Source organism: Nocardia sp. NPDC055002 (genome assembly GCF_053608825.1).
Genome location: NZ_JBSGWE010000003.1, coordinates 694,517 through 807,299, shown reverse-complemented (window position 1 = coordinate 807,299; position 112,783 = coordinate 694,517). Strand labels below are relative to the sequence as shown.

The 112,783-nt window shown below is 67.3% G+C and carries 110 protein-coding genes and 1 tRNA gene (1 of these 111 only partly in view); 60 read left to right on the top strand and 51 right to left on the bottom strand.

What is annotated here, in order from left to right:
* Positions 1-835, bottom strand: the 5' portion of a protein-coding gene (gene hsaA / locus ACWF99_RS15915; protein ID WP_378631625.1) for a 3-hydroxy-9,10-secoandrosta-1,3,5(10)-triene-9,17-dione monooxygenase oxygenase subunit. 329 nt of this gene lie to the left of the window's left edge; the window shows 835 of its 1,164 coding nt (coding positions 1-835); its start codon is at positions 833-835; its stop codon lies off the left edge, out of view.
* Between the two features lie 207 nt (positions 836-1,042).
* On the opposite strand from hsaA, the gene ACWF99_RS15910 reads away from it, so the two are divergent.
* Both ACWF99_RS15910 and ACWF99_RS15905 read left to right on the top strand, forming a co-directional pair.
* On the top strand, positions 1,043-2,218 hold the full coding sequence (locus tag ACWF99_RS15910; RefSeq protein WP_378631627.1) for a Rieske 2Fe-2S domain-containing protein: 1,176 nt from the start codon (positions 1,043-1,045) through the stop codon (positions 2,216-2,218).
* A gap of 136 nt (positions 2,219-2,354) precedes the next feature.
* A complete protein-coding gene (locus tag ACWF99_RS15905) occupies positions 2,355-2,642 on the top strand; it encodes a hypothetical protein (RefSeq protein ID WP_378631628.1) in 288 nt (95 codons plus the stop codon).
* Here the strand turns inward: ACWF99_RS15905 and ACWF99_RS15900 are convergent, their stop codons facing one another.
* From ACWF99_RS15900 to ACWF99_RS15865, 8 genes are all read right to left on the bottom strand, one after another.
* Complete coding sequence (locus ACWF99_RS15900; protein WP_452536442.1) at positions 2,643-3,392, bottom strand: DUF427 domain-containing protein; 750 nt, start codon at positions 3,390-3,392, stop codon at positions 2,643-2,645. It lies immediately after the preceding gene.
* Between the two features lie 194 nt (positions 3,393-3,586).
* The gene (locus tag ACWF99_RS15895) at positions 3,587-4,828 is read right to left on the bottom strand and encodes an MFS transporter (RefSeq protein ID WP_452536440.1); all 1,242 of its coding nucleotides are present in this window, start codon (positions 4,826-4,828) and stop codon (positions 3,587-3,589) included.
* Positions 4,829-4,845: 17 nt separating this feature from the next.
* On the bottom strand, positions 4,846-5,298 hold the full coding sequence (locus tag ACWF99_RS15890) for a MarR family winged helix-turn-helix transcriptional regulator (RefSeq protein ID WP_378631633.1): 453 nt from the start codon (positions 5,296-5,298) through the stop codon (positions 4,846-4,848).
* A gap of 181 nt (positions 5,299-5,479) precedes the next feature.
* Complete coding sequence (locus ACWF99_RS15885; RefSeq protein ID WP_378658192.1) at positions 5,480-6,529, bottom strand: acyl-CoA dehydrogenase family protein; 1,050 nt, start codon at positions 6,527-6,529, stop codon at positions 5,480-5,482.
* A gap of 132 nt (positions 6,530-6,661) precedes the next feature.
* Positions 6,662-7,669, bottom strand: coding sequence for an acyl-CoA dehydrogenase family protein (locus ACWF99_RS15880; protein WP_452536437.1), 1,008 nt, complete (start codon positions 7,667-7,669; stop codon positions 6,662-6,664).
* Between the two features lie 49 nt (positions 7,670-7,718).
* Positions 7,719-8,861 (bottom strand): acyl-CoA dehydrogenase family protein, encoded by a 1,143-nt coding sequence (locus tag ACWF99_RS15875; protein WP_378658186.1) that lies wholly within the window; start codon positions 8,859-8,861, stop codon positions 7,719-7,721.
* Positions 8,862-9,737, bottom strand: coding sequence for an enoyl-CoA hydratase (locus tag ACWF99_RS15870; protein ID WP_378631639.1), 876 nt, complete (start codon positions 9,735-9,737; stop codon positions 8,862-8,864).
* Entirely contained in the window at positions 9,734-11,299 is a 1,566-nt protein-coding gene (locus tag ACWF99_RS15865) for a FadD3 family acyl-CoA ligase (protein ID WP_378658183.1), read from the bottom strand. The genes ACWF99_RS15870 and ACWF99_RS15865 overlap by 4 nt, the downstream gene beginning before the upstream one ends.
* 79 nt (positions 11,300-11,378) lie before the next feature.
* Between ACWF99_RS15865 and ACWF99_RS15860 the strand changes: the two genes are divergently transcribed.
* The 4 genes from ACWF99_RS15860 to ACWF99_RS15845 are packed head-to-tail and all read left to right on the top strand — an operon-like array spanning position 11,379 to position 15,261.
* A complete protein-coding gene (locus tag ACWF99_RS15860; RefSeq protein WP_378631642.1) occupies positions 11,379-12,566 on the top strand; it encodes an acyl-CoA dehydrogenase family protein in 1,188 nt (395 codons plus the stop codon).
* On the top strand, positions 12,563-13,384 hold the full coding sequence (locus ACWF99_RS15855) for an SDR family oxidoreductase (RefSeq protein ID WP_378631644.1): 822 nt from the start codon (positions 12,563-12,565) through the stop codon (positions 13,382-13,384). The genes ACWF99_RS15860 and ACWF99_RS15855 overlap by 4 nt, the downstream gene beginning before the upstream one ends.
* Positions 13,385-13,430: 46 nt before the next feature.
* A complete protein-coding gene (locus ACWF99_RS15850) occupies positions 13,431-14,051 on the top strand; it encodes a TetR/AcrR family transcriptional regulator (protein ID WP_378631645.1) in 621 nt (206 codons plus the stop codon).
* Between the two features lie 46 nt (positions 14,052-14,097).
* On the top strand, positions 14,098-15,261 hold the full coding sequence (locus ACWF99_RS15845; RefSeq protein WP_378632443.1) for an acetyl-CoA C-acetyltransferase: 1,164 nt from the start codon (positions 14,098-14,100) through the stop codon (positions 15,259-15,261).
* 57 nt (positions 15,262-15,318) lie between these two features.
* Here the strand turns inward: ACWF99_RS15845 and ACWF99_RS15840 are convergent, their stop codons facing one another.
* Entirely contained in the window at positions 15,319-15,651 is a 333-nt protein-coding gene (locus tag ACWF99_RS15840; protein ID WP_378631647.1) for a hypothetical protein, read from the bottom strand.
* A 203-nt stretch (positions 15,652-15,854) separates the two neighbouring features.
* Between ACWF99_RS15840 and ACWF99_RS15835 the strand changes: the two genes are divergently transcribed.
* Positions 15,855-17,816, top strand: coding sequence for a molybdopterin-containing oxidoreductase family protein (locus ACWF99_RS15835; protein WP_452536433.1), 1,962 nt, complete (start codon positions 15,855-15,857; stop codon positions 17,814-17,816).
* A 9-nt stretch (positions 17,817-17,825) separates the two neighbouring features.
* Here ACWF99_RS15835 and arcA read toward each other — a convergent pair whose 3' ends face one another.
* The 6 genes from arcA to ACWF99_RS15805 all read right to left on the bottom strand — a co-directional run bounded on the left by arcA (position 17,826) and on the right by ACWF99_RS15805 (position 24,512).
* Positions 17,826-19,076: an arginine deiminase gene (arcA, locus tag ACWF99_RS15830; RefSeq protein ID WP_378658173.1), complete on the bottom strand. Its 1,251-nt coding sequence runs from the start codon at positions 19,074-19,076 to the stop codon at positions 17,826-17,828.
* Positions 19,077-19,103: 27 nt separating this feature from the next.
* Positions 19,104-20,543: a basic amino acid/polyamine antiporter gene (locus ACWF99_RS15825; protein WP_378631650.1), complete on the bottom strand. Its 1,440-nt coding sequence runs from the start codon at positions 20,541-20,543 to the stop codon at positions 19,104-19,106.
* Positions 20,544-20,909: 366 nt separating this feature from the next.
* Positions 20,910-21,995: an NAD(P)H-dependent flavin oxidoreductase gene (locus ACWF99_RS15820; protein ID WP_378631652.1), complete on the bottom strand. Its 1,086-nt coding sequence runs from the start codon at positions 21,993-21,995 to the stop codon at positions 20,910-20,912.
* Between the two features lie 71 nt (positions 21,996-22,066).
* Positions 22,067-22,864: a CoA-transferase subunit beta gene (locus tag ACWF99_RS15815; protein WP_378631653.1), complete on the bottom strand. Its 798-nt coding sequence runs from the start codon at positions 22,862-22,864 to the stop codon at positions 22,067-22,069.
* Positions 22,864-23,751: a CoA transferase subunit A gene (locus ACWF99_RS15810; RefSeq protein WP_452536627.1), complete on the bottom strand. Its 888-nt coding sequence runs from the start codon at positions 23,749-23,751 to the stop codon at positions 22,864-22,866. The genes ACWF99_RS15815 and ACWF99_RS15810 overlap by 1 nt, the downstream gene beginning before the upstream one ends.
* Positions 23,748-24,512 (bottom strand): enoyl-CoA hydratase family protein, encoded by a 765-nt coding sequence (locus tag ACWF99_RS15805; protein ID WP_056818882.1) that lies wholly within the window; start codon positions 24,510-24,512, stop codon positions 23,748-23,750. The genes ACWF99_RS15810 and ACWF99_RS15805 overlap by 4 nt, the downstream gene beginning before the upstream one ends.
* 70 nt (positions 24,513-24,582) lie before the next feature.
* Between ACWF99_RS15805 and ACWF99_RS15800 the strand changes: the two genes are divergently transcribed.
* The 5 genes from ACWF99_RS15800 (at position 24,583) to ACWF99_RS15780 (ending at position 29,482) form a co-directional block, all read left to right on the top strand.
* Positions 24,583-25,359 (top strand): SDR family oxidoreductase, encoded by a 777-nt coding sequence (locus tag ACWF99_RS15800; RefSeq protein WP_378631655.1) that lies wholly within the window; start codon positions 24,583-24,585, stop codon positions 25,357-25,359.
* A 221-nt stretch (positions 25,360-25,580) separates the two neighbouring features.
* Positions 25,581-26,492, top strand: coding sequence for an SDR family oxidoreductase (locus ACWF99_RS15795; RefSeq protein WP_378631656.1), 912 nt, complete (start codon positions 25,581-25,583; stop codon positions 26,490-26,492).
* Between the two features lie 202 nt (positions 26,493-26,694).
* Positions 26,695-27,924, top strand: coding sequence for a hypothetical protein (locus ACWF99_RS15790; protein ID WP_452536429.1), 1,230 nt, complete (start codon positions 26,695-26,697; stop codon positions 27,922-27,924).
* Positions 27,925-27,935: 11 nt separating this feature from the next.
* The gene (locus tag ACWF99_RS15785) at positions 27,936-28,451 is read left to right on the top strand and encodes an ImmA/IrrE family metallo-endopeptidase (RefSeq protein ID WP_378631659.1); all 516 of its coding nucleotides are present in this window, start codon (positions 27,936-27,938) and stop codon (positions 28,449-28,451) included.
* On the top strand, positions 28,448-29,482 hold the full coding sequence (locus tag ACWF99_RS15780; protein WP_378631661.1) for a hypothetical protein: 1,035 nt from the start codon (positions 28,448-28,450) through the stop codon (positions 29,480-29,482). The genes ACWF99_RS15785 and ACWF99_RS15780 overlap by 4 nt, the downstream gene beginning before the upstream one ends.
* Before the next feature lie 127 nt (positions 29,483-29,609).
* On the opposite strand, the gene ACWF99_RS15775 is transcribed toward ACWF99_RS15780, so the two are convergent.
* Both ACWF99_RS15775 and ACWF99_RS15770 read right to left on the bottom strand, forming a co-directional pair.
* Positions 29,610-30,026: a helix-turn-helix domain-containing protein gene (locus tag ACWF99_RS15775; RefSeq protein WP_019044759.1), complete on the bottom strand. Its 417-nt coding sequence runs from the start codon at positions 30,024-30,026 to the stop codon at positions 29,610-29,612.
* Positions 30,027-30,391: 365 nt separating this feature from the next.
* Positions 30,392-31,555, bottom strand: coding sequence for a steroid 3-ketoacyl-CoA thiolase (locus ACWF99_RS15770; RefSeq protein WP_378631662.1), 1,164 nt, complete (start codon positions 31,553-31,555; stop codon positions 30,392-30,394).
* Between the two features lie 132 nt (positions 31,556-31,687).
* Between ACWF99_RS15770 and ACWF99_RS15765 the strand changes: the two genes are divergently transcribed.
* Positions 31,688-32,977: a cytochrome P450 gene (locus ACWF99_RS15765; protein ID WP_378631664.1), complete on the top strand. Its 1,290-nt coding sequence runs from the start codon at positions 31,688-31,690 to the stop codon at positions 32,975-32,977.
* A gap of 60 nt (positions 32,978-33,037) precedes the next feature.
* Here the strand turns inward: ACWF99_RS15765 and ACWF99_RS15760 are convergent, their stop codons facing one another.
* The 5 genes from ACWF99_RS15760 to ACWF99_RS15740 are packed head-to-tail and all read right to left on the bottom strand — an operon-like array spanning position 33,038 to position 37,511.
* On the bottom strand, positions 33,038-33,454 hold the full coding sequence (locus ACWF99_RS15760) for a nuclear transport factor 2 family protein (protein WP_378631666.1): 417 nt from the start codon (positions 33,452-33,454) through the stop codon (positions 33,038-33,040).
* The gene (locus ACWF99_RS15755; RefSeq protein ID WP_378631667.1) at positions 33,451-34,341 is read right to left on the bottom strand and encodes a TIGR03619 family F420-dependent LLM class oxidoreductase; all 891 of its coding nucleotides are present in this window, start codon (positions 34,339-34,341) and stop codon (positions 33,451-33,453) included. Before ACWF99_RS15755 ends, ACWF99_RS15760 begins: the two co-directional genes overlap by 4 nt.
* Positions 34,338-35,507 carry a thiolase domain-containing protein gene (locus ACWF99_RS15750; RefSeq protein ID WP_378631669.1) on the bottom strand — a complete coding sequence of 390 codons (1,170 nt, stop codon included), beginning with the start codon at positions 35,505-35,507 and terminating at the stop codon, positions 34,338-34,340. Before ACWF99_RS15750 ends, ACWF99_RS15755 begins: the two co-directional genes overlap by 4 nt.
* Complete coding sequence (locus ACWF99_RS15745) at positions 35,504-36,499, bottom strand: thiolase domain-containing protein (RefSeq protein WP_378632448.1); 996 nt, start codon at positions 36,497-36,499, stop codon at positions 35,504-35,506. Before ACWF99_RS15745 ends, ACWF99_RS15750 begins: the two co-directional genes overlap by 4 nt.
* Before the next feature lie 46 nt (positions 36,500-36,545).
* The gene (locus tag ACWF99_RS15740) at positions 36,546-37,511 is read right to left on the bottom strand and encodes a Zn-ribbon domain-containing OB-fold protein (protein WP_378631670.1); all 966 of its coding nucleotides are present in this window, start codon (positions 37,509-37,511) and stop codon (positions 36,546-36,548) included.
* 60 nt (positions 37,512-37,571) lie between these two features.
* Here ACWF99_RS15740 and ACWF99_RS15735 point away from each other — a divergent pair, with 60 nt between their 5' ends.
* Both ACWF99_RS15735 and ACWF99_RS15730 read left to right on the top strand, forming a co-directional pair.
* Positions 37,572-38,609 carry an LLM class F420-dependent oxidoreductase gene (locus ACWF99_RS15735; RefSeq protein ID WP_452536425.1) on the top strand — a complete coding sequence of 346 codons (1,038 nt, stop codon included), beginning with the start codon at positions 37,572-37,574 and terminating at the stop codon, positions 38,607-38,609.
* A gap of 21 nt (positions 38,610-38,630) precedes the next feature.
* Complete coding sequence (locus ACWF99_RS15730) at positions 38,631-40,163, top strand: acyl-CoA synthetase (RefSeq protein ID WP_378631673.1); 1,533 nt, start codon at positions 38,631-38,633, stop codon at positions 40,161-40,163.
* 14 nt (positions 40,164-40,177) lie between these two features.
* Here ACWF99_RS15730 and ACWF99_RS15725 read toward each other — a convergent pair whose 3' ends face one another.
* Positions 40,178-41,176: a sigma-70 family RNA polymerase sigma factor gene (locus ACWF99_RS15725; RefSeq protein WP_378631675.1), complete on the bottom strand. Its 999-nt coding sequence runs from the start codon at positions 41,174-41,176 to the stop codon at positions 40,178-40,180.
* 149 nt (positions 41,177-41,325) lie between these two features.
* Between ACWF99_RS15725 and ACWF99_RS15720 the strand changes: the two genes are divergently transcribed.
* The gene (locus tag ACWF99_RS15720) at positions 41,326-41,742 is read left to right on the top strand and encodes a VOC family protein (RefSeq protein WP_378631677.1); all 417 of its coding nucleotides are present in this window, start codon (positions 41,326-41,328) and stop codon (positions 41,740-41,742) included.
* A gap of 79 nt (positions 41,743-41,821) precedes the next feature.
* Here ACWF99_RS15720 and ACWF99_RS15715 read toward each other — a convergent pair whose 3' ends face one another.
* Positions 41,822-42,604 carry a crotonase/enoyl-CoA hydratase family protein gene (locus ACWF99_RS15715; RefSeq protein ID WP_378631678.1) on the bottom strand — a complete coding sequence of 261 codons (783 nt, stop codon included), beginning with the start codon at positions 42,602-42,604 and terminating at the stop codon, positions 41,822-41,824.
* Between the two features lie 61 nt (positions 42,605-42,665).
* Here ACWF99_RS15715 and ACWF99_RS15710 point away from each other — a divergent pair, with 61 nt between their 5' ends.
* Positions 42,666-44,309, top strand: a complete 1,644-nt coding sequence (locus tag ACWF99_RS15710) for an acyl-CoA synthetase (RefSeq protein WP_378658150.1) — start codon at positions 42,666-42,668, stop codon at positions 44,307-44,309.
* A gap of 87 nt (positions 44,310-44,396) precedes the next feature.
* Here ACWF99_RS15710 and ACWF99_RS15705 read toward each other — a convergent pair whose 3' ends face one another.
* Positions 44,397-45,575: an FAD-dependent oxidoreductase gene (locus tag ACWF99_RS15705; protein ID WP_452536422.1), complete on the bottom strand. Its 1,179-nt coding sequence runs from the start codon at positions 45,573-45,575 to the stop codon at positions 44,397-44,399.
* 99 nt (positions 45,576-45,674) lie between these two features.
* On the opposite strand from ACWF99_RS15705, the gene ACWF99_RS15700 reads away from it, so the two are divergent.
* Positions 45,675-46,316 carry a TetR/AcrR family transcriptional regulator gene (locus ACWF99_RS15700; protein WP_452536420.1) on the top strand — a complete coding sequence of 214 codons (642 nt, stop codon included), beginning with the start codon at positions 45,675-45,677 and terminating at the stop codon, positions 46,314-46,316.
* A 79-nt stretch (positions 46,317-46,395) separates the two neighbouring features.
* Here the strand turns inward: ACWF99_RS15700 and ACWF99_RS15695 are convergent, their stop codons facing one another.
* Both ACWF99_RS15695 and ACWF99_RS15690 read right to left on the bottom strand, forming a co-directional pair.
* Positions 46,396-47,493, bottom strand: coding sequence for an acyl-CoA dehydrogenase family protein (locus tag ACWF99_RS15695; RefSeq protein ID WP_452536418.1), 1,098 nt, complete (start codon positions 47,491-47,493; stop codon positions 46,396-46,398).
* Positions 47,494-47,515: 22 nt separating this feature from the next.
* The gene (locus ACWF99_RS15690) at positions 47,516-48,709 is read right to left on the bottom strand and encodes an acyl-CoA dehydrogenase family protein (RefSeq protein WP_378631686.1); all 1,194 of its coding nucleotides are present in this window, start codon (positions 48,707-48,709) and stop codon (positions 47,516-47,518) included.
* Positions 48,710-48,895: 186 nt separating this feature from the next.
* On the opposite strand from ACWF99_RS15690, the gene ACWF99_RS15685 reads away from it, so the two are divergent.
* The 12 genes from ACWF99_RS15685 (at position 48,896) to ACWF99_RS15630 (ending at position 60,471) form a co-directional block, all read left to right on the top strand.
* Entirely contained in the window at positions 48,896-49,084 is a 189-nt protein-coding gene (locus tag ACWF99_RS15685) for a ferredoxin (protein WP_056819344.1), read from the top strand.
* A gap of 43 nt (positions 49,085-49,127) precedes the next feature.
* Positions 49,128-50,030, top strand: a complete 903-nt coding sequence (locus ACWF99_RS15680) for a 3-oxoacyl-ACP reductase (RefSeq protein ID WP_378631687.1) — start codon at positions 49,128-49,130, stop codon at positions 50,028-50,030.
* A gap of 325 nt (positions 50,031-50,355) precedes the next feature.
* On the top strand, positions 50,356-51,120 hold the full coding sequence (locus tag ACWF99_RS15675; protein WP_101464635.1) for an MlaE family ABC transporter permease: 765 nt from the start codon (positions 50,356-50,358) through the stop codon (positions 51,118-51,120).
* Positions 51,121-51,124: 4 nt separating this feature from the next.
* Positions 51,125-51,976: an MlaE family ABC transporter permease gene (locus tag ACWF99_RS15670; protein WP_062982725.1), complete on the top strand. Its 852-nt coding sequence runs from the start codon at positions 51,125-51,127 to the stop codon at positions 51,974-51,976.
* Between the two features lie 4 nt (positions 51,977-51,980).
* A complete protein-coding gene (locus ACWF99_RS15665) occupies positions 51,981-53,180 on the top strand; it encodes an MCE family protein (protein ID WP_452536415.1) in 1,200 nt (399 codons plus the stop codon).
* Positions 53,177-54,205 (top strand): MCE family protein, encoded by a 1,029-nt coding sequence (locus ACWF99_RS15660; protein ID WP_378658134.1) that lies wholly within the window; start codon positions 53,177-53,179, stop codon positions 54,203-54,205. The genes ACWF99_RS15665 and ACWF99_RS15660 overlap by 4 nt, the downstream gene beginning before the upstream one ends.
* The gene (locus ACWF99_RS15655; protein WP_358069381.1) at positions 54,198-55,265 is read left to right on the top strand and encodes an MCE family protein; all 1,068 of its coding nucleotides are present in this window, start codon (positions 54,198-54,200) and stop codon (positions 55,263-55,265) included. The genes ACWF99_RS15660 and ACWF99_RS15655 overlap by 8 nt, the downstream gene beginning before the upstream one ends.
* Positions 55,262-56,524, top strand: coding sequence for an MCE family protein (locus ACWF99_RS15650; RefSeq protein WP_378658129.1), 1,263 nt, complete (start codon positions 55,262-55,264; stop codon positions 56,522-56,524). Before ACWF99_RS15655 ends, ACWF99_RS15650 begins: the two co-directional genes overlap by 4 nt.
* A gap of 50 nt (positions 56,525-56,574) precedes the next feature.
* Positions 56,575-57,801, top strand: coding sequence for an MCE family protein (locus ACWF99_RS15645; RefSeq protein WP_452536413.1), 1,227 nt, complete (start codon positions 56,575-56,577; stop codon positions 57,799-57,801).
* Positions 57,798-59,201: an MCE family protein gene (locus ACWF99_RS15640; protein WP_452536411.1), complete on the top strand. Its 1,404-nt coding sequence runs from the start codon at positions 57,798-57,800 to the stop codon at positions 59,199-59,201. Before ACWF99_RS15645 ends, ACWF99_RS15640 begins: the two co-directional genes overlap by 4 nt.
* Positions 59,198-59,989: a hypothetical protein gene (locus ACWF99_RS15635; protein ID WP_452536409.1), complete on the top strand. Its 792-nt coding sequence runs from the start codon at positions 59,198-59,200 to the stop codon at positions 59,987-59,989. The genes ACWF99_RS15640 and ACWF99_RS15635 overlap by 4 nt, the downstream gene beginning before the upstream one ends.
* Positions 59,986-60,471 (top strand): h domain protein, encoded by a 486-nt coding sequence (locus tag ACWF99_RS15630; protein ID WP_358069368.1) that lies wholly within the window; start codon positions 59,986-59,988, stop codon positions 60,469-60,471. The genes ACWF99_RS15635 and ACWF99_RS15630 overlap by 4 nt, the downstream gene beginning before the upstream one ends.
* A gap of 36 nt (positions 60,472-60,507) precedes the next feature.
* Here ACWF99_RS15630 and ACWF99_RS15625 read toward each other — a convergent pair whose 3' ends face one another.
* The 4 genes from ACWF99_RS15625 to ACWF99_RS15610 form a co-directional block, all read right to left on the bottom strand.
* On the bottom strand, positions 60,508-61,923 hold the full coding sequence (locus ACWF99_RS15625) for a sensor histidine kinase (RefSeq protein ID WP_452536407.1): 1,416 nt from the start codon (positions 61,921-61,923) through the stop codon (positions 60,508-60,510).
* Complete coding sequence (locus ACWF99_RS15620; protein WP_452536405.1) at positions 61,920-62,633, bottom strand: response regulator transcription factor; 714 nt, start codon at positions 62,631-62,633, stop codon at positions 61,920-61,922. The genes ACWF99_RS15625 and ACWF99_RS15620 overlap by 4 nt, the downstream gene beginning before the upstream one ends.
* A gap of 65 nt (positions 62,634-62,698) precedes the next feature.
* Positions 62,699-64,228 (bottom strand): alpha,alpha-trehalose-phosphate synthase (UDP-forming), encoded by a 1,530-nt coding sequence (locus ACWF99_RS15615; protein ID WP_452536625.1) that lies wholly within the window; start codon positions 64,226-64,228, stop codon positions 62,699-62,701.
* Between the two features lie 44 nt (positions 64,229-64,272).
* Complete coding sequence (locus tag ACWF99_RS15610; RefSeq protein ID WP_165610244.1) at positions 64,273-64,431, bottom strand: hypothetical protein; 159 nt, start codon at positions 64,429-64,431, stop codon at positions 64,273-64,275.
* 174 nt (positions 64,432-64,605) lie between these two features.
* Between ACWF99_RS15610 and ACWF99_RS15605 the strand changes: the two genes are divergently transcribed.
* From ACWF99_RS15605 to ACWF99_RS15590, 4 genes are all read left to right on the top strand, one after another.
* Positions 64,606-65,439, top strand: coding sequence for an alpha/beta fold hydrolase (locus ACWF99_RS15605; protein WP_378658113.1), 834 nt, complete (start codon positions 64,606-64,608; stop codon positions 65,437-65,439).
* Between the two features lie 130 nt (positions 65,440-65,569).
* Complete coding sequence (locus tag ACWF99_RS15600; RefSeq protein ID WP_022565839.1) at positions 65,570-65,806, top strand: MbtH family protein; 237 nt, start codon at positions 65,570-65,572, stop codon at positions 65,804-65,806.
* 76 nt (positions 65,807-65,882) lie between these two features.
* A tRNA-Thr gene (locus ACWF99_RS15595) sits at positions 65,883-65,954 on the top strand.
* Between the two features lie 82 nt (positions 65,955-66,036).
* Positions 66,037-66,672 (top strand): LysE family translocator, encoded by a 636-nt coding sequence (locus tag ACWF99_RS15590; RefSeq protein WP_452536403.1) that lies wholly within the window; start codon positions 66,037-66,039, stop codon positions 66,670-66,672.
* 322 nt (positions 66,673-66,994) lie between these two features.
* Here the strand turns inward: ACWF99_RS15590 and ACWF99_RS15585 are convergent, their stop codons facing one another.
* The gene (locus ACWF99_RS15585; protein WP_378658098.1) at positions 66,995-67,315 is read right to left on the bottom strand and encodes an AbrB/MazE/SpoVT family DNA-binding domain-containing protein; all 321 of its coding nucleotides are present in this window, start codon (positions 67,313-67,315) and stop codon (positions 66,995-66,997) included.
* A gap of 197 nt (positions 67,316-67,512) precedes the next feature.
* Here ACWF99_RS15585 and ACWF99_RS15580 point away from each other — a divergent pair, with 197 nt between their 5' ends.
* Positions 67,513-67,860 (top strand): YciI family protein, encoded by a 348-nt coding sequence (locus tag ACWF99_RS15580; protein WP_378631709.1) that lies wholly within the window; start codon positions 67,513-67,515, stop codon positions 67,858-67,860.
* Complete coding sequence (locus ACWF99_RS15575) at positions 67,857-69,080, top strand: RNA polymerase sigma factor (protein ID WP_378631710.1); 1,224 nt, start codon at positions 67,857-67,859, stop codon at positions 69,078-69,080. Before ACWF99_RS15580 ends, ACWF99_RS15575 begins: the two co-directional genes overlap by 4 nt.
* 47 nt (positions 69,081-69,127) lie before the next feature.
* On the opposite strand, the gene ACWF99_RS15570 is transcribed toward ACWF99_RS15575, so the two are convergent.
* Positions 69,128-70,129 carry a 1-aminocyclopropane-1-carboxylate deaminase/D-cysteine desulfhydrase gene (locus ACWF99_RS15570; protein WP_452536400.1) on the bottom strand — a complete coding sequence of 334 codons (1,002 nt, stop codon included), beginning with the start codon at positions 70,127-70,129 and terminating at the stop codon, positions 69,128-69,130.
* 137 nt (positions 70,130-70,266) lie between these two features.
* On the bottom strand, positions 70,267-70,692 hold the full coding sequence (locus tag ACWF99_RS15565) for a hypothetical protein (RefSeq protein ID WP_452536398.1): 426 nt from the start codon (positions 70,690-70,692) through the stop codon (positions 70,267-70,269).
* Positions 70,693-70,887: 195 nt separating this feature from the next.
* Here ACWF99_RS15565 and ACWF99_RS15560 point away from each other — a divergent pair, with 195 nt between their 5' ends.
* Positions 70,888-71,298 carry a DUF6069 family protein gene (locus ACWF99_RS15560; RefSeq protein ID WP_378631716.1) on the top strand — a complete coding sequence of 137 codons (411 nt, stop codon included), beginning with the start codon at positions 70,888-70,890 and terminating at the stop codon, positions 71,296-71,298.
* A gap of 116 nt (positions 71,299-71,414) precedes the next feature.
* Here ACWF99_RS15560 and ACWF99_RS15555 read toward each other — a convergent pair whose 3' ends face one another.
* The 6 genes from ACWF99_RS15555 to ACWF99_RS15530 form a co-directional block, all read right to left on the bottom strand.
* Positions 71,415-72,170, bottom strand: a complete 756-nt coding sequence (locus ACWF99_RS15555) for an ESX secretion-associated protein EspG (protein WP_452536396.1) — start codon at positions 72,168-72,170, stop codon at positions 71,415-71,417.
* Positions 72,167-73,282 (bottom strand): PPE domain-containing protein, encoded by a 1,116-nt coding sequence (locus ACWF99_RS15550; RefSeq protein ID WP_452536394.1) that lies wholly within the window; start codon positions 73,280-73,282, stop codon positions 72,167-72,169. Before ACWF99_RS15550 ends, ACWF99_RS15555 begins: the two co-directional genes overlap by 4 nt.
* Positions 73,283-73,566: 284 nt before the next feature.
* Positions 73,567-73,956, bottom strand: coding sequence for a hypothetical protein (locus ACWF99_RS15545; protein ID WP_452536392.1), 390 nt, complete (start codon positions 73,954-73,956; stop codon positions 73,567-73,569).
* Between the two features lie 28 nt (positions 73,957-73,984).
* Positions 73,985-74,506 carry a DUF3558 domain-containing protein gene (locus ACWF99_RS15540; protein ID WP_452536390.1) on the bottom strand — a complete coding sequence of 174 codons (522 nt, stop codon included), beginning with the start codon at positions 74,504-74,506 and terminating at the stop codon, positions 73,985-73,987.
* 92 nt (positions 74,507-74,598) lie between these two features.
* The gene (locus ACWF99_RS15535) at positions 74,599-75,024 is read right to left on the bottom strand and encodes an HIT family protein (protein WP_101464615.1); all 426 of its coding nucleotides are present in this window, start codon (positions 75,022-75,024) and stop codon (positions 74,599-74,601) included.
* Between the two features lie 14 nt (positions 75,025-75,038).
* Positions 75,039-75,416 (bottom strand): PH domain-containing protein, encoded by a 378-nt coding sequence (locus ACWF99_RS15530; RefSeq protein WP_378631726.1) that lies wholly within the window; start codon positions 75,414-75,416, stop codon positions 75,039-75,041.
* 185 nt (positions 75,417-75,601) lie between these two features.
* On the opposite strand from ACWF99_RS15530, the gene ACWF99_RS15525 reads away from it, so the two are divergent.
* A complete protein-coding gene (locus ACWF99_RS15525) occupies positions 75,602-77,035 on the top strand; it encodes an RNA-guided endonuclease TnpB family protein (RefSeq protein ID WP_452536388.1) in 1,434 nt (477 codons plus the stop codon).
* A 69-nt stretch (positions 77,036-77,104) separates the two neighbouring features.
* Positions 77,105-78,388: a phosphoribosylamine--glycine ligase gene (gene purD / locus ACWF99_RS15520; RefSeq protein WP_452536623.1), complete on the top strand. Its 1,284-nt coding sequence runs from the start codon at positions 77,105-77,107 to the stop codon at positions 78,386-78,388.
* 91 nt (positions 78,389-78,479) lie between these two features.
* Here purD and ACWF99_RS15515 read toward each other — a convergent pair whose 3' ends face one another.
* Positions 78,480-78,662, bottom strand: a complete 183-nt coding sequence (locus ACWF99_RS15515; RefSeq protein ID WP_378631730.1) for a YegP family protein — start codon at positions 78,660-78,662, stop codon at positions 78,480-78,482.
* An 83-nt stretch (positions 78,663-78,745) separates the two neighbouring features.
* Positions 78,746-79,876 carry a M23 family metallopeptidase gene (locus ACWF99_RS15510; RefSeq protein WP_452536386.1) on the bottom strand — a complete coding sequence of 377 codons (1,131 nt, stop codon included), beginning with the start codon at positions 79,874-79,876 and terminating at the stop codon, positions 78,746-78,748.
* A gap of 127 nt (positions 79,877-80,003) precedes the next feature.
* On the opposite strand from ACWF99_RS15510, the gene ACWF99_RS15505 reads away from it, so the two are divergent.
* The 5 genes from ACWF99_RS15505 (at position 80,004) to ACWF99_RS15485 (ending at position 85,005) form a co-directional block, all read left to right on the top strand.
* The gene (locus ACWF99_RS15505) at positions 80,004-81,167 is read left to right on the top strand and encodes a pyridoxal phosphate-dependent aminotransferase (protein ID WP_378631734.1); all 1,164 of its coding nucleotides are present in this window, start codon (positions 80,004-80,006) and stop codon (positions 81,165-81,167) included.
* Between the two features lie 157 nt (positions 81,168-81,324).
* On the top strand, positions 81,325-81,978 hold the full coding sequence (locus tag ACWF99_RS15500; protein ID WP_378631736.1) for a TetR/AcrR family transcriptional regulator: 654 nt from the start codon (positions 81,325-81,327) through the stop codon (positions 81,976-81,978).
* Positions 81,979-81,984: 6 nt separating this feature from the next.
* Entirely contained in the window at positions 81,985-83,406 is a 1,422-nt protein-coding gene (purB, locus tag ACWF99_RS15495) for an adenylosuccinate lyase (protein WP_452536383.1), read from the top strand.
* Between the two features lie 82 nt (positions 83,407-83,488).
* Positions 83,489-83,911, top strand: a complete 423-nt coding sequence (locus ACWF99_RS15490; RefSeq protein WP_378658068.1) for an HIT family protein — start codon at positions 83,489-83,491, stop codon at positions 83,909-83,911.
* Between the two features lie 134 nt (positions 83,912-84,045).
* The gene (locus ACWF99_RS15485) at positions 84,046-85,005 is read left to right on the top strand and encodes an alpha/beta hydrolase (RefSeq protein ID WP_378631742.1); all 960 of its coding nucleotides are present in this window, start codon (positions 84,046-84,048) and stop codon (positions 85,003-85,005) included.
* 31 nt (positions 85,006-85,036) lie between these two features.
* Here ACWF99_RS15485 and ACWF99_RS15480 read toward each other — a convergent pair whose 3' ends face one another.
* Positions 85,037-86,056 (bottom strand): DUF2330 domain-containing protein, encoded by a 1,020-nt coding sequence (locus ACWF99_RS15480; protein WP_378631744.1) that lies wholly within the window; start codon positions 86,054-86,056, stop codon positions 85,037-85,039.
* 143 nt (positions 86,057-86,199) lie between these two features.
* On the opposite strand from ACWF99_RS15480, the gene ACWF99_RS15475 reads away from it, so the two are divergent.
* The 5 genes from ACWF99_RS15475 to ACWF99_RS15455 all read left to right on the top strand — a co-directional run bounded on the left by ACWF99_RS15475 (position 86,200) and on the right by ACWF99_RS15455 (position 92,572).
* Positions 86,200-88,347: a S9 family peptidase gene (locus ACWF99_RS15475; protein WP_378631746.1), complete on the top strand. Its 2,148-nt coding sequence runs from the start codon at positions 86,200-86,202 to the stop codon at positions 88,345-88,347.
* A 175-nt stretch (positions 88,348-88,522) separates the two neighbouring features.
* Positions 88,523-89,224 (top strand): DUF2334 domain-containing protein, encoded by a 702-nt coding sequence (locus ACWF99_RS15470; protein ID WP_378658062.1) that lies wholly within the window; start codon positions 88,523-88,525, stop codon positions 89,222-89,224.
* A gap of 131 nt (positions 89,225-89,355) precedes the next feature.
* Positions 89,356-90,780: an APC family permease gene (locus ACWF99_RS15465; RefSeq protein ID WP_378631749.1), complete on the top strand. Its 1,425-nt coding sequence runs from the start codon at positions 89,356-89,358 to the stop codon at positions 90,778-90,780.
* Entirely contained in the window at positions 90,777-91,214 is a 438-nt protein-coding gene (locus tag ACWF99_RS15460) for a hypothetical protein (protein WP_378631750.1), read from the top strand. Before ACWF99_RS15465 ends, ACWF99_RS15460 begins: the two co-directional genes overlap by 4 nt.
* Positions 91,215-91,225: 11 nt before the next feature.
* Positions 91,226-92,572 (top strand): M20/M25/M40 family metallo-hydrolase, encoded by a 1,347-nt coding sequence (locus ACWF99_RS15455; protein ID WP_452536379.1) that lies wholly within the window; start codon positions 91,226-91,228, stop codon positions 92,570-92,572.
* Here the strand turns inward: ACWF99_RS15455 and ACWF99_RS15450 are convergent, their stop codons facing one another.
* Positions 92,573-93,217, bottom strand: coding sequence for an MBL fold metallo-hydrolase (locus tag ACWF99_RS15450; RefSeq protein ID WP_378631753.1), 645 nt, complete (start codon positions 93,215-93,217; stop codon positions 92,573-92,575).
* 97 nt (positions 93,218-93,314) lie between these two features.
* On the opposite strand from ACWF99_RS15450, the gene purS reads away from it, so the two are divergent.
* Together purS and purQ are read left to right on the top strand one after the other, a co-directional pair.
* Complete coding sequence (purS, locus tag ACWF99_RS15445; protein WP_056818769.1) at positions 93,315-93,551, top strand: phosphoribosylformylglycinamidine synthase subunit PurS; 237 nt, start codon at positions 93,315-93,317, stop codon at positions 93,549-93,551.
* Positions 93,552-93,627: 76 nt separating this feature from the next.
* On the top strand, positions 93,628-94,305 hold the full coding sequence (gene purQ, locus ACWF99_RS15440) for a phosphoribosylformylglycinamidine synthase subunit PurQ (RefSeq protein WP_378631755.1): 678 nt from the start codon (positions 93,628-93,630) through the stop codon (positions 94,303-94,305).
* A 16-nt stretch (positions 94,306-94,321) separates the two neighbouring features.
* Here purQ and ACWF99_RS15435 read toward each other — a convergent pair whose 3' ends face one another.
* The gene (locus ACWF99_RS15435; protein WP_452536377.1) at positions 94,322-95,395 is read right to left on the bottom strand and encodes a substrate-binding domain-containing protein; all 1,074 of its coding nucleotides are present in this window, start codon (positions 95,393-95,395) and stop codon (positions 94,322-94,324) included.
* Between the two features lie 60 nt (positions 95,396-95,455).
* Between ACWF99_RS15435 and ACWF99_RS15430 the strand changes: the two genes are divergently transcribed.
* Complete coding sequence (locus ACWF99_RS15430; RefSeq protein WP_378631758.1) at positions 95,456-95,893, top strand: MarR family winged helix-turn-helix transcriptional regulator; 438 nt, start codon at positions 95,456-95,458, stop codon at positions 95,891-95,893.
* A 59-nt stretch (positions 95,894-95,952) separates the two neighbouring features.
* Positions 95,953-97,245, top strand: coding sequence for a M18 family aminopeptidase (locus tag ACWF99_RS15425; protein ID WP_378658054.1), 1,293 nt, complete (start codon positions 95,953-95,955; stop codon positions 97,243-97,245).
* Between the two features lie 40 nt (positions 97,246-97,285).
* On the opposite strand, the gene ACWF99_RS15420 is transcribed toward ACWF99_RS15425, so the two are convergent.
* On the bottom strand, positions 97,286-98,542 hold the full coding sequence (locus ACWF99_RS15420) for a glycosyltransferase 87 family protein (RefSeq protein WP_378631761.1): 1,257 nt from the start codon (positions 98,540-98,542) through the stop codon (positions 97,286-97,288).
* A 163-nt stretch (positions 98,543-98,705) separates the two neighbouring features.
* Here ACWF99_RS15420 and purL point away from each other — a divergent pair, with 163 nt between their 5' ends.
* Both purL and ACWF99_RS15410 read left to right on the top strand, forming a co-directional pair.
* A complete protein-coding gene (gene purL / locus ACWF99_RS15415) occupies positions 98,706-101,000 on the top strand; it encodes a phosphoribosylformylglycinamidine synthase subunit PurL (RefSeq protein WP_378631763.1) in 2,295 nt (764 codons plus the stop codon).
* A 95-nt stretch (positions 101,001-101,095) separates the two neighbouring features.
* Complete coding sequence (locus ACWF99_RS15410; RefSeq protein ID WP_452536375.1) at positions 101,096-102,865, top strand: alpha/beta hydrolase; 1,770 nt, start codon at positions 101,096-101,098, stop codon at positions 102,863-102,865.
* Positions 102,866-102,910: 45 nt separating this feature from the next.
* Here ACWF99_RS15410 and ACWF99_RS15405 read toward each other — a convergent pair whose 3' ends face one another.
* Positions 102,911-103,198 carry a YiaA/YiaB family inner membrane protein gene (locus ACWF99_RS15405; RefSeq protein WP_056818759.1) on the bottom strand — a complete coding sequence of 96 codons (288 nt, stop codon included), beginning with the start codon at positions 103,196-103,198 and terminating at the stop codon, positions 102,911-102,913.
* Positions 103,199-103,326: 128 nt separating this feature from the next.
* Here ACWF99_RS15405 and ACWF99_RS15400 point away from each other — a divergent pair, with 128 nt between their 5' ends.
* Positions 103,327-105,057: an alpha/beta hydrolase gene (locus ACWF99_RS15400; protein ID WP_452536374.1), complete on the top strand. Its 1,731-nt coding sequence runs from the start codon at positions 103,327-103,329 to the stop codon at positions 105,055-105,057.
* Positions 105,054-105,683 carry a CPBP family intramembrane glutamic endopeptidase gene (locus ACWF99_RS15395; RefSeq protein WP_452536372.1) on the top strand — a complete coding sequence of 210 codons (630 nt, stop codon included), beginning with the start codon at positions 105,054-105,056 and terminating at the stop codon, positions 105,681-105,683. Before ACWF99_RS15400 ends, ACWF99_RS15395 begins: the two co-directional genes overlap by 4 nt.
* 6 nt (positions 105,684-105,689) lie before the next feature.
* On the opposite strand, the gene ACWF99_RS15390 is transcribed toward ACWF99_RS15395, so the two are convergent.
* Entirely contained in the window at positions 105,690-106,556 is an 867-nt protein-coding gene (locus ACWF99_RS15390) for an alpha/beta fold hydrolase (protein ID WP_378631770.1), read from the bottom strand.
* Between the two features lie 76 nt (positions 106,557-106,632).
* Entirely contained in the window at positions 106,633-107,031 is a 399-nt protein-coding gene (locus ACWF99_RS15385) for a HicB family toxin-antitoxin system (protein WP_101464595.1), read from the bottom strand.
* Between the two features lie 187 nt (positions 107,032-107,218).
* Between ACWF99_RS15385 and ACWF99_RS15380 the strand changes: the two genes are divergently transcribed.
* Positions 107,219-107,632, top strand: a complete 414-nt coding sequence (locus tag ACWF99_RS15380; protein WP_452536370.1) for a sterol carrier family protein — start codon at positions 107,219-107,221, stop codon at positions 107,630-107,632.
* A 20-nt stretch (positions 107,633-107,652) separates the two neighbouring features.
* On the opposite strand, the gene ACWF99_RS15375 is transcribed toward ACWF99_RS15380, so the two are convergent.
* Positions 107,653-109,071: a YhgE/Pip domain-containing protein gene (locus ACWF99_RS15375; protein WP_452536369.1), complete on the bottom strand. Its 1,419-nt coding sequence runs from the start codon at positions 109,069-109,071 to the stop codon at positions 107,653-107,655.
* A 145-nt stretch (positions 109,072-109,216) separates the two neighbouring features.
* Between ACWF99_RS15375 and purF the strand changes: the two genes are divergently transcribed.
* Both purF and ACWF99_RS15365 read left to right on the top strand, forming a co-directional pair.
* Positions 109,217-110,797: an amidophosphoribosyltransferase gene (gene purF, locus ACWF99_RS15370; RefSeq protein WP_378631779.1), complete on the top strand. Its 1,581-nt coding sequence runs from the start codon at positions 109,217-109,219 to the stop codon at positions 110,795-110,797.
* A 298-nt stretch (positions 110,798-111,095) separates the two neighbouring features.
* Positions 111,096-112,682 carry an ABC transporter substrate-binding protein gene (locus ACWF99_RS15365; RefSeq protein WP_378631781.1) on the top strand — a complete coding sequence of 529 codons (1,587 nt, stop codon included), beginning with the start codon at positions 111,096-111,098 and terminating at the stop codon, positions 112,680-112,682.
* Positions 112,683-112,783: the final 101 nt, after the last annotated feature.

Sequence of the window (112,783 nt, the reverse complement as noted above, 5' to 3'; positions counted from 1 at the left end):
CCTCGGCGACGCGCACCTTGGCGAACGGATCGTCCTTGGCGTTCTCGCCGGCGAAGGCCGCGCGCACGCGCTTGCCCTGGTGCTCGACGTGCGCCTCGTAGGCGCCGTAGCCCATGCCGACGATCGGCGTGGAGATGGTGGTGGGGTGGATGGTGCCCCACGGCATCTTGAAGACCGCGTCGGTGTTCTGCTCGAGGCCCGGCGCGCGGCCCTCGCTCATCGCGCGGAAGCTCAGGAACCGGTGCGACGGGACGAAGACGTCCTCGACGACGACGGTGTTGGAGCCGGTGCCGCGCAGGCCGACGACGTTCCAGACGTCATCGATGCGGTAGTCCGAGCGCGGGATCAGGAAGCTGCCGAAGTCGACCGGCTTGCCGTTCTTGATCACCGGACCGCCCAGCACCGCCCAGGTGGCGTGATCGGAACCCGAGGACCAAGCCCACGAGCCGCGCACGATGTAACCACCGTCGACGGCCTGTCCCGCTCCCATCGGCGCGTACGAGGACGAGATGCGCACATCGGTGTCCTCGCCCCACACGTCCTGCTGGGCCTGCTGATCGAACAGCGCGAGGTGCCAGTTGTGCACCCCGATGATGCCCGACACCCAGCCGGTGGAACCACACGCGCTGGCGATCTTGCGCACGGTGTCGTAGAAGACCACCGGGTCGGCCGCGTGGCCGCCCCACTGCTTGGGCTGGAGCAGCCGGAAGAAACCGGTCTCCTGCAGCGCCTTCATGGATTCTTCGGGGATGCGGCGCAGGTCCTCGGCCTCCTGCGCACGCTCACGCAGCGTCGGCAGCAGTGCCTCGACCCGTTCGGTCACTTCTTGCGTCATTTCGGAGCCCGCTCCTGCCCTTGTCGGATCGACAACCGGTTCTTTTCGTCTGCTTGGTTCGACTCTGAGATTAGAACAGGTTCTCGTTTCTGTCGAGAAGATCGCCCTACCTCGGATATAACAGGAGTCAACAAGGAAGTTCGCTGGACAACTGGCGTGAAGTGGCTCAGTTTTGTAACGTGTTCTAGTGAACGAGGAGGGTTCGGGATGGCGATCAACCCCAAGGTGAGGGAACTCGATGTCGGTGCACCGCCGACGAGGTTCGCGCGCGGCTGGCACTGTGTCGGCCTGGCGTCGACGTTCCGCGACGGTAAACCGCACGCGGTCGAGATCTTCGGTACCAAGCTCGTCGTGTGGACCGATACCGACGACCAGATCCGCGTGCTCGACGCCTATTGCAGGCATATGGGCGGCGACCTGAGCATGGGAACGGTGAAGGGCGACGACATCGCCTGCCCGTTCCACGACTGGCGCTGGGGCGCCAGCGGAAAGTGCACCGCGATTCCGTACGCGCGCCGTGTTCCGCCGCTGGCCCGTACCCGCAGGTGGACCACGCTCGAGCGCAACGGTCAGCTGTTCGTCTGGCACGACCACGAGGGCAACGAACCGCCCCCGGAGGTCACGATCCCGCATATCGAGGGCCCGTACACCGACGAACAGGGCAATCCGACCGAGACCCACAACAGCGGCTGGACCGACTGGACCTGGGACTCGTTGCTGATCGAGGGCGCCAACTGCCGCGAGATCATCGACAACGTCGTGGACATGGCGCACTTCTTCTACATCCACTACGCCTTCCCGACGTTCTTCAAGAACGTCTTCGAAGGGCATGTGGCGACGCAGTTCCTGGAGACCAAGGGCCGCCCCGACGTCGGCATGGCCGCCAAGCACGGCGGTGACACGCTGCTGAAGTCGGAGGCGTCCTACTTCGGGCCGTCCTACATGATCAATCCGCTGGTGAACATCTACAGCGGGTACGAGATCAAGGTTCAGCTGATCAACTGCCACTACCCGGTGAGCCAGGATTCGTTCGTGCTGCAGTGGGGCCTGAGCGTCGAGAAGCCCAAGGGCATCCCCGACGAGGCCGCGAAGAAACTGGCCGACACCATGGCCAAGTTCTTCGGCGACGGTTTCCTGCAGGACGTGGAGATCTGGAAGCACAAGTCCAAGGTCGAGAACCCGCTGCTCTGCGAGGAAGACGGGCCGGTCTACCAGCTGCGTCGCTGGTACGAGCAGTTCTACGTCGACGTCGCCGAGGTGACCGAGAAGATGACCCAGCGCTTCGAGTTCGAGGTCGATACGACCAAGGCGAATCAGGCGTGGGAGGCCGAGGTGGCGGAGAACCTGCGCCGCAAGGCCGAATCCGAGGAAGCAGGCGTCTGAGGTGAGTCCGAGCGAGCCGCAAAGGTCCGGCGATCCGTCGCAGCTCGCTTCGGCGGAGCCCGGGTCGGGCGATTCCCCGCAGCGTGCGGGGCCTCGCCCGACTTGGGCCAAGGCACCTGATTTCGCTGATCAGCCCGTGCGGCAAGCGGCGGTGCGGGCGCAAACCGTGGTCGACAAACAGCACTATCTCGATACCGGTCTGACGCCACTGCGGTGTCAGACCTGCTCGGCGCAGGTCATGGTGCGCAAGTCGAGCGCACACCAGACTTCGGTGCAGTGGACCGAACGTCCCGACGCGCACTGCCCGGTTTTCGCGCAGTTGGCCGCACACGGTGCCCGGCCGGGCAGGCCGGAATCCTGTCCGTCACTGGAGAAGTCGATCAAATGGGCCGTCGACGAGGGCGTGCTCGAAATCCCCGAGTAGTCAGCCGAACGGTGTGTGCGGGCGATCCTGGCGCACACCGTCGAGGTAGATGTCGACCTTCTCGTTGTAGAAGCACGCCAGGCCGGCGACCTTCTGGCTCTCGGGCAGCGGCGTGCGATAGATCCAGACGATGTCGGCGTGCTCGGTGTCGCCGACGCGCACATTCCAGTAGTCGGCGGTGCCCTTGTACGGGCAGCTGGTGTGGGTGTCCGACGCGGTCAGCAGATCCATCCGGACATCGGTCAGCGGCAGGTAGTACCGTGCGGGCAAGCCGGTTTCGAACAGGATCCGGGGCGAATGCGAGTCCGCGACGGTGACCCCGTCGATCTCCACCCGCACGTGCCGGGAACTGCCGAGAATGTCCACGCGCGAATACGGGTCGCGCGGATGGACGAAGACCTGCTCGTCTTCCTCGAACCAGTCGAACGCGGCGATGTCGAGCCGCACAGCGTCATTCAGCTCCGGTAGCGGTGAGTCGAGATAGCGCAGCGCCGCACCGTCGGCGCGCAGACCCTCGACCGCCACGTCGTAACCCGTCGCGTCGCCGCGGCTGGGGGAGTGCTCGGTGATCCCGTTCGGATCGAGGTCTGCGCGCACGTCGGTGAGCGGCACGTAGTAGGTCGGGTAATAGGGGATCTCCCAGACCAGCAGCGGCCGGAGCGTGTCGGCCACCAGCTTCCCGCGCAAGTAGACCCGTACTCGCTTCTGTCCGGTCTCAACCTTGACACGTCCACGTTGGTCCTCGGCCATGCACCAACGCTACCCGAATTCCCAACCCCGAACCCCGACCCTTAGGGAGGGGCCGGACGCGCAGCGGCCGGGTTCGCGGCCGTCCCGTCGATCAGGTGCCGTTGCGTAGGCGACGAAGGAGCAAGCAACGGTGCCTGATCGACGGGACCGGAGGGGCCGCGAACTCGAGCGCGCCAGCGCTCCAAAAATAGAGCTCAATCGCCGACGGTGATGGCCTGCGCCTCCTCGATCGAGTGCGGGGCCGGGTCGTGGTCGTCGATGTGGGCGAGCGCGTTTCGGCCGATGTAGAGGACCGCGACCGCGGCGGCCGTGCAGACCGCGCCGAGCCAGAACGGCAGCGACATGTTGTGCTCGCCGAGCTTGCCCGCCACCCACGGCGCGGCCGCACCGCCACCGAATCGGACGAAGCTGTACGCCGCCGACGCGGTCGACCGCTCGACCGGCGCCGAGATCATCACGGCCTCGGTGATCAGCGTGTTGTTCACGCCGAGGAACGCACCGGCGATCACGACACCGACGATCAGCACGATCTTGTGTTCGGTGAACATCCCCATCACCGCCAGGTCGATCGCGAACAGGGCCAGCGACAGGGCCATCATCGGCAGCGAACCGAAGCGCGCCTGCAGTTTCGGGGCGAGGAACACCGACGACAGGGCGAGCAGGATGCCCCAGCCGCAGAAGATGAAGCCGATCGCGTAGGTGCCCATGTCCAGCGGGAACGGGGTGAACGCGAGCAGGGTGAAGAAACCGAAGTTGTAGAGCAGCGCGGTGATGCTCACGGTGAGCAATCCCCGGTGCCGCAGGGCTTTGAACGGCGCGGTGATCGAGGTCGGATGCGCGGCCTTCGGCGTTTCGGGCAGCAGCACGACGATCGCGATGAAGGCGACGGCCATCAGCACCGAGACTCCGAAGAACGGTCCGCGCCAGCTGATTCCACCGAGCACGCCACCCAGCAGCGGGCCGGTCGCGATGCCGATGCCGAGCGCGGCCTCGTAGAGAATGATCGCCTTGGCGACGCCGCCGGTGGCCGCGCCGACGATGGTGGCCAGTGCCGTCGCGATGAACAGGGCGTTGCCCAGACCCCAGCCCGCGCGGAACCCGATGATCTCGCCGATGCTGCCGGACATGCCCGCCAGCGCGGCGAACACGATGATGATCGCCAGCCCGGACAGCAGCGTCTTCTTCGCGCCGAAGCGGCTCGAGATCACGCCGGTGACCAGCATGGCGACGCCGGTGACGGCCATGTAGCTGGTGAACAGCAACGACACCTGGGACGGTGTCGCGTTCAGCTGTTCGCCGATCGGCTTGAGAATGGGATCGACCAGGCCGATGCCCATGAACGCGATGACGCTCGCGAAGGCGACGGCCCACACGGCCTTGGGCTGGGAGTTGGTGGTTGCGGCGTTGTCGTCGCGAGTCAGCTGGGGGGTGCTCACTGGCGCTCCTGGTTGCATCACTGATGACCGCGGGCAACCGAGCGAAGGGCTGTCAGCAGGTCGTTCATGTCGGTATCGAGGCGGATCAGCCGATCGAGATCGAAATCGGCCAGTCCGGGTGCCATGGCGGCGGCGAACGCGCGTCTGGCCTCGGTGAGGCGGGACCGGCCGGCCGGGGTGAGCTCGATGAGCACCGCCCGGGAGTCGTGCGGGTCTTTGGTGCGGGACGCGAAGCCGTCGGTGACGAGTCGACCGATCAGCGCCGTTGCCGCCGGTTGGGAACATCTGTCGATCCGGGCGAAATCGCTGACCCGCAGCCCGCCGTGCTCGTCGAGCACGGCAAGGGCCCGCAGGACCGCGCGGGGCAGGTCGTCGTTGCTGATCGCCCCGGCCAGTCGGGTGAGCCGACCAGCGGTGACCAACAGGTCGACCACGATGTCGTCTGCCGATGGCTGCGCTGTCTGCTTCACAGGAGTTAATATTACATAAGCTAACTATCTAAATCTAGACAGCCTGGTTCCGCTACCACGGTGAAATGGCGCACAACGTGCCGAAAGCCCTGGTCGGCGCGATCGCGACCAGGGCTTTCGATGAAATCCTCGGAGACTGCAGTCGGCTGGTGCGGCAAAGAGCGGCGGTGGGGCTCGGGCCTCAGGCAGCGACCGGACGTTTGCCGGTGCCGAACAGCTCGGCGGTGGCGTGCGCCCGCTTGAAGTAGAGGTGGGCGTCGTGCTCCCAGGTGATGGCGATGCCGCCGTGCAACTGGATCGTCTCCGCCGCCACGGTGGAGAAGGTCTCGGTGCAGTGCCTGCGCGCGACCCAGACGTCCTCCGCGGCCGACGGGCTGTCCTCGGCCACCGCGAGTGCGGCCGCCAGCGCCGCCGATTCGGCCGACTCGACCAGCACGTACATGTCGGCCATCCGGTGCTTGAGCGCCTGGAAGCTGCCGATCGGACGACCGAACTGCACGCGCGAGGCCGTGTACTCGACCGTCATCTCGAGGCAGTGCCTGGCCGCGCCGACCTGCTCGGCGGCCAGTGCCGCCCAGGCGATCTCGCGCAGCCGGCGGCGCAGCACGGCGGGGTCGCCGGTGCCGATCCTGGTGGCGGGGGCGTCGGTGAAGGTGATGGTGGCGAGCTTGCGCGTGGGATCGAGCGCGGGGGTCGCGGCAATGGCCACACCGGGGGCGTCCGCTGTCGTCTCGAACAGTCCGTCCTCGGTCAGGACCAGCAGCAGGTCGGCCTGCGCTCCGTGCAGCACATAATGAGCTGCGCCGCTGAGCTTCCCGTCGCTCACACCGACCCCGGCCGAATCCCAGCCCGTGGCGTCGGCCCAGCACAGGGCCGCCGTGCGGGACCCATCGGCCAGATCGGGCAGCAGCCGGGCATCGGCCTGCTCGTCACCGGCCAGCAGAATCGCCTGCACCCCGAGCACCGCCGACCCGAGCATCGGCACCCCACTCAGCGTCCGCCCCAATTCACCGACGACCATCAGTGATTCGACCAGGCCCGCCCCGGCGCCACCCCATTCCTCCGGCACCGCGAGCGCGGCGACCCCGACCTGCTCGCACAGCATTCGCCACAACTTCGGGTCGTACCCGAGGTCGGTGTCCATCGCGGAACGCAGCGCGGCGGAGGTGGCGTGCTTGCCGAGCAGGGCCCGCACGGAGGTCCGGAATTCGAGTAGTTCATTCGATGACATGGGGTTCCTCGTAAGGCTCGGTGATGGCGTCGGCAGTGGGAGCGCGTCGGCCGCGGTTCGGTGGGACCCGGCTGCCACCGCGACACACACCCGCGTGGCGTTCGGTCTGTGCCGGCGGTGGCATCGCGGGCCTCAGATCGCGGGTTCGGCGGCGCGGAGGGCGTCGGCGATCCTGCCGCGGTGGAAATCAGCTGTGCCCCAGGCTGTCCGCAGCGCGGTGACCTTGGTGAGCCACAGCGACAGGTCGAATTCCGCGGTGTACCCGATGGCCCCGTGCACTTGGAGCCCGGCGCGCGCGGCGCGGTGGGCGGCGTCGCCGCAGGTCACCAGGGCTGCCGAGACATCGCGGGCGCGGTCGGCCGAATCGAGCGTGAGCGCCGCGCGGTACACCAGCGGTTCGGCCAGATCCAGCGCGATCAGCACATCGGCCAGTTGCTGCTTCACCGCCTGGAATTCGCCGATCGCGCGCCCGAACTGCTTGCGCTGCTTCGCGTACGAGGTGGTCTGCTCGAGAATCGAGCGGCCCGCACCGAGGAGCTGGGCGGCACAGGCGAGAACGCCGAGGTCGAAGGCGTAATCGATGGCCGCTTCGACCTCGGGTCCTTCGGCGATCAGCTCGCCGGCCGTCACGCGGAACAGCCTGCGGGCGGGGTCGATCGAGGTCACCGACTCCGACGGCGTGACGCCGAGTGTCAGCCTGCCCTCGGCGGCGACGAGGACCGGCTCGGCGATACCGGCGTCGAGGGCGATGCCGCGCTGCGCCTGGAAGGTGATGGTGCCCAGCGCCTCGCCGCTCGCGAGCCCGGACAACCATCGCTGCGCCGGTGCATCATCCGGAAGACGTTGCAGCAGCGTCGGAATCACGGCGGCGGACTCGATCACCGGGCCGGGTGCGCCGCCACGGCCCAGTTCGATCAGCGCGACGACGAGATCGACCGTGGTCGCGTCCGCCCCGTCGTACTTCTCGTCGACGATCAAGCCGAAGACACCCATGTCGGCGATCTGCCGCAGCAGTGCGCGCCCCTTGGTGGGATCGCCGGCCGCCCAGGCGCGCACCGCGGCGGGGACCTGACCCGCGTCGAGAATCTTGCGCAGCTCGGCGGCGAAGTCGAGCTGTTCGGTACTGAGCGCGAATCTCATCGCAGACCTCCTGTGTTCGGAAGGGCGATTCGGCCCGAATGATTGACGGTCATCGCTTGCTCTCGCGGGGCAGTCCGAGGATGCGTTCGGCGATGATGTTGCGCTGGATCTCGTTGGTGCCCGCGTAGATCGGCCCCGAGAGCGAGAACAGATAGCCGTCGGTCCAGGTGCTGCGCTGCTCGGCGGCCGGGCCGAGCAGGTCCAGCGCCGTCTCGTGCATCGCGATGTCGAGCTCGGACCAGTACACCTTGGTGATCGACGACTCCGCGCCGAGCTGGCCGCCGTCGGTGAGGCGGGTGACGGTGCCGAAGGTGTGCAGGCGGTAGGACTCGGCGCCGAGCCAGGCGTCGACCACCGAGTTCCTGGCCGCGGTATCGCTCGGGTCGGCGGTCTCGCGCCACAGGTCGATGAGCCGTTGCGCGGTGGCGCTGAAGCGGCCGGGACTGCGCAGCGAGAGGCCACGTTCGTTGGACGAGGTCGCCATCGCGACCCGCCAGCCCTCGTTCACGCCGCCGATCACGTCGTGGTCGGGCACGAAGACGTCGTCGAGGAAGATCTCGGCGAAGCCGGGTTCGCCGTCGAGCTGGGGGATCGGCCGCACGCTCACGCCCTCGGCGGTGAGCGGGAACATCACGTAGGTGAGCCCGTGGTGGCGCTGGGCCTCGGGATCGCTGCGGAACAGGCCGAACGCCCAATCGGCGAACGACGCACGGGAACTCCACGTCTTCTGGCCGTTGAGCAGCCAGCCGCCCTCGGTGCGCCGAGCGGTCGAGCGCAGGCTCGCGAGGTCGCTGCCCGATTCGGGTTCCGACCAGGCCTGCGCCCAGATGTCGTCACCGCGCGCCATGCGCGGCAGGATCCGCGCGAGCTGTTCGGGGGTGCCGTGCTCGAACAGCGTCGGCGCGAGCAGGAAGATGCCGTTCTGCGCGACCCGGCCGGGTGCGCCCGCGGCGTAGTACTCCTGCTCGAACAGCACCCACTCGAGAATCGACGCGTCACGCCCGCCGAACTCGCGCGGCCACGAGACCGCGGACAGCCGGGCGTCGGCCAGCTTCGCTTCCCATTCCCGGTGCGCGGCGAAGCCTTCCGCGGTATCCATCGACGGCAACGGCTCTGCCGGTACGTTGGCGGCGAGGAACTCGCGCACCTCCAGCTGGAATTCCCGGGCTGCCGGGTCGATCTCGAGATCCACTTACTTCGTCCCGTTCTGTTCGGTAGAGGTGGCGGTGGCCTTCATCGAGCGGGCGTTCATCCCGCCGAGCGAATCGGCGCCGACCTCGGCGTTGTGCGCGTGTGCGAAATGGTGCAGCCCGAAGACCGAGTCCATGCCGGAACGCATGCCCATCAGATCCTCGGCCTGGTTGACGGCCTTCTTGGTGAGCGCGAGCCCGAATTGCGGCATGGCGGAGATCTTCTCGGCGAGACCGAACACCTCGGCCTCGAGCTCCTCGCGCGGCACGACGCGGTTGACCATGCCCCACTCCTTGGCCTGCGCCGCGCCGAAGCGGTCGCCGGTGAACAGGAACTCCTTGGCCGCGCGCGGGCCCATCACCCACGGGTGCGCGAAGTACTCCACACCCGGAATGCCCATCCGGACCACCGGATCGGAGAAGAACGCGTCATCGGAGCAGACGATCAGGTCGCACACCCAGGCCAGCATCAGCCCGCCCGCGATGCACGCGCCCTGCACCATCGCCACCATCGGCTTGGGGATCTCCCGCCAGCGCCTGCACATGCCGAGATACACCTCGGACTCGCGCGCGAACCGCTGGTCACCACCGGGGCGATCGAGGTGGTCCCACCACAGCGCGGCCTTGTTCTCGTAGTGCACGTCGTGGTCGCGGCCCGGGGTACCGATGTCGTGGCCTGCGCTGAAGTGCTTTCCGTTGCCCGCCAGCACGATCACCTTGACCTCGGGATCCTCGACGGCCCGCACGAAGGCGGCATCGAGGGCATAGGTCATCTTCGAGTTCTGCGCGTTGCGGAAATCGGGCCGGTTCATGGTGACGACGGCGACCGATCCGCGCACCTCATAGGTGACGACCTCGGTCTCGGTTTCGGAACTCACGACTTCTCCTCACGTAGCTCACGCTTGAGCACTTTGCCCGCGGCGCTGTAGGGCAGCTGGTCGCGGAACTCGACAAGCCTGGGCACTTTGAAGTTCGCCAATTTGCCCGCGGCGAAGGCGATGACCTCGTCGGCGGTCAGCGTGGACCCGGCCTTGCGGACGACCACGGCCTTACCGACCTCGCCCATCCGCTCGTCGGGCACGCCGATCACCGCCGACTCGGCGACGCCGTCGAGCCGGGCCAGGGTCTGTTCGATCTCGGCGGGATACACGTTGAACCCGCCGGTGATGTACATGTCCTTGAGCCGGTCGGTGATCTTCAGATAGCCGCGCTCGTCGACGATGCCGATGTCGCCGGTGTGCAGCCAGCCGTCGGCGTCGATGGCCTCGGCGGTGGCCTCGGGGTCGTCGAGGTAGCCGAGCATCACGTTCGGTCCGCGCAGCAGCACCTCACCGGCGTCGGACAGGCGCAGTTCGAAATCGGCGATCGGCCCGCCGCAGGTGTTGGCGATGGTGGCCGCGTCGTCGGAGGGACGGCACATGGTGCCGAAGCCCGCCGTCTCGGACAGGCCGTAGGCGGTGATCACCACCTCGAACGCGAGATCGTCACGCATCCGCTCGATCAGCACCACCGGCACGGTCGCCGCGCCGGTCACCGCCACCCGCAGCGAGCTCAGGTCACGCTCGGTGCGCTGGGGATGCTCGAGGATGGTCTGGTAGATCGTCGGTGGCCCGGTGAGCACGGTGATCCGCTCGGACTCGATGAGCGCCAGCGCGGCGGGCACGTCGAAGGTGGCCTGCGGGACGATCGTGGCCCCGGTGACCAGGCACGCGAGAATGCCCGCCTTGTAACCGAAGTTGTGGAAGAACGGCGGGATCACCAGGTAGCGGTCGCCCGCGCGCAGGGTCGAGCACTCGACCCAGCCGCGCACCACCCCCAGCGCCTGCCGGTGCGCGACGAGAGTGCCCTTGCTGCGGCCGGTGGTGCCGGAGGTGAACAGGATGTCGGAGATGTCGTCGGGGGAGACCTGAGCCGCCCGCTCCTCGCCGACTTCTTCGGACACCGTCGCGGCCTGTGCGAGCAACTCGTCCCACGTCACCGTCGTGCGGGTGGGCTCGGCGGCGGCCGGGGCCGCTTCGTTCTCGATCGGAATGACGACGACGGTCCCGATGCCCAGCTCCGGCGCCGCCGCCGCGAGTTCCGCCGCCCGATCGCGACCGAGGAACTGACCGGCGACGAACAGGGCCTTCGCGTCGACGCGGTCCAGCACGTCGACGGCCTCGGCCGCCACGTAGCGGGTGTTCAGTGGAACCAGCGCGGCGCCGACGGAGTGCGCGGCCAGGGCGGCGATCACCCAGTGATAGGTGTTCGGCGCCCACATCGCGACCCGGTCGCCGGGGGCGATGCCGCGGGCGATCAGGGCACGGGCGGCCACCCGGACCTGGTCGAGAAGCTCGGTCCAGTCCAGGCGGATCGCGCCGTCGATCAGGGCAGGCTCGTGCGGATGCGCCGCTGCGATGTGTCGCAGCGCCTGCGGAGTGGTTTGTGCAGGGGGTGTCACGGGGTCCTCACCGTTGTGCGGTTCGCTGTTCTTCCGAAGCAGCTAACAAAGCAAGTGCTTGGTAGGTTATCCTACCGAGGTGGGCGTGATCCAGACCTCAGATTCCGATACCGCGACTTCCGACGCGGAGTTTCGCGCGGAAATACGCGATTGGCTCGCCGAAAATCTTTCGGGCGAGTTCGCTGACCTGCGCGGCACCGGTGGACCCGGCCGCGAACACGAATTCTTCGACGAGCGGCTGGCCTGGGACCGCCACCTCGCCGCAGCGGGCTGGACCTGCCTCGGCTGGCCGGTCGAATACGGCGGTCGCGGCGCCAGCGTGCGTCAGCAGGTGATCTTCCATGAGGAATACGCCAAGGCCGACGCGCCGGCGCGGGTCTCGCACGTGGGCGAGGAACTGCTCGGCCCAACCGTGCTGGCCTTCGGCACCGAGGAGCAGAAGAAGCGCTTCCTGCCGGGCGTGCGCTCGGTCGGCGAACTGTGGTGTCAGGGCTACTCCGAGCCCGGCGCCGGTTCCGACCTGGCCGCCGTCGCGACCACCGCGCGCCTGGACGGCGACAAGTGGGTGATCAACGGCCAGAAGATCTGGACCTCGCTCGCGCACGTCGCCGACTGGTGCTTCGTCATCGCCCGCACCGAGCGCGGCTCGAGCCGTCACAAGGGCCTGTCCTATCTGCTGGTCCCGATGAACCAGCCGGGCATCGAAGTGCGGCCGATCGAACAGCTCACCGGCACCTCCGAGTTCAACGAGGTCTTCTTCGACGATGCCGTCACCGACGCGGACCTGGTGGTCGGCGCGCCGGGCGACGGCTGGCGAATCGCGATGGGCACGCTCACCTTCGAGCGCGGCATCTCCACTCTCGGCCAGCAGATCCGCTTCGCGCGCGAGCTCTCCGACATCGAGGACCTGGCCCGGCGCACCGGCGCCGCCGACGACCCGCTGATCGCCGATCGCCTCGATCGCGCGTGGGTGGGACTGCGGGTGCTGCGCGCGCACGCGCTGCGCACCATGAGCGAGGACCACGACGACGCGGGCGGCGCCTCGGTGTCGAAGTTGTTGTGGGCCAACTGGCATCGCGACCTCGGTGAACTGGCGATGGCCGTCCAAGGTGCGGCGGGCCTGCTCACCGGCCCCGACGACATGACCGCATGGCAGCGGCTGTACCTGTTCAGCCGCGCCGACACGATCTATGGAGGTTCGAACGAAGTGCAGCGCAACATCATCGCCGAGCGTGTGCTCGGTCTCCCGCGAGAGGCACGCCCGTGACCGAGCAGACCTATTCGGGCGCGAACAAGTCCCTGTCGATCGCGCCGGCTTCGATCCCCGGACACGGCCTGCTCGCGGGCCGGACGGCCGTGATCACCGCCGCCGCGGGCACCGGCATCGGCTCGGCGACCGCGCGCAGGCTCCTGGAGGAAGGCGCCGATGTGGTCGTCTCCGATTGGCACGAGCGTCGCCTGACCGAGACCGCCGAGTTGTTGGCGAAGGAGTTCCCCGAGCGCCGGGTCGGTGCCGTGGTCTGTGATGTCCGCGACACCGCGCAGGTGAATCAGCTGCTGGCCGACGCGGCCGCCGAACTCGGCCGGATCGACATCATGGTCAACAACGCGGGTCTCGGCGGTGAGACCCCGGTGGTCGACATGACCGACGAGCAGTGGGACCAGGTTCTCGACATCACCCTCACCGGCACCTTCCGCTGCACCCGTGCGGCGCTGGGGTACTTCCGCGGCGCTGGCCACGGCGGCGTGATCGTGAACAACGCCTCCGTCCTCGGCTGGCGTGCCCAGCACGGCCAGGCGCACTATGCCGCCGCCAAGGCGGGGGTGATGGCGCTGACCAGGTGCAGCGCGGTCGAAGCCGCCGAATTCGGGGTGCGGATCAACGCCGTCGCGCCGAGCATCGCCCGCCACCCGTTCCTGGACAAGGTGAGCTCGACCGAGCTGCTCGACTCGCTCAGCGAGCGCGAGGCCTTCGGTCGCGCCGCCGAACCGTGGGAAGTAGCGGCAACGATCGCCATGCTGGCCAGTGATTACACCTCGTATCTGACCGGCGAGGTTGTCTCGGTGAGCAGCCAGCGCGCATGATCGCCGTGGCGGGTTCTCCGAAACCAAGCAAGTGCTTGGTTGTACGATGACGGGTGTGACCGCACCCGACACCGTGAAACGCACCCGCCGCGCCGAACTCCTCGACCTCGCCGCCGACCTGTTCGCCGAACGTGGACTGCGTGCCACGACGGTGCGCGACATCGCCGACTCGGCGGGCATCCTGTCGGGCAGTCTGTATCACCATTTCGACTCCAAGGAATCGATGGTCGACGAGATCCTGCGCGGATTCCTCGACGACCTGTTCGGTCGCTACCGCGAGATCGCGGGCGCGGGCATGAGCTCGCGAGACACCCTGGAGTCCTTGGTGATCGCGTCCTACGAGTCGTTCGACCGCCATCACGCCGCCGTCGCGATCTACCAGGCCGAGGCCAAGAACCTGCGCGACGCCGAGCGGTTCGGTTACATCCGTGACTTCAACACCGAGTTCCGCGACCTGTGGCACCGCGTGCTCGCCGCCGGCGTGGCCGACGGCAGCTTCCGGCCCGAACTCGACGTGGAACTGGCCTTCCGCTTCCTGCGCGACACCGTGTGGGTCGCGGTCCGCTGGTACACCCCCGGTGGCCCGATCACCGTGCAAAACCTTGCCCAGCAATATCTCACCATCGTGCTCGACGGGCTGACCCTGCCCGGGAGCACCGCGAAATAGGAGTTCCATCATGACCGCATCCGCCGAGCGCCGCCCCTACGCCCCGTTGCGGGAGGCCTATGTGATCGATGCGGTGCGTACCGCGGTCGGCAAGCGCGGTGGCGCGCTGGCCGAGGTGCATTCCGCCGACCTCGGCGCGGCCGCGCTGCGTGGGCTCGTCGAGCGCACGGGCATCGACCCGGCCGTCGTCGACGACGTGATCGTCGGTTGCGTCGACAACCTCGGTCCGCAGGCGGGCAATATCGGCCGCACCATGTGGCTGGTCGCGGGATACCCCGAAGAGGTCCCCGGCGTCACCGTCGACCGGCAGTGCGGTTCCAGCCAGCAGGCGATCAACTTCGGCGCGCAGGCCATCATGAGCGGCACCGCCGAGGTCATCGTGGCGGGCGGCGTGCAGAACATGAGCGCCATCCCGATCGGCGCCGCCATGCTCGCGGCCAAGCCGTACGGTTTCGAGTCCTCGTTCATCGGCGCGAAGGGCTGGGACTCGCGCTACGGCACCGGGGAGGTCTCCCAGTTCAAGGGCGCGGAGATGATCGCCGAGAAGTGGGGCATCAGCCGCGAGGACATGGAGCGCTGGGCGCTGCAGAGCCATCAGCGCGCCAAGACCGCCATCGCCGAGGGCCGCTTCGACAACGAGATCGTGCCGGTCGGCGACTTCACCGTCGATCAGGGTCCGCGCGAGACCAGCCTGGAGAAGATGGCGTCGCTGCAGCCGCTGTCGGAGGGCAGCCCGCTCACCGCGGCGGTCGCCAGCCAGATCTCCGACGGCGCAAGCGCCACCCTGCTCGCCTCCGAGTGGGCGGTCAAGGAATACGGCCTGACCCCGCGTGCCCGCATCCACCATGTCAGCGCGCGCGGCGCCGACCCGATCTTCATGCTGAGCGCGCCGATCCCGGCCACCCAGTGGGCGCTGGAGAAGACCGGCCTGACCATCGACGACATCGACGTCATCGAGATCAACGAGGCCTTCGCCCCGGTGGTGCTGGCCTGGATCAAGGAGATCGGCGCCGATCCGGCGAAGGTGAACGTCAACGGTGGGGCCATCGCGCTCGGCCACCCGCTCGGCGCGACCGGCGCCAAGCTGTTCGCCACCCTGCTCAACGAGCTCGAGCGGGTGAACGGCCGCTACGGCCTGCTCACCATCTGCGAGGGCGGCGGCACGGCCAACGTCACGATCATCGAGCGTCTCGACGCCGACAAGAAGTAGTTCCGCCGTTCGAAAAGTGGTGGTCCTCGGCGGGTTTCGCCGGGGACCACCCTTCGTTCACCACCAGTAGGTCACCACGTCCCAGCGCTGCAACGTGCCGGGGATATCGCAGTGGGCCCAGGATTGCCGACCGTCAAACGCCACGTTGCCGCGGCGCTCGTAGGTGCCCCAGCCACTGCCGAACCAGCCCCACCACTGCCTGCACTCGATGCGAACCTGATGCCGCACGGGGCGATAACACTGCGAGTACGCCGCACTGTTGTTCACCGGGTACGCCACGCACCCCGGTTGCCATTGCGCCTGTGCGGGCGCGGCGCCCATCACGGCACCCGCGCCGAGCAGTAGTGCCGCCGACGTGCTCACCATCGCCTTCTCGATGAGCGACCTCATCACAACCTCCCATCAGCGTGGGGACGACGCCCCGACTTCTGACAGGCCTCCGCGCCGGTCGATGTTCGGCGGCGCCGCGCGTCCGCGAAACCGCCCTTACGTGACTTACATCACATTTCGGGCGCCCGTCGTTACCGGTCGGCGCCATGATCACGCGGTGTCCGCCCCCGGCGGGGGTGATTCGTCCGGCCTACGATGGCCTGGTGAAGGTGCTCGGTGCATGCCCGCTCGATTGCCCCGACGCGTGCTCGTGGGTGGTGACCGTCGAGGACGGGGTGGCCACGGGGCTGCGCGGGAACAAGGAACATCCGGTGACGCGCGGTGCGCTGTGCGTGAAGGTGAATCGGTACCTCGAACAGGTCGGTGCGCCGGGCCGGCTCCGGTATCCGATGCGCCGGGTGGGACCGAAGGGATCGGGGCAGTTCGAGCGGATCAGCTGGGACTCCGCGCTCGACGAGATCGCCACGCGCGTCACCGCCATCATCGACGAATTCGGTGGTGAGGCGGTCTGGCCGTTCCACGGCACCGGCAGCCTGGGCTATATCCAAGGGCTGGAAGGCTTTCCGGGGCGCAGGATGTTCAACCTGCTCGGGGCGTCGCATCACGCGCCGACCATCTGCTCGGTCGCGGGCGGCACCGGTCTGCGCTACACCCTCGGCACCTCCGGCGGCATGGACCCCGAGGACTTCGCGCAGTCGAAACTGATCCTGCTGTGGGGCACCAACCCGCTCACCTCCGGCCATCACCTGTGGAAGTTCGTGCAGGACAGCGGCGCGTACCTGGTGTCGATCGACCCGGTGCGCACCAAGACCTCCGAACGCTGCGACGAGCACATCGCCCCACTGCCCGGCACCGACGCGGCGCTGGCGCTCGGCCTGCTGCACGTGATCGTCTCGCTCGGCGCGCAGGACGAGCAGTTCATCGCCGAACACACCGAGGGCTGGCCCGAATTCCGGGACCGCATCACCGAATTCACGCCGGAGCGCACCGCGGCGATCACGGGCGTTCCCGAGGATCAGATCGTCGCGCTCGGTGCGCGGATCGCGCGCACCAGGCCGACCGCGATCCGCGCCTCCCAGGGCATGCAGCGCCACGCCGGCGGCGGGATGGCCCTGCGCGTGCTCGCCTGCCTGCCCGGCGTCACCGGGGACTGGGCGATACCCGGTGGTGGACTGCACTATTCGACCAGTGGGCACTTCCGGCTCGACGAAGCCGCGCTGACCCGCGACGACCTGCTGCCGCACCCGGTCCGCACGCTCTCGATGACCAGACTCGGCGAGGCCCTGCTCGAGACCGATGAGCCGCCGGTGAAGGCACTGTTCGTGATCGGGGCCAATCCGGTCGGCTCGAATCCCGACCAGCGTCGCGTGATCGAGGGGCTGTCGCGCGAGGACCTGTTCACCGTGGTCCTCGAGCACTTCGGCACCGACACCGTCGACTACGCCGACATCGTGCTCCCCGCCACCATGCAGCCCGAACACCTCGACGTGCTCGCCGGCTACGGTCACCTCTACCTGATCTGGAACGAGCCCGCCGTCGAGCCGCCGGGCGAATGCCTGTCCACGACAGAGACTTTCCGCAGACTCTCGCATCGGCTCGGTCTGACCGAACCGGCACTGTACGACTCCGACGAGGAACTGGCCGGGCAGCTGCTGAAGGGCTACGACCTCGACCGGCTCAGGGCCGAGGGATTCCTCAAGGTGCAGGCCGGTCCGGTGCCCGCGGGCAAGCTCCAGTTCGTCTCCGCCAGAGCGGAATCGGCAGGCCATGACCCGCTGCCGGACTACACGCCCCCCGCCGATTCCGGCGACGGTCTGGTGCTGATCTCCGCCGCCTCGCACTACTTCCTGAACAGCTCCTTCGGCTCCAACCCCGAATTACGCCGTCGCGCCGGTGCATCCAGCATCACCCTGCACCCCGAAGACGCCGACGCGCGGGGCATCGGCGACGGCGCCGCGGTGGTCGTCTCCAACGATCGCGGCTCCTTCGAGGCCGTCGCCGAGGTATCGGACCGGGTGCGGCCCGGCGTGGCGGGCACGACCAAAGGTCGCTGGGCCAAGTTCACCGGCGGCGCGACCGTGAATGCCACAATCGCCGAACGAGACTCGGACTACGGCGGTGGCGCGGTGTTCCACGACAACCGCGTCGAGGTGCGTCCCCGCTGATCGCCGCGCTCAGAACTCGACGGCGTCGCGGATCAGCGGACAGGTCATACAGTGGCCGCCGCCGCGGCCGCGACCGAGTTCGGCGCCGACGATGGTGATCACCTCGACGCCTTCCTTGCGCAGGGCCGCGTTGGTGTGGGTGTTGCGGTCGTAGGCGAACACGACGCCGGGTTCGACGGCGACCAGGTTGTTGCCGCTGTCCCACTGCTGGCGTTCGTTGGCGTAGTAGCCGCCGCCGGTCTCCACCACCCGCAGTTTCGGCAGGTTCAGTGATGCGGCCACCACGTCGAGGAACGGCGCGGTCTCCTCGACCACCTCGACACCGGGGGCGCGGTCGCTGGGCCGCAGGGAGAACGGGTGGATGTTGTAGACGATGTCGGGATACACCGTGACCAGGTCGCGGTCGGCGAAGGTGAACACGGTGTCGAGGTGCATGGCCGAGCGCAGCTTCGGCATCCCCGCCACGATCACGCGCTCGGCGGCACCGGCGGCGAACAGCGACGCGGCGACCTGGGTGATCGCCTGCCGGGACGTCCGTTCGCTCATCCCGACCAGCACCACCCCGTTGCCGACCGGCATCACGTCGCCACCCTCGAAGGTCGCCAGCCCCCAATCCTGTTCGGGATCGCCCCACCAGACCTTCGCGCCGGTGAAGTCGGGATGGAAGGCATAGATCGCGGCCATCAGCAGCGTCTCGTCGTGCCGGGCGGGCCAGTACAGCGGATTGAGGGTGACGCCGCCGTAGAGCCAGCAGGTGGTGTCGCGGGTGTAGAGCGTGTTCGGCAGGGGCGGCATCAGATACTCACGAACCCCGGCCTGCTCGCGCGCCAGCGCCAGGTACCCGGAACGGAATTCGGCGGGCAGGTCCGCGGTCGCGAGTCCGCCGATGAGGTAGGTCGCCAGGGTCCGGTCGTCCACCGAGTCCAGGTAGGCCCTGGTGTCGTCGATCAGCCCGAGCCCGACCTCGTTGGCCACGATCTTGCGGTCGAGAATCCAGTCCTTCGCGCCGGGCACGGCGAGGGTTTCGGCGAGCAGATTGTGCAGCTCGACCACCTCGACGCCGCGGTCGCGCATCTTCGTCATGAAATCGAAGTGGTCGCGTTTGGCGTTCTGCACCCACAGCACGTCGTCGAAGAGCAGGTCATCGCAATTGGTCGGGGTGAGCCGCTCGTGTGCCAGGCCCGGCGCGCAGACCAGCACCTTGCGCAGCGTGCCGACCTCGGAATGGACGCCGAACGCGGTGGCGGGGGTTGCGGTCATTTCTGCTCCTCGAAAGATCGGGCGGACTCAGATCGAGATGGCTCCGGTCGCCAGGCCGACGATGCCGACAACGGCGCCGAGGGCGACGGCACCGAACAGGACCGCCTCCCAGAGCGAGAAGATCCGCTTGCCCGCCTCGCGACGGGTCAGGGCGAACAGGATGGTGCCGGGCGCGTAGATGATGCACGACAGCAGCAGGAATTCGAGCCCGGCCGCGACGAGCATGAACGCGGTGTAGAAGGTGGCGACGAAGGCGATGACGAGCTCCTTGGTGCGGTCGCCCGGCTGGATCCGCTCGTAGGTCTCCCTGGTGTAGGCGAGTTTGAGCGCGTAGGCCGCGGCCAGCAGGTAGGGCACCAGCGACAGCGAACTGCACAGCTTGAGCGTGAAGGTGAACGCGTCGTCGGAGAACAGCGTGGTGACCAGCACGATCTGGATCAGCACGGTGGTGAAGATCAGCGCGACCACCGGCACATTCGCGGCGTTGACCCGAGCCAGGAACGACGGCATGTCCCGGTCTTTCGCCGCCACGAACAGCACCTCCGCGGCCATCAGTGTCCAGGCCAGGTAGGCGCCGAGGACCGAGATGATCAGTCCGATACTGATGAACCAGGCACCCCAGGTACCGACGGCGGATTCGAAGACCGGCGACATCGACGGCTGCTGCGCCACGGCGAGTTCGTCGCGCGGCATGATGCCGAACGACACCATGGTCACCGACGCGAAAATGGCCAGCACGCTGAGGAATCCGAGCACGGTGGCGCGGCCGATGTCCTCGCGCTTGCGCGCGTACCTGGAGTACACGCTCGCACCCTCGATGCCGAGGAACACGAAGACCGTCACCAGCATGGTCGAACGCACCTGTTCGACCAGCGATTCGGAATACGCGTCGCCGCCCCAGAAGTTGTCCGCGAAGACACCGGGGTCGAAGTAGAACAGCAGCACCACGATGAACACCAGGATCGGCACCAGCTTCGCCACTGTGACGATCTGGTTGATGGTGGCGGCTTCCTGGATCCCGCGCAGCACCATGAAATGGAACGCCCAGATGCACACCGTCGACAGCAGCACCGCGGGAACGGTGTTGCCCTCACCGAAGATGGGCAGCACCTGCCCGAGGGTGGACTTGATCAGCACCCAGTAGCTGACGTTGCCGACACAGGCGCTGGCCCAGTACCCGAACGCGGAGAAGAAACCGAGGTACTCACCGAAGCCGGCCTTCGCGTAGGCGTAGACACCGGCGTCGAGGTCTGGTTTGCGCACGGCCAGCGTCTGGAAGACGAACGCCAGCATCAGCATTCCGGTGCCGGCGATCGTCCAGGCGATGATCGCGCCGAATCCGCCGGTGGCCTGGCCGAAGTTGCGCGGTAGCGAGAAGACGCCGGCGCCGACCATGGAGCCGACCACCATCGCCGACAAGGTCAGCAACGGCATCTTCTTGGTCGCGGTCTGTTCCGAGGCTGTCATCGCGCTACTCCTCCGGATCGGTGCTGGCGATGGGGCGGACGCGGACCGGAGCAGTGGCGACGAGTGCCGCAATCATCGCGCATACCGGTGTCGGCAAGCCCTGGACCTGCCGTTGGAACTCGCCGTACACGCGACCTCCTACTGCGATGTCGATGTCCGGCAAATTTTAGGCGACCGCGCATCCTCGGTAGCGGCTTCGAGCGCGTGTCGCGACCACGAGACGCTGCGAACCGAAAATGCACCGGACCCGATGCGCACCTCGTGAGTGCGGCATCGGGTCCGGTGCTCGATCGCCCCGTGGGACCGACGGTTGGCTCAGGGCCGTCGATCGGGGCGAGTTCGTGGGGAGCCGGGTGTGACTCCGGGTCAGCGGGCCTCGGCGGCGGACTCGATGGTGAGCGCCGAGATCGCCTCGATCCGGGCGACAGCGTCGGCGACGATCCCGTCGATCAGCTCGGCCACCGTCGGCAGGCTGTCGATGATGCCGGTGACCTGGCCCGCGGGCAGCACGCCCGCGTCGGTGCGACCCTCGACGAGACCGGCCTTGGTCAGCATCGCCGAGTTCGCCGCCATCACGACCTGAGACCAGCTGAGGTCCTTGGTCTTTCGCATGGCCAGACCGTCACGCATCAGCGTGGACCATTTCATGCCGGTCATGCTCTTGAACTTGGCCGCGTTCGACACCGCCGCCGACAGACCGCGCCAGCCGCCGGAGTGCTCGAGCTTGGTCACCAGTTCGGTGTTCAGCATCCGATGCGGCATGCCGTCGACCTTCACCGACACCACCGTGTCCTGGAGGCCGCGCGCCAGGTACTCCTGCTTCACGGCCTCGGGAACGGTGCTCTCCTGGGTGAGCAGGAACCGGGTGCCCATCGCGACACCGGCCGCTCCGTAGGACAGCGCGGCGGCCAGGCCGCGTCCGTCGAAGAAGCCACCCGCCGCGATCACCGGGATATCGACCGCGTCGAGCACCGACGGCAGCAGCAGCGTGGTGGCGACCGGGCCGGTGTGCCCACCGCCCTCACCGCCCTGCACGATCACCGCGTCGGCGCCCCAGGACGCCACCTTCACCGCGTGCTTGGCGGCACCGATCGACGGAACCACCACGACACCGGCGTCTTTGAGCCGGGCGATGAGTTCTTTTTTCGGCGCGAGCGCGAAGGACGCGACACGTACCCGCTCGCGGATGAGCAGCTCGATGCGCTCGCCCGCGTCGGTGGCATCGGCGCGGATGTTCACCCCGAAGGGCTTGTCGGTGAGCGACTTGGTCTTGGCGACCGCCGCTTCGAGCTCCTCGAACGTCATCGTCGCCGAGGCGAGAATGCCGAGGCCGCCCGCGTTGGCGGTGGCCGCGACCAGTCGCGGGCCGGCGACCCAGCCCATGCCGGTCTGCACGACCGGGTGCTCGATGCCGACCAGTTCGGTCAGCGGAGTCCGCAAGCGCGCGCTCATGCTGTCTCCTCTCGGCGTGCTCGGGCGGCCTGCGTGGTTACGCTCCGCTGCCGCCTCCGGCCGCTGACCGCTCACGCCGCTACTTCCTTCTCACGGAAACCCTTGGGATCGAGCACGGTTCGGATGATCCGCAGCTCTTCCTCGGTCGGCAGCCTGGTCTCGCCCGCCGAACCCAGCTCGGCGATCTCGAACGAGGTGTTCTCAGCGACCTCTTCCGGGCTCACGCCGGGGTGTAGCGACAGCGCGCGCAGGGTGTGATCGGGGCCGTCGAAGTCGAACACGCCCAGATTGGTCACCACCCGGTGCAGGTGGTGGAAGCGGTACGCCGGGTTCTCGGGATCGATTCGGTCGTAACCGATTCCGGAGATGATGTCGACGTTCTCGACGAACACCCGATTGTTGTGCCGGGGCACGAAGTAGCTCGTCGCGTGGTTGATCGTGTTGCCGGGAGCGCCACGCACACCGAACATCTGGCGCGTGGGCTGCTGCAGCGGACCGAAAGCCGACAGGTTCTGGTTGCCGAACCGGTCGAGCTGATTCGCGCCCATCACCACATGGCGACGGCCGGAAGCGACCACGTCGAACACCCGGGAGAACGGAATCCAGCCCTCGACAGGAGCTTTCGCGCCGATCGCCGGTACCTCGGCGAAGAACAGCGCCTCACCGTCGGAGAGCAGCAGGTCGGGTTCGAAGGTGAGCCGGGCCAGCCGGGCGCCGATGGTGGTGACCGTCGACATCGGGCTGGCCATGATCTCACCGGCCCCGCGGAAGATTTCCGCGGCGGCGACGACGCAGACCTCAGCACGAGTAATAGGCCCGCCCGTCACCCGACCGCCGCCCCCCACGGAATCGCTTTGCGATGCTGTCATCATTTCTGCTCCTCAGCGAACGCGGCTACGGCGGACTGGTATTCCTCTTCGGAGACATCCAGGTAGCGAGCCTTGAACTCGGCCCACGACTCCGGCGTCTTCGCGGCCGCCACATAGTGCTTCTGAAACTTCTCATCGCGCCCGTAGCTGCCGGAGAAGGTGAAGTGCGCGCCGCCGGGCGACTCGACCACACCGTCGACCAGCATGCGGTTGAGGATGATCGCCTGTTGCGGAACGGCTTTCACCAGTTCCTCGGTTTCGACGATGCGATCCACCGAGATGTAGCGACGCTCCGCCGCCAGGCAGTACAGATCATCGAAGTACGGATCGACGCCCGTGTAGGCGGCGTTGCCGTGCTTGTCGGCCAGATCCAGGTGGACGAACGACGCGTCGAGGTTCAGCGCGGGCATCGCGACCAGTGTCTCGACGCGACCGTCGGCGGCGGGATACGGCGACGCGACGGTCTTCAGCTCGCCCTCCCAGAAGTCGAGCACCGCCGATCCGAGCCCGGCCCGGATCGGCAGGAAGGGCAGTCGTGCGGCGGCCGCTTGCAGCCCGCACTTCACCATTCCCTCGTCCATCTCGCGCACGGTGATCGCGCCCTCGGTGCGCGCCTTCGCGAACCACGGGTCGTAGAACGGCGCCGAATCCAGCGAGACGAACCCGTAGTACGCCTTGCGGACCTTGCCCGCCGAACACAGCAGACCCAGGTCGGGACCGCCGTAGGTGACCACGGTCAGGTCGGTGACATCGGAGCGCAGCAGTGCGCGCACCAGCGCCATCGGCTTGCGCCGTGAACCCCAGCCGCCGATGCCGATGGTCATGCCGCTGCGCAGCTCGCCGACCACCTCGTCGAGGGTCATTCTCTTGTCGCGCATGGCTTTCAGCTCTCCTTCTTCTGCGCGGCGAGATCGTCGTCGAAGCGCGCCCTGATCTCGTCGGCGACACCGGCGAGGTTGAGCTCCATCGTGAAGCCCTGTTCGTAGCGGTAGGAACGGTGCACGTCCTGCACGTCGATGCCGTTGAGCGCGCGTTTGGCGGCGCGGATCACGCGGCCGTCCTTGTTCGCGATGTTCTTCGCGACGTCCATCGCGGCGGCGTCGAGTTCGGCGCGCGGCACCACCTTGTACACCGAGCCGAAGTGGTGCAGCTGCTGGGCGGTGAGCTTGCCCGCGGTGTAGAACATGGTGCGCATCAGGTGCTGGGGGACCAGCCGGGACAGGTGCGTGGCGGCGCCGAGCGCGCCACGGTCCACCTCGGGCAGACCGAAGGTGGCGTCGTCGGAGGCGACGATGACGTCGGAGTTACCGACCAGGCCGATGCCGCCGCCGAGGCAGAAGCCGTTCACGGCAGTGACCACGGGCACCTCGCAGTCGTAGACCGCGGCGAAGGCGTCGAAACAGCCGTGGTTGGCGCGGATCAGCGCGGTATGGCCGACGTCGGCGTTCATCTCCTTGATGTCGACGCCCGCGTTGAACCCGCGGCCTTCCGCGCGCAGCACGACCACCCGGGTCTCCTGGTTGCGGCCCGCTGCCCGGACGGCGTCGGCCAGTGCGAACCAGCCGTCCGAGGGCAGGGCGTTGACCGGCGGGTAGTCGACTGTGACGACCTCTACCCCGTCGGCTTCGGTGTGACGGTTTATCCCCATCGCGATGTCTCCTCGTGCGCGCCCCGGCGAACCCGAGACAAAGCAAGCAATTGCTTGGTAGGTTAACACGGTGGCTGTAGAAATCGACCTTTCCGAGCAGATCGTTCTGGTGACGGGTGGCGTCCGAGGTGTCGGCGCCGGAATCAGCCGGGCCTTCCTCGCCGCGGGCGCGACGGTGCTGACCTGCGCACGCAGACCGGCAGACGAGCCGATCACGGTGGGGGACCGCGGCACCGAACACCTCACCTGCGATGTGCGCGATGCCGACGCGGTGCCGGCCATGTTCGCCGAGATCGTCGCCAGGCACGGCCGGATCGACCATGTGGTGAACAACGCGGGTGGCGCGCCGTTCGCGATGGCCGACGCCGCGAGCCCCAAATTCCACGCCAAGATCGTGGAGCTGAACCTCCTCGCGCCGCTGCTGATCTCGCAGCAGGCGAACGCGTTGATGCAGGACCAGGACGCGGGCGGCTCGATCGTGATGATCACCAGCGTCAGCGGCCACCGGCCCTCGCCCGGCACCGCCGCCTACGGCGCGGCCAAGGCGGGCCTGGACAACCTGGTCTCCTCGCTGGCCGTCGAATGGGCCCCGAAGGTCCGGCTCAACTCGGTAGTGGTCGGCCCGGTGGAAACCGAACTCAGCCACCTGCACTACGGCGACGCCGACGGAGTCGCCGCCGTCGCGAAGACCGTCCCCCTCGGCCGCCTCGCCAATCCCGCCGACGTCGGCAACGCGGCGCTGTTCCTGGCCTCCCCCCTGGCCGCCCACATCAGCGGCGCCGCCCTGCTAGTCCACGGCGGCGGCGAACGCCCCGCCTTCCTCGACGCCGCCAACGCCAACAACTAGCCGCCGATGCGAACCCGCAGTAGTCATCCCGTCCAGCGACTGAACATTCCCCACCTGCCGCAACCAACGCCACCCACCCAACCCAACCACCACGATTTTCGGCCGCCTCGCATCCGAAGGGCGAGACGGAACGCCGAAGGCGCAGTATCGCCCTTCGGATGCGAGGCCCTCAGGGCCGAAAATCCCGCGGCGCCAGCCGCCGACAAACACAGGAGCTACACATGACTGACCAGGTGATCTGCGCAGGCCGCACCGTAATCGTCACCGGCGCAGGCCGCGGAATAGGCCGCGCCCACGCCCTGGCCTTCGCCGCAGCGGGCGCCCGCGTGGTGGTCAACGATGTCGGCACCGCGCTCGACGGTGCCGCGACCACGGAAACCCCCGCCCAGCAGGTCGTCGACGAGATCGTCGCGGCCGGTGGTGAGGCCGTCGCCAACTACGACGACGTCGCCGATTGGGAAGGCGCCCGCCGCCTGATCCGTCAGGCTGTCGACACCTTCGGCGGCCTCGACGTGCTGGTCAACAACGCGGGCTTCGTGCGCGACCGCATGCTGGTGAACCTCGGCGAGGACGAGTGGGACGCTGTCGTCCGCGTGCACCTCAAGGGCCACTTCGCCACCATGCGGCACGCGGCCGAGTACTGGCGGGGCGAGTCGAAGGCGGGTCGCCCGGTGGATGCCCGCGTGATCAACACCAGCTCCGGTGCCGGTCTGCAGGGCAGCGTCGGCCAGGGCAATTACGGCGCCGCCAAGGCGGGTATCGCGGGTCTCACACTGACCGCGTCGGCCGAGTTCGGGCGCTACGGCGTGACCGTGAACGCCATCGCTCCCGCCGCCCGCACCCGGATGACCGAGACGGTCTTCGCCGACACCATGGCCGCCCCCGACGCGGGCTTCGACGCGATGGCGCCGGAGAACATCTCGCCGCTGGTGGTGTGGCTCGGCAGCACCGAATCCGCCGGGGTGACCGGCCGGATGTTCGAGGTAGAGGGCGGAAAGGTGGCGCTGGCGCAGGGCTGGATGCACGGCACCCCGGTCGATCGCGGCGCTCGCTGGAACCCCGCCGAACTGGGTCCGGTCGTCAAGGAACTGATCGAGAAGAGCACCCCGCCGGAGCCTGTTTACGGCGCATAGCAAACTTTGAGGCGTGCGGCCGGGGAAAAGTCCCCGGCCTGCACTTATGGCATGTCACACACGTCCAGGGGGCTGGACGACTCTTGCTCTCTTCTGCGGTCCCGGGACCGTGGGTTTACTATGGGCTACTGTTCGTCGATCCCGGAATGTGTCGCGACCGGGGGTAATTCTGCGCTGAATAACTAAGGGGATGATCTAGCGCATGGCCATTGGTCGCATGTTGCGCGTGTTTGCCGCTGCGAGTGTGCTGGCCGGCTGTGCGCTGTTAGGGCCCGCGGTCGCCATGGCCGCCCCGGAAAAGCCGCCGACGCCTGCCGCGCAGGCACCCGGTAGCGGAAGCTCCGGACAGGGCAACGGCAGCGGTGGCAACGGCGGTCAGAGCACCCCGACTCCCAAGCCCGATGAGCTCAGCCTGCCCGGTCAGGGCAATGGCCAGGCGACCAACCCCGCTCCCGGAGCCGACCCGGTCGGCCCACAGTCGGGCGCCCCGGTCGCCGACGAAGGCGAATGGACCCCGCTCACCATCCCCGGCCAGTCCAGCGCTGACGTCCCCAAGAAAGAAGTCGCGGGCCCGCTCTCCGGATCAGCCGCCGCTGGCGCGGGTTCTGCCGCCGCGGGTTCGGCCGCCGCGGGCGTGGTTCTCGGTACCGGTTCCGCGGGCCTCGGAGTGCTGCTCGGTACCGGTTCGGCGGGCCTCGGGGTGGTTCTCGGTACCGGTTCCGCGGGCGCGGCCGCCATCCTCGGTACCGGTTCGGCAGGCGCGGCCGCAGTTCTCGGTACCGGTTCGGCCGGTGCCGCCGCCGTTCTCGGCACGGGTTCGGCCGGTGCCGCGGCGGTACTCGGTACCGGCTCGGCCGCAGTCGGCTCGGCCGCCGCGGGTACCGGTTCGGCGGCGCTCGGTGCGGGCTCGGCTGTCCTCGGAACAGGTTCTGCCGCAGTGGGTTCCGCTGCTGCCGGTTCCGCCGCGGTAGGTTCCGCGGGTGCGGGCTCGGCCGCTGTCGGGTCCGCCGCTGTCGGTTCGGCGGCGGTCGGCTCGGCCTCGCCCCTGCTGTTGTTGCTGATCCCGATCCCTTCGGTCCCGGCTGTACCGGCGCTTCCGTCGATCGCGATCCCACCCACTCCCGCGGTCCCTGGTGTCCCGAATATCGCTGTGGCAGTGCCTGTTCCGGCCGCCGCACCACCGGCGGCCGAGGCTCCGGCTCCCGCCGCGCCACCCGCTGCGGCGGCACCGGCGGCCAAGCCGAGCCACGAGTTCAAGCCGACCAGTGACAACAGCGGCCTGCCCGAACCCGAACTCCTGTCGGTGATCGGCGGCCTGATAGCGCTCACGCTGGCCGGAACCGGTTCGGGCGCAGTGAGTTTCCAAGGTGCCGCGGCAGCCCAAGCGCGGGTGAACGCGGCGCGTGCCGAGTTCTTCGGACCGAGGTCGTGAGGGGATCTTCGATGAGTAAGAGCAAGACCCAGAGCACCTCCCGGTCCTATCGCCGCGTCGCCGCCGCCGTCGACGCGGTGTGCGCGGTGGCCGCCGACTCCGACGCCACCAGCCTCGACGAAGTGGTCCATGCCATCTCGCTGGAGCGGAAACGTGAAATCGAGATCACCAGCGCGAACCTCGGCCCCGGCGTGTGCGGTCAGCGCCGGTTCTACCCCGAACGCGACATCATCGTGCTCGCCGACGCTCTCCCGAGTCGCGATCACACCCTCGCCCACGAACTCGGCCACATCGTCTTCGACCACGAGGGCGCGCCCGCGGTGGAGACGACCCTCGAGGTCAGCGACGATCTGATCGCCTACATGCTCAGCCAGCGCGCCCACGCGCAGATCGTCGACGACGGCGCCGACGATCTCGCCGAATGGGAAGCCGAGACCTTCGCGGCCATGCTCATGACGCGCCTGCGCGTATTCAGCAACCGGGGCGCAGGCGTCTCGGTCCTTCGATTCGATGAGGCACTCGGATGACACTCTGGTTGACAGCCCTGCTGGTCTGGGTTGCCGCGGGTGCGCGAGTGGGTCGCGTGCTGGTGAAGCCCGCGACGACCGCCCGCGTGGCCATCGTCGTCGCGGTCGCCGCTGTGGCACTCGCGGTCACCGTCGCCATTCCCGAGATGGCTGTTGCCATCGACAATCTGATGAAGGGCGGTGTGCACAGCGGCTGGCTGTCCACCGGTCTCGTGATCTCCGCCTGGATCCTGTTCACCACGGCCACCTCGGTGGTGGCCTCGGCCGCGTGGCCGGTGGTCTCGCGACGCAACCTGCGCCAGGTCGCGATGGTCGTGTACGGCATCGGCGCGGTGGCGATCGCGATCACTCTGGCGTGGTCGTTCACCTTCGGCTGGATCATGGTCGCGCTGGGCGCGGTGTTCATCGTGACCACCGGCCTGCGCAACCTGGACTGGACGATCCTCGGGCGTGGCATCGCCATCTACATCACCGGTACGGCGCTGGTCGCGGTGCTCGCCGTCGCCAATGTGGGTCGCGCGTTCCAGAATGCCGCGCCGACGCCGCCCAACGAACCGCTGTGGGGCTGGGCCGCGTGGGAGATCGCGGCGCTGCTGATCGCGCTCGGTGCCGTGTCGATCGTGATCGAGCTGTGGTGGCGGGCCAAGCTCCTGCTGCGCAAGATCCGTCCGCTGCACCAGTTGATGGTCGGCCGGTTCCCTGAGGTGGTCGCGCCCGAACAGAACGCCACCTCGGCACAGCTCAAGGCTTCCGATCACATGGCACAGGTGATGGACGCGCTGTATCTGCTCTCCGGCAGCGGCATCGTGATCCCGGCGGCCGGTGAGCCGCCGAGTTCGGTGCCGCAGCGGGCCGCGGTGGTGGCCGAGTGGGCGCGAAATCCGTTGGGGGACTTGTTCGTCGACGCTCGGTGGATCGCACCGCCGCCCGGCATCAGCCCCCGCGGCTGGGTGCTGGCGCTGTCGAATCAGTACGAGTACGCGGTGGCCGACGCGAAGACGGCACCGCAGAACGCCGCTTCCTCGACCTAGGCCGAACGCAGAAAACGGGCCTGAGCTGGTGTTTCCACCGTCTCAGGCCCGTTGTCTGCGTATCCGACGTATTTACGGCCGTACCCAGGACACCATCAGGTGCGTCAGGCCGGCCGCTGCGTGGATCCTATTCTGTTCCGTCCGGAGGAATTTCGGGCAAGCCTTCGCTGGCCCGTAGCTTCTCCGCCATCGAGGTGAGCAGATTCTGTGATTCTTCGGACAGGTCGAATGCCCTACTCGACAGTCGACGAAGTCCATAACCCTGCAGCTGCGCGAGCAGCTCCAGGTCGTGATCGATCTTGGCCGCGTAGATATCGTTGAAGAAGTAGTCAGGCTTGACCTTGAAGAACTTCGCCAGGGCGGCCACCGTCTCGTCGGACGGATTCGTTCGTTGTCCCGACCGCAACTGCGAGAGATACGGCTTCGAGATCGGATGCCCGGAGGCAGTCAGCGCAGCCGCAACCTCTGCGTTGGTGTGCGGCTTGCGCCCCGGGGGATGCACGGTTTCGAACAGCTTGTTCAGCCGCGCCGCGAAATCAGCCATTGTGAGCCGCCCAATTCCCTTCACTGTACTAACAGTCGTTATCTCGGATACGTATCATTGATATTAGCGGCTCAGTAACTGAAAACCTACGCCTGATTGGGGATTTCTCTACGATTTCCGACGCTTACCTGCGTGCAGGGGCGGCGGCGGTCGCGTTTGCGGGTCGCGCCAACGACTCTTGTGGAGCGCCGGGGTCCCCGGGTTCGTGCCCGTCGCAGGGTTCTTCCACCATGCCCCCATGATAGCCCTAAGATAGCTGACATCTCATGATCCCCCTGCCCCCCGTGACTTTGTGGCGTACGACACGTTCCGGGCGCCCTGGGATGAATGTTCAACCTGGGCGCCCGGTTTCGGTAAGGGCCAGTCTACAGGCGCTCGATGATGGTGCCCGTCGCGAGTGCGCCGCCGGCGCACATGAGCACCATGGCAGTGCCCTGACCTGTGCGTTCGAGTTCGTGTAACGCGGTCGTGATCAATCGGGAGCCGGTAGAGCCCACAGGATGCCCGATTGCGATCGCGCCGCCGTTGACATTTACCCGTTCCATGTCAGGTTGATGTACGGCAGCCCACGAAAGTGCGACCGACGCGAATGCTTCGTTGATCTCGAATAGATCGATATCGCCAATCGTCATTCCGGAGCGCTCGAGCAGTCGGGTGCACGCCTGCACCGGGCCGTCCAGATGGAACTCCGGTTCGGCGCCGACGAGTACCTGGGTGTGAATCCGGGCGCGCGGACGCAAACCCTTTCGGCGCGCGACGGTTTCGTCCATCAGCAGCACGGCGGCGGCGCCGTCGGAGATCTGCGACGAGGTGCCCGCGGTGTGGATGCCGTCGGCCACGACCGGTTTCAGTGCCGCCAGCCCTTCGCGGGTGGTCGCGCGCAGACCCTGATCGCGGGCGACCTCCACCTTTTCGCCGGTGGCCGCGCCCTCGCTGTCGAGTACCGGCGCCGAGACCGGAAGCACCTCGCGGTCGTAGCGGCCCTCGGCCCACGCCTTGGCCGCCAATTGCTGAGAGCGCAAACCGAATTCGTCGATATCGGACCGGGTGATCCCGCGCCTGCGGGCGATGCGCTCGGCGGCGCCGAACTGGTCGGGCAGATCGATCGACCACGACGCGGGCCGTCGCGGCCCCGCCTCGGTGCCGACATTGGCGCCGAGCGGCACCCGGCTCATCGCTTCGACGCCGCATGCGACGCCGACGTCGATCGCGCCGGTGGCGATGAGGCCCGCGATGAGGTGGTTGGCCTGCTGGGCCGAGCCGCACTGGGCGTCGATCGTGGTCGCGCCGGTCTGCCACGGCAGGCCCGCGTGCAGCCAGGCGACGCGGGTGACGTTGTTGGATTGCTCGCCCGCCTGGGTGACGCAGCCGCCGATCACCTGCTCGACCTCGGCCGGGTCGAGGCCCGCCCGGTCGAGTAGTCCGCGCTGGGCCAGGCCGAGCAATTCGGCGGCGTGCAGTCCCGAAAGTTGCCCTCGACGTTTGCCGATGGGGGTCCGCACGGCCTCGACGATCACGGGTGTGCCCATGTGATTCTCCCTTATAACTGCAACAGGTTCTGATCTTGAGCTCAGGGTAAAACCGCGAGGTTCTTCCGTCGCGGCGACCGCTATGCTTGAATGATTATAGAACGTGTTTCAGTTTGTCGAAGGAGACATCTGGTGGTAGATCCGAGCACCGAACACGCCGGCCCTGTGACGGGTGCCCGGCCGAACCTGCCGGACGGGTTCGACGTTACCGACCCGGCCATCTACGCCGAGCGGATTCCGGCCGAGGAGTTTGCCGAACTGCGTCGTACGGCCCCGATCTGGTGGAACCCGCAGTCGCCCGAGGTGGGCGGGTTCCATGACGACGGCTTCTGGGTGGTGAGCAAGCACGCCGACGTCAAAGAGGTGTCGCGCCGCAGCGATGTGTTCTCCACTTTCGAGAACACCGCGATCCCGCGCTTCAACGATGACATCCAGCGCGAGCAGATCGAACTACAGCGCTTCGTCCTGTTGAACAAGGACGCCCCCGAGCACACCAAGCTGCGCAAGCTGATCGCCAAGGGCTTCACCCCGCGCGCGATCAACGGCCTGCGCGCCGAACTCTCGGCCCGTGCCGAAGGCATCGTGAAGCGGGCGGCCGAGTCCGGCAGCGGTGACTTCGTCACCCAGGTGGCGTGTGAGCTGCCGCTGCAGGCGATCGCCGAACTGATCGGTGTGCCGCAGGAGGACCGGATGAAGGTCTTCGACTGGTCCAACGACATGACCAGCTACGACGATCCGGACAGCACTGCCGATCCGGTCGCCGCGTCGATGGAGATCCTCGGCTACGCCTACCAGATGGCCGAGGCCAGGAAGGCCTGTCCGGCCGACGATCTGGTGACCACGCTGATCGAGGCCGACGTCGACGGCGAGCACCTCACGCCGGAGGAATTCGGCTTCTTCGTGATCGTCCTGGCCGTCGCGGGCAACGAGACGACACGCAACGCCATCACGCACGGCATGATCGCCTTCATGGAGAACCCCGACCAGTGGGAGTTGTTCAAGAAGGAGCGCCCCGCCACCGCGGCGGACGAGATCATCCGCTGGGCGACCCCGGTGACCTCCTTCCAGCGCACCGCGCTCGAGGACACCGAACTCGGCGGCGTGCAGATCAAGAAGGGCCAGCGCCTGGTCATGCTGTACCGCTCGGCAAACTTCGACGAAGAGGTTTTCGAGAACCCGGAGAAGTTCGACATCACCCGCACCGACAACCAGCACCTGGCCTTCGGCGGCACCGGCGCCCATTTCTGCGTCGGCGCGAACCTGGCTCGGCTCGAGGTCGATCTGATCTTCAACGCGATTGCTGATCATCTGCCCGATATCACGCAGATCGGTGATCCGAAACGTCTGCGTTCGGGTTGGCTCAATGGGATCAAGGAGCTGCCGGTCGATTACAAGTCCACCGGTTGCCCCGTCGCGCACTGAGTCGCTGACAACGAGAACAGCCCGAGACCGAAAGGTCCCGGGCTGTTCTCGCGTTTGCCGCTATGCGACGGGACGCGTGGTCGCTACCGCGCGGTCCACTTCCCAGAAAGCGCGCAAAGCGGCGATCTTTCCCTCGGCGTCGACCTTGTAGGTGAACACACCCTCGGCGTCGATGACGTGGCCGGCCATGGTGGTGCGGATCAGGCCGGTGAAGGCGATTTCGTTCCCGCAGGCGAAAGAGTCCTCGAAGCGGAATTCGATGGATTCGGTGAGGGCGATGGCCTTGTCCCAGAAAGCGCCGATGGCCTCGTGGCCGCGGTGGCCGACACCCTCGGGGTCGAAACCCGAAGGACCGACGGGATCTTCGACGATGCCGTCCTCGGCGAACAGGGCGACCCAGGCCGCCCGGTCCTTCGCTCTGACCGCGGCCTGGGATGCCAGGCCCGCGGCACGGGCGGTGCGTTCGATGGTGGTCATGGCTGCACCTTCGCGATGATGGGGTCGGCGATGTACTTCTCGGCGAACTTGCGCAGCGAGTCCTGCTTGGCCGCCAGCTCGCCGTCGAACCCGATGCCGTCGGCCAGCCACGGCACCACGATGTTGTCGGTGACGCCCGCGTCGGCCAGGTCCTGATAGCCGTCGCGGCCGAACTTGTCGATGCAGACGGACTGGATCTCGAAGGGCTCCCCGGACCGGCCGTACTCGGCACGCAGGTCGCGCAGCGTGCCGATGGTGGTGACCAGGTCGTCGAACTTCATCATCGCCGAGGTCCAGCCGTCACCGATGCGGGCGGCCCGGCGCAGCGCCGGGCCGGTGTGCCCGCCGATGTAGAACGGCACCCGCTCGCTCGGCGCGGGGCTCATCTGCAGCTGATCGAAATCGAAGAACTCGCCGTGGAATTCGACCATGCCGCCGTCGAGGACGAGCCGGATGACCTCGATCATCTCGTCGACTCTGGCGCCGCGGCGCGCGTACGGGACACCGCACCATTCGAATTCCTCAGGCGCCCAGCCGATCCCGATGCCGAACCCGAACCGGTTGCCCGACAGGTTGGCGATCGAGCCGACCTGTCGGGCCAGCAGCAGCGGATTGCGCGAGCCGAGCTTGAGAACATTGGTGTAGAAGCGCAGGTTCGTGGTGACCGCGGCCATGGACGCGGCGGCGATCAGCGGATCCACCCACGGAGTCTCCGGGCCCCAGAAGCGACTGCCGTCGGGGGTGTACGGGTAGTCGGCGGCCTGCGACTTCATGTAGAACAGCGAATCGGGCAGGCCGATGGAGGTGAACCCGCATTCTTCGGCCGTCTTGGCCAGCTCGGTGAGCTGATCCAAGGGGCTCAGTGCGACACCGAGGGTGAATTTCATGCCGGACGCTCGCTTCCCACGACCCACATCGAGAAGTACTGGGAGCCACCGCCGTACGCATGGCCGAGGGCCTTGCGCGCGTTCGGCACCTGGTACGCACCCGCGCGGCCCATCACCTGCTTGGCCGCTTCGGCGAACCGGATCAGGCCGGAGGCGCCGATCGGGTTGGACGAGAGGACGCCGCCCGACGGGTTCACCGGAATGCGCCCGCCGATCTCCGTCTCACCCTTGTCGGTGAGCTTCCAGCCGTCGCCCTCGGCCGCGAAGCCGAGATTCTCGAGCCACATCGGCTCGAACCAGGAGAACGGCACGTAGATCTCGGCGACGTCGATCTCTTCCAGGGGGTCGGTGATCCCGGCCGACTTCCACAGGGCCGTGGCCGCGTCCCGGCCCGCCTGCGGATTCACCTGGTCGCGGCCGGAGAAGGTGGTCGGCTCGGTGCGCATCGCGGTGCCGTGTACCCAGGCCACCTTCTTGCCCTCGGCTTCGACCACCGCGGCGGCCTCGGCATCGCCGATCACCACGGCGCACGCGCCGTCCGACGACGGGCAGGTCTCATCGAAACGGATGGGATCCCAGAGCATTTGGGATGCCAGTACCGACTCGAGGGTGATGTCGGGCTGATGCAGGTGTGCGAGCGGGTTCTTCGCGCCGTTGCGTCGATCCTTCACCGCCACCATCGCGCCGATGTGCAGTGGTGCGTTCGAGCGACGGATGTAGGAGCGCACGTGGGGGGCGAAATAGCCGCCCGCGCCCGCGCCGACCGGCATGGTGAACGGCACCGGAATCGACAACGCCCACATGGCATTCGACTCCGACTGCTTCTCCCAGGCGATGGCGAGGACGCGCTTGTGCACCCCACCCTGCACCAGGTTGGCGGCGACGACGCCGGTCGATCCGCCGACCGAGCCCGCGGTGTGCACGCGGATCAACGGCTTGCCCGCCGCGCCGAGCGCCTCGGCCATGTACAGCTCGGGCATCATGACGCCCTCGAAGAAGTCGGGGGCCTTGCCGACGACGACAGCGTCGATATCGGCGATGGTCAGACCCGCGTCATCGAGTGCGCGATCGATGGCCTCACGGCACATGCCCGACATGGACACGTCCGTACGTTTTGTCACGTGATGGGTTTGGCCGGTGCCGAGCACCGCTGCGGGGAAGCTCACTTGACCTCCATGACGGCGACCAGATTCTGTTGCAGCGCAGGGCCGCTGGTCGCATGAGCGAGGGTCCGGTTCGCGGTGCCGGACATGATGGCTTGGGCGGCGCTGCCGATTCGTTCGAGACCCGCGGCGAACATCGGATTGGCGGCGAGGGCGCCGCCGGAGGGGTTGATCCGGGTGTCCGCGGACAGTCCGATCGCTTCCGCGAGGATCAACTGCTGGTGACTGAACGGCGCGTGCAGCTCGGCCACGTCGAAGGTGGTGTTGCCGCCGGTCGCCACCGCGGCCGCCTTGGTGGTGGAGGGCGAGCGGGTCAGGTCGCGACCGCCGAGCGCCTGGGCGTCGATGTTGTGCGCGATTCCGGTGATCCACGCGGGCCGCTCGCAGAGCTCCCGCGCGCGATCGCCGACCGCGAGCACGATCGCGGCCGCGCCGTCGGTGATCGGCGCGATGTCGTGGGCGCGCAGCGGGTCGGCCACATAGGGTGCGCCGAGGTCACCGCCCGCGACCGCCGCCATGTCCTGCTCGGTCCACCGGCCGGAGTCCAGACCGGCACGTGCCTGCAGACCCGCGATCGAGACCGCGTCGGGCCACATCGGCGCGACCAGGTAGGGATCGAGCTGCATGGTCAGCACCTGGCGCAGCGTGCCGGCCGACGACTTGCCGAAGCCGTACACGAGTGCGGTCTGCGCCTGTCCGGAACGCAGCTTCACCCATGCTTCGTAGAGCGCCCATGCGGCGTCCATCTCCACGTGCGATTCGTTGATCGGCGGGACGGCGCCGATCGCATCGATCGCCGAGATGAACGAGAACGCGCGTCCGGCAAGGAAGTCGGAGGACCCCGAGCACCAGAAGTCGATATCGGACTTGGTGATGCCGAGATCGGCGTAGAGCTGCTGGAAGCACGGCACGAGCATCTCGACGCCGTTGGTGGTGCCGTGGGTTTCGGGTACGTGTGGTGCGTGGGCGAAGCCCACCACCGCGATCTCGGGCAGGCTCGCGTCGCTGCCGGAGGATGCTGATGTGGTCAACGTCGCCTCTCTAGAGGTGGTGCTGGTAGGACTCGTAGGGAGCGTCGGGCTCCCCGGTGGGCCGGAAGTGGTCGATATTGGCCAGCGTGTGGCCCCACTCCTCGCGGGGTTTCCACACCGCCTCGACCTGCATGCCCATCCGCACCTCGTCGGCCGCACAGCCGAGGATCAGGTGCAGGACCGGGATGTCGGCGCCGTCGAGGAGCACATAGGCGGCCACGTACGGCGGCTTGATCCGCTGGCCGAGGAACGGCACGTTGACGATGCAGAAGGTGGTCACCGTGCCCTTGTCGGACAGCTCGACCAGATCGTCGGTGGGTCTGCCGTCGGTCGGGTTGGCGCCGCGCGGCGGGAAGTACACCCGCCCGCCCGCTTCGGAGCGGCCGCCGATGAGCTTGCCTTCGGCCAGTCCGCGCAGGTAGACGCTCTCCTGGGGAGAGGCCGTGTGCTTGTAGTCGAGGTCGACGGGCGTGGTCAGGATGGTGATCGGTGTTTGTTCGGAGTAGTCGGCGGGGCTGGTGCGCTCGCCGGGTTCGAAGCAGGCGATGTCCTGGATGCGGCCGGTTCGCTCGTCGGCCCAGCGGGCACTGACCCGCATTCCGGTGCTGAGTTGTCCCGGGTCGGTCACGTCCAGGGCATGCAGCAACGCCGTGTCGGCGCCGTCGAGCTGGATCAGCGCCCAGGCGAACGGGCGGTCGAACGGCTGGCCGGGCAATGGCTCGGACACCCACGTCCAGGACGTGACGGTGCCGGTCGCCGCGACCTCGACCAGTTCGGCCAGCGCCGCGCTGGTGTGTGGATCGTATTCGGGCGGTGGCACGAGTATTCGCCCGTCGCTGCCGCGCGCGCCGAGTATCCGGCGTTCGCGCAGTCCGGTCAGAAAAGCGCCGATGATGGGTCCGACGGACCTGGTGTAGTCGAATCGCACCCTCAGGGGTGCACTCAATACTTCCACTGCGGTATTCCCCTGGGTCACGATATCGAGTAGAACAGGTTCTTATTCTGCTCGCAAGGATTCGCCGAAAGGGCGCCGATCATGAAATTCGGATTGCAACTCGGATACTGGGGCGCGCAGCCGCCCGCCAACGCAGGCGAGCTGGTGGTCGCGGCCGAGGAAACCGGCTTCGACGCGGTGTTCGCGGCCGAGTCCTGGGGCTCGGACGCCTTCACGCCACTGGCCTGGTGGGGCTCGTCCACCGAGCGCGTGCGACTGGGCACCTCGGTGGCGCAGATGTCGGCCCGCACCCCCGCGGCGGCCGCGATGCACGCGCTCACGCTCGATCACCTCAGCGGCGGCCGGGCAGTTCTCGGCCTCGGCGTCTCCGGCCCGCAGGTGGTGGAGGGCTGGTACGGCCAGCCCTTCGCGCAGCCGCTGCGGCGTACGCGCGAGTACGTCGACATCGTGCGCAAGGTGCTGGCCCGCGAGGCGCCGGTGACGTCGGACGGCAAGCATTACGGCCTGCCCTACACGGGCCCCGCCGCGACCGGGCTCGGCAAGCCGCTCAAGCCGATCGTGCATCCGCTGCGCGCCGATCTGCCGATCTGGCTGGGTGCGGAGGGCCCGAAGAACGTCGCACAGACCGCTGAGATCGCCGACGGCTGGCTCGCGATCTACTACGCACCCCGACTGGCCGGGATGTACAACGAGTGGCTCGACGAGGGCTTCGCGCGGCCGGGCGCGCGCCGTTCGCGCGACGACTTCGAGATCGCGGCGAGCGCGCAGGTGGTGATCACCGACGATCCGGCGGGCGAGATCGAGCGGATGCGCTGGGTGAGCGCGCTCTACATCGGCGGCATGGGCGCGCCGGAGCTGAATTTCCACGCCCAGGTGTACAAGCGGATGGGCTACGCCGCCGAGGTCGACGAGATCTCCGCGCTGTTCCAGGCGGGGCGCAAGGCCGAGGCCGCGGCGGCGGTGCCCGACGAGCTGATCACCGACACCGCGATCTTCGGCGACGAGACGCATGTGCGCTCCCGGTTGAAGGAATGGGAGGACGCGGGCGTGACGATGATGCTGATCTCGGTCTCGGATGCCGAACAAATGCGTCGGCTCCAACCCCTTGTCACCATGTAGAACACGTTCTAAATTCGAAGGGTGAGCCAGCAGACAACGGAAGTCCTCGGACTGTGGAATATCGCCGAGGCCGATCCCGAACGGATCGCCCTCGTCGACCCGGACGGTAGAGAGATCAGCTATCGAGAATTGGCCACCCTCGCCAACCGGTACGCCAACGGGCTACGCGGCATCGGATTGCGCACCGGCGACGTGGTGGTCAGCATGCTGCACAACGGGGTCGAGGCGATCGCCGCGTACTTCGCCGCCTACCAGGCCGGTTTCTATATCGTCGCGGTGAACTGGCACCTCACCGCGCCGGAGATCGCCTACATCCTCGGCGACAGCGAGGCGTCGGCGTTCCTGGCCAGTGAGCGGTTCGCCGACACCGCGGCCGAGGCCGCCGACCTCGCCGAACTGTCCGCCGACGCCCGTTTCTCGGCGGGCACCATCCCAGGCTTCCGGCCGGTGTCCTGGCTCGGCGCCGCCGACACCGGTCGTCCGGACGAGCGGTCCATCGGCGCGCCGATGCTCTACACCTCGGGCACCACCGGTCGGCCCAAGGGCGTTCGCCGCCCGCTGACCGGCGCGGATCCCGATGTCGTTCCCGCGGCCAACCAGGCCTACTTCAGCCTGTTCGGCCTCGGTCCCTACGACGATCACGTGCACATCTGCGGCTCGCCGCTCTATCACACGGCCGTGCTGAACAACTCGACGATCTCGATCCAGATGGGGCACAAGCTCGTGCTGATGGATCGCTGGGACGCCGAGGGCATGCTCGCGCTGATCGAGAAGTACAAGGTCACCCACAGTCACATGGTGCCCACGCAGTTCAACCGGCTGCTGGCCCTGCCCGACGAGGTGCGGGCCCGCTACGACATGTCCTCGCTGCGCAGCATGATCCACGGTGCGGCGCCGTGCCCGCCGGACACCAAGCGACGCATGCTCGAGTGGTGGGGACCGGTCGTCACCGAGTACTACGCCGCGACCGAGGGCGGCGGCACGGTGATCACCGGCGCCGAGTGGCTGGAAAAGCCGGGCTCGGTGGGCAAGGCGTGGCCGTGGTCGGTGGTGAAGGTGCTCGACGAGCAGGACGGCACCGAACTGCCCGCGGGCAAAGAGGGCCTGATCTACATGAAGATGGGCGCATCCAGCTTCGAGTACCACAAGGCCAAGGAGAAGACCGAGGAGTCGCGCGTCGGTGAGATGTTCACCGTCGGCGACATCGGCTACTTCGACGCCGACGGTTACCTGTTTCTCTGCGACCGGCGTTCGGATCTGATCCTGTCCGGTGGGGTGAACATCTACCCGGCCGAGATCGAGGGCGTGCTGATGAGCCACCCGAAGATCGCCGATGTGGCGGTTCTCGGTGTGCCCGACCCGGATTGGGGTCAGCAGGTGAAGGCGTTCGTGCAACCGGTGCCCGGCACCGAGGGCAGCGACGAACTCACCACCGACATCCTCGAATTCGCCGCGAGCCAGCTCGCGAAGTACAAGCTGCCCCGCACGGTGGAATACCGTGCGGAGCTGCCCCGCGATCCCAACGGAAAGCTGTACAAGCGCCGCCTGCTCTGAATTGGCGTTCCCGCTCAGACGGGCTCGCGCCACTCCGGCTCGAGCCCGAAGAGCGGGAACAGGCGCTGGGTGTCGAGGAAGAAGTTGAGGCCGGCGATGGTGTCGCCCTCGAGTTCGAGCACCGTGATCGACCACGGCACCCAGACGCCGGGCTCCTCGCTCGGCTTGTAGTGGCCGAAGGCGGGCGAACCGTTGGCGCCGACCAGCGGCACCATCCGCGAATTGCGGCACGCGCTGCCCGTGCTGAGCATGAACGCGGCCACGTTCTCCGGGCCCGAGATCCAGAGATCGAACGGCGGCATCGACAGCGCCACATCGGCTTTGAGCAGGGTGGTGAGCGCGTCCATGTCGTAGGCCTCGAACGCCTTGACGAAATCGTCGATCAGTTTGCGCTGATCCGGATCGGTCTCGTCGAAGCTGTCGGCCACGGTCGGCTGCACCTTCGACATGGTGGCCCTGGCCCGCTGCAGCGCACTGTTCACCGACGCCGGCGACATCATCAGCGCCTCGGCGGTCTCACCCGCGGAGAAGCGCAGCACCTCACGCATGATCAGGATCGCGCGCTGAGTGGCGGGCAGGTGCTGGCACGCCGCGACGAAGGCCAGGCGCAGCGTGTCCCTGGTGGAGGCATGGTCGGCCGGGTCGGCGCCGAAGGCCAGCGCGTTCGGGATCGGCTCGATCCACACGTAGTCGGGCTGGGGCATGGGCAGCGGTGAATCCGGGCGGCCCGGCCCGTTGAGATCCATCGGTCTGGCACGACTCTGGGGACGGTCGAGCATGTCCAGACAGATATTGGTGGCGATCTTGTAGAGCCACGAGCGCAGACTCGCGCGGCCCTCGAAGGAATCGTAGGAGCGCCAGGCGCGGGTGAAGGTTTCCTGCACCGCGTCTTCGGCCTCGAAGGAGGACCCGAGCATCCGGTAGGCATACGCGCACAACTCGCGCCGATGCGTCTCGAATTCGGCGAGTACAGCGGGATCAGGGCCGGTGGTGGCGGTTGTGGCGTCGCTCATAGTTTCACGATGCCACAGGGGTCCGACAGCCGACAGAGGCGAAAACGGGCTATCGCGATTTCGCGAACTTCGCGCGGTTGCGATGAATCCGCGTCGACCGCCACGTCTACATGTTCGAGACCGCAACGACGCCCCGAAAGGCTGATCCCATGAGCAACAAGATGATCTTCATCAACCTCCCCGTCGCCGACCTCGACCGCTCCAAAGGCTTCTACGAGGCGCTCGGCTGGAAGGTGAACGAGGACTTCACCGATCAGAACGCGGCCTGCATCGTCGTCGACGACAACATCTGCCTGATGCTGCTGACCAAGGACTTCTTCACCACGTTCAGCAAGCGCCCGATCGCTGATACCGGGGCTGCTATCGGTGCCGCTTACGCGTTGTCACTCGGCAGCGCAGCGGAGGTCGACGCGCTCACCGACGCGGCTGTGGCGGCGGGTGCCGCCGAAGAGGTGAACGACGACAAGAAGGCGCAGGAGGCTCAGGTCGGGATGCACGGTCGGACGTTCATCGACCCGGATGGGCACCAGTGGGAGCCGTTCTTCATGGACTACCCGGGGGCGTGACGACGCGAGCGCCGGCACGCTCGAGCGCGGCCCCATGGGGGGCCGCGCCGTGCGGGGGCGGGAGTGGGGTTATGGCGGATCAGGTGCCGGAGAAGTTCGGCTTGCGCTTCTCGGCGAAGGCTCGCGGGCCTTCCTTGGCATCGGCTGATCTGAACACCTCGATGCCGATCTTCGCCTCGATGGGGAACGCCTCGTTCTCCGGCATGGCCTCGGTTTCGCGCAGGGTGCGCAGCATCGCCTGGACGGCGAGCGGGCCGTTGTCGGCGATCTGGCCTGCCAGCGCCAAGGCTTTGTCGAGGGCGGTTCCGTCGGGGACCACATGGCCGATCAGGCCGATGTCCTTGGCCTCGGCAGCGGTGATGTGCCGACCGGTCAGCAGCAGATCGGCGGCCACGGTGTACGGGATCTGCCGGGCCAGCCGCACCGCGGAACCACCCAGCGGGAACAGGCCCCACCGGGCCTCGGAGACGCCGAACTTGGCGCTTTCCCCGGCCACGCGCAGGTCGGTGCCCTGCAGGATCTCGGTGCCACCGGCGATGGCCGGGCCCTCGACTGCCGCGATCAGCGGCTTGGCCAGTCGCCGTCCCTTCAGCAGCGCGGGGAGGTAGGCCGGGTCCCAGCTGCCGCTGGCGGCGGTGTCCCCCGGATGCGACGAGCTCATCGCCTTCAGATCCATCCCCGCGCAGAAGGCCCCGCCCGCACCGGTGAGGATCGCGACGCGGATGTCGGGATCGCTGTCCACTTGGTTCCAGGCGTCGAGCATGATCGCCATCATCTCGCTGGACAGGGCGTTGCGGGCCTCCGGCCGATTCATGGTGACGATGAGGACATGGTCGCGCTTCTCGACCAGGCAGTGGGCCATTTTCGTACTCCTGACAAGTTGAGTCTTGTCAGAAACAGTAACACGTTCTATTTTTGTCCTTGTGAGCTACAACATAGCCGATCTCGTCGAACATGCCGTCGACTTGATGCCCGACCGGATCGTGCTGGTCGGCGAACATCGAGAATCGACCTACGCCGAACTGGAGGAGCGGGCCAACAAGTTGGCCCACTACCTGCTGGAACAGGGTGTGCGTCCCGGCGACAAAGTCGGAATCTATTCCAGGAACACTGTCGAGGCCGTCGAAGCGATGGTGGCCGTCTTCAAGGCCAGGGCGGTGATGATCAACGTCAACTTCCGCTACGTCGAGAACGAGTTACTGCACATCTTCGACAACTCCGACATGGTCGCGCTGATCCACGAGCGCCGCTACACCGACAAGGTGGCGGCGGTGCGGGAGAAGGTGCCGGGCCTGAAGACGGTGATCGTGGTCGAGGACGGCACCGATGGGCCCACGGGCGCGGACACCGTGGAGTACGAAGCGGCGCTGGCCGATTCGTCGGGTGAACGAGACTTCGGTGAGCGCTCGCCCGACGACATCTACATGCTCTACACCGGTGGTACCACGGGGCTGCCCAAGGGTGTGATGTGGCGGCACGAGGATGTCTGGCGCGTCCTCGGCGCTGGCATCAACTTCGTCACCGGCGAGTACGTCAAGGACGAATGGGAGCTGGCCAAGGTCGGCGCGGCCAACCCGCAGATGGTGCGGTTCCCGATCCCGCCGATGATCCACGGCGGCTCGCAGTGGGCCACCTTCCACAGCCTGTTCGGCGGTGGCAAGGCCGTGATGATTCCCGAGTTCAGCGGGCACGGTGTGTGGCAGGCCGTCGACAAGCACGGCATCAACCTGATCTTCATCACCGGTGACGCGATGGCGCGCCCGATGCTCGACGCTCTCGCCGAAGGCAACCCGGAAACCGGTGAGCCCTACGATCTTTCGACCCTGTACGTGCTGGCCAGCAGTGCGGCGCTGTTCTCGCCGTCGCTCAAGGACAAGTTCCTCGAGGTGCTGCCCAACCGGATGATCTCCGACTCCATCGGCTCCTCGGAGACCGGTTTCGGTGGACTCTCCCTGGTCGCCAAGGGCGCCACCCACACCGGTGGTCCCCGGGTGAAGATCGACGCGGCCACCCAGGTGCTCGACGAGGATGGCAATCCGGTCGAAGCGGGTTCCGGCGTCGTCGGCCTGCTGGCGCGCAGCGGGCACATCCCGCTCGGCTACTACAAGGACGAGGTCAAGTCGGCCGCGACGTTCAAGGTGATCAACGGGGTTCGTTTCGCGATTCCCGGTGACTACGCCCGCGTCGAGGAGGACGGCTCGGTCACCATGCTCGGCCGTGGTTCGGTGAGCATCAACAGCGGTGGCGAGAAGATCTACCCCGAAGAGGTGGAGGGCGCTCTCAAGGCCCACCCCGATGTCTTCGACGCCCTCGTCGTCGGCGTCGAAGACGCCCGCTGGGGCCAGCGCGTCGTGGCCGTGGTTCAGTGCCGTGGCGACCAGCGCCCCACGCTGGCCGACCTGAAACCGGTACTGGCCCAGGAGATCGCGTCGTACAAGCAGCCACGCAGCCTGTGGTTCGTCGATGAGATCAAGCGCTCGCCCGCGGGCAAGCCGGACTACCGCTGGGCCAAGTCCCAGACGGACGAACGCCCCGCCGACGAACACGCTGAGGCGGGTTCGGCCTAGCACCCGCTCCTCACGAAGCCCGCCCGGCAGCGTCGCCGGGCGGGCTTTCGTCGTGTTCGAAAACAGTTGCGGACAACCGGGTTCCGGTCAGCGATTGTCGAGTTCCGAGAGTTGGTAGGCCAATCGGCCACGCACCGCGGGGATGCGGCTGAGAAGGCGCAGGGCGGTGTTGCGCGCGAAGCGGATCGGCGCGGACTGGAAAGTGGCCATCGTGGTCATCCGATCGGTGAACGCCACGACGTCGAGGGCGATCGGCCTGCGGACGGTTTCGTAGGTATCGAGGATCGAATCAGGTTCGCCTGCGGTGACTTTCGTCAGGAGGGTGGCGAGCAGGCCGGCGTCCTGGATGCCGGTGTTCATGCCCTGTCCGCCTGCCGGGCTGTGCACGTGGGCGGCGTCGCCTGCCAGGAAGATGTGGCCTGCGCGGTAGTGGTCGGCTACGCGGTGGTGGACGCGGAAGCGGGAGCTCCACAGGACCTCGTCGACTCGGATGTCGCCTGCGGGGCCGCGTGTGTTCAGGAGGGCCTGGACGTCGTCGAGGGTGGGGTGTTCGGGGGCCTCGTCGACGGTGGCCACGACGCGGTAGCGGTTGGCCTCGTCGTCGGGGAGCGGGGCGACGACGGTGACGCCTTCGGGGGAGAGGTGCAGCGAGACCTCGGTGCGCGGGGTCGGCCAGCTCATGCGGGCGTCGGCCAGGATGAACGACGCGGGGTAGGTGCCGCCGGTGAAGCCGATGCCCGTTTGCTCGCGCACGACGCTGTGCATGCCGTCGGCGCCGATGACGTAGTCGGCCCTGATCACGCCTTGCCGGTCGTGCTCATCGGTGTATTCGACAGTCACGCTGCTGTTTTCGCCGGTGACGCGGGTGACGGTGAGCGGCCGGTGCACGGTGCCGCCCAGCTTGTGCAGCCGGTCGAGCAGAACCTGCTCGGTGACGTCCTGCGGCACCATCAGCGTGTACGGGAACGCGGTGGGCAGATCGCCGAACTCGATGGTGGCCAACGTCTTCGCGCCGTCGTGGAGCTTGAACGTCGGCACCTTGATGCCGCGTTCGACGAGTTCATTCGCGATACCGAGCCCGTCGAGCACCTCGAGCGTCCTGGCATGCACCACCGCGGCCCGAGATGTGTTGGCGCCCTCGCCGAGTCGGTCGAGCAGGACATGGTCGACGCCGGCTTCGGCGAGCACGATCGCGGCGGTGAGCCCGGCGGGACCCGCGCCGACGATGACGACGGAGGTGGCTTCGGGCAGTGAGGTGGCGGGCATTTCGACTCCTGGTCAACGCTTGTTTGCCAACGCTTGTAGGCATAACGGTAAACCCGCTCACGGATGAAAGTCAACAGTTGTTGGCATACAATCGTTGACATGCCTGACCAGGAGATTCCCACCCGTCGTTCCGACGCGACGAAGGCCGCCATCCTCGCGGCCGCCCGTGCCCGCTTCGCCGCCGACGGCTACGCCAAGGCCACGATCCGCGCGATCGCCGCCGACGCCGAGATCGATCCCTCGATGGTGATGCGCTATTTCGGCAGCAAGGACGGCCTCTTCGCCGCCGCAGCCCAGATCGCCCTGGACCTCCCCGACCTGAGCGCCGCCGACCCGAACGCCATGGGCGAGTTGATGATCCGCCGATTCCTCGAGATCTGGGAGGGCAACGACAACACCGTTCTGCTGATCCTGCTGCGCTCCTCGATCACCGACGACGCGGTCGCGGCCCGATTCCGCGAGATCTTCGCCGACCAGGTCCTGCCCGCCGTCCTCCGCTTCGGCACCCCCACCGACGCCCCCCGCCGTGCCGCGCTGATCGTCACCCAACTCCTGGGTCTTGCCCTGTGTCGCTACGTCCTGCGGCTGCCCCCGGTGGTCGCGCTCACTCCGCGACAGATTATCGAAGACATCGCCCCCACCCTCCAGCGCTACTTGACTGCGGCGGCGACCGTCGATGAGGCAGCGGAGTATGTGCGGGACACGAGTGCGGAGCTGAACGCGCGACTGTCCTCGCAATGACCGGGTCGTCGGCGTGAAGACGCGAAAAGGGCCGGTACCGATCGGATTCGATCGGTACCGGCCCTAGGACGAGAGTGGGCTAGTTCGCCAGCTCGGCGCCCAAGGCGAGGAGGTGGGGAGTTGCTCCGCCGAGCGCGAATTCGTTGTGCTTGGCGGCGGTGAAGTAGTTGTGGGTGATGTGGTCGCGGTCGATACCGAGGCCGCCGTGGATGTGGACGACGGTGTGGGCGACCTTGTGCCCGGCCTCGGCCGCCCAGAACTTGGCGATGTGAATGGACTCGGCGGCGGGGAGGTCCTCCGCGAGGCGCCAGGCGGCCTGGGTGACGGTGAGGCGCAGACCGCCGATGTCGATGTAGGCGTCGGACAGGCGCTGGGCCACCGACTGGAACGAACCGATCGGCTTGCCGAACTGTTCGCGGGTGCGGGTGTGCTCGGCGGTCAGCTCGAGTGCGCGCTCCAGCGTGCCGAGTTGCAGGGCCGACAGGCCGAGCCAGGCGTGTTCGCGCAGCCAGGTGAGGATGTCGGCGCCCGCCTCGATGCTGCCGAGCAGTTCGGCCGGGGTGGCGGCGAGATCGACGGCGAACTCGGGGCTCAGGTCGACGATCTGCTGGGCGGTGCGGGTGACCGAAGCGTGCTCCGGATCGACCACGAAGACGCCGACACCGGTGGAGGTGATGGCGGGCACCAGGATTCGTTCGGCGCGATCGGCGACGGCGACCGTGGTCGCGGTACCGGTGAGCGTCCACCCGGCGCCGGCGGGCTCGGCGACGATCCCGGGCGCGTCGGTGGTGGCGCGCAGCTCCTCGGCGAGCGCGGCGGTGAGCACGATCTCACCGGCGCCCGCCCGCGCGGCCAGCTGCTGCTGGGCGGCATTACCGAACTTCGCCAGCGCGCCCGCGCCGAGGACGATCGACCACAGGTAGGGCACCGCGGCGACCACACGGCCGAGTTCACGCAGGATCGCGGTCTGCTCGAGCATGCCGAAATCGCTGCCGCCCAGGGCTTCCGGCAACGCGGCGGCCAGCACGCCGGTCTCGGCGAGCGACTTCCAGAGCTGCTCGTCGAAGCGGGCAGCGGTGTCGAGTTCGCGCAGACGATCGGCGGTGACGAGCTTGGCGCAGATCTCGCCGGTCAGCCGGGCGAGATCGGTCTGGGCTTCGGTGGGAGTGAAATCCATGGGGAGATACCGGCTTTCGGGATCAGCGGGCGGACGCGGGCTGGCGCAGGGCGGTCATGGCGATGATGTCGCGCTGGACCTCGTTGGTGCCGCCGCCGAAGGTGAGAATCAGTGCGGCGCGGTGCATCCGCTCGAGCCGGCCGAGCAGTGCGGCGCCGGGGGAGTCCTGGCGCAGGTACGCGTGGGGGCCGACGACCTCCATCAGCAGGCGGTAGGCCTCGGTGGAGAGTTCGGTGCCGTAGACCTTGCAGGCGGAGGCGTCCCACGGCTTCGGCGCGGCCTCGCCGCCCTGATCGGCGCGGCTGGCGATCTCCCAGTTCAGCAGCTTGAGGTATTCGACCTTGGCGTGCACCCGAGCCAGGTTGAGCCGGGCCCATTCCTGGTCGATCACGCGCTTGCCGTTGGGCAGAGTCGTTTCCCGGGCCCACTCGACGGTCTGCGCGACCGCCAGCGCCAACGGGCCTGCCGAGGTGAGGGCGACGCGCTCATGATTGAGCTGATTGGTGATCAGCGACCAGCCGCCGTTCTCCGGGCCGACCACCGACGAGACGGGTACCCGCACGTCCTGGTAGTAGGTGGCGCTGGTGTCGGGTCCGGCCATCGTGTGCACCGGCGTCCAGGAGAACCCGTCGACGTCGGTCGGCACGATGAGCATCGTGATGCCCTTGTGCTTCTTGGCGGTCGGATCGGTGCGCACGGCCAGCCAGATGTAGTCGGCGTAGGCGATGAGGCTGGTCCACATCTTCTGGCCGTTGATGACGAAGTCGTCGCCGTCGCGAACCGCGGTGGTCCGCAGTGAGGCCAGGTCGGTACCGGCGCCCGGCTCGGAGTAGCCGATGGCGAAGTGCAGCTCACCGGAGGCGATCTTGGGCAGGAAGAACTTCTTCTGCTCCTCGGTGCCGTACTGCATGATCGTCGGCGCCACGGAATTGAGCGTCAGGAAGGGGACCGGCGCGCCCGCGATGGCCGCTTCCTCGACGAAGATCAGCTGATCCATCGTGGTGCGGTCCTGGCCGCCGTACTCCTTGGGCCAGCTCAGGGTGAGCCAGCCGTCGCGGCCCATCTCGCGCACGACCTCGCGGTAGACGTTGCCGGAGCCGTATTCGCCGGTCGTCATGCTCAGCGCCGCGCGGCGTTGCGGCGTCATCAGCTTCGCGAAATATTCGCGCAGCTCGGCGCGCAATTCTTCCTGCTGCGGCGTATACGCGACGCGCATGCTTCCTACCTCGGTGTCGAGCTGAAAGGGCGGGTGGCGGGGCGCAGGGGGTGAGCCCCGCCGAAACCGATCATTGCATATGAACTGGAACATGTTCCAGTATTGATGGTGATTCGGCGCCTGTTCCGCTTCGGGGACCGGGCTGTCTGGGTTAGTGTCGCGAAGACCGTGTGGAAGGAAGTTCTCATGAAGATCATCGTCGATTTCGACCGGTGTGAAGCGAACGGCGTTTGTGTAGGAATCGCCCCTGACATGTTCGAACTTGATGACGACGACATGTTGACCGTCGCGGAGGGCGATGTCGCGCCCGATCGCCTCGCCGACGCGGAGGAGGCCGTGGCGCAGTGCCCCAAGGCCGCGCTGAGGTTGGCGTGATCCGCTCTTGTCGGATGGTGGAACACGTTCTAGAGTCGGCCGAATGAGTGTGACGCAGATTTCATTGGAGGGCCGGGTCGCGATCGTGACCGGTGCGGGCGCCGGGCTCGGCAGGGCCGAAGCTCTCGCGCTGGCGTCGGCCGGTGCGGCGGTGGTCGTCAATGACCTGACCGAGGACGCGGCGGCCGAGACCATCGCCGCCATCCGCGAGCTCGGTGGCAAGGCGGAATTCGTCGGCGGCTCCATCGCCGAGCGCTCGACGGCCGACGCGCTCGTCTCGACCGCGCAGGAATCGCTCGGCGGGCTCGACATCGTCGTCAACAACGCGGGCATCACCCGCGATCGCATGCTGTTCAACATGTCCGACGAGGACTGGGACGCGGTGATCGCGGTGCACCTGCGCGGACACTTCCTGCTCACCCGCAACGCGGCCGCCTACTGGCGCGCGGCATCCAAGGCGGCGGGCGAGCCGGTCTACGGCCGGCTGGTCAACACCTCCTCGGAGGCGGGCCTGCTCGGACCGGAAGGCCAGGCGAACTACGGGGCGGCCAAGGCCGGTATCACCGCCCTCACGCTCACCGCCTCGCGCGTGCTGTCCAGGTACGGCGTGCGCGCCAACGCGATCTGCCCCCGGGCCAGGACCGCGATGACCGAGGCGGTCTTCGCGGACGCGCCCGAAGGTACGGTCGACCCGCTGGCGCCCGAGCACGTGGCCAAGCTCGTGGCCTATCTCGCCTCGCCCGCGGCCGACGCTGTGAACGGTCAGGTCTTCGTCGTCTACGGACCGATGGTGGCGCTGATGGCGGCGCCGACGGTCGAGCAGCGCTTCGATGCCGCGGGTGCCGAATGGTCCGAGGCCGACCTGGCCGCCACCCTCGGTGGCTACTTCGCAGAGCGCCCCGCGGATCACACCTTTTCGGCGCGCGACCTCCGCGATCTGGGCTGAGCGGTCCAGTCCACGGTTTGCCTGATGTTGGCTGGCCGCACACCTCGCCGGAATTGTCTCGCCTGTCGTGTTGATCACCAGTCCAGGTATTGGTAGACATGACCGTCGGGGTGTGTGCCGCCTCACAGGAAGGTCGCCGATTTGAATAAGTATCCGTTTCAGTTTTGACAGCGTTTTACGAGAAAAAGTCCTGCTCTGAGTCTACGAATATGGCAGACATTAGTAGGAACATGTTCTAGTCTTTGGGCAGTCTTCAGATCGGGGTGGCGGTGAAGTACGGGTACGCGGACACATCGGTCCGCCCGTCGAAAGAGGAGGATTCGGAATGAACAACCTCCTTGCTGTCCCGTTGCGGGCGGTCGGCGGTTTCTTCGAACTCGGCGCGGAAGTGGCACGAGCCACCGTCCGCAAGCCATTCCAATGGCGCGAATTCATCGACCAGGCATGGTTCGTGGCTCGCGTCTCGATCGTGCCCACGCTGTTGGTCGCCATCCCGTTCACGGTGCTGGTGGTCTTCACGCTCAACATCCTGCTGCGCGAGATCGGCGCCGCTGACCTCAGCGGCGCGGCCGCCGCGTTCGGCGCCGTCACCCAGGTCGGCCCGATCGTCACGGTCCTGATCGTCGCCGGCGCCGGCGCCACCGCGATCTGCGCTGACCTGGGCGCACGCACGATTCGCGAAGAGATCGACGCGATGAAGGTGCTCGGCATCGACCCGATCAGCCGGTTGGTCGTGCCGCGCGTGTTCGCCTCGATGTTCGTGGCGCTGATGCTCAACAGCCTGGTGTGCACCATCGGTATCGCCGGCGGCTTCGTGTTCTCGGTCTTTCTCCAAGGCGTGAACCCCGGCGCTTTCGTCAACGGGATTCCGCTGCTGACGAATCTGTCCGAGCTGATCATCTCCGAAATCAAGGCGGGCCTGTTCGGCCTGATCGCCGGAATGGTCGCTTGTTATCTCGGGCTGCAGGTCAAAGGCGGACCCAAGAGCGTCGGTGACGCGGTGAACCAAACAGTGGTATTCGCGTTCATGGCGCTGTTCGTGGTGAATGTGGTTGTCACCGCGATCGGCCTGAAATTCACGGTGCGGTGACCACATGGCATTCATAGTTCGCAGCAAGTTTCCGCGCACGGTCCGCCGTTTCGACCGAATGTCGAAATCGGTGGATTCCCTGGGCGATCAGGCCATCTTCTACGTCAAGGCGCTCGGCTCGGTGCCGCGCGCGCTGGTGCACTACCGCACCGAGACCATCCGCCTCATCGCCGAGATCAGCATGGGCAGTGGCGCTTTGGCTGTGATCGGCGGCACCGTGGTGATCGTCGGCTTCCTGACTCTGATGGCGGGCGGCACCATCGCGGTGCAGGGCTACAGCTCGCTCGGCAATATCGGCGTCGAGGCACTGACCGGCTTCTTCGCCGCCCTCATCAATGTGCGCATCGCGGCACCGGTGATCTCCGGCATCGGACTGGCGGCCACCATCGGCGCAGGCGCGACAGCGCAGCTGGGCGCGATGCGCGTGGCCGAGGAGATCGACGCGCTGGAATCGATGGCGATCCGGCCGATTCCGTTCCTGGTCGGCACCAGGGTGCTGGCCGGCATGATCGCTATCGTGCCGCTCTACGCACTCGCGGTGATCGCTTCGTTCATCGCCAGCCGGTTCGCGACCGTCGTGATCTACGGGCAGTCGGCAGGCGTTTACGACCACTACTTCTCGACCTTCCTCATCCCGAGCGACATCCTGTGGTCGTTCGCGCAGGCGATCGTGATGGCACTGGCCGTGATGCTCATCCACACCTACTACGGTTTCCACGCCGCGGGTGGTCCGGTCGGCGTCGGCATCGCGGTCGGCAACGCGGTGCGCTCGTCACTGATCGCTGTCGTCACTGTGACGCTGCTGATCTCGCTGGCCATCTACGGCACCTCCGGCAACTTCCACCTCTCGGGATAGCGTGATGGACACTTCACGGATCGTTGCCGCATTGCAGGGCGGGCTCGGGCGCAAGCTCGCCGCGCTCACAATGGTCGGCTTGCTCATCGGGCTCGTGGCTTTCGCGTTCGCCCTCTTCCAAGGCGCGTTCACCACCACCGCCCAGGTGCTGGTCGACGCTCCGCGCTCCGGCCTGGTGCTCGACCCCGACGCCAAGGTCAAGGTGCGCGGCGTCGAGATCGGCCGCGTCGCCGAGATCAACCTGCGCGACGACGGCGCGCAGATCCTGCTCGAGGTCGACCCCGAACAGCTGAAGCTGGTGCCGTCGAACGCGGGTGTCGACATTCGTTCCACCACGGTGTTCGGCGCCAAATACGTGAATTTCGTTGTCCCCGAGCAGCCTTCGTCGAGCTCGCTGAAGCCCGGCAGCACGGTGGCGGCCAGCTCGGTGACGGTGGAGTTCAACACGCTGTTCCAGCACCTGTCCGATGTGCTCGCCCAAATAGAACCGGAGAAGCTCAACGCCACGCTGACCGCGCTCGGCACCGCACTGGAAGGTCGTGGCGACAAGTTCGGCGATCTGCTGGTGCGCTCGGATCGCTATCTGCGCGAACTCAACCCATACCTGCCGACGCTGCAAGCGGATCTGGACAAGACCGCCGCGGTGACCGACCTGTACGCCGAAGTCACGGACCCGCTGTTGCGCACCGTCGACAACGCGACCGGCACCTCGCAGACCATCTCCGAGATGCAGGGCCAGCTCGACAACGTGCTGGTCAATGTGATCGGGCTGTCCGACACGGTGGGATCGGTACTGCGCGAGAACGAGCACGATCTGGTGACCGCGCTCGACCTGCTGCGGCCGACGACCGCCCTGCTGTTCGAATACGCGCCCGCATTGAGCTGCGTCATCAACGGCCTCGGCCCGCTGGTGCCGATCGCCGAGGACATGATGGGCGGGCTGCTGCCGGGTGTCGGAATGAACGCGAGCGTGATGCCGGGTAGCCAGCCCTACTCCTACCCGAACGACCTGCCCAAGGTGAATGCCACCGGTGGCCCGCGCTGCGAGGGTGTGGTGGATCGGGTACCGGAAAGCCATTCGAACTATCTGGTGACCGACACCAACCAGGGTGCGCCGTACACGCCGACTACCCAGTACGAATTCCACGGTGTGCCAAAGGTATTCCAGCTACTGCTGGACGGACTGCCGGGAGTGACGCGGTGAGGAACACGGGGACGACGGTCAAACTGGCGATCTTCACCGTGGTGATGACGCTGGTGTTCGCCGGCCTGGCGATCGTTTTGAGTCAGGCGCGGTTCTCCAGTGAGGACGGCTATCACGCGGTGTTCACCAGCTCGTCGGGCATGCTGCCCGGCGCCAAGGTGCGCATCGCCGGTGTGCCGGTGGGGTCGGTGACCTCGGTGAAGGTCGGCGACGACGACCTCGCCCACGTCGCCTTCGATGTCGACACCAAGTACGCGGTGCTGGCCAGCACCCGGGCGGCGATCAAGTACGAGAACCTCGTCGGCGATCGCTACCTGGAACTGCTGGAAGGGCCGGGCTCGGCGCGGCGGCTCTCCGCTGGTGACACCATCGACCTCGCGCAGACCACGCCAGCGCTCGATCTGGATCTGCTGCTCGGCGGCTTCAAGCCGCTGCTGCGCGGGCTCGACCCAGCGCAGGTCAACGATCTCACCGCGGCGCTGTTGCAGATCTTCCAGGGCCAGGGCGGCACGCTGGTCTCACTGCTGAACAGCGGTGGGAGCTTCGCCAAGACCCTGGCGGACCGGGACGCGCTGATCGGCAGCGTGATCGACAACCTCAATACCGTCCTCGCCACCATCGATGATCGCGGTGACCATTTCGCCACCACCATCGAGGAACTGCAGCGCCTGGTCAGCGACCTGTCCGCACAGCGCGACCCGATCGGCAACGCGTTGCCGCGGATCGCGGGCGCGACCCAGGAGATCAACGACCTGCTGGTGCAGGCCCGTCCCGATCTGCGCAACACCATCGAGCAGACCGGCAGGCTCGCCACGAACCTGGACGAGGATTCCGACCACATCGAATGGGTGCTCGGAAAACTGCCCGACACATACAAGAAGCTCATCCGGATCGGCGCCTACGGCTCCTTCCTGCAGCTGTACATCTGCGGGACCAACATTCTGATCACCGGCCCTGACGGCAAGCCGATGGAAGTACACATGCCGGGTCTGCAGGCGACCGGAAGGTGCACGCCCAATGAATGAGAACAAGTCGCCGTCGGCGACGATCGGCATCGTCGGAGTGGTGCTGGTGGTGACGATTTCGCTCGCGACGCTGCAATTCACCGAGCTGCCCTTCATCCGGTCCGGAGCGACCTTCACCGCGAACTTCCTCGACGCGGGCGGCCTGGTGGAGGGCGACCCGGTGCATGTGGCCGGTGTGCGATCCGGCGAAGTGCGGCAGGTCAGCCTCGACGGCGACAAGGTCCTGGTGAAGTTCGACCTGGACGAGTCGATCGTGCTGGGGGAGAAGACCACTGCCGCGATCAAGACCAACACGGTCCTCGGCCGCAAGTCGCTGGATGTGGTGCCGACCGGTCCCGGTGCGATCGGCACCGGTGACACCATTCCGGTCGACCGCACCACCTCGCCCTATTCGCTCAACGAAGCGCTGAGCGATCTCGGTGGGACCGTGCGCGATCTCGATCTCGATCAGGTCGACCAGACCCTCGACACCCTGTCGGCGGCCTTCGCCGACACGCCGGGCCCGCTGCGCAACGCGCTCGACGGTGTGACAGCCCTGTCGCGCAGCATCAATGTGCGCGATCAGGCACTGACCGACCTGCTGGCCCGGGCGCAGAACGTCACCAAGATCCTGGCCGACCGCAGCACCCAGCTCAATACGCTGCTCCTCGACGGCAACGAGCTGCTCGGCGAGCTCGACCGGCGCCGGGCCGCGATCAACCAGCTCATCGTCTACATCGACGATGTGGCCAGGCAGCTCTCGGGCCTGGTCGCCGACAACGAGCCCCAGATGCGGCCGACGCTGGACCGGTTGAATTCGGTACTGGCCCTGCTTCAGCGCAACGAACAGAACCTCAACGGAGCCCTCGACGGCCTCGGCCCCTACGCCGCCGCGCTCGGTGAGCAGGTCGGCAACGGGCCCTGGTTCAACGCCTACGTGGTGAACGCGACCAGTACCGAATTGCGCCCGCTCGTCGACGCTTTGGTCTGGCCCGAACAGGTGCCACAGGACCTGATCGATATCTTCACCCATCCGAGGACGCCGTACATCGCTCCTACTGAGGAGGATCCCCCGCGATGAGCTCGATTCAGCAGGTACGCGGGTTGCCGCGCTGGACGATCGCCGTAGCGGTGGTCATTGTCGCGGCGTTGATCGCCGTGGCCGTCTACTTCGTCACCGGCGGCGGAAAGAACACGGTGACCGCCGCGTTCACCTCCACCACCGGTCTGTACGAAGGCGATGAGGTCCGGGTACTCGGTGTCACCGTCGGCAGCATCGACTCGATCGAACCGGGCCAGGGCCAGACGCGGGTGAAGATGAGCATCGACAGCAGCGTCGACCTGCCCGCGGACGCACGCGCGGTGATCATCGCGCCGTCGCTGGTATCGGCCCGTTTCGTGCAGATCGCGCCCGCCTACAGCGGCGGACCAAAGCTGGCCGACGGTGCGCAGATTCCGCTCGACCGCACCGCGGTGCCCGTGGAGTGGGACGAGATCAAGGCCGAACTGACCAAACTGTCCACGGCGCTCGGGCCGGTCGGTGACGACAAGCAGGGCTCCTTCGGCCGCTTCGTCGACACCGCGGCCGAGAACCTCGACGGCAACGGCCAGAAGTTCCGCGACACCCTGCGTGAACTGTCCGCGACCGTGACCACCCTGTCCGACGGGCGAACAGACCTGTTCGGCACCATCCGCAACCTGCAGAAGTTCGTCGAGGTGCTCTCGGCGAGCAACGAGCAGATCGTGCAGTTCAGCGGTCGGCTGGCTTCGGTGTCCTCGGTGCTGGCGGGCGCGTCGGAAGATCTCGGCGCCGGTCTGGACAGCCTCGATGTGGCACTGGCCGACGTGAAGCGGTTCCTCGACGGCACCGGGGGTGAGCTGACCGAGAGCGTCGAGAAGCTCGCCGACGTCACCCAGACGCTGGTCGACAAGCGGCCGCAGCTCGAACAGGTGCTGCACTCCGGCCCGACCGCGATGGTGAACTTCTACCAGCTCTACAAGCCCGCTCAGGGCTCGCTCACGGGCTCGGTCGCGCTGAACAACTCGGCCAGTCCGCTCACCTTCCTGTGCGGTTCGATCCGGGCACTCGAACACAACAACTCCGACAGGTCCGCGGATCTGTGCGCGGAGTTCCTCGCACCGGTGATCAGTTCGCTGGCAATGAATTACGTGCCGATCATGACAAACCCGGTCGGCGGCGTCCAGGCGTTCCCCGACCAGCTGGTGTACAGCGAGCCGAGCCTTGCCGGTGCCGGCCAGCCGACCGCGGCGCCCACCGCCGCGCCGGTCACCGTGCCCGAAGGTCTTGCCGGGCTCGCCGTTCCAGGAGGGCAGCGGTGAACCTTCGCTCCTTCGTCGCACCTTTCAGTCAGTCCAGAATCGAGGCGGCCGTGAGCCAGAGGCGGCAACGCATACTCGCCGGGCTGGCCGTCGGCGTCGCCGTCGCGCTCAGCACCACCGGTTGTCAATGGGACGGGCTCAACTCTTTGCCCATGCCCGGCTCCGAGGGGCGCATGCCCGGCTCCTACACCGTCCGGATCCAGATGCCCAATGTCACCACGCTGACCCGGAATTCGCCGGTGCGGGTGGACGACGTCGAGGTCGGCAACGTGACCGGGATCGAGGTCGAGGGCTGGCACGCGCTGGTGACGGTCTCGCTCAACCCCGATGTCCGCCTGCCCGCCAACGCGATCGCCAAGATCGGCCAGACCAGTCTGCTCGGCAGCAACCACGTCGAGTTGTCCGCGCCGACAAACGGCGCGCCCAGCGGTCAGCTGCGTGACGGCGACGTCATTCCGCTCGATCGGGCAGGCGCCTATCCGACGACCGAGCAGGTGCTGTCCTCGCTGTCGGTGGTGCTCAACGGCGGCGGTATCGCGCAGCTCGAGACGATCACCACCGAACTGAACGCGATGCTCAACGGTCGCGAGGACGACATCGCCGACCTGCTGCCGCAGCTCAACGAGCTGACCACCGGTTTGGACCGGCAGACCGGCAGCATCATCGCCGCGATGGAGGGCCTGGACCGGCTCACCGTCGAGCTGGCCGGGCAGAAGGACGTGATCGCCGAGGCGATCGAACAGATCCATCCCGCGCTCACCGCGTTGGCCGATCGGTCGGCGAACATCACCGCGGCGATCACCGGGCTCGGTGAGCTCGGCGATGTCAGCGAACGGCTCATCAAGACCAGCGGCGACGACCTGGTGGCCAATCTCCGCAGTCTCGGTCCCGTGCTGCAGACGCTGGCCGACACCGGGAACAACCTGATCCAGGCGCTGGGCATCCTGCCGACGTTCCCGTTCCCGATCCGGAACATCGATAACGCGATCAAGGGCGACTACATGAACTTGTTCATCACGTTCGACCTGACCGCTAGTCGTCTCGACAGCAACTGGCTCACCGGAACGCCACTCGGCGGTCGCTTCGGTGGGGTGGAAGGTGTCGTCGGCTCGTTCGCGCCGTCGACCGCCACCGATGCCGCTGACCCGGCCACCGCGCCCTTCTCGGCCGCACCGGCCCCCGTACCCAGCATCCCAGGGCTGCCGGCCATCCCCGGCCTGCCCGCCATCCCCGGTATCACCGCGCCGCTGCCCGGTCAGGAAGGGGCGGGTCGATGAAACTCACCCGGTTCGTGCGAGCCCAGCTCGCGATCTTCGCGGTGCTCACCGTGATCGGTCTCGTCGTGATGGGCGGTGCCTACGTGCAGGTGCCCGCGATGTTGGGGATCGGCCGGTACGCGGTGACCGTGCAGCTGGCCGCTACCGGTGGGCTCTATCCCACCGCCAATGTCTCCTACCGCGGGCAGAACATCGGCAAGGTCGAGGCGGTACGTCTGACGACGGCCGGGGTCGAAGCCGATCTGTCGATCGACAGTGACTACAAGGTGCCCGCCGATTCGAGCGCCTGGGTGCGCAGTGTCTCGGCCATCGGCGAGCAGTACGTGGATCTGGTGCCCACCGATCAACCGGCCGACGGGAACCTGCGCGACGGCTCGGTGATCCCCGAATCGCGTACGCACCTGCCGCAGGACGTCGGCGCGATGCTCGACCAGGCCGACAAGTTGCTCGCGACGGTCGCCGACACCCGGCTGCGCCAGGTGATCGACGAGGCGTTTCTCGCGTTCAACGGTGCCGGGCCCGATCTGCAGCGGTTCATCGACTCGGCCGCGCTGCTGGTGCAGCAGGCCGAAAGCGACGTCGAGCCGACCAAGAAACTGCTCGACCAAATCGGTCCGCTGCTGGACACCCAGACTCGCTCCGCCGACGATATCCGTTCCTGGACAGCGGATCTGGCGACCCTCACCGACCAGCTGCGCGAGCACGATCCCGCGCTGCGGAACCTGTTGAACAACGGTCCTTCCGCGATGGAGACGGTGACCGAGCAGTTCCAGTCCCTGCGCCCCACCCTGCCGCTGCTGGCCAGCAATCTGGTGAGCCTCGGGCAGGTCGGCGTGATCTACAACGCGAGCGTGGAACAGCTCCTGGTCGTCTTCCCGCCGCTGATCGCGGCGCTGCGCACCGCCATCCGAGGGCCGGCGAAGTACGGCGTGATGGTCGACTTCATGACCGTTGTCCACGACCCGCCCGCCTGCACCACCGGCTTCCTGCCCGCGGATCAGCGGCGGGATCCGAGCGATCTGACACCGATGGATACGCCACCCGGGCTGTACTGCAAGGTGCCACAGGACTCGAATATCGAGGTGCGCGGCATCCGCAACACGCCGTGCATGGAGTTCCCCGGCGTCCGGGCACCCACGCCCGAACTGTGCCGGACCGGGTTCGTGCCGGAAGGCAACAACCCGCCGTTCGGGCCGGTTCAGCCGGTCGCTCCGGCGTCGGCACCGGCAGGCGCATCGACGGGCGCTGTGACGCCCGCCGCAGCGCGCCCCTATGATCCGTCCACGGGCAGCTATCTGGGCACGGACGGACGCACGTACCGCCAAGGTGACATCGCCGAGGACGGGTCGGGCACCGTGCCGGCCAGTTGGCAGGCGATGTTGGAGGAGCAGCAACGATGAACGACAACGACAACCGCCGCCCGCGCAGGCGGGCCGCACGCACGGCCGGTCCGCCGGTCGGGGAGACGGCGGCCGAGACGGTCACCATCGATAAGAGCAAAACCGCATCGCCGGTCGACGTGGACGGCGCGGTCAGGGTGAAGGTCGCTGAGGCTCCCGCGAAGTCTGCGGGGGGCTCATCGAAGTCCGCCGCGACCACCGTGGAGTCCGCGGAGGTCACCGTGAAGTCCGAGGACGACGCCGTGGAGCTCCCGGCGAGCGAGCCGGTCGACCTGAACAAGTCCGCCGACGACAAGGCACCGGGCTCGGGCGGCCGCATCCTGGCGCTCGCCGCGGCGAGCGTGCTCGTGCTCGCACTGGTTGTCGGTGCCGGCTTCGCCGCCTTCACCGCCTACTCGGCGAACAAGGACGAGGACCTGCGCGCGCAGTACACCGAGACCGCCCGCCAGGCCGTGCTGAACCTCACCACGATCCGCGCCGACACGGCCAAGGAGGACATCGACCGGATCCTGTCGGTCGCCTCCGGTGATTTCAAGACCGAGTTCGACGGTCGTGTCGATCCGTTCATGGACGTGGTCAAGCAGGCGAATGTGGTTTCCACCGGCGAGGTGGTCGAGTCGGGCGTCGTCACCGCTGACGGCGACTCCGCACAGGTGCTCGTCGCCGCCAAGCAGATGGTGAGCAACAACGGCTCGCCCGAACCACAATCGCGGCAGTACCGGTTCCGGGTCACGGTGTCCAACGGCGACACCGGAATGACCGTGTCGAAGGTGGAGTTCGTGGGATGAGCCAGCGTATGAAGATCGTCTTCGGCAGCCTCGCCGCCCTCGGCCTGATCGCCGCGATCGTGCTCGGGGTGAGCGGCTATCAGCTCTGGCAGCACGACCGGACCGAGCAGGCCCGCTCCGACGCGATGAGCGCGGCAAGCCGCACCGTCAGCGCCATGTTCACCTACGAGCCGGCCACCGTCGACACCGAACTGCCGAAGGCGGCCGACGGCCTGACCGAGTCGTTCCGCAACGACTACCTGAAGCTCATCAAGGAAGCCATCGCGCCGGGCGCCAAGGAGAAGCAGCTCACCGTGAAGGCCACCACCCAGGCCGAGGGCGTCGTTTCCGCCGAGCCCGAGCACGCCGTGGTGCTCCTCTACTTGAACCAGCTGACCACCAGCAAGGACACCCCGGACGGCGCGACCTCCGGCAGCCGAGTGCGAGTCACCCTGGACAAGGCCGACGACCGCTGGCTGGTCTCCCAGGTCACGCCGGTCTGACCGCGGAGCTCGTCGCCATGGCGCCACTCGCGGGCGTCAGGCTTGTTCGCGGGGGAGGCGGACGGTGAACGTCGTCCCTGTGCCTTGGGTACTGGAGACTTCGACGCTGCCCCGGTGAGCGGCTACCAGGGCTTGCACGATGGACAGTCCGAGGCCGGTGCCGCCGCTGGCGCGGGTGCGCGAGGTATCCGCGCGGTAGAAGCGTTCGAAGACGTGGTCGGCTGCGGCCTGGTCGAGGCCGGGGCCGGTGTCGACGACCTCGATCTGTACCTCATCGTCGGTGGGGGTCAGGCGGACGGTGATCGAGGTGCCGTCGGGAGTGTGGGTGCGGGCGTTGTCGAGGAGGTTGGTGAGGACCTGGCGCAGGCGGTGTTCGTCGCCGAGGACTTCCAAAGTGCCGGTGCCTTCGGCGATGTCGAAGGTGATCGGACGATGTTGTCCCGCCGCGGATTCGACCGCGCGGGCGCTGTGCACGGCGTCGCCCGCCACTGCCAGCAGATCCACCGGGCTCAGTTCGACGGGGCGCTGGGCGTCGAGGCGGGCCAGCATGAGCAGGTCTTCGACCAGTAGACCCATGCGTTGCGCCTCGTGTTCGATGCGGTTCATGGACATCGCGGGGTCGGTGGTCGCGCCCTGCCGGTACAGCTCGGCGAAGCCGCGGATCGTGGTGAGCGGGGTGCGTAGTTCGTGACTGGCGTCGGCGACGAATCGGCGCATCTTCGCCTCGGAATCGCGCGCGGCGGTCTCGGAGGCCTCGGTGGCGGCGAACGCCTGCTGGATCTGGGTCAGCATGCTGTTCAACGACTGTGACAGTCGATCGACCTCGGTGACATTGCCGTGCACCGGGATTCGATGATGCAGTTCGCCCCCCGCGATCGCCGCCGCTGTCGCCTCGACCCGGTGCAGCGGTCGCAGACTGCCGCGCACCACGAAATAGGCCGCGATGGCCAGCGCGATCAGCACGATCGCGCCGACGATCAATTGCAGCACAACGAGATTGCGCACCGTCTCGATGTTCTCGGTCAGTGGCCACGCGACCGTCGCCGTGGCGCGATGACCGTTGACGGTGAGCACCCGCCACTGATCGCCCGAATCATCCGTGGAGCCGACCGTAATCGGCTGTAGTGCGGGCGGATCGGGCAGGTCGGGCTGGGAATCGGTACCGAAGACATTGTCGAGGCGCACTTTTCGGGTGCCGTCCGTGCTCTCGGCCGTCACGAAATAGCGCCCGGGCGGCTGTCCGGACTCCGACGAGGGCGGAGGCAGATTCGGCACGGGCAGCCCCACCCGCCGCTCCCACTCCAACGCCGCGTCCTGCAACTGCTGATCGGTGCGGTTCTGCAGCGAGTTCTCCATCGCCTTGGTCACCACGAAACTCGAAGCGACCAAACCGAATCCGGCCAGCGCGACCAGCATCAACACCAGCGTCACCCGCAGGGGAAGTCTGCTCACCGGGTGGGCTCACGCATCACATAGCCGACACCGCGCAGCGTGTGGATCAACCGCTGCTCGCCGGTGTCGACCTTCTTGCGCAGGTAGGACACGTACGTCTCCACCACGCCCACCTCGCCACCGAAGTCGTAGCGCCACACGTGATCCAGGATCCGGGGCTTGCTCAGCACGCTGCCCGCGTTCACCATGAAATAGCGCAACAGCGTGAACTCGGTGGGGGACAAGGCCACCGGCTCGCCGGCTTTCCACACCTCGTGCGTGTCGTCGTCGAGTTCGATATCGGCGAAGCGCAACCGGGTGCTCGCCTTCTCGGGTTCGGCGTGGCCCGCGCGGCGCAGGATCACCCGCAGCCGCGCCACCACCTCCTCCAGGCTGAACGGCTTGGTGACGTAGTCGTCGGCGCCGAGGGTGAGCCCGGTGATCTTGTCGTCCACCTCGTCGCGCGCGGTCAGGAACAGCACCGGCGCGTCGATCCCGTCGGCGCGCAACCGGCGCAGCAGGCCGAAGCCGTCCATGCCGGGCATCATCACGTCGACGATCAGCGCCTGCGGTCGGAACGTGCGCGCCCGATCCAGCGCCTCGGCGCCGTCGGCTGCCGTCGCCACCTCGAACCCCTGGTAGCGCAGGCTCACCGCCAGCAGCTCGACGATCATCGGTTCGTCGTCGACGACGAGTACCCGCGCCTCGGGCACATCAGGCATACCGCTCATGCCCTTATGCTCCACCACCCCGCTGGGAAGTGGCTGGACCGACGCTGTGAGGTCGCTGTGTGCCGCTAGCGTTGGTCGGCGGGGTAGGTCTGCTCGTCGCTCATCAGCGCCGAACCCGCCACATTGCCCTGCGACAGCGCGTCGAGGAACGCGCGCGCCCAGCGTTCGACATCGTGGGTGAGCACCTGGCGACGCAGGGACCGCATCCGGCGGCGCTTGGTGTCGCGATCGTCGTCGAGTGCGCCGATGATCGCGTCCTTGACGCTGTCCAGGTCGTGCGGGTTGCACAGGTAGGACTGGCGCAGCTCGGCCGCGGCGCCGGTGAACTCGCTCAGTACCAGGGCGCCGTTGAGGTCGCTGTGGCAGGCCACGTACTCCTTCGCCACCAGGTTCATGCCGTCGCGCAGGGGCGTCACCAGCATGGCGTCGGCGGCGATGAAGAAGGCGATCAACTCGTCGCGGGGGATCGGGCGGTGCAGGTAGTGCACGACCGGGTAGCCGACGCGGGCGAATTCACCGTTGATCCGGCCCACCTGACGTTCGATGTCGCCGCGCATCTTGATGTAGCTCTGCACGCGTTCGCGGCTGGGCGTGGCCAGCTGCACCATCACCGTCTCGCTCGGGTCGATGCGGCCCTCCTCGAGGAGTTCCTGCAGCGCGTTGAGCCGGATATCGATGCCCTTGGTGTAGTCGAGGCGGTCGACGCCGAGCATGATGTTCTTGGGATTGCCCAGCTCAGCACGTATTTTCGCGGCTCGCTCGCGCACCGAACGCCGCCGCGACGATTCGTCGAGTTCGGCCGAATCGATCGAGATGGGGAAAGCGCCGACGCGCACCGTGCGGAAACCGACCTGCACGACACCCAGTTTCGAGCGAACCCCGATCGTGCCGCGGGAGGTGGGCTGACCGGCCAGTCTGCGGGCCAGGTAGAGGAAGTTCTGCGCGCCGCCGGGCAGATGGAAGCCGATCAGGTCGGCCCCGAGCAGGCCCTCGACGATCTCGGTGCGCCACGGCATCTGCATGAACAGTTCGACCGGCGGGAACGGGATATGCAGGAAGAAGCCGATGGTCAGATCGGGGCGAAGCATGCGCAGCATCTTGGGCACCAGCTGGAGCTGGTAGTCCTGCACCCACACCGTGGCGCCTTCGGCGGCCACCTTGGCGGTCTCCTCGGCGAAGCGCCGGTTGACCTCGACATAGGCCGCCCACCACGCCCTGTCGTACACGGGGCGCACGATCACATCGTGGTACAGCGGCCACAGCGTGCCGTTGGAGAACCCCTCGTAGTAGTCCTCCACCTCCTGCGCCGTGAGCGGCACCGGATACAGCTCGAGCCCGTCCTCGATGATCGGTTCGACTTCGACATCGGGCACACCCGCCCAGCCGACCCAGGCGCCTTTGTTGCTGCGCAGCACCGGTTCCAGCGCGGTCACCAGCCCGCCGGGGCTGCGCTTCCATCGGGTAGTGCCGTCGGGCAGGCGCTCGAGGTCGACCGGGAGCCGGTTGGCGACGACAACGAATCCCGAACCCGCGCCGTTCGGCACGAGGGTTTCACTGTTTTCGGACGGACGGTCGTTGGACGGTTGATCGATCATTTGGTCCACTCACGCATCCTTATGCGTCGCAGGGGTGCGCTGTGTCAGGCGGGGGCGATGCCGAGCATCGACAGCAGCATGCGGCATTCGTCGGCGTCTTCGGCGTGTGCCGCGACGACCTTCTGTGCCTGGCGGGCGGTCTCGTCGGCAAGCGGCTCGAGTTCGTCGTCGGCGATGTCGTTGGCGGTGCTCTTCGCGGCCATAATGGGTTCGTCCTCCCGGTTTCCCTGCGCTCTACCTGCGAGTGATCAATACTATCGGGCGCCGGCGCACGGCCGATGAACTAGCGACGCGTAACACCCCGCCCCGGTGCCGTGTCGTGGCGGTCCCGTTACCGTGGGGCAGTACACGATCGACCCCGCAGAGAGGTTTCTTTCATGCCACTGGCCACGGTGAACGGCATCGCACTGAACTATCAGGTCAAGGGCGACCGTACCAAGGGCACCGACGTCAAGGGCGGTGGTCCGCTGGTGGTGTTGATCATGGGAACGGGCTCGCCGGGCCGGGTGTGGGAGCTGCATCAGGTTCCCGCGCTGGTCGCGGCTGGTTACCGGGTCTGCGTGTTCGACAACCGCGGGATCGCGCCGTCGTTCGAGGCCGCGGGCGGGATGCGGATCGAGGAGTTGGTCGCCGATACCGCCGCGCTCATCGAGTTCCTCGACGAGGGCCCCGCGCTGGTCGCGGGCACGTCGATGGGTGCGCGGGTGGCGCAGGAGCTGGCGCTCGCCCGGCCGGATCTGGTGCGCAAGGCCGTGTTCATGGCCGGACACGGCAGGCTGGATCAGTTCCAGAAGACGTTGTCGGCCGGTGAGCAGGAGCTCGACGCCTCGGCGGTGAAGCTGCCCGCGAAATTCGAGGCGGCGTTGAGCGCGGTGATGAATCTGTCGCCCGCGACGATGGCCGATACCAACGCGGCGCGCGACTGGCTCGATCTGTTCGAGTTCAGCGTGGGGACGCCCTCGGCCGGTGTCCGTGCCCAGCGAGCGATGGATCACGAATTCGATCGGGTCGCCGCGTATCGTTCGATTACGGTGCCCTGCTTGGCAATTGGGTTCGCCGATGATCGGATGATCCCGCCGTACCTCTCGCGCGAGGTCGCCGAGGCCATTCCCGGCGCCCGCTACCAGGAGATCCCGGATACCGGTCACTACGGCTACCTGGAGCGACCCGAGGCGATCAACAAGATCTTGCTCGACTTCTTCGCCGCCTGACCGCCCTGACCGGGGCAGCATCGGGTAACTCCCTACCAGTAACGTATGCCTTGCTAGGGTCGACACAACGCTCGTGGCTTCGCGGCCGCGCAGTGATCCTGTACACAGCGCCAGTATCCAGTGAGGTGAAATGAGCACCAACCCCTTCGACGACGAGGACGGCCGCTTCTTCGTTCTGGTCAACGATGAAGAGCAGCACTCCCTGTGGCCCGCGTTCGCGGAGGTCCCGGCGGGCTGGCGTGTCGTGTTCGGCGAAGAAAGCCGGGCAGCGTGCGTCGAGTACGTCGAGAAGAACTGGACCGACATGCGGCCCAAGAGCCTGCGTGACGCGATGGCCGCCGACGACGCAGCCCGCGCCCAGTCCTGATCTCCTCCGCCACCGCGTGACACCCATCCGGTGTCGCGCGGTTGGCGTGCGCGGCTAAGATAGTCGCGCACCACCCGCCTCCTTAGCTCAGTGGTAGAGCACCGCTCTTGTAAAGCGAAGGTCGTCAGTTCAATCCTGACAGGGGGCTCGACAAGGACCTGACCTGTGACAGCAGGTCGGGTCCTTTTTGTCTCGTGACCATGATGTCGCCGGCCGGTTAGGGTCGGTGGATGGTTCCGCTGTCTCATGCGGCGGCATTCGTGGTTGCCGCGTTCGTCATCATCGTGATTCCGGGTCCGAATGTGCTGTTCGCTATCGGGCGGGCACTGACCCTGGGCCGCAGGCCGGCGATTCTGTCGGTGATCGGCGCGGTGGCAGGCTCGGCCGTTCCGCTGGTCGCGGTGGCCTTCGGGCTGGGGGCGGTGTTGATGGCGTCGTCCGCGCTGTTCCTGATCGTGAAGGTCGCCGGCGCCGGTTACCTCGTCTACTTGGGCGTCGTGACGATTCGGGACCGGAAGAAGTTGGTGACGGCGCTCGCCGCGGAGGTGCCGAATACCACCGGGCGGCGGGTGCTGTGGCAGGGCTTCGTTGTCGGCGCGACCAATCCCAAGACGATGGTGTTCTTCGGTGCGGTCCTGCCGCAGTTCACGGTGCCGTCGGCGGGCGCACTGCCCGCTCAGTTACTGGTGCTCGGCGCGATCTTCCTCGTGATTCAGACAGCTTCGGACAGCGCGTGGGCGTTGCTCGCGGGCACCGTGCGGACGTGGTTCGCTCGATCTCCGCGCCGACTGGAGGCGGTCGGCAGCGTGGGTGGGGCGATGATCATCGGAGTGGGTGGCAGCGTGGCGTTCTCCGGGGCCAACTGACCGGTGCGGTGGCGTTATGGGCGGTCGTAGATTCCGTGGTCGCCGATTCGTCGCCAGACCAGGATCGGCTCGCTCTCGTTCGTCTTCTCCAGGTGGAACGTGGCCCTACCGTCCGGTGAGGTGAAATTCCACGTGAGTGAGTAGACCTCGCAGTTGCTCAGTTTGTGAATCCGCAGGCGTGTCGGCCAGGGTGGTGAGCCCGCGAACGCTCCGGCGTCGATGGCCGGCAGGAAATGTGAGCGTAGGGCTTGCTGAAACATGCGTTGATGTTCAGCGGGCAGACGTCGCAGATCTCGATCGAACGATGCAAGCGTCCGGTATTTCACTCCACGGCCTCGCTGGGACCCGACGCCAGAGTGTCGAGGTGCGCCAAGAACGATTCGGCGTTGTCGAAAGTGGTGTGTCGCCCAGCCTCGACATCGGCTTCGGCCTCGCGTTCAGCGGCCTGGTGGCCCTCGTTCCAGAACCAGATCTCATCGACGGGGACCGGCAATGTGGGTCGAAGCTCGATCACGCCGTCGTCGCGTTCGGTGATTTCCAGCTGCGCACCTGGCTCGTCCAGCCGGTACTTCTTCCGGAGCTCGGCGGGCAGCGCGACCGTGCCACGTCCCTGGATTGCCGCGTATCCGCGAAAATTGCCCATCGCCCCACTATCCCCTCGAGCAGTAAAGCCGTCAAGCAGCAAAGCTGCTATTCCGAAAGTGGTGGAACTCGTGGGCCGATGCGCCCATTTCGGAGAAGATTCGGGGGATCTCGTCGAGAGTTGTCGTATCCGGGTCGGCCTGTTCGTGGTGTGGGTAGAGGCGGCCGATCGGCGGCCACCGACGAAGGGAGATCGTGATGACTCAGTACCTGCTTTCCGTTGTTGTCGAGCCGAGTGTTTATGACATTCCGCAGGAGGAGGCGCAGCCGCAGTACGAGGCGACGGGAAGGTTCAACGACGAGCTCCAGGCCGAAGGGGTGTGGGTGTTCGCTGGTGGGCTCGGGCGGATCGATGAGGCGACCACGGTCGACAACACCGGTGCTGATGTGGTTGTCACCGACGGGCCGTATGCCGAGACCAAGGAATGCCTCGGCGGATTCTGGGTCGTGGAGGTGCCCGACCTCGATGCCGCGCTGAAGATCGCCGCCAGGGCGTCGAAGGTCTGCGAGCAGAAGATCGAGATCAGGACGTTCGACGGCGCATGAGCGACGACACTCGCGCCCGGATCGATCGGATCTATCGCGAGGAGTACGGCCGGGTGGTCGCCTCGCTCGCCCGGCGTTTCGGCGATCTCGACATCGCCGAGGACGCCGCGGGCGAGGCCCTGCTCACCGCCATCGAACGGTGGCCGGTCGACGGCATACCGCCCAACCCGGGCGGCTGGCTGACGAAGACCGCGGGCAACCGCGCGATCGACCGTATCCGCCGGGAATCACTGCGCGACGCGAAACACCAGGCAGCCATGATCATCGACGATCACACACCGCACGAACCGACCGGACCGATCAACGACGACCGTCTCCGGCTCGTCTTCACTTGTTGCCATCCGGCATTGGCGCCGGAGGCGCGAGTCGCGCTGACACTGCGCCTGCTCGGCGGGCTCACCGTCGGCGAGATCGCTCGTGCGTTTCTCGTTGCCGAAACGACCATGGCGCAACGCATCACCCGCGCCAAGGCCAAGATCAAAGCCGCGCACATCCCGTTCCGCGTGCCCGATCGCGATGACGTCACCGATCGGCTCGGCGGTGTGCTGGAGGTCGTCTATCTCATCTTCAACGAGGGGTATCTGGCAGGCGCGCAATCTGTTCGGGTCGACCTGACGGCGGAGGCCGTTCGGCTCGGCCGCATCATGCGCGATCTGCTGCCCGATGACGGCGAGGTTGCCGGGTTGCTCGCGCTGATGTTGCTCATCGACGCCCGCCGCGCGGCACGTTTCGCGGGCGGGGAGCTGGTGACGCTCGACGAGCAGGACCGCGGCGGCTGGGACCACACCCTCATCGCCGAGGGACACGCGCTGGTACGCGAATGCCTGCGCCGGGTCGCGGCAGGCGGCGTCCCACCTGGTCGCTATCAGATCATGGCGGCGATCAACGCGGTCCACACCGACGCGGCCGACCCCCGCGACACCGACTGGAACCAGATCGTCGCCCTCTACGACCAGCTCTACACCGTCACCCCGACCCCGATCGTCGCCCTCAACCGCGCCGTCGCCATCGCCGAACTCGATGGACCGAATGTCGCGCTGGCACAGATAGATGCGCTGCCGCTCGACGGGTACCACGCTTGGCACGCCGCCCGCGCCGATCTGCTCCGCAGGTTGGGGCGCAGCGCCGAGGCGAGATCCGCCTACGACGCCGCGATCGCCGCCACCCAGAATCCAGCCGAGCGCGCGTACCTGACCAGGAGGCGCGAGCACCTTGTGTAGAAGGGTCCATCCAGGACCGGCGCGCATCGCTGGCATGGACTCGCGTGTTATCGCGGCCCGTTCGTGTTGAGGTAGAGGACAGGGCCGTCGCCGAACGTGCCCTGCTCGTTCATCGCCAGCAGTGCCGCCATGGCCTTGGCGGTATAGACCGGTTCGAGGTCCAGGCGCTCGTGGCCGGCTGACAAGGATTGGGCGCGTTCGCCTTCCGGTGTGGGGTGGCCGTAGCCGCTACCGAGCCAGTCGGTGACGATGTCGATGTCCTCGACTCGCGGTTCGAGATCGGCGAGATCCGCACCTCGCTGACGCAGCAGTCGCGCGGTACGGCGGGCGAGCCGGGTGATCGTCGCCGGGTCCAACCGCAGCGTGTCGTTGACGACGACACCGACCGGCCGGGTAGTCAAACCCGCCATCCGCAAACCGAGCTGTAGCCCCGCGATCGTGCCGCCGGATCCGACGGCGGTCACGAGGTGGGTGGGCTCGGGTAGCTCGCCGCGATGTACTTGTCCGGCCAATTCGAGCGCGGCCTCGACGTAGCCGAGGACACCGACCGGCGAGGATCCGCCCGGCGGCAGGAAGTAGGGCAGATGCCCGACGCTGGTGTGCCGGGCGAGCAGCATCGGCGCGGTGAGGACGGTCCGCGTCTTCGAATGCGTGAAATAGAGTGCGGCGCCGCTGTTCTCGAGTCGGCGCAGCTGTGCGCGGACATGCTCGTCCACGGGCTGGTCGACGAGGGCGAGAGCGGTGCCGAGTCCGTGGTCGCGGGCGTACAGGGCGACTGCCAGTCCCCAGTTCGTACCCAATCCGCCGACGGTCACAATGGTCCGGGAGCCGCGCCGGTGTGCGTCGGGGAGAATCCATTCCAGCTTGCGGACTTTGTTTCCACCCCACCCGCCGTCACCGAATGCGCTGTCGTCCTTGAGCCAGACCGGCGCGCCGCCGGCAGGCAGCGCATCGAGTCGGCGGACCGGCGTCGGGCCGGAGCTCAGTCCGATATGCGGCAGGGTTTCGCGCAGGCGTGGAAAGCGTTGGTGCAGAAGCGGAGTGTTCATCGGCCGATATCGTGGACACAGTCGCCGGTCCGTGGGCGCAGCACATTTTCCTCCTCGGATTCGGTCTGCCCACCGTATCGAATCTGCTGTGCGCGGCCATAGAAATCGCCGCCCACGATCCGGCTGACTGACGAGCGCTACGGCACGTAGAGGTCTGCGCCGGAGCACTGCATGGTCTGGCCCGCGGACAGGCCGGAGGTGCCTACCGCGCCGGTCAGGCGGACCGTGCCCCAGCCGGTGTCCACGTTGAAGCGGGGCATGTCGCCGCCGATGGTGCCGTCCTGGGCGACGACGCCGGATTCGCCGGTGTCGAGGTTGGTCCAGTTGACGGTCGCGTGGTAGCCGAAGGGGCCGAAGTTCGAATCGCCGCGGGGCTGAATCGAGATGGTGCCGGGACGGTCGTCCGATGAGGTCGCCACCAGCGACAGATAGAACGGATACAGGTGGAAATTCGCGTTCGAACCGAGGCACTGAATCTTCGCCTCGCGTACCTCCGCCGACGCTGTGCCTACCCCGAGTAGGGATATCGCGACGACGGTGGTGAGTCCAACGGTCAAACGCATCTGCGAAACCTTCCGATAGGAACGAACCGGAGCCCAGTACATCGTTTCCTGAGCGAAAGAACAAGGGCGCTCGCCGACACCGGTCCACGGCCAGAGCCGAAAGAACTTCGCCGAGACCTGTCGTATTCGCCCGGTCCTGTTCGTGGAACCGAGGAGAGGCGGCAACGGGCTGCCCACACCACACAGGAGTACGACATGAACACCTCCGCTTACACCGCGCCCACTGTCGGCAGCAGCTCCGCCTTCTGGCGCCCGGCCGTACTGGCGGCCGTCGGCGCCGCGGCCGCGACAACGGCCGTAGCCGCCGTCGCCCACGCCGCCGGCGTTTCCCTCGCGATCGAAGGCGAACAGATCCCACTCGCCGGATTCACCCAGCTCACCTTGATCTTCGCCGCGATCGGTATCCTTTTCGCCGCCGCCCTGCGTAAGTGGGCCCGAAACCCCCGCACGGTGTTCGTACGCACCACGATGGCACTGACCGTGCTCTCGCTCGTCCCCGATCTGATCGTGAACGCGGCCGCCGACACCAAGCTCACCCTGATGCTCACCCACCTCGTCGCCGCCGCGATCGTCATTCCGGCGGTCGCCACCCGGCTCGATGCCTAGCGTCGGTTGGGTACTTCGTGAGCGGCCATAGCGAACTGGGCTACAGCGGAGATCGTGTGCAGACACCCCGGGCTGTACACGATTTCCGCTGTGAATGTTTCCACCAGTGCTGTTGGCTACCAGGCTGATTGGCGGGTGCCGGCTGTGGCTTTCTCGATCAGGTGTTGGAGGTGGGCTTCGATTCGGTCGGGGGTGGTGGGGGTTACTTCTACTCGTTCGCCTTCTTGGATGAGGTAGCGGCCGTCGTCGGTGTAGTCGACCAGTTGGAGAGTGGTGCCGCCTTCCTGCCAGCCGTCCAGGGCAGGGCCGGTGGCTACGCGGAATTCCGCGTAGGTGGTGAAGGGGCGTTTGAGGAATTTGAGGGCTTGTTCGGCGGGGGTGCGGTGGCGGGCGTAGGGGTCGGGGGTGGTGGTGAAGTCGTCGCGGTGGACGTTGAAGCCGCCGGTGGTGCCCGCGGGAGTTTTCGGGAGGATGGCCAGCAGGCGGGTGACGATGGCGTGCGCCGGACGCAGGGTGATCAGGATGTTGCCGCCCTGGCCGTATTCGGGACCGGGGAGCTGGGCGGCGACAACGCCGTTGCTCGCCTCGGTGGTCGCGCAGGCACGGACCATCCGGGTGCGGCCGTCGAAGCGGTGCCCGAACAGTTCCACCCGGATTTCGGGGTGCGCGAGGGCGTGTAAGGCGTGGTACAGCGATTCGTCGGTGCCCATCTTGGCGATCAGCGAATCCGCGGCACGACGGCATTCCCGATCGAACTCGACCTGCGTTTCGACACCTGCCGTGAAGGTGAGGGGCCAGGGCATACGGTCGCGGCCGAGCGTTTCCCAGGCGACCCAGAATTCGAACGGGGTCAGCTCCCAGGTGTCGGTCATGCGTCGCCGCCGATCACCGGCGGGACGTGCAGGCGTTCGGGGCCGAGCAGTTCTTCGTGGACACCGCGCAAGTAGTCGGGAGCCTGGTGCTCGTTCTCGTCGTCCTTGCCGCCGCCACGTGCGCCGGGGGCGCCCATTCCACCCATGCCCGACATCCCCGAGCGGCCCGACGACGCACCGGAACCCGCGCCCGCGCCCGCACCGGCGCCTTGCTTCTGACCGGCGGTCCCGGGGACTGCCGCACCGGGCGTGCCCGCGCCTGCTCCGGCACCAGCGCCCGCACCCGCTCCGCCGCCGGAGCCGAGTCCGCCGGGGGACGTGCCGGCCGGGGTCGTGCCCGGGGTGGTGCCTGACGGAGTCGTGGTGGTGGGGGTTTCCGGGGTTGTCGTGGCGGCCGTGGTCTCGTCGCCGGTGCTGTCGTCAGTGGTCTGGTCGTCGGTGGTGTCGTCGTCACCGGGGTCGGTGGTGGTGGGGGTTTCCGGCTCCGTGGTGGACGGGGTCGTGTCGTCGGTGCTCGGCTTGGTGGTGGTGCCGGTGGGCTTGTCGGTGGTGGTGCCCGTCGGCTTGTCCTTGGTGGTGTCGCCGGTCGGCTTGTCGGACTGGGGTTTCGATGGCTCGGGAACCTTCGGGACCTGGGTGTCGGACTGTTGCGCGACCGGCTTGTAGACGGTCTCCATCACCTGGCGAGCCGCGGCTTGGGCGGCATCGGAGCGGCCTGCGCTGGTGCTGTCCATGACGAAGCTGGTTACGGTGCCGAGCCCGGGCGCGACCGCGTTGGAGAGCGTGGTGGCGACCAATCCCGCGACGGTGCTGCTCTGTTGGTCGGACTCGTGCGGTACCGAGTACTTCACCTGATTGAAGCCGGAGTAAGCCTCTTCCATCTTGTTGCCGATCAGGGAGGCAGCCTGGTCGACCTTGTGCACGTCGGCGAGATAGCTCTTGGTGCTCGCCAGCGCTTGACTCGCTGCGCTTCCCGACCAGCCCCTCTCCATTTCCTTCTGGATATTGTCGTGGAAGGTAGTGGCTTTCGTTGTGGTGTCAGCCGCCAATTGCCGCCAGGCCTGGACGCTGTTGTTCATCGTCTCAGGTTTGATTGACTCGACAAATTTCATGATCTCCGAATGGCTCATGGTAACGAACGGTTCCATGACGGGCGGCACGACCGGCTGTGTGAACTCGCCAGAAAAGCCGCTGGCGAGGCTCGAATTCTCGGCGTATATGCGGGACCGTGCGCTGTCGCCAGCAGCCTGGGCGTCTAGTTCGGACTGTGTGGCGGAGACATCGGAATCGAATAGCGAGCCGATTCGATCGCTGATTCTGGAAGGGCTCGACGCTGTCAATGCAACGCTGCCCAGTTTGCTCATGAAATCTGAAAAAGTCATTTATCCCCCCGGACTCAATCTAGTTTGTTTGTCTGTTGCTTAATGGCCAGCTGGGTGGCCTCATCGCAGTCCTTGAATGCGGCACCAGCTTTGCGGTACATGTCGGCCATATTGGTTAGGATCTCTATGTGCTTCGCGGCGGCGTCTGTGTAGGAGCCATTGCCCTGGCCGTTCGCGAGGTCGGCAAACTTCGTTCCGAGTGCCTTCGCGGAGTTCAAGCTACCGAATGAGTCGACCAAGACCATGTCTTGAGTTCGTCGCGAAAGGGTTCGCAGTTCGGAGATGTAGTCGTCGCACTGCTTGGCGCATCGTTCGGCGGCGTAGAATTCTATGATAAGCCGACCCGCAGCAGCTTCTCCTGCTAAAGTCTGGAACTCTTTTGCAATTTCGTTTGTATCTGCCATCGTTCGAGTCTTTCTGATCAGCGGGCCGTTACTGGGGCAGGATAGTCACAAAATGTGGCGCGGCATCGTTGGCCAGCTGGCAAGGATCTATCGATGCCTTGTTGTCTACGAACTTGCTCGCCTGCAATGTGATCGTTCCCTGTGCACTTTCAAAAGCTATTCCGCACTGATCTGGTGGTGTCTTTGTTCCGAGGAGGTACTGGGTAGCCTTCCGGTCGCCGATAGAGACATCTTTGAAGTCATGGAGGTAGTCGTTCGCACGAAACTCCTTCATGGTTTTGGTAGTCGTGAAGAGGGAGATGAAGTATCCGTTGGCGGTCCAGGCACACCCCTTCCAATCTGCTCGCGGTACCGAGAAGGGGTTGTCGTCCTTCGTTGCAGGATCGGCCCCCGCCGCCTGCAACACACTGTCCGACACAGCACACGGATCGAACAGCTGCTCCTTGGTCAGCGGAGCCCCGCTGGCCTCGGGCTGCCCGTCGACCGCTGTGGAACATCCGGTGAGCGCCACTACAGCGCACACCCCGGCGGCAAAGCCAACCAGTCGCATCGTCTCTCCTCTTTCGCACACAACGACCACTCGATGTCTTAGACGCGCGCCCGGTCGTTTCGGTTCCATCCAGGGCAGAACTCGGGCAGAACTCAGGCCGGGACGTTCGCTCCGTGGCCGAGGTCGCGGAGGGCGGCCTTGATCTTGGTCTGGGCTTCGTCGAGGGATTCGGGGGTGGGGTCGGTGTTCGCGCCCGAGATGTCGAAGTCGCCCATGGTGTAGGCGGGGAAGACGTGGGTGTGCAGGTGGGGGACCTCGAGGCCGGCGATGAGCAGGCCGGCGCGGGGGGCGTCGAAGGCGACGCGGACGGCCTGGCCGATCTTCTGGGCGACGCCCATCATCCGGGCCATCACGGCGGGATCCACGTCTTGCCACTGGTCGATCTCCGCGCGCGGGACGACGAGGGTGTGGCCCTGGGTGACGGGGCCGATGGTGAGGAAGCCGACGAACTCGTCGTCTTCCCAGACGAAGCGGCCGGGGATCTGACCTGCGATGATCGCGCTGAAGACGGATGCCATACCGGTGAGCGTAGCTAGATCGACACGAAATGCGACAGGATGCCCTGCACCTCGTAGATGTCGACCTGACGGTTGAAACGCTGCTTGACCGGCTCGTCACCGCTGCCGATCCAGATGTAGAGCTCGGCGTCGAGGTCGAAGGTGCCCGCGGTTTCTACGGTGAAGTGGCTGATCGACCGGTAGGGGATGCTGTGGTAGCTGACCTTGCGGCCGGTGACGCCCTGTTTGTCGACCATGATCAGGCGGCGATTGGTGAACAGCATCGCGTCGCGGACCAGGATGAACGCGGCGTACACCTGCTCGCCCTGCCCGAACAGCTTCGCGTATTCCTGCTGGGCGGCGGCCGGATCTATGCGACCGGCATTGCCCATCATCCCGTCGAGCAGGCCCATGGTGCGCTCCCCATTTTCGGTGGCGGATAGGCCACGCCTCGTTCCCATTGTGGTGCATGCGGACCCAGCCCGCGAGTGCTATCGAATAGGTCTCCGGTACGACCAGTGGGCTGGACTGGACAGATCCGGGCAACATCAGGCGCCTCGCCAATCTGTGTCGGTGGCATGTGACACACTCGCCAATGATGAGCCGCCACACGACCTTCCGGTACTGCCTCGACCCCACGGTCGAGCAGTCCGTCATGCTCACCCGGCATGCTGGGGCGGCTCGGTTCGCGTTCAACCAAAGCCTCGACTTCGTGAAAACAGCGCTCACACATCGCAAAACCCGACCGGGGCATCCCGTGCCGTGGACCCGGTTCGATCTGATCAATGCATTCAACGCCTGGAAGAAGACCGAAGTAGCGGGACGGATCTTTGCGATCAGCGCGACTGGGGTTACCGAAGTACAGGTGACCGGGTTGGCATGGCGTACCCAGGTATGTCAGCAAGTCTTCGAGGAAGCAGCCGTCGACTGCAGTCGTGCCCTCGCCGCGTTCTCCGACTCCCGGACGGGCAAACGTGCGGGGAAACGGATCGGTTTCCCTCGGTTCAAGAAGAAGGACAAAACTGTCCCGTCTTTTCGGCTCCGGAACAAACACACCAAGGCAGGGCGAGCGGCGATCCGAGTCGGTGACCAGGGCGCAGCCCGATCAGTGACGCTGCCTGGGATCGGCACGCTTCGGGTGCGCGACGACACACGCCGGTTGCGGCGGATGCTCACCAAAGACAGGGCTAGGATCCTCTACGCCACAGTCTCCTACCGGGTACGACACTGGTGGATCTGCTTGACCACCGAAGCTGCCGATCTGCATACAACCCACCGCCACCCACTCCGTGAACACAACGACGATGGTGGTTGGGTCGGGATCGACCGCGGGCTGACCGCGTTCGCTGTCGTCGCGAACTCCGACGGCATCGAGGTCGCCCGTATTGATACCGCACCGAAGCCACTGGCCACCGGACTCGGTCGGCAACGCCACCTGGCGAAGTCGCTGTCACGAAAACAGAAAGGATCCCACCACCACAGGCAAGCGCTCGCCCGGCTGGCCCGTCACCATCACAAGGTCGCCAATATTCGTCGTCATTTCGCCCATCAAATCGCTAATAGGCTGGTCAAGGCCCACGACCGGCTTATTGTCGAAGACTTGAACGTGGCGGGAATGCTCGGCAACCGTCGTTTGGCGCGTGCGATCAGCGATGTCGGATGGTCCGACTTCGCCCGCCTGTTGACATACAAACAGAGATGGCGTGGCGGCTCGGTCACCGTCGCAGATCGTTGGTATCCATCGAGCAAACGCTGCTCGGTTTGCGGCACAATCAACCCGACGCTGTCGTTGGCAGATCGCGTGTTCGTCTGCGTCTGCGGGTATCGGGCCGACCGTGACCACAACGCGGCGATCAATCTCGCACTGTGGCCGACGGTGCAACAGAACTTTTCGCGATCCCCGGACCCCCGAGCAGGAGGCCGGGTTACCAATGCTCGCCGACGGGAACGCGCTGATCGACACAGTGTTGGTGTCGGTGAAACGGTCCCGGTTGACGCGGGAACCGAGGTTCACGCCACGCTCGTGGCGTGAACCGACGACGCCCGAGGAGGGCGGTGTCCGGAGGCCATCCAGGGTCCAGGCACGCTGTAATCTATGGCCGTGCGCGTACTCGTCATCGGTTCCGGAGCCCGTGAACATGCCCTCGTCCTGGCGTTGCGCCGGGATCCGTCCGTGACGGCGGTGATCGCCGCCCCGGGCAACCCCGGCATCGGCCAGCACGCCGAGCTACGCCCGGTCGATCCCTGCTCCGCCGACGACGTCGCCGCGCTGGCCGGCGAAGTGGCCGCCGACCTGGTGGTGATCGGCCCCGAGGTGCCGCTGGTGCTCGGCGTCGCCGACGTCGTGCGCGCGGCCGGGTTCCCGGTGTTCGGCCCGTCGGCCGATGCGGCGCGGATCGAAGGGTCCAAGGCGTTCGCCAAGGATGTGATGGCGGTGGCCGGGGTGCGGACCGCGCACAGCGAGATCGTCGACACTCCGGCCGAGCTGGACGCGGCGCTCGACCGCTTCGGCCCGACCTGGGTGGTCAAGGACGACGGGCTCGCCGCGGGCAAGGGCGTGGTGGTGACCGCCGACCGGCGCGCGGCCCGCGATCACGGCGCCGAACTGCTCGAGCAGGGACATCCGGTGTTGCTGGAGTCGTTCCTCGACGGGCCGGAGGTGTCGCTGTTCTGCCTGGTCGACGGCGAGACCGTGATTCCGCTGCTGCCCGCACAGGACCACAAGCGGGTGGGCGACGGCGATTCCGGCCCGAACACCGGCGGCATGGGCGCTTACACGCCGCTGCCGTGGCTGCCCGCGGAGACGCTGAACGAGATCGTCGACGACGTGGTGAAGCCCGTCGCCGCCGAGCTCGTCGCGCGGGGCAGCTCGTTCTCGGGCCTGCTGTACGCGGGTCTGGCGATCGGTACGAACGGCCCGGCTGTCGTCGAATTCAATTGCCGCTTCGGTGATCCCGAGACTCAAGCCGTGCTCGCGCTGCTGGACAGCCCGTTCGCCGAACTCCTGTACGCCACCGCCACCGGGCGCCTCGCCGAGGTCGACGCACCGCGCTGGAAGGACGGTTCCGCGATCACCGTCGTGCTCGCCGCCGAGAACTACCCGGCGCGACCGCGTACCGGCGATGTGATCACCGGTGCCGATGACGGCGCGCTGGAGGGCGAAACCCTGGTGCTGCACGCCGGTACGGATCAGCGCGAGGACAAGGCGCTGGTGTCGGCGGGCGGGCGTGTGCTCAACGTGGTCGGTGTCGGCGCGGACCTCGCGCAGGCGCGGGAGCGGGCCTATGCGCGACTCGCGGGAATCAAGCTGCCCGGCAGTCACTTCCGGACCGATATCGGAGCGACCGAAGTTGTTGTTCCGGAACGCAACAGCGTCGCGGGGTAATGCCCACGATCGGTGATCAGCGGTGTGTGACCGCTGATCACCATCGAGCGGGAAGCGGTGGCTGAGCGCGCAGGCGCAACGCCCGCGCCGATCAGGCGGTGAGATCGAGGATCTGGGCGTTCGGAGCATTCGTCTGAATGGAGGCGATTCCCTTCTTGGCGCCTTCCTTGCTTTCGTAACCCTGACTTTCGAGGACGATTTCGCCGTTACCGGCCTTCAGGTGGAAACGGAACTTTCCCGCCTTGTCCTTGAATACCTCGAACTTGCCTGCCATGGTGGCCTCGCTTCGGTTCGGAGGAAAACACTCGACAGGTCTCACATTAACGTTCTCGTGATGTCGGTGGTCTCGACGCGATGTCAATCGAGACGCAATCCATGCATCGCGAGCCAGGCCTGCGGATCCACATGCTGACCGTTTTGCACGATTTCGAAATGCAGGTGCGGGCCGGTGGAATCGCCGCGATTGCCGATGCGCGCGATCTGCATTCCGGCGGGGACACGCTCGCCCTGGGAGACGAAGAAGTCGTACATGTGACCGTAGATGCTGATGGTGCCGTCGTCGTGGCGGATCCGGACCCACAGACCGAAACCCTGCGCCGGACCCGCTTCCACCACCGTGCCGTCGGCGACGGCGTAGATGGGGCTGCCGATGGGGCCCGCGATGTCGATGCCGCGGTGCATGGTGCCCCAGCGGGAGCCGAAACCGGAGGTGAACGCGCCCTTCGCGGGCAGGCTGAACCCGCCGACGGACGGGGTCGAGCCGGGCACCGGCACCATCGCGCCGGGGACCACCGGGGCGCGCTGGCCCATCCAGTCCTGCCATTCGCCCGATGCCGCGGCCGCCGCCTCCGCCTTCGCGCGTTCGAGGGTGGCGCGGGCCGCCGCGGCGACCACGTGCGCTTCGCGGCGCTTCTCACCTGCGGCGATGGCATCGAGCATGGGGGTCACCGACTGGGGGTTGGGCAGGAGCTGTGGGGGATAGGCGATGGCCACGTGGAGTGCTTCGCCCGGGGCGAGCGGACGCTCGTCGACGGCGCCGCCGAACTGCCCGTCGGCCGCCACGAACACCGCGACCGCGAGCACGCCCGCGATGAGCACGCGCCGTTCGAGCAGGACCGCCCGCACCCGCTCGCGACTGGGCCTGCGCGCCCACATCCCCTCGGCCTGTGCCTTCGGCCGCCGCCAGAAAACCTTGCGCACCTCACCGCTGCGCAGCTCGCCCGCGATCTCGCCGACCACCGGATACCGGGCGGCCCACTCGGCCATCCGATCGCGGGCGGCGATTTTCGACGGCAGCTGCTCACGCCAATTCGCCTGCAAAATACGGCCGTTGACGCTGACAGCCCGACGTTTCGCGGTGTTGCCGGATGGCGCCGTTTCGGCGGAGTCCTGTCGCGAGCTGTCGGCGGCGAGCTGTCCGGATTCGGTGTCCACGCTCTCCTCGGAGGTGTCCGCCCGCACGTCCCGTGCCGTCCCTGTCCGCTTCATCCCGCCCCCGCGCCCCGGCCCCGACGTGACCACGGAGGTCGCGTCGGTGGCTGCGTATTCGCTGTCGGAGCCATTGTGCCGACCATATCTGTGAACGCCCGCAATCGGGTGCTCTACCGTCTCTCGGGTGTCCAGAGAATCGCGCCGGTCGGCCATTGCCCCTTTCTACGTCATGGATGTGTGGAAAGCGGCCGCTGAACGCGCCAGGTCGCACGGCGATGTGCTGGTGCTCGCGGCGGGACAGCCGTCCACGCAGGCGCCCGCGCCGGTGCTGCGGGCTACCAGGGCGGCGATCGATCACGAATTGCTGGGCTACACCGAGACATTCGGCATCCTGCCGCTGCGCGAGGCCATCGCGGGGCATCACAGCGAGACCTACGGCTACGACGTGCACCCGGACGAGGTGGTGGTGACGACCGGGTCGTCGGGCGCGTTCACGCTGATCTTCCTGGCCGCCTTCGACGTGGGCGACACCGTGGTGGTGGCGCGGCCCGGCTATCCCGCCTACCGCAACACGCTGTCCGCGCTCGGCTGCGAGGTCGTCGAACTGGACTGCGGCCCGCAGACCAGATTCCAGCCGACCGTGGCGATGCTGGAGGCCCTGCCCGAACCGCCCGCCGGTCTGGTGGTGGCCAGCCCGGCCAACCCGACCGGCACCATGATCGACCCCGCCGAACTCGCCGCGCTGGCCCGCTGGTGCGAACAGCACGGCACGCTGCTGATCTCCGACGAGATCTATCACGGCATCACCTACGCGGGCGCGAGCACGCCGACCTCTTCGGCGTGGGAGTTCTCCCGCGAGTCGGTGGTGATCGGTTCGGTGTCGAAGTACTTCTCGATGACCGGCTGGCGGCTGGGCTGGATGCTGGCGCCGGCCGACCTGCGCCCGGCGTTGCAGCGGCTGGCGTCGAATATGACGGTGTGCCCGCCGGCCATCTCCCAGTACGCGGCCGTGCACGCCTTCGGGCCGGAAGCCAAGGATGAGCTGGACGGGCATGTGCGCCGGTACGCGCGCAACCGGGCGCTGCTCCTGGAGGGTCTGCCCGCGATCGGAATCACCGATCTCGCGCCCGCCGACGGCGCCTTCTACGCCTACGCCGATATTGGTCATCTGACCGATAATTCCCGCGCCTGGTGCGCCGAGGTGCTCACCGAAACCGGCGTCGCGCTGGCGCCCGGACTCGATTTCGACACCACAAATGGAAACCACACGGTCCGTTTTTCCTTCGCAGGTGCCACCGACGACATCGCCGCAGCACTGGAGCGTCTGGGACGGTTCCTGAAGGGCTGATCTGGACACTTGTCAACAGTGATGTGCGACAACAACTTTGCGTAGTACGAACACATCTGTGCCGGGATACGGTAAAACTCAGTTATCCCGAATTCCCAGTGTTTCCCCGATGACGATTGCGCACGGTTGAACTGATGATGACTGGCACGTTGGCACGGTGACCACCGCAACGACCCCGAAAGGCGAACGACGTCGGCAGGCTCTGGTGGCGGCGGCGGCTGAGCTGTTGCTCGAAGGCGGCTTCGACGCCGTGCGACATCGTTCGGTGGCCTCACGAGCCGATCTTCCACTCGCGTCGACCACCTACTACTTCGAATCGCTGGAAGATCTGATCGCCCGCGCCGTCGAATTCAGCGGCGCGATCGAACTCGACGCGATGCGCCGCCGGGTCGGTGAGGTCAGTCATCGCAGGCGCGGCACCGAGGCGACGGTCGAGCTCGTGCTCGACGTGCTCGTCGGCCCCGACGACGGCGACCTCGACGCCCGCGGCCAGCTCATCGCCCGCTACGAGCGGTCCGTGGCGTCGGCCCGTCACCCCGAGTTACGTGAGGTCCAGCTCCGACTACGCACCCAGCTCGAAGAACTGCTCGCCGACGTGCTGCGCCGCTCCGACCGAGTGGTGCGCCCCGAGCAGTTACGCAGGCTGGTGGCCGTCGTCGACGGTGCGGTGGTCGCCGCGCTGATCGAAGGCCACCCCGAACCCCGCCGACCCGCCAGGGCCGGTCTGCTCGAAATGATCGACATCGTCGCCCCGCCCGTGGTCCCCAACATGATGCCCCAGCAGGCCGAACGGGTGCGGCAATTAGACTGAGTGCTCGTGAGCCTCGTCCCGAATGTCCTCGCCACCCGATACGCCAGCCCGGAGCTCGTCGCGCTCTGGTCGCCCGAGAACAAGATCGTGCTCGAGCGCCGGCTGTGGCTGGAGGTGCTGCGTGCGCAGGCCGAACTCGGAATCGATGTCCCCGCAGGGGTTGTCGAGGATTATGAACGCGTCATCGACCACGTCGACCTGGCCTCGATCGCCGAGCGTGAGCGGGTCACCCGCCACGACGTGAAGGCGCGGATCGAGGAATTCAACGCGCTCGCCGGACACGAGCACGTGCACAAGGGCATGACCAGCCGCGACCTCACCGAGAACGTCGAGCAGCTGCAGATCCGGCTCTCGCTCGAGCACGTGTACAGGCACGGCATCGCCATCGCGGCGCGCCTGGCCGAGCGGGCCGCCGAGTACCAGACCCTGGTGATGGCCGGACGCTCGCACAATGTCGCCGCACAGGCCACCACGCTGGGCAAACGCTTCGCCTCCGCCGCCGACGAGATGCTGGTCGGCCTGGCGCGCGTGCGTGAGCTGATCGACCGCTACCCGCTGCGCGGGATCAAGGGCCCGATGGGCACCGCCCAGGACATGCTCGACCTGCTCGACGGTGACGCGAACAAGCTCGCCGCCCTCGAACAGCAGGTGGCCACCCACCTCGGCTTCGCGAACGTGTTCACCAGCGTGGGCCAGGTGTACCCGCGCTCGCTCGATCACGATGTGCTGTCCGCGCTGGTGCAGCTGGGCGCCGGGCCGTCGTCGTTCGCGCACACGATTCGGCTGATGGCCGGTCATGAGCTGGTCACCGAGGGTTTCCAGCCGGGCCAGGTCGGCTCGTCGGCGATGCCGCACAAGATGAACACGCGCTCGTGCGAGCGGGTGAACGGCCTGCAGGTGATCCTGCGCGGCTACGGCTCGATGGCCGCCGAGCTGGCGGGTGCCCAGTGGAACGAGGGCGACGTGTTCTGCTCGGTGGTGCGCCGCGTCGCGCTGCCCGACGCGTTCTTCGCCATCGACGGGCAGATGGAGACCTTCCTGACCGTGCTCGCCGAGTTCGGCGCCTACCCGGCGGTGGTCTCGCGTGAGCTCGACCGGTACCTGCCGTTCCTGGCGACCACCCGCATCCTGATGGCCGCGGTGCGCGCGGGCGTGGGCCGCGAGACCGCGCACGAGGTCATCAAGGAGCACGCCGTCGCGGTGGCGCTGGCCATGCGCGAGCAGGGTCGCGAACCCGATCTGCTGGATCGTCTCGCCGCCGACGCGCGGATGCCGCTGGACCGCGCCGGACTTGACGCGGCGCTGGCCGACAAGGCGGCGTTCATCGGCGCGGCATCGGACCAGGTCGCCGAGGTCGTCGCGCAGGTGCAGAAGTTGGTCGAGGCGAATCCGGACGCCGCGCGCTACACGCCGTCGCCGATTCTGTAATCCCGTGCGAATCAGCCCGCCACTGCCGCCTTTTCGGCGCCGGTGGCGGGCTTTCGTGCGTCGGGGTCGATACCGTGGTCGGGTGAATCCGTACACGATCTTCGCCGACATCATCGCCGGGGCCGCCCCGTCCTCGAAGGTGTACGAGGACGACGAAGTCCTCGCCTTCATGGATATTCGTCCTGTGACGCCGGGGCATGTGCTCGTGGTGCCGAAGGCGCCCGCACCGAGTCTGGCCGATCTCGATCCCGCGTTGGGCGGCAAGCTCTTTCAGGTGGGGCAGCGGATCGCCGCCGCGTTGCGCAGCAGTGAAGTGGCGGCCGACGGGGTGAATTTCTTTCTCGCCGACGGGGTTACGGCAGGGCAGGAGGTCTTCCATGTGCACCTGCATGTGATCCCGCGAACGCCTGGTGACGGCTTCGGTCTGCGTGCGCGGCCGACATCGCCCGCGCGGGCGGATCTCGACTATCTGGCCGGTTCGATCCGGGGCGCCCTCACCCGCTGACCCGAATCCGGCGAAGCGGTCATTGCAAACCGGAGAGTTTGCTGAAGAAACGCCCGAACCGTCGAATGCTTCCGATTCGTTCACCTGTGGGTTACTTTGGACTGTCATTGGCATGCGGTTATGGAGGGTAGATCGTGCGTCGTACAGGTGTTGCTGCTGCAGTGCTGGCCCTTGCTCTCGGTGTCATCGGACCGGCGGTTGTTCACCCCACGACGGCCTCCGCCGCGCAGATCATCGGAGTCAACGAACTGACTCCGCACCGGACGGCGATCACCGTCACCTCGCCCGCGATGGGCCGCAACGTCGATCTCCAGGTCCTGCACCCCGCGGGCGGTGGCGCGCGGGGCACGTACTACCTGCTCGACGGCCTCGACCCCGGTATCGGCCAGAGCACCTGGACCAACGCCACCGACGCCGAAGCCTTCTTCCGCGACAAGAACGTCAACGTGGTGCTGCCGATGGGCGGCCAGGCCAGCTACTACACCGACTGGATCGCCGACGATCCGCGTTTCGGCCGGTACAAGTGGGAAACGTTCCTCACCCAGGAACTGCCCGGCCTGATCGACGGTCAGTTCAACGGCACCGGCGTGAACGGCATCGGCGGACTGTCGATGGGTGGCAACGCGGCCTATATCCTGGCCGCCCGGCATCCCGGCCTCTACCGGGCCGTCGCCGGTTACAGCGCCTGTCCGGACATCGCGATGGCGGCGGGCGCGATGATGTTCTCCATCGTCAACCGGGGCGGCAATCCCGGCAACATGTGGGGCGCGCCCGGCAGCCCCGAGTGGGCGGCGCACGACCCGGCCCTGATGATCGACGGGCTGCGCGGCAAGGCGCTGTACATGTCGACTGGCACCGGCATCCCCGGACCGCACGAGGCCGAACTCAAGCCCACGCTGGCCGAGAACATCTTCCTCGGCGGACCCATCGAGCTCGGCGTCAACACCTGCATGGTGGCCTTCGACCAGCGCCTGCGCGCCGCGGGCATCGGCGCCAGGATCGACTACCACCCGGTGGGCACGCACTCCTGGTCCTACTGGCAGGACGCCCTGCACGCTTCGTGGCCGGTCATCGGACCCGCGCTCGGGGCCTGAGAATTCCCGCACGGGTCGCGGTGCGTTCGGACTACCTCGCGGACCGTCGACGCAGGACCACGCTCGCGATCACGCCGATCAGCGACAGCCCGGCGACGATCAAGACGTAACCCGCGGGCAGACCGAGGATCTCGACGTATTCCTTGCTCACCACGCGGTCACGCACGGGGACGTCCTCGGCGGCGGGAGCCAGAAGGAAATCACTGGTGATCGTCGCTGGGTGGGGGATGTAGATCGAGAGTTCGGTGAGGTAGTTGCCGCTCGCGGCCAGCGCTTTCAGGTCCGGATCGCTGGGTTCGCCGACCGGAGAGGCGAATTCGGTGGTGACGACGTGGGGTTCGGTATCGGGATCGATGCGTGCCACCCGGTGGTCGCTGAAGACATACAGGTGGACCGATTGCGGTGTGGTCGCGGCGGCCGACATGCGCATCGGGTACACGAGGCGGTCGGAGTCGAAGGTGAGGCGGACCGGGTCCAGGGCGCCTGCGAGGGGCTTCGTGCTGGTGAGGCGCATGGCGACGAAGGACCAGCCCTCGCGGAGATAGGGGTCGAGCGTGGCGCTCACCTCGGGCCGGAGCTGATAACCGTTGGTGTCCAGCCATTCGCGGACGCCGGTGAGATCGCCGCCGCGCAACGTGGTCGCCTCCAGCGGGCCCAACTGCACTTGGCTCAGCACGTCGGGACCCGAACCCGGAGCGGCTCCGGATGCGTCGCCGCCGAGCGAACCGCTGCCGAACCAGTCGTATTCGGTGACCCGCTCGGGTGCGGTCATGCGTGACAGCTCCCTGAACGAGTCCGGACTGCCCGCCGAGACGGTCGCCGGCGTCGGCGTCGGCACGATCAGGGCCGCGTCGGCACCGGTGAACTGCATCCCCAACCGCATCAGCACGGTCTCGCGCCGCCCGTCCCAGCCGAGGACAGCGGCCTCATTGTTCACCCGCGCCGAACTGTCCGCGCTCACCACGCCGCCGCAGGCGCACGCGTTCGCCGACATCACCGCTCCCGATCCCGCGGCCAAGGCCACCCCGGCAGTCACGACCAACGAACGCATTGCGTACCGCATCCCCATGCGGGTCAGGCTACGCACAACGGGCCTACGGCAGATGCGCAGAAATACTCAGTCAGCCCGCTGCCTCCAGCCGCCGACGGCCGAGTTGGCGGGCCCGGTTGGAGTGGGGCGGCTACGGTGGACCAATGGCTGGCGAGAATGAGACCGTGTCGGCGCCGATCGCGAAGAGGGCGCCCGTCGAGCGGGTCCACCACGGTGACACGTTCGTCGACGACTACGAGTGGCTGCGGGACAAGGAAGACCCCGAGGTCATCGCGTATCTGGAGGCGGAGAACGCCTTCACCGCGGCGCAGACCGACCAGCTGCAGCCCCTGCGGGACAAGATCTTCGACGAGATCAAGGCCAGGACGCAGGAAACCGATCTCTCGGTCCCGACGCGACTGGGCGACTACTGGTACTACTCGCGCAGTTTCGAGGGCAAACAGTACGGCGTGCACTGCCGCTGTCCCGTCGACGCGAAAGCCGAGGGTATCGACGCCTGGACGCCGCCTCAGCTGGAGGTCGGCTCGGCGATCGAGGGCGAGCAGGTGCTGCTCGACAGCAATATCCTCGCCGAGGGGCTGGACTTCTTCGCGCTCGGCGCCTTCTCGCTGAGCCACGACGGCAACCTGCTCGCCTACTCCGTGGACAGCTCCGGCGACGAGCGCTACACGCTGCGGATCAAGGACCTGCGCACCGGTGAGCTGCTGGCCGACGAGGTGGCCGGCGCGGCGCCGGGGGCGACCTGGTCGCTGGACGGCACGCACATCTTCTATCAGACGGTCGACGAGTCGTGGCGGCCCGACACCGTGTGGCGCCATCGCGTGGGCACCGGTTCCGACGCCGATGTGACGGTGTTCCACGAGCCCGACGAGCGCTACTGGGTGAGTGTCGGCGCGACCCGCTCCGAGAAGTACCTGATGGTCTGGCTCGGCTCCAAGATCACCACCGAGGGCTGGGTCCTGGAGTCGGACAATCCCGAGGGCGAGTTCCGGGTGCTGCTGCCGCGTCGCGAAGGCGTGGAGTACTCGGCCGAGCACGCGGTGATCGCGGGCGAGGACAAGTTCCTGATCCTGCACAACGACGTGGTCGACGGCGTGAAGGCGGAGAACTTCGTGCTCGCCGTCGCGCCCGCCACCGACCCGTCGGACATGACGACCCTGATCGGGCATCGCGAGGACGTGCGGCTCGAGGACATCGATGCCTTCGCCACCCATCTGGTGCTCGGCTACCGGCGCGACGCGCTGCCGCGCCTGTCGGTGTGGCCGCTCACGCCGGAGGGCTTCGGCGAACTGACAGAGCTCGACTTCGGCCTCGAGTTGTTCTCCGCCGGTGCGGGTTCGAGCCCGGAGTGGGAGCAGCCCACGTTGCGCGTGGGGGTCGCCTCGTTCATCACGCCGATGCAGGTGTTCGACTATGTGCCCGCCACCGGCGAGCTGCTGCTGCGCAAGGAACAGCCGGTGCTCGGCGGTTACGACGCCGATGACTATGAGCAGCACCGCGATTGGGCCATCGCCGCCGACGGCACCCGCATTCCGATCTCGATCATCAAGCGCAAGGGTCTGGCCGACGGGCCGAAACCCACACTGCTGTACGGATACGGCTCCTACGAGGCCAGCATCGATCCCTCGTTCTCGGTGTCGCGGCTGTCGCTGCTCGATCGTGGCATGGTGTTCGCGGTGGCGCATGTGCGCGGCGGCGGGGAGATGGGCAGGCTCTGGTACGAGCACGGCAAGACGCTGCTGAAGAAGAACACCTTCACCGACTTCGTCTCCTGCGCGAGTCATCTCATCGATACCGGTGCCACCGCACCCGACCGCTTGATCGCCGACGGCGGCAGCGCGGGCGGGCTGCTGATGGGCGCGGTCGCCAACCTGGCGCCGGAGCTGTTCAACGGCATCCTCGCCAATGTGCCCTTCGTCGATCCGCTCACCTCCATCCTCGATCCGTCGCTGCCGCTGACGGTGATCGAATGGGACGAGTGGGGAAATCCCCTGGCGGACAAGGACGTCTACGACTACATGAAGTCGTACTCGCCCTACGAGAACGTCGAGGCCAAGGACTACCCGGCCATTCTGGCGATCACCAGCCTCAACGACACCCGCGTCCTCTACGTGGAACCGGCCAAATGGGTCGCCAAGCTGCGCGCCACCAAGACCGGCGACAACGAGGTGCTGCTCAAGACGGAGATGACCGCAGGTCACGGCGGTGTGAGCGGCCGCTACGAGAAGTGGAAGGAAGTCGGCTTCGAGTACGCCTGGGTCCTCGACCGAGTGGGTCTCGCGGACGCCTGATCCGGTGGGCCCCGGCTTCGGCCGGGTTCACGATCGGCGCCGACTTCGAACCCGCCGTGCGGGTGCCGCGCGAACAGGTATTGCACTGGCCGGGGTGGTGAGGAGTGCGCTGGAATTCGTCGTGGCGTCATCGGGGTAGCACGCCGGCGTCACCTCGAGCTGTCACCGTGGGTACATGAACGCTGAGTTGATCGTTTCGGTGTCGGGGATCCGGGATACGACTCGCGATGCCGCGATCGAATTCGCCGGAGAGATGGACGCGCGGGGCGTGCGCCTGTCGTTGCTGGTCGCGCCGCGGTTGAAGGGCAAGTACCGGCTGGTCGACGACCCGGCGACGCAGTCGTGGCTGCGCGGGCGGCGCCTCGAAGGCGACGCGATCGTGCTGCACGGCTACGACCAGGCCGCCACCAAGGCGCGGCGCGCGGAGTTCGCCGATCTGCCCCGGCACGAGGCGACGCTGCGGCTCAAGGCCGCCGATCGGGTGATGGAGCGGGTGCAGCTGCGCACCCGGCTGTTCGCCGCGCCGCGCTGGGACGCTTCGAACGGTGCGCTGGCGGCGCTGCCCGACGTGGGCTTCCGCATGGCATTCGGGCTCACCACCATGCTCGACCTGGAGCGTGATGTCGCCCAGCGTGCTCGGGTGTACGGGATCGGGGAGGGCTTCCGTGCCGAGCCATGGTGGTGCCGGGCGCTGGTGATGGGCGCCGCGCGCACCGCTCGACGCGGCGGCGTGCTGCGGTTGGCGGTGTCGGCGGCGCAGTTGCAGCGGTCGGGTCCGCGCCAGGCCGTGCTCGACGCGGTCGACCTCGCGCTCTATCACGGCGCCCACAGCGATGTGTACCGCTGGGAGCCCTACCCGGCTGTCCGAGCCGCCTGACCGCCACCGCCGCGCGCGTACCGGCGATCAGCGCGCGGCGGTGGCCTCGAAACCTCCCTGCCCGATTTATGATTCATCAGTTGATCGAGTGGTTTCCGCTAGTTGTGTGAACACAGCAGGAGGCAGCGCTGATGACGGGCACGTCGACGAAAGTCGCGACGACGACGAAATATATGTCCTGGGTGACCTTGGCGCTGATGACCACGAGTTCGGTGGCGAGTCTGCGATCAGCGCCAACAATGGCCGTGTACGGATTGGCCTGTGTATTCCTCTATGTCATTCCCGCGATTCTGTTTCTGATGCCGACCTCGCTGGTCGCCGCGGAACTTGCGTCCGGGTGGCAGGGCGGCGTGTATCAATGGGTCAGTGAGGGATTGAGTAAGCCGCTCGGATTTCTTGCCGTCTGGTGCCAATTCGCCATGACGATCTTTTACTATCCGAGCTTGCTCGCTTATGTGGCGAGCACTTTCGCCTACATCATTCATCCGTCGCTCGCATCCAACGGCCTGTACGTGGCGATCGTGATCATCACCGTGTACTGGGCGGGTGTGTACGTGTCCTCGCAGGGCACCAAGACCGTGGCCGGGCTGTCGAGTATGGGCCTGGTCATCGGCACGCTGATCCCCGGCACCGTGCTGGTCGTGCTCGGGCTGGTCTTCCTCGCGCAGGGCAACGAGTCCGCGGCGCCGATGGATTCGTCGCACCTGCTGCCGGCCTGGGCTGGGTTGGCGAGCCTGGTGCTGATCGTGAACAACTTCCTGTCCTACGCGGGCATGGAGATGAACGCGGTGCACGTGTCGTCGCTGAAGAACCCGGCCAAGGAATTCCCGAAGGCGATGTTCCTGGCCATGGCCCTGGTGCTGGTGATCTTCATTCTGCCCGCGCTGGCGATCAGCTGGGTGGTGCCCTCGGCCAGCCTGAGTCTCACCGCGGGAGTGATGCAGGCCTTCGACGCCTTCTTCGGCCACTTCGGGATCGGCTTCCTCACCCCGATCGTCGGCATCGCACTGGTGGCGGCCGCGCTCGGCGGCATGCTCACCTGGCTGGCCGGACCGTCCAAGGGCCTGTTGCTGATCGGGCGCAGCGAGGGATATCTGCCGCCGTTCCTGACCCGGCTCAACAAGCACGGCGTGCAGCAGAACATGCTGGTGGCGCAGGGTGTGTTCACCACCTTGATCGCGCTGCTCTACGCCTTCATCCCCAATGTCTCCAGCGCGTACTGGATTCTGTCGGTGATCACCACACAGGTGTATCTGATCATGTACGTGCTGATGTTCGCCGCGGCCGCCAAGCTGCGTCGCGACGATCCGGACCACCCGCGCGGCTACCGGGCGCCGGCGCTGATGGCGCTGTGCGCGCTCGGCGCGGCCTCCTCGATCGCCGCGTTCACGATCGGTTTCGTGCCGCCTTCGCAGTTCGGCTCGGGCAGTCCGTGGGTGTACGTGCTCATCGTGGGTGGCGGTCTCGGCATCGTCGGCCTGCTCATCCCGTACCTGTTCTACCGAAATCGCAGGGACAGCTGGAAATTCGCCGTACCGGAAGGGCAGCAGGCATGACGACCGGAGACGCCCCCGACCACAAGCGACGCTGGATCTACATCACCTCAGGTGTGCTGCTCGTGGTGTTCGCCCTGATCGGGCTGTTCACCTTCACCGCGATCCGCGAGAACACCCAGGCGAGCGCGAAAGCCGAACAGCTGCACGACAGTCTGGTCGCGGCCGGTCTGCCCGCACCGGAGGCGAGCGTGATCGCCGACGCGCTCGGCGACGACGGCGGGTCGGTCTGTCAGGACCCGAGTTCGCCGATGATCAAGGCGAAATACCAGGCCTCGATCACCAACGGTGCGGCCGGACCCGGACAGCGTCCGGTGATCGGCCCGCGCGACACCACCGAGGCGGTGGCGCTCACGATCGCCACCTACTGCCCGGATCGCTTGCAGGACTACCTTTCTCATCTCGAGACCCTGAAGCTCGACGATACGACGAAGTGAGGCGCGAAGAGATGACCGACGATGTGACGGCGCTGCGCGGCAAGGTTTCCGGGCTGATGGGCCAGGCGAAAAAGGACCTGGCCCAGCTTGTTTCGTTCGAATCCGTCGCCGACCCGCGTCAGTTCCCGCCGGAAGGGTGTGAGCGGACCGCGCAGTGGGTGGCCGACGCGTTCGCCGCGGCGGGGCTGACCGAGGTGGGCCTGCACGAGACGCCCGACGGCAGCAAAGCCGTCATCGCGTCGAAGCCGGGGCCGCCCGGCACGCCGACGGTGCTGCTGTACTGCCACTACGACGTGCAGCCCCCGCTCGACGATGCCGCGTGGAAGACACCGGTCTGGACGCTGACCGACAAGGACGGGCGCTGGTACGGGCGCGGTGCGGCCGACTGCAAGGGCAATATCGTCACGCATCTGACCGCTCTGCGCGCGATCGGACCCGACTTCCCGATCGGGATCAAGGTGGTGGCGGAGGGGTCGGAGGAGCAGGGCACCGGCGGCCTGGAGCAGTTCGTCGTCGCCAATCCCGCTCTGCTGCAATCGGATGCGATCCTGGTCGCCGACTGCGGCAACTTCGCGGTGGGGGTGCCGACGTTCACCCAGACCCTGCGCGGGATGGTGAATGTGGTGCTGACGGTGACAACGCTGGAAGGGCCGATGCATTCGGGAATGTTCGGTGGACCGGCGCCCGACGCGCTCGCCGCGATGATCCAGCTGCTGTCGTCGTTGCGCGATGCCGAGGGCAACACCACGATCGACGGACTCACCGACGACCAGAAGTGGACCGGCGCGCAGTATCCGTCGGCGGACTTCCGGTCGGACGCGGGTGTGCTCGACGGTGTCGGCCTGCTCGGCGACGGAACCGTGTCCGACATGCTGTGGGCGCGGCCCGCGCTGACCGTGCTGGGGATGGACGTGCCCGCGGTGGTCGGGTCGTCGGCGGCGATCCAGCCGAGCACCAGGGCCAGGCTCAACCTGCGCATCCCTCCGGGCACCGAGCCCAAGCAGGCCTATGACCTGCTGGAGAAGCACCTGCGCGCGCACGTGCCGTGGAACGCCGAGCTCGACATCGAGCTCGAGGCGCTCGGCGAACCGTTCGTCGCGTCCACACAGGGCCCCGCCCGCTCGGCCATGGAGAAGGCGATGGCCACCTCCTACGGTCGCGACGTGACCACCGAGGGACAGGGCGGGTCGATTCCGCTGTGCAATGTTTTCGCCGACACCTACCCGAAGGCCGAGATCATGCTGATCGGCGTCGAAGAGCCGAAATGCCTGATCCACGCGCCCAACGAAAGCGTCGACCCCAGCGAGATCGAGCACATGGCACTGGCCGAGGCGTTGTTCCTGACCAGCTACCGCTGATCAGAACTGGCCCTGGTCCTCGGGTTCGAGTACGCGGAACTCGGTGCCGGCCGGGGCCATCTCGGTCAGCCTGCCGAAGTAGATGCCCTGGGCCGACGGGGCGATGATGCCGTGGTGGATGGGCACCGCGGTGCGGGGATTGACGGCGCGCAGGTAGTCGACGGCCTCCGCGATGCGCATCCACGGGGCGACGGCGGGGATCGCGAGCACGCCGACCGGGACCGGCGGCACCCAGAGCGAGTCGCCGGGGTGGACCAGCTGGGCGGGGTCGGCCTCGGTGCCGAGCTGGAAGACGGTGTTGTCGATCACCGGGATCTCCGGGTGGATCACCGCGTGCCTGCCGCCGCCGCCGGTGATCTGTAAGTCACCGATATCGAGCACCTGACCGGCCGACACCGGCTCCCAGCCCTCACTGCGCTGCTGCGCGGTCTGCGGATCCGACAGCAGCCGGGCGGTGGGATTGTTCTCGATGAGATCGCCGATCCGGTTCGGATCGATGTGGTCGGGGTGCTGGTGGGTCACCGCGATCGCGTCCAAGCCGGTGATGCCCTCGAACCCGTGCGCGAAGGTTCCGGGGTCGAACAGCACTTTCACGCCGTGCAGTTCCACGAGGATGCAGGAATGACCGAAGTGGGCGATGCGCATACCCGATGCTAAGCCGCCGTGACCCCGGAACGCGGGCACGACGGCCCGGTCAACTAAGATTTCCGAGGTAACCCCCACATCACTTGAGGAGCAACGCGTGGCACGAGTCGTGGTCGAGGTCATGCCGAAGGCCGAGATTCTGGACCCCCAGGGACAGGCCGTGGTCGGCGCGCTCCCGCGTCTGGGATTCGCCGGAATCTCGGATGTGCGGCAGGGCAAGCGATTCGAGCTCGAGGTGGACGACAGTGTGTCGGACGCCCAGCTCGAGCAGATCGCCGAGGCGCTGCTGGCGAACACGGTGATCGAGGACTGGAAGGTCGTTCGGGTCTCATGAGGGAGCGCAGCGAGCTCACAATAGGCACAGCCGCCCATGCGGTCATGCCGGAGCCGAGCGCCAGCGAGGCGGAGGCATGAGCGCACGCATTGGCGTTATTACTTTCCCGGGCACGCTCGACGATGTCGACGCCGCTCGCGCGGTGCGGTTGGCCGGCGCCGAGGCTGTGAGCCTGTGGCATGCCGATGCCGATATCAAGGGTGTCGACGCGGTGATCGTGCCCGGTGGGTTCTCCTACGGGGACTACCTGCGGTGTGGGGCGATCGCACGGTTCGCGCCGGTGATGGGCGAGGTCGTCCGCGCCGCCGGGCAGGGTCTGCCGGTGCTCGGTATCTGCAACGGATTCCAGGTGCTGTGTGAGGCCGGGCTGCTGCCGGGTGCGCTGACCCGTAATGAGGGACTGCACTTCATCTGCCGCGACGAGTGGCTGAAGGTCGAGGCGACCGATACCGCGTGGAGTTCGCGGTATGAGCCGGGTGCCCAGATTCTTGTCCCGCTGAAGTCGGGCGAGGGGCGTTTCCAGGCTTCGGAGAAGGTGCTCGACGAGCTCGAAGGCGAAGGTCGCGTGGTGTTCCGGTACGCCGGTGACAACCCGAACGGTTCGCAGCGCGGGATCGCCGGGATCTCCTCGGCCAACGGGCGGGTTGTCGGTTTGATGCCGCACCCCGAGCACGCGACCGAGGCATTGACCGGACCCAGCGATGACGGTCTCGGCATGTTCTTCTCGGTGATCGATAGTTTCGTCAAGGCCTGACAGCCCCGCATCGGCACTAGAGCGTGTCGATGATGTCGAAGTCGACCCCGTTCGCCGTAGCCAGGTGGGCGGGGCCTACTGCTTGATTGCCCAGGAATCCCCGTCGAGTGGCCGGGCCGTCCAGTACCAGGCCCGTTTCCGACGCGGCGATGATCGTTTTCACGTCGAGGGTGCCGGTGGTGTCGGCCAGGGTGTTCAGCAGGTGGATCGCCTCGTAGGTGGAGTTGCTGAAAGTGGTCAGCGCGGGGGCGAATCGACCCTGATGCCGGTGATAGCGGGCGCGGCGGGCGCGGCCTTCGGCGCTGTGGTTGTCGATGAAGAAACTCGACGCCACATAGAGGTTGGCGTTCGCTGACGGCCCCGCGCTGAGCAGGACGTTCTCGTCGACCGCCGGGCTGAGCCGGGGCATCATGGCGGGCAGGCCGGTGGCGGCGAACTGGCGATTGAAGCGGGCGGTGTCGGCGCCGACCATGAGGATCAGGACCGCGTCGGCCAGCAGCAGCGTCGGGTTGCCCAGGAAGTCGCCGAAATCGGTGGTGCCGAGCGGCACGTAGTGCTCGACGATGATGTCGTACGGATCGGTCAGGGACCGGCGCAGGGCACGGGCGGTTCGGCGGGGCCAGATGTAGTCGTTGCCGATGACCGCCCAGCGGCGCACTCCCAGTTCGCGGGCCATCCACGCGGCCGCGGGAACTGTCTGGTGGGCGGGATGTTCGCCCACCAGCAGGACGCCGGGGCGTTCGTCGGGCAGGCCCTCGTGGTCGGTGGCGTAGAGATAGGGAACGCGGGTGTCCACGGCCTCGGCGACTGCGCGACGTACCGCGGAGGTGTGCCAACCGGTGATCGCGCCGACCATTCCGGTAGCCAGGAAGGCCGCTACCTCGGCGGCGACTTCGTGTGGTTCGCGGCCGCCGTCGAGGGTGGTGAGACGGATTTCACGGCCGAGAATTCCTGTGCCGCTATTGATTTCGTCTACTGCCAGGGAAATGGCCGCGGTACACGATGGCGCGATGATGCCGCCCGGGCCTTGGGTGGGCACGATCGAGAGAATCTCGATCGTTTCATCCCGGCTCTGGCCTGACGAGGGCATTCTGTACTCTATCGCCTAGTGCGAACAGGATTGTTCGAATGAATTTCTCGGTAGGTGGGAATGCAATCGGTGTCCATCATAAGTGGGTATTCCACGCTGCACGGCGCCCTGCGCTCCGCGGAGCGCAACTGGGTAGGCAGGCTCGAATCGGCGCTGTCGGCTGACAATCTCACGGCCGACCACTGGGCGATCCTGTCGCAGCTGTCCACCGACGACGGGATGACGATGTCGGAACTGGCCGCCCAGGCGCGGCTGGCCCCGTCCTCGGCCACCCGGCACGCGGACAATCTCGCCGAACGCGGATTGATCTTCCGGGTCGCCGCCACCGACGATCGTCGCCGGATCCTGATCGGCTTGAGCAGTCTCGGGGCCAAACTGGCCGCAAGGATCCGCGCGCAGGAAAAGCTCGCGGAGGAAGAATTACGCTGCCGCCTGGGGAATCGCCGCTACGGCGAATTACTGGCCGCGCTCGCGGTGATCGCCGAACGCGACGACTGATCCGAGCGCGTATTCCGGGGCGGGGTGCCGGGGCACGGCATCGTGCCTAGGATCGCAGGATGCCGGTTTCCTTGACAGCGGCCACGGCCAGCGGATTGTGTGCCTTCATCGATGCGTCACCCTCGCCCTTCCACGTGTGCGCGACGGTGGCGGCCGAGCTGGACGGCAACGGTTTCACGCCGTTGACGGAGGCCTCGGCGTGGGACGACGCGGGCGGCAAACACTATGTGGTGCGCGGTGGTTCGCTGATCGCGTGGGCTGATTACGACGCCGTGCCCGCTGCTCCGTTCCGGGTGGTCGGCGCGCACACCGACAGCCCCAACCTGCGCGTGAAGCAGCATCCCGATCTGGCCGGGGCGGGGTGGCAGCTCGTCGGGCTCGAGCCGTACGGCGGGGCTTGGCTGAACTCCTGGTTGGACCGCGAGCTCGGTCTCTCGGGGCGGCTCAGTGTGCGCGAGGGCGCGCGGATGCGCGATGTGCTGGTGCGGATCGACGAGCCGATCCTGCGGGTGCCGCAGCTGGCCATCCACCTGTCCGAGGACCGGCGCGGGGTCACCCTCGACCCGCAGCGGCATGTGAACGCGATCTGGGGGATCGGTGACGCGCCCGCCTCGTTCCTGGACTTCGTCGCCGAGCGGGCCGAGGTCGACGGCGCCGATGTGCTCGGCTGGGAACTGATGACCCATGACCTCGCGTCGAGCACGATCGTCGGTCGCGACCTCGACCTGGTGAGCGCGCCGCGGCTCGACAACCAGGGCACCTGCTACGCCGGATTGCAGGCCTTCCTCGCAGCCGCCGACGAGCCGGGTGCGGCGACGGCGGTGCTGGTGATGTTCGACCACGAGGAGGTCGGGAGCCAGTCCGATCGCGGGGCGCAATCGGATCTGCTGCCCGCCGTGCTGGAGCGGATCGTGCTGGCCCGTGGCGGTGGGCGCGCGGATTACCTTGCCGCGCTGGCCGGTTCGGTGGTCGCTTCCGGTGATATGGCGCACGCGACGCACCCGAACTACCCGGACCGGCACGAGCCCGCGCACCGCATCGAGGTCGGCGGTGGGCCGGTGCTCAAGGTGAATCAGAACCTGCGCTACGCCACCGACGCGGCGGGCGCGGGCGCGTTCGCCCTCGCGTGCGCGCAGGCCGGCGTGCCGCTGCAACGGTATGTCCACCGGGCCGACCTGCCCTGTGGCTCGACCATCGGCCCGATGACGGCGGCTCGCACCGGCATGTCGACCGTCGACGTGGGCGCACCCCAGCTCGCCATGCACTCGTGCCGCGAACTCATGGGCGCCGCCGATGTCCCCGCCTACGCCTCGGCCCTGGCGGCATTCCTCACTCCGGAAGCGACGGACTGACGGCGGCAGGGGATCGGCTCGGCCTCGATGGCCGCCGAGGTCAGGTCGTCGCGAGTTCCGGTGCGGCCGAGGACTTCCGGCTGGGGTGGTAGGTGAGCACCGCGTAGACGATCACGGCGAACGTGGTCCACACATAACTGCTGCCGATGATCTGCTGCCACCAGGCCCAGGCCAGTTCCTTGTCGCCCGAATGTGGCAACACCCACTGCGGGCCCACGATGAACATCACCGTGAACAGGGCGACGAGGGTGGTGAAGGCGCGGGAGCGGCGAGCAACGGCCAGGCTGACCGCGACGACCAGCGCGGGCGCGACCCAGACCCAGTGATGCGACCACGACACCGGTGAGACCAACAGCACCGCCGCCGCGTTCACCAGCAGCGCGCCGACCTCGTTGCCCACGCCGATCAGGCGGTACATCCACACCGCGGCCAGCGCGATGGTGACCGCCGACAGACCGAGCCACAGGCCCGTCGCCAGCGATTCGTTCATGCCGAGGCGGAACAGCGTGCCCTTGATCGACTGGTTGCCCGCGAAGTAGGGCGTGCCGATGCGGCCGGTGTCGGAGACGGTGTGGAACCAGTATTCGACCGAGTCCTTGGGGAACAGCAGGAAGCCGGCGCCCACCGCGCCCGCGGCCGATACGACCATGGTGGCCGCGGCCTTCCAATCCCGGCGGAGCAGGAAGTACAGCAGATAACCCGCTGGAATCAGCTTGATCGACACCGCGATGCCGATCAGCATCCCGCGTGGCCAGAACGGCTTGCGCACGAGAATGTCGAGGGCGACCGCGGCCATCAGGATCAGGTTGATCTGGCCGAAGTTGAAGGTCTGGCGGACCGGTTCGAGGTACTGGGCGAGGCCGAGCCCGGCGATCAGCACGGTGAGCACCGAGATCCGGTCGAGCTCGGGGCGCACGCGAACCAGCACCAGCCACAGCACGATCCCCAGGCTCGCCAGCGAGGTCAGCAGCACGACGACCTCGGCGACCACCAGCGGCATCAGCGCCAGCGGCACGAAGAACATCGCGGCCAGCGGGGGATAGGTGAACGGCAGGCCGAGCCCGTACACCGGCGGCATCGGGCCGTACAGGTCGCCGCCGTCGAGCCACACCCGCGCGCCGTTGCGGTAGACCTGCAGGTCGATGAACCCGTGCCACCAGTGCGCCAGCAGGGCGACGGCGGCGGAGACCACGAACAAACCGATGGCGGCGGTCAGCCAGCGTCGTTGGCGGTCCGGGTTGTCGGGATCGGGAATACGCGGCTCGACCTGCTCGGTAACCCCCGGACTTTCGTTCACAGCGCCAGAGTAATGGGTACCCCAACGGCCCAACCGCAAGTGTGACCAGACCGAATCCGGCCGCCTCCCCAGCGTGAGGGCAGTACGGGCGGCAGGCGGTTACCTCGCAACCATTAGACTCTGCAGATCAAGTTCCCCCCGGCCGAAAGGACCCTGGTCTCCCGTGACACTGCAGGTCGACACCGTCGCTACCGCCGCAGCCACCCCGGATGCTCCGCAGCCGTACAAGGAACTCGGTCTCAAAGACGACGAGTACGCCCGCATCAAGGAGATTCTGGGCCGTCGGCCCACCGATGCCGAGCTGGCGATGTACTCGGTGATGTGGAGCGAGCACTGCTCCTACAAGTCCTCCAAGGTGCATCTTCGCTACTTCGGTGAAACCACCACCGACGAGATGAAGGCCTCGATGCTGGCCGGGATCGGCGAGAACGCCGGCGTGGTCGACATCGGCGACGGCTGGGCCGTCACCTTCAAGGTGGAGAGCCACAACCACCCGTCCTACGTGGAGCCGTACCAGGGCGCGGCCACCGGTGTCGGCGGCATCGTGCGCGACATCATGGCCATGGGCGCGCGCCCGATCGCGGTGATGGACCAGCTGCGCTTCGGTGCGGCGGACGCCCCCGACACCCGTCGCGTGGTCGACGGTGTGGTGCGCGGCGTCGGCGGTTACGGCAACTCGCTCGGCCTGCCCAACGTCGGCGGCGAGACCGTGTTCGACGCCTCCTACCAGGGCAACCCCCTCGTGAACGCGCTGTGCGCGGGCGCGATGCGCGTGGAAGACCTGCACCTGGCCTTCGCCTCGGGCAACGGCAACCGGATCATCCTGTTCGGCGCGCGTACCGGCCTCGACGGCATCGGCGGCGTGTCCGTGCTCGCCTCGGACTCCTTCTCCGGCGACGAGTCCGGCACCGGCCGCAAGAAGCTGCCCGCCGTGCAGGTGGGCGACCCGTTCACCGAGAAGGTGCTCATCGAGTGCTGTCTCGACCTGTACGCGGCCGGGCTGGTCGTCGGCATCCAGGACCTCGGCGGCGCCGGGCTGTCCTGCGCCACGTCCGAACTCGCCGCGGCGGGCGACGGCGGCATGCACATCGACCTGACCAAGGTCCCGCTGCGCGCCACGCACATGACCCCCGCCGAGATCCTGTCGAGCGAATCGCAGGAGCGCATGTGCGCGGTCGTCACGCCGGAGAACGTGGACGCGTTCATGGCCGTCTGCAAGAAGTGGGACGTCCTGGCCACCGACATCGGTGAGGTCACCGACGGCGACCACCTCGTCATCACCTGGCACGGCGAGACCGTGGTGGACGTGCCGCCGCGCACCGTCGCCCACGAGGGCCCGGTGTACGAGCGCCCCGTGCAGCGCCCCGATACCCAGGACGCGCTGATCGCCGACACCACCGCCACCCTGACCCGGCCGAAGACCGGCGACGAGCTGCGCGAGACCCTGCTCACGATGATCGCCAGCCCGCAGCTGTGCAGCCGCAAGTGGATCACCGAGCAGTACGACCGTTACGTGCGCGGCAACACCGTGCTGGCCGAGCACGCCGACGCGGGCGTCGTCCGCATCGACGAGTCCTCGGGCCGCGGCATCGCCCTGGCCACCGACGCGTCGGGCCGCTACACCAAGCTCGACCCGTACACCGGCGCGCAGCTGGCGCTGGCCGAGGCGTTCCGCAACGTCGCCACCACCGGCGCCACCCCCAAGGCCGTCACCAACTGCCTGAACTTCGGTTCGCCGGAGGATCCGGGCGTGATGTGGCAGTTCCAGCAGGCCGTGCGCGGTCTCGCGGATGGTTGTGCGGCGCTGGGCATTCCGGTGACCGGCGGCAACGTGAGCTTCTACAACCAGACCGGCAAGGACGCCATCCTGCCCACCCCGGTGGTCGGCGTGCTCGGCGTGATCGACGATGTGCACCGCCGCATCCCGACCGGCCTCGGCCTCGAGCCGGGCGAGTCGCTGATCCTGCTCGGCGAGACCCGCGACGAGCTGGACGGCTCCATCTGGTCGCAGGTCACCCATGACCACCTCGGTGGCGTGCCGCCGCGCGTCGACTTCGCCCGCGAGCAGCTGCTTTCGGAGGTGCTCACCTCGGGTTCGCGCGACGGCATGATCTCCGCCGCGCACGACCTGTCCGAGGGTGGTCTGGCGCAGACCGTCATCGAGGCGGCGCTGGCAGGCGAAACCGGTTGCCGCATCGTGCTCCCCGAGGGCTCGGACCCGTTCGTGCAGCTGTTCTCCGAGTCGGCCGGGCGCGTGCTCGTCGCGGTGCCGCGTTCGGAGGAGACCCGGTTCACCAAGATGTGTGACGCGCGGCAGCTGCCGTGGGTGCGCATCGGCGTGGTGGACCAGGGTTCGGATTCGGTCGAGGTGCAGGGGCAGTTCTCCGTGACACTCGCCGAATTGCGCGAGGCATTCGAAGGCACGCTGCCTAAGCTGTTCGGAGCGCACACCGCCTGATCGGTCAGCGGCCGGCGGCGGTAGCGCAGCGTTACCACGTAGGCCGCCCGGGCAGGCGAAACAGATTCCGCCTGATCAACAGAGGAGTCGAGCTTGTGACCACGGAGGATACGAGCTCGGCTTCCGCACCGGCAGTGCGCGAGAACCTCTTCATCAGGGGAATTCACCTGGTGGAGAGGTTTTTTCATCCCAACTACGCCGGCCTGATCATGGCGACGTTGTTCTTCGGGCTGTCGCTGACTCCCTCGCTGCTGCCGCGTGACTGGTTCTTCCAGGGGCTGGTCAGCGGCATCAACGCGACGATCGGCTACGGGCTCGGCTGCTTACTGGCGTGGGCCTGGCGTCGGTGGGTCGCGCCGCGGATCACCTGGCCCGAGCAGGTGCGCACGGCATGGGCCCGGCGGCCGAGCTGGCTGGTGGTGGCGCTGCAGAGCGCGATCGTGGTGGCGTGCCTGATCTTCGCGGTGCTGATGAGTATCCAGTCCTCGAAGTGGCAGCGGCAGATCACCGATCTGATGGGGATGGAGCCGGTGTCCGACGCGGGGTATCCGCGGACGGTGCTGGTCGGCGCGGTGGTGGTCGGTCTGCTGATCTGGATCTCACGCCTGGTGGTGCGATTGGTGCGCGCGGTGACGCGGGCGCTGAACCAGTGGGTGCGGATTCCGGCGGCGTTCGCGCGACCGCTCGGGGTGATCGTCGTTCTGGTGGCCGCGGTGCTGCTGTTCAACGGTGTGCTGGCGAAAGGCTTTTTCGCCGTCGCCAATTCGGCGTTCAGCGCGCGCAACAGTCACACCTCACCGAACGCGGTCCAGCCGACGCTGCCCGAACGCTCCGGCAGCCCTGAGTCGCTGGCCGAGTGGGATACCCTGGGTTCGGAGGGTCGATGGTTCGTGGCGAACGCGCCGACCGCTCTCGCGATCGGGCAGGTCACCGGAAAGCCCGCGCGCGAACCGATTCGGGTCTACGCGGGGCTGGAATCCGCGGACGGGGTCGAGGCGCAGACCGATGTGGCCATCGCCGAACTCGACCGCACCAAGGCCTTCGAACGCGAAGTGCTGGTGGTGATCAGCACCACCGGCACCGGCTGGGTCGATACGACCAGTGCCGAGGCGATCGAGTTGATGTTCGGTGGCGACACCGCGCTGGTGGCGACGCAGTACTCGTATCTGCCCAGCGCGCTGTCGTTCCTGTCCGACCGGGACAAGTCGATGACCATGGGGCGCACGCTGTTCGACAAGGTGTACGAACGCTGGTCGGCGCTGCCCGAAGACGCCAGGCCCAAGCTGCTGGTCTACGGCGAGAGCCTCGGTTCGCAGGGGTCGGAGGGTGCGTTCTCCGGTCTGGCCGACATTCGCAATCGCACCGACGGCGTGCTGTGGGTGGGACCGCCCAACTCCAACCGGTTGTGGTCGGAATTCGTGGCCCGACGTGACCCCGGCACCGACGAGATCACCCCGATCTACGCCGACGGGATGTCGGTGCGGTTCGCCGCCGACGACGAGCAGCTGGCCCGGCCGACGCCGGCCTGGAACGACCCGCGCATCACCTACCTGCAACACGCCTCCGACCCGGTGGTGTGGTGGTCGCCGGATCTGCTGTTCAGTCAGCCGGATTGGTTGCGGGAGAAGCGCGGACCCGACGTATCACCGGCGATGTCGTGGTATCCCATCGTCACGTTCTGGCAGGTCGCCGCGGATCTGCCGCGCGCGCAGACGGTTTCGGACGGGCACGGCCACAACTACGGCAACCTGGTGCCCGACGCGTGGGCCGCGGTGGCCCAACCACCGGACTACACACCGGAATTGGCTGCCAGAATTCGGGTGTTCCTCGAAGAATCCATGGCTACCGAACGTCAGTTGAAGTGACGAGCCGGGGGCGCCGAACCCCTCGATCGGCGCCGCCCGCTCGGCTCACGACACCGATTTGAACGGATTGTGTTCGGCGATCAGCTGTTCCAGCCGCGCCTCGTCGATCCGCCCGATCAGTGACTGAGTCTCCTGCTGGTCGCGCACGACCTTGGCGAGGGTGAAGCAGCTGGTCACCAGGAACAGGCCCGACATCGCCAGGAACGCGCGCTGCCAGCCGTCCAGCGGCAGGTACGCGATTCCGGCGCCGGTCCCGAACAGGCTGACAGCGAACGCGATCGCGGCCTGGGCCATGTAGGCCGAGGTGTTCTTCGGCTTGGTGTTTGTGCTCATGGCTCTCAGTGTGCTGATCCGCGGTGTCGCGATCGCGCGTACAACTACTCGAGTGCGGTACGTAGTTTGTGAGCGGCTCCGCAGTCACAAATCCGGTGATTGTCGGTACCGGCCGCCATACTGGGGCGGTGACCGAGCGCGCTTCGACTACCGCGATGCTGCGTGCGCGCGGCGCCGTGGTCTTGCGGCGCGTCGAGGTCGTCGTCGATCTGAATTATGTCGGATTGGTGCTGGCGACGCTGTTCTTCGGGCTGTCGGTGACCCCGTCACTGGTGCCGCGTGACTGGCTGTTCCAGGGGCTGATCAGCGGGATCAACGCCGCGATCGGTTACGGGCTCGGCTGTGTGCTCGAGTGGTTGTTCCGGCGGTGGGTGCGGTCGCGGATTCCGATTCCGAGCCCTTCCGATCGGCTGCGATACGCGATCAAGGCGACCGTGCTGGTGGGGTGCGCGCTGGTGGCGGCGCTGATGCTGGTGCAGTCGGCGCGGTGGCAGCGCGAGATCACCTCGCTGATGGGGATGGCGGGCACCACCACGCCCGCCTATCTGCGGACCGGGCTGCTCAGCATGGCCGTCGGGGTGGCGGTGGTGGCCGCGTATCGGACGGTGCGCGTCATGGTGCTCGGCCTGGCTCGCCAGCTCAATCGGTGGGTGCGGGTGCCGCGCGAAGTGGCGCCCGCCGCCGGGCTGCTGGTGCTGGTCGTGCTCGCGGTGACGATCTTCAACGGCGTCGCCTCGCGGGCGTTCTTCGCGGTGGCCAACTCGGCGTTCAGCGTGCGCAACGATCGGGCCACGCCGTACGCCGTGCAGCCGATCGCGCCGGAGCGTTCGGGGAGCCCGGGGTCGCTGGCGCCGTGGCAGTCGCTGGGGTTCGAGGGGCGGTGGTTCGTGTCCAACGGGCCGAGCGCCGCCGCGATCACCGAGGTGACGGGAAAGACCGCGCGCGAACCCATTCGGGCCTATGTGGGGTTGGAGTCGGTGACTCGCGACCAGACCGCGGCGCAGCTGGCCGTCGCCGAACTGGAGCGGACCAAAGCCTTCGAACGCGAGGCGATGGTGGTGGTCACGACGACAGGGACCGGTTGGGTCAACGGGATGGCCGCGGGCGCCGTGGAATACCTCTACGGCGGGGATACGGCGATCGTGGCGACCCAGTTCTCGTATCTGCCCAGCGTGCTCTCGTTCCTGTCGGACCGGGACAAGGCGGCCGCGGCCAGCCGGGAGCTGTTCGACGCGGTGTACGAGCGGTGGTCGGCCCAGCCGGAGGGGCATCGGCCCAAGCTGTTCGTCTATGGGGAGAGTCTGGGTTCGCAGGGGTCGGAGGAGGCGTTCGACGGGCTGGCCGATCTTCGCGAGGAGGTCGATGGCGCGTTGTGGGTCGGGCCGCCGAATTCGAATCGGTTGTGGCGGCAGTTCGTCGACCGTCGCGATCCGGGGACGCCCGCGGTGGCGCCGGTGTACGCGGACGGGCTCGTCGTCCGATTCGCCGATGACGCGGCGGATCTCGATCGCGCCGAGCCGTGGCGCGAACCCCGCATCGCCTACCTGCAACATCCGTCCGACCCGATCGTGTGGTGGTCGGCCGATCTGATCTTCACGCAGCCGGATTGGTTGAGCGAACCGCGCGGTCCCGATGTGTCGACGCAGATGCGGTGGGCGCCGTTCGTGACGTTCTGGCAGGTCACGGCCGATCTCACCAACGCGCAGGGGGTGGTCGACGGGCACGGGCACCGGTACGGGAGTTTGGTGCTGGACGGGTGGTTGGCCGTCGCAGCGCCGCCTGGGGTGGACGGCGATGTCGTCGAAAGCATCCGTGCCGCACTGGAATCGGCGGAAACCTATGAGCGGGAGGTGAAGTGAGAAGGCTCGAAGCCGTTGCCGCGCTGGCCCTTCCGCTGCTGTGGAGCAATCGGATTCTTCCCGCCCTCGATCTTCGGCTGCGTGGGCGCACCGCGGCGAACATCGCCTTCGCGACGGGGTACACGAAACTCTTTCGAGGCAGCCCGAACTGGTTGTCGCCCAGTGGCTTCCGCTGGGGTTTCGGCAGTGCGGCCGTCGTCGTCGCCGGCTACGCCGTCGCCCTGTCGATCCCGTCCCTGCGACGCCTCCCGCTCGAGATCGCTGTCCGCGCACCGGAGACATCGACCCTCGAATGGATCGGCCTGCACATCCCCGTGGGCACCGTCCTGGCCGAGGAAGCCGTCTTCCGAGGCACCCTCGACCCGGTGCTCGTCGAGAGCGCCGGATCGTCCGCGCCCGTGATCAGCGCCCTCGATTTCGGCCTCTGGCACATCCGACCGGCCAGAGCCGCAGGCGATCCGGTTGCCCCCACGGTGCTGGCCACCACCCTCGCCGGTCTCGTTTTCACCGAACTCCGGCGCCGGTCGGGCAGCGCCACCGCGCCCGCGCTCCTGCATCTGGCGATCAATGCCGGCGGAGCGCTCGCGCCCGCCGCCGCTCGATGGGTCGACGGGCTGCGGCGGTAGGCCGGCTCAGGCGGTCGCGACGAAATCGGCGACGGCCTCGGTGAAGGCGTCGTTGTCGTCGCCCGCCGCGGTATGGGCCGCGGCGCTGATCTCGGCCAGGCGGGCGTGCGGTGTGAGCGCCAGGAATGCCGCGGCGCCCTCGTCGCTGACCACGTCGGACTTGCCGCCGCGGATCAGCAGGACCGGGATGGTGAGCGCCTCGGCGGCCGCTTCCATCTCGACGATGCGGGCTTCCGGGTCGTCGTTGACGTCGCTGATCAGGTCGGGGTCCCAGTGCCAGTACCAGCGGCCGTCGCGCTGACGCAGGTTGCGCAGGAGACCGTCGGCGTTGTCGGGACGCGGGCGGTGCGGCAGGTAGGCGGCGACCGCGTCGGCCACCTGGTCGAGGGTGTCGAAACCGTCGCGGTGCCTGCCGAGGAAGTCCATCACGCGCTCCACGCCCGCGGACTCCGAACGGGGCACGATGTCGACCAGGACGAGTGCGCGGATCGCGCTCCCACCCGGCGTCGCGGTGGCGAGCAGCCCGGTGATCCCGCCCATGCTGGCCCCGACCACCACCGCGCCCGCCTCCCGGGTCGCACCGAGCTGTTCGAGCACGGTGTGCAGGTCGGCGACCATCACGGTCCTGGAGTAGTCCGCCTCCGGTGACCAATCGCTGTCACCGTGTCCCCGCGCGTCGACGGCGACAACCCGCATCCCCGCCGCGGCCAGCGCCCGTCCCGTCCGCTTCCACGAATGCCGGTTCTGTCCACCGCCGTGCAGCATCACGACCAGCGGGCCGTCCTGTGCGCCGAAGCTGTCCGCGACCAGGGTGAGCCCGTCGGCAGCGCGCAATCGCAGCGTTGCCGGCTCGAGGGGATCGGTGACACTCATAGGACGAATGTACGACGAGTCCCACCTGCCCACGCCATCGGGCAACGGATTGAGGTCGGGTCCGGAAAGCGCCGGGTCAGGAATTGGCCAGCTGTGATGCCCGTTGGAACGTCACGCCGAGGACAGCGCCGATGTCGCGGACCGGTACGCCGTCGGCAGCCAATCGTCGGGCGGTCGCCGTCGCGACCTTCATGGCGTGCGCTTCCTGGCGGGCTGCCTCCGCGCGTGCCTGCGAAACTTCTTCCGCAGCGGCTGTCACGTCCGTGCCGCCCACGTGGGCAGTGATCGCGAGTTCGACAGTTGAGGGGGCCACGTCGGCGACCGTGCAGATGTAGTCGGTCGCTTCCTTGGTGATGTCGGCGTAGCGACGTGCCTGGGTGAGACCTTCGATATTGCCGTTGACGCCGTCCAGCTGTGGGATTCGGATCATCCACCAGCGGTCGTCTCGGGACACGTCGATCTGGTAGGTGGTCATGCTTCCTCCGTGCATTGTTCCTTGCACTGCGCGATCGCCTTGTTGACGGTCCGCACCACTCCAGGCGACTGCGAGTTGTGCCCGGAATAGTCTAGGCGATTTTACGGAATCAAGTCTAATTGGCTAGACAATTCGGACAGCTGGCTCGCGGCCGCCGATTTGTCGGAGGTCGGTAGCGTCTCGCGGTATGGCTGGACGGAATGTGGTCGATCCCGCGCAGGTGCGGGCGGCGGTGCTGGGTGTGGGGGAGTGGTTGCGGGATCCGGCGTTGCCGGTGCCGGGGCGGGGGGAGTTGGGGGCCGCGGTGAAGGGGACGGCGCGGGCGCTGGCGGGGAGTGCGCCGGGGCATTCGGTGGAGGTGCGGGTGCCGCCGTTCGTGGCGGTGCAATGCATCGAGGGGCCCCGGCATACGCGGGGGAATCCGCCGAATGTGGTGGAGACGGATGCTCGGACCTGGTTGTTGCTGGCTACCGGGCTGCTCGGATTCGACGACGCGGTGCGGGCGGGGGTGGTGAGCGCGTCGGGGACCAGAGCCGGGGAGATCGCGGGGTGGCTGCCGATCGTGGCGCTGCCCGCGCGGGACGACCCGGCTGTCGAGTAGCGGCAACCGGGTCGCCGGGCTCACGCGGCCGCGGTGTGCTTGCGGTGCAGGCCCTTGTAGTCGTAGTAGCGGGTGATGATCGTGCCCAGAACGACGGCGATCGCGATGCCGAGCAGCGACATCCAGATGCCGCGGTCGAGACCGGCCGCGTAGCCGGCGTCGAAGTACAGGATCGAGCGGACGCCGAGGAACACCTGGTGCATCGGCTCGAATTCGGCGAGCCACGCGAGATAGGTCGGCGTCGCCTCGATCGGGACGGTACCGCCGGAGGACGGCAGACCGAGGATGACGAACAGGGTCAGGTTCACCAGCAGACCCGCGGTGCCGAGGGCGGCCAGCGTCATCAGCGCGGTCCAGCCGACCGCGACCATGGCGAGCGTCGAGAACAGGAACAGGGCGAGCGGATTGTCGACCGGCATGCCCACCACCTTCGCCACCAGCAGGAACACCAGCGAAACGATCACCGCGACCAGCGCCGAAACCCCCCACTTGATGAGCAGGGTGTGAAAGCGCGAGATCGGGGTCGGCGGATAGTGCACGGACCATGGGCCGTATTCGGTGGGCATGAAGCCGAGCTGGGAATCGACCATCGTGTGGATCACCATCGCCCCGACCATGCCGGCCAGCAGCAGGAGCAGCGAGAAGAAGAACGCCGTCAGGCCGATCCCGGTGCCGCTCGGCAGTGGACGGAACTCCTGCGCGACCACATCGATCGGACTCTCGAGGGTGATCATGGCGGCGCCGGACACCTCCGGCGGCGGTGCGCCCGCCGGTGTCTCGGCCAGGGTCGCCCGTACCTGCTCGGTCAGCTGGAGCCCGACCTGCTTGTCGACCTCCGACAGCGCCCGGTCGCCGATGCGCTGCACGATCCCGACGCCGTAGGCGCCCATACGTGGGTTGGACTGCAGGGTGATGATCGGCCGTTCCATCTCGCCGGGCACGATGCTGCCCGTACCGAGAATGCCCAGGCGTTTGCTGAAATCGCCGGGGATGATGATCGCGCCGTACACCTGTCCGGTGCGCAGCAACTGCTCGGCCTCCGATTTTCCGACGACGCGCAGGTCGATCTGATCGGCGGGCACGCCCGCGACGAGCGCATCCGCGACCTGCTTGCCGAAATCGACCTGCTTGCGCTGATCACCCGAGCCCATGACATCGCCGACGTCGGAATTGACGAGCGCGATCGGGAAGTCGTGCAGATTCTTCTCCGGGTCGGCGATATAGCCGAGGTACATGAAGCCGAGCAGTGCGGTGAGCACGGTCAGGACCGCGGTCGGCGCGAGCACGATTCGAGCCCAGTGGCGTCGATCCAGGACCGGTGTGGCCAACGTCGCTACGCCGGGGGCCGCCTGCCCGGAATCATCCGGCTGCGCACCGGTGTTGTCACTATCCGACCCGGTTCCACCGGCTGCAACGTGTGCACTGTCGTCCGTCGTCACGATGCGCACCGTAACAGCTCTGTGTGGCCGATCGGCGGGTTCGTGACCAGTGGATTGCTGCCGGGATGCGAGCGCGCGTACTACCCGCTGCGGATGACCCGTAGACTGACGAGTGCCCCCAGCCCGCCCGAACAGGGAGCAAACGGTGACCGACGTCGATCCCACGATCGTCCCCACGCCCAATACCCCAGACGAGATCGAACACGACCCTCGCGAGGAGTGTGGCGTCTTCGGCGTCTGGGCTCCCGACGAAGACGTGGCGAAGCTCACCTACTACGGCCTGTACGCCCTGCAGCATCGCGGGCAGGAGGCGGCCGGAATCGCCGTTTCCGATGGCTCCCAGATCCTGGTCTTCAAGGATCTCGGCCTGGTCTCCCAGGTCTTCGACGAGCAGACGCTCGCGGCAATGCCGGGGCATATCGCCGTCGGACACTGTCGCTACTCCACCACCGGTGGCGTCACCTGGGAGAACGCGCAGCCGATCTTCCGCACCACCTCCGTCGGCTCCGGCCTGGCGCTGGGCCACAACGGCAACCTGGTGAACACCGCCGAATTGGCCGGTCGCGCACGCGAACTCGGCCTGATCGGCGCCGGTGTGATCGATGGCCGCCCGCAGATGACCGGCGCCACCTCCGACTCCGACATCGTCACCGCGCTGCTGGCGCACGCCTCGGCGGATTCCAGCATCGAGGCCGCCGCGATGGAGCTGCTGCCGCAGCTGCGCGGCGCGTTCTGCCTCACCTTCATGGACGAGCACACCCTCTACGCCGCGCGTGACCCGCACGGCGTGCGCCCGCTGGTGCTGGGCAGGCTCGACCGTGGCTGGGTCGTCGCGTCCGAGACCGCCGCGCTCGACATCGTCGGCGCCGCGTTCGTCCGCGAGATCGAGCCGGGTGAGCTGCTGGCCATCGACTCCGAGGGCGTGCGCTCCATGCGCTTCGCCAATCCCGAGCCCAAGGGTTGCGTCTTCGAGTACGTGTATCTGGCGCGCCCCGACACCACGATCGCCGGTCGCTCGGTGCACTCCACCCGCGTGGAGATCGGCCGCAAGCTGGCCAAGGAGCATCCGGTCGAGGCCGACCTGGTGATCCCGGTGCCCGAGTCGGGCACGCCCGCCGCGGTGGGTTACGCCCAGGGCTCCGGCATTCCGTACGGCCAGGGCCTGATGAAGAACGCCTATGTGGGCCGTACCTTCATCCAGCCCAGCCAGACGATCCGTCAGCTCGGCATCCGCCTCAAGCTCAACCCGCTGCGCGAAGTGATCCGGGGCAAGCGACTCATCGTCGTGGACGACTCCATCGTGCGCGGCAACACCCAGCGCGCGCTGATCCGCATGCTGCGTGAGGCCGGTGCGCTCGAGATCCACGTGCGCATCGCGTCGCCGCCGGTGAAGTGGCCGTGCTTCTACGGCATCGACTTCGCCTCGCGCGCGGAGCTGATCGCCAACGGCACCGGCGCCGACGACAGCTACGCCGACATGGTCGAGAACGTGCGCCGCTCCATCGGCGCCGACACCCTCGGCTACGTCTCCACCGAGGGCATGATCGCCGCCACCGAGCAGCCGCGCTCGCGCCTGTGCACCGCCTGCTTCACCGGCGACTACCCGATCGAACTGCCGCCGGAGGCCGCCATCGGCAAGAACGTGCTCGAGGGGATGCTCTCGGGCAAGGCCGAGTCGAAGCTGCTCGGCGAGAACGCCAACGTGGACGCGCTGAGCCGTCCATAACACGCGTCGTCGGTAAGACGCGTCGCACTACGCCGCACAAGAGGGGCCGGACAGGATAAACCTGATCGGCCCCTTTTGTGTTGTGTACGAGAGTAATTCCGGTAACCGGCAATTTCGTAAGATTAGTTCATAACATGGCGGCAATAATTCGGACCATTTGAAACTGGGCGGTAATGGTTCACCTGTACGGTCCCTCGATATATCGCTAGCTCACCATGTAGTCGTCGCCTCCGTGATCCGGGTGCGACGGCTGCGCGGCGTTCGAGAATGGGACCTGATGTTGAACAAGGCACGAAGTATGCGCGCGAAACAAATTGCCGCAGTGGGTATTACCGCCGCTGTCGCCGCCGCGCTGGCCGGTTGTGGCTCCGGCCGCACCGATGAGGCGGGCTCCGGTGCGGGCCTGGTCGTCGGTACCACCGACAAGATCTTCTCGCTCGATCCGGCCGCGGCGTACGACAACGGTTCGCTGCTGGTGGAGAACCAGATCTATTCGTATCTGCTGAACTTCGCACCGGGCGATACCACGCCCAAGCCCGACGCGGCGGAAAAGTGCGAATTCACCACTCCCACTGTGTACACCTGCAAGATCAAGTCCGGGCTGAAATTCGCCAGCGGTAACCCGCTGACCGCGAAGAGCGTGAAGTTCTCCTTCGACCGGATGGTGAAGATCAACGATCCGCACGGTCCCGCGTCGCTGCTCGGCAATCTCGAGAAGACCGATGTGGTCGACGATCTCACCGTCGCGTTCACGCTGAAGGTCGCCAACGATCAGACCTTCCCGACCATCCTGCCGACCCAGGCGGGCCCCATCGTCGACGAGGCGGTGTTCCCGGCCGACAAGGTCGCCACCGATGACGAGGTCGTCAAGGCCAAGGGCTACTCCGGCCCGTACACGATCTCGAGCTACGACAAGAACAAGCTCGTCGAGTACCAGGCCAACCCCGATTACCAGGGCATCCTCGGCACGCCGAAGACCACGACGGTGTCGACGAAGTACTACGCCACCTCCGACAACCTGAAGCTGGACCTGCAGAACGGCGCCATCGACGTCGGCTACCGCTCGTTCACCCCCACCGACATCGACTCCCTGCGGGCCGATTCCAAGGTCAAGGTCACCGACGGCCCCGGCGGCGAGCTGCGCTACGTGGTCTTCAACATGAACACCATGCCGGGCAACACCCCGGAGCAGAAGCTGGCCGTACGCAAGGCCTTCGCGTCCTCCGTCGACCGCGAGGCGCTGGCCAACGGCGTCTACAAGGGCACCTATCAGCCCGCCTTCGGCTACGTGCCCGCGGGCATGGCAGGTGCGGCCGAGCCGCTCAAGGACCTCTACGGCGCCAAGCCGGACAAGGCCGCGGCCGCGAAGTTCCTCGCCGACGCGGGCGTCGCCACCCCGGTGACGCTGAACCTGCAGTACAACCCCGACCACTACGGCTCGAGCTCCTCGGAGGAGTACGCGGCGGTCAAGTCGCAGCTGGAGGCCTCGGGTCTGTTCAAGGTGAACCTGCAATCCACCGAGTGGGTGACCTACCAGAAGGAGCGCGCCTCCGACGGTTACCCGATGTACCAGTTCGGCTGGTTCCCGGACTTCCCGGACGCCGACAACTACCTGACGCCGTTCTTCGGCCCGAACAACTTCCTGCAGTCGCACTTCGAGAACCCCGGCATCAATGCCCAGCTCACCGCCGAGACCACCGAGGGCGACCCCACCAAGCGGGCCGAGTTGCTGAAGAAGATCCAGACCGATCTGGCGCAGAACTTCCTGCCGACCCTGCCGCTGCTCTCGGGTAAGCAGGTCGCGGTGTCGAAGCCGGGCGTCAACGGTGTCGATCAGACCCTCGACGGCTCCTTCAAGTTCCGGTTCACGGTTCTGAGCAAGTGAGTGACGTTGCTGCCGCGCCCGGCTCACCCAACCGGGCGCGGGGGGTGGGGGGGGTGCGCGGCGGGGGGTGCCGCCAGGGGGGGTTGGGGCGGTGCCTGCGG

Excerpts from the sequence above, each read along its gene's own strand:
- ACWF99_RS15405 (WP_056818759.1), bottom strand. The coding sequence starts at position 103,198 with ATGAGCACAAACACCAAGCCGAAGAACACCTCGGCCTACATGGCCCAG.
- ACWF99_RS15425 (WP_378658054.1), top strand. The coding sequence starts at position 95,953 with ATGCCGGTTTCCTTGACAGCGGCCACGGCCAGCGGATTGTGTGCCTTC.
- ACWF99_RS15695 (WP_452536418.1), bottom strand. The coding sequence starts at position 47,493 with ATGGATTTCACTCCCACCGAAGCCCAGACCGATCTCGCCCGGCTGACC.
- ACWF99_RS15570 (WP_452536400.1), bottom strand. The coding sequence starts at position 70,129 with ATGAACACTCCGCTTCTGCACCAACGCTTTCCACGCCTGCGCGAAACC.
- ACWF99_RS15675 (WP_101464635.1), top strand. The coding sequence starts at position 50,356 with ATGAACAACCTCCTTGCTGTCCCGTTGCGGGCGGTCGGCGGTTTCTTC.
- ACWF99_RS15665 (WP_452536415.1), top strand. The coding sequence starts at position 51,981 with ATGGACACTTCACGGATCGTTGCCGCATTGCAGGGCGGGCTCGGGCGC.
- ACWF99_RS15365 (WP_378631781.1), top strand. The coding sequence starts at position 111,096 with ATGCGCGCGAAACAAATTGCCGCAGTGGGTATTACCGCCGCTGTCGCC.
- ACWF99_RS15480 (WP_378631744.1), bottom strand. The coding sequence starts at position 86,056 with ATGCGTTCGTTGGTCGTGACTGCCGGGGTGGCCTTGGCCGCGGGATCG.
- ACWF99_RS15470 (WP_378658062.1), top strand. The coding sequence starts at position 88,523 with ATGAACGCTGAGTTGATCGTTTCGGTGTCGGGGATCCGGGATACGACT.
- ACWF99_RS15760 (WP_378631666.1), bottom strand. The coding sequence starts at position 33,454 with ATGACCACCATCGAACGCACCGCCCGTGCCGCGGGCCTGGCATCCCAG.
- ACWF99_RS15770 (WP_378631662.1), bottom strand. The coding sequence starts at position 31,555 with ATGGGCACACCCGTGATCGTCGAGGCCGTGCGGACCCCCATCGGCAAA.
- ACWF99_RS15555 (WP_452536396.1), bottom strand. The coding sequence starts at position 72,170 with ATGACCGACACCTGGGAGCTGACCCCGTTCGAATTCTGGGTCGCCTGG.
- ACWF99_RS15545 (WP_452536392.1), bottom strand. The coding sequence starts at position 73,956 with ATGGCAGATACAAACGAAATTGCAAAAGAGTTCCAGACTTTAGCAGGA.
- ACWF99_RS15790 (WP_452536429.1), top strand. The coding sequence starts at position 26,695 with ATGGCCATTGGTCGCATGTTGCGCGTGTTTGCCGCTGCGAGTGTGCTG.
- ACWF99_RS15605 (WP_378658113.1), top strand. The coding sequence starts at position 64,606 with ATGCCACTGGCCACGGTGAACGGCATCGCACTGAACTATCAGGTCAAG.
- ACWF99_RS15735 (WP_452536425.1), top strand. The coding sequence starts at position 37,572 with ATGAAATTCGGATTGCAACTCGGATACTGGGGCGCGCAGCCGCCCGCC.
- ACWF99_RS15725 (WP_378631675.1), bottom strand. The coding sequence starts at position 41,176 with ATGAGCGACGCCACAACCGCCACCACCGGCCCTGATCCCGCTGTACTC.
- ACWF99_RS15435 (WP_452536377.1), bottom strand. The coding sequence starts at position 95,395 with ATGCCCTCGTCAGGCCAGAGCCGGGATGAAACGATCGAGATTCTCTCG.
- ACWF99_RS15460 (WP_378631750.1), top strand. The coding sequence starts at position 90,777 with ATGACGACCGGAGACGCCCCCGACCACAAGCGACGCTGGATCTACATC.
- ACWF99_RS15640 (WP_452536411.1), top strand. The coding sequence starts at position 57,798 with ATGAAACTCACCCGGTTCGTGCGAGCCCAGCTCGCGATCTTCGCGGTG.
- ACWF99_RS15515 (WP_378631730.1), bottom strand. The coding sequence starts at position 78,662 with ATGGCAGGCAAGTTCGAGGTATTCAAGGACAAGGCGGGAAAGTTCCGT.
- ACWF99_RS15755 (WP_378631667.1), bottom strand. The coding sequence starts at position 34,341 with ATGAAATTCACCCTCGGTGTCGCACTGAGCCCCTTGGATCAGCTCACC.
- ACWF99_RS15575 (WP_378631710.1), top strand. The coding sequence starts at position 67,857 with ATGAGCGACGACACTCGCGCCCGGATCGATCGGATCTATCGCGAGGAG.
- ACWF99_RS15535 (WP_101464615.1), bottom strand. The coding sequence starts at position 75,024 with ATGGCATCCGTCTTCAGCGCGATCATCGCAGGTCAGATCCCCGGCCGC.
- ACWF99_RS15560 (WP_378631716.1), top strand. The coding sequence starts at position 70,888 with ATGAACACCTCCGCTTACACCGCGCCCACTGTCGGCAGCAGCTCCGCC.
- ACWF99_RS15455 (WP_452536379.1), top strand. The coding sequence starts at position 91,226 with ATGACCGACGATGTGACGGCGCTGCGCGGCAAGGTTTCCGGGCTGATG.
- ACWF99_RS15590 (WP_452536403.1), top strand. The coding sequence starts at position 66,037 with ATGGTTCCGCTGTCTCATGCGGCGGCATTCGTGGTTGCCGCGTTCGTC.
- ACWF99_RS15550 (WP_452536394.1), bottom strand. The coding sequence starts at position 73,282 with ATGAAATTTGTCGAGTCAATCAAACCTGAGACGATGAACAACAGCGTC.
- ACWF99_RS15565 (WP_452536398.1), bottom strand. The coding sequence starts at position 70,692 with ATGCGTTTGACCGTTGGACTCACCACCGTCGTCGCGATATCCCTACTC.
- ACWF99_RS15825 (WP_378631650.1), bottom strand. The coding sequence starts at position 20,543 with ATGACAGCCTCGGAACAGACCGCGACCAAGAAGATGCCGTTGCTGACC.
- ACWF99_RS15715 (WP_378631678.1), bottom strand. The coding sequence starts at position 42,604 with ATGGCCCACTGCCTGGTCGAGAAGCGCGACCATGTCCTCATCGTCACC.
- ACWF99_RS15705 (WP_452536422.1), bottom strand. The coding sequence starts at position 45,575 with ATGCCCGCCACCTCACTGCCCGAAGCCACCTCCGTCGTCATCGTCGGC.
- ACWF99_RS15815 (WP_378631653.1), bottom strand. The coding sequence starts at position 22,864 with ATGACAGCATCGCAAAGCGATTCCGTGGGGGGCGGCGGTCGGGTGACG.
- ACWF99_RS15635 (WP_452536409.1), top strand. The coding sequence starts at position 59,198 with ATGAACGACAACGACAACCGCCGCCCGCGCAGGCGGGCCGCACGCACG.
- ACWF99_RS15805 (WP_056818882.1), bottom strand. The coding sequence starts at position 24,512 with ATGGGGATAAACCGTCACACCGAAGCCGACGGGGTAGAGGTCGTCACA.
- ACWF99_RS15525 (WP_452536388.1), top strand. The coding sequence starts at position 75,602 with ATGAGCCGCCACACGACCTTCCGGTACTGCCTCGACCCCACGGTCGAG.
- ACWF99_RS15820 (WP_378631652.1), bottom strand. The coding sequence starts at position 21,995 with ATGAGCGCGCGCTTGCGGACTCCGCTGACCGAACTGGTCGGCATCGAG.
- ACWF99_RS15450 (WP_378631753.1), bottom strand. The coding sequence starts at position 93,217 with ATGCGCATCGCCCACTTCGGTCATTCCTGCATCCTCGTGGAACTGCAC.
- ACWF99_RS15850 (WP_378631645.1), top strand. The coding sequence starts at position 13,431 with ATGACGGGTGTGACCGCACCCGACACCGTGAAACGCACCCGCCGCGCC.
- ACWF99_RS15630 (WP_358069368.1), top strand. The coding sequence starts at position 59,986 with ATGAGCCAGCGTATGAAGATCGTCTTCGGCAGCCTCGCCGCCCTCGGC.
- ACWF99_RS15780 (WP_378631661.1), top strand. The coding sequence starts at position 28,448 with ATGACACTCTGGTTGACAGCCCTGCTGGTCTGGGTTGCCGCGGGTGCG.
- ACWF99_RS15650 (WP_378658129.1), top strand. The coding sequence starts at position 55,262 with ATGAGCTCGATTCAGCAGGTACGCGGGTTGCCGCGCTGGACGATCGCC.
- ACWF99_RS15880 (WP_452536437.1), bottom strand. The coding sequence starts at position 7,669 with ATGAGATTCGCGCTCAGTACCGAACAGCTCGACTTCGCCGCCGAGCTG.
- ACWF99_RS15795 (WP_378631656.1), top strand. The coding sequence starts at position 25,581 with ATGACTGACCAGGTGATCTGCGCAGGCCGCACCGTAATCGTCACCGGC.
- ACWF99_RS15430 (WP_378631758.1), top strand. The coding sequence starts at position 95,456 with ATGCAATCGGTGTCCATCATAAGTGGGTATTCCACGCTGCACGGCGCC.
- ACWF99_RS15610 (WP_165610244.1), bottom strand. The coding sequence starts at position 64,431 with ATGGCCGCGAAGAGCACCGCCAACGACATCGCCGACGACGAACTCGAG.
- ACWF99_RS15380 (WP_452536370.1), top strand. The coding sequence starts at position 107,219 with ATGGCTGGACGGAATGTGGTCGATCCCGCGCAGGTGCGGGCGGCGGTG.
- ACWF99_RS15700 (WP_452536420.1), top strand. The coding sequence starts at position 45,675 with ATGCCTGACCAGGAGATTCCCACCCGTCGTTCCGACGCGACGAAGGCC.
- ACWF99_RS15670 (WP_062982725.1), top strand. The coding sequence starts at position 51,125 with ATGGCATTCATAGTTCGCAGCAAGTTTCCGCGCACGGTCCGCCGTTTC.
- ACWF99_RS15540 (WP_452536390.1), bottom strand. The coding sequence starts at position 74,506 with ATGCGACTGGTTGGCTTTGCCGCCGGGGTGTGCGCTGTAGTGGCGCTC.
- ACWF99_RS15840 (WP_378631647.1), bottom strand. The coding sequence starts at position 15,651 with ATGAGGTCGCTCATCGAGAAGGCGATGGTGAGCACGTCGGCGGCACTA.
- ACWF99_RS15530 (WP_378631726.1), bottom strand. The coding sequence starts at position 75,416 with ATGGGCCTGCTCGACGGGATGATGGGCAATGCCGGTCGCATAGATCCG.
- ACWF99_RS15680 (WP_378631687.1), top strand. The coding sequence starts at position 49,128 with ATGAGTGTGACGCAGATTTCATTGGAGGGCCGGGTCGCGATCGTGACC.
- ACWF99_RS15600 (WP_022565839.1), top strand. The coding sequence starts at position 65,570 with ATGAGCACCAACCCCTTCGACGACGAGGACGGCCGCTTCTTCGTTCTG.
- ACWF99_RS15785 (WP_378631659.1), top strand. The coding sequence starts at position 27,936 with ATGAGTAAGAGCAAGACCCAGAGCACCTCCCGGTCCTATCGCCGCGTC.
- ACWF99_RS15615 (WP_452536625.1), bottom strand. The coding sequence starts at position 64,228 with ATGATCGATCAACCGTCCAACGACCGTCCGTCCGAAAACAGTGAAACC.
- ACWF99_RS15465 (WP_378631749.1), top strand. The coding sequence starts at position 89,356 with ATGACGGGCACGTCGACGAAAGTCGCGACGACGACGAAATATATGTCC.
- ACWF99_RS15690 (WP_378631686.1), bottom strand. The coding sequence starts at position 48,709 with ATGCGCGTCGCGTATACGCCGCAGCAGGAAGAATTGCGCGCCGAGCTG.
- ACWF99_RS15475 (WP_378631746.1), top strand. The coding sequence starts at position 86,200 with ATGGCTGGCGAGAATGAGACCGTGTCGGCGCCGATCGCGAAGAGGGCG.
- ACWF99_RS15775 (WP_019044759.1), bottom strand. The coding sequence starts at position 30,026 with ATGGCTGATTTCGCGGCGCGGCTGAACAAGCTGTTCGAAACCGTGCAT.
- ACWF99_RS15390 (WP_378631770.1), bottom strand. The coding sequence starts at position 106,556 with ATGAGTGTCACCGATCCCCTCGAGCCGGCAACGCTGCGATTGCGCGCT.
- arcA (WP_378658173.1), bottom strand. The coding sequence starts at position 19,076 with ATGACCGCAACCCCCGCCACCGCGTTCGGCGTCCATTCCGAGGTCGGC.
- ACWF99_RS15385 (WP_101464595.1), bottom strand. The coding sequence starts at position 107,031 with ATGACCACCTACCAGATCGACGTGTCCCGAGACGACCGCTGGTGGATG.
- ACWF99_RS15655 (WP_358069381.1), top strand. The coding sequence starts at position 54,198 with ATGAATGAGAACAAGTCGCCGTCGGCGACGATCGGCATCGTCGGAGTG.
- ACWF99_RS15885 (WP_378658192.1), bottom strand. The coding sequence starts at position 6,529 with ATGTCATCGAATGAACTACTCGAATTCCGGACCTCCGTGCGGGCCCTG.
- ACWF99_RS15900 (WP_452536442.1), bottom strand. The coding sequence starts at position 3,392 with ATGGCCGAGGACCAACGTGGACGTGTCAAGGTTGAGACCGGACAGAAG.
- ACWF99_RS15720 (WP_378631677.1), top strand. The coding sequence starts at position 41,326 with ATGAGCAACAAGATGATCTTCATCAACCTCCCCGTCGCCGACCTCGAC.
- ACWF99_RS15585 (WP_378658098.1), bottom strand. The coding sequence starts at position 67,315 with ATGGGCAATTTTCGCGGATACGCGGCAATCCAGGGACGTGGCACGGTC.
- ACWF99_RS15685 (WP_056819344.1), top strand. The coding sequence starts at position 48,896 with ATGAAGATCATCGTCGATTTCGACCGGTGTGAAGCGAACGGCGTTTGT.
- ACWF99_RS15910 (WP_378631627.1), top strand. The coding sequence starts at position 1,043 with ATGGCGATCAACCCCAAGGTGAGGGAACTCGATGTCGGTGCACCGCCG.
- ACWF99_RS15620 (WP_452536405.1), bottom strand. The coding sequence starts at position 62,633 with ATGAGCGGTATGCCTGATGTGCCCGAGGCGCGGGTACTCGTCGTCGAC.
- ACWF99_RS15580 (WP_378631709.1), top strand. The coding sequence starts at position 67,513 with ATGACTCAGTACCTGCTTTCCGTTGTTGTCGAGCCGAGTGTTTATGAC.
- ACWF99_RS15510 (WP_452536386.1), bottom strand. The coding sequence starts at position 79,876 with ATGAAGCGGACAGGGACGGCACGGGACGTGCGGGCGGACACCTCCGAG.
- purQ (WP_378631755.1), top strand. The coding sequence starts at position 93,628 with ATGAGCGCACGCATTGGCGTTATTACTTTCCCGGGCACGCTCGACGAT.